The 112,356-nt window shown below is 63.1% G+C and carries 111 protein-coding genes and 1 tRNA gene (2 of these 112 running past the window's edge); 41 read left to right on the forward strand and 71 right to left on the reverse strand.

Going from position 1 to position 112,356, the window contains the following annotated elements; translation table 11 throughout:
• The 4 genes in view from infB to rimP are tightly spaced (at most 50 nt apart) and all read right to left on the reverse strand, a layout consistent with a single transcriptional unit that may run on beyond the window.
• Positions 1 to 1,521 carry the 5' portion of a translation initiation factor IF-2 gene (gene infB / locus GTW25_RS10740; RefSeq protein ID WP_252912113.1) on the reverse strand. The gene continues 1,116 nt to the left of window position 1, outside the view, so the window shows 1,521 of its 2,637 coding nt (coding positions 1-1,521); it begins with the start codon at positions 1,519 to 1,521; its stop codon lies off the left edge, out of view.
• Positions 1,518 to 2,246 carry an RNA-binding protein gene (locus GTW25_RS10745; RefSeq protein WP_290127989.1) on the reverse strand — a complete coding sequence of 243 codons (729 nt, stop codon included), beginning with the start codon at positions 2,244 to 2,246 and terminating at the stop codon, positions 1,518 to 1,520. The genes infB and GTW25_RS10745 overlap by 4 nt, the downstream gene beginning before the upstream one ends.
• On the reverse strand, positions 2,203 to 3,807 hold the full coding sequence (gene nusA, locus GTW25_RS10750; protein WP_252912115.1) for a transcription termination factor NusA: 1,605 nt from the start codon (positions 3,805 to 3,807) through the stop codon (positions 2,203 to 2,205). Before nusA ends, GTW25_RS10745 begins: the two co-directional genes overlap by 44 nt.
• Positions 3,808 to 3,857: 50 nt before the next feature.
• The gene (gene rimP / locus GTW25_RS10755) at positions 3,858 to 4,511 is read right to left on the reverse strand and encodes a ribosome maturation factor RimP (RefSeq protein ID WP_252912116.1); all 654 of its coding nucleotides are present in this window, start codon (positions 4,509 to 4,511) and stop codon (positions 3,858 to 3,860) included.
• A 245-nt stretch (positions 4,512 to 4,756) separates the two neighbouring features.
• Here rimP and GTW25_RS10760 point away from each other — a divergent pair, with 245 nt between their 5' ends.
• Positions 4,757 to 4,921, forward strand: a complete 165-nt coding sequence (locus GTW25_RS10760; RefSeq protein WP_252912117.1) for a hypothetical protein — start codon at positions 4,757 to 4,759, stop codon at positions 4,919 to 4,921.
• Positions 4,922 to 4,996: 75 nt separating this feature from the next.
• Here the strand turns inward: GTW25_RS10760 and trmB are convergent, their stop codons facing one another.
• The 19 genes from trmB to GTW25_RS10855 all read right to left on the reverse strand — a co-directional run bounded on the left by trmB (position 4,997) and on the right by GTW25_RS10855 (position 23,246).
• Positions 4,997 to 5,698 (reverse strand): tRNA (guanine(46)-N(7))-methyltransferase TrmB, encoded by a 702-nt coding sequence (trmB, locus tag GTW25_RS10765; protein WP_252912118.1) that lies wholly within the window; start codon positions 5,696 to 5,698, stop codon positions 4,997 to 4,999.
• 2 nt (positions 5,699 to 5,700) lie between these two features.
• A complete protein-coding gene (metK, locus tag GTW25_RS10770; RefSeq protein WP_290127990.1) occupies positions 5,701 to 6,969 on the reverse strand; it encodes a methionine adenosyltransferase in 1,269 nt (422 codons plus the stop codon).
• 226 nt (positions 6,970 to 7,195) lie between these two features.
• Positions 7,196 to 7,615 (reverse strand): helix-turn-helix domain-containing protein, encoded by a 420-nt coding sequence (locus GTW25_RS10775; protein ID WP_252912119.1) that lies wholly within the window; start codon positions 7,613 to 7,615, stop codon positions 7,196 to 7,198.
• Positions 7,616 to 7,771: 156 nt separating this feature from the next.
• Positions 7,772 to 9,355, reverse strand: coding sequence for an apolipoprotein N-acyltransferase (gene lnt, locus GTW25_RS10780; protein WP_252912120.1), 1,584 nt, complete (start codon positions 9,353 to 9,355; stop codon positions 7,772 to 7,774).
• Between the two features lie 71 nt (positions 9,356 to 9,426).
• Positions 9,427 to 10,440 (reverse strand): hemolysin family protein, encoded by a 1,014-nt coding sequence (locus GTW25_RS10785; protein ID WP_252912121.1) that lies wholly within the window; start codon positions 10,438 to 10,440, stop codon positions 9,427 to 9,429.
• 28 nt (positions 10,441 to 10,468) lie between these two features.
• Complete coding sequence (gene ybeY, locus GTW25_RS10790; protein ID WP_252912122.1) at positions 10,469 to 10,939, reverse strand: rRNA maturation RNase YbeY; 471 nt, start codon at positions 10,937 to 10,939, stop codon at positions 10,469 to 10,471.
• 5 nt (positions 10,940 to 10,944) lie between these two features.
• Positions 10,945 to 11,940, reverse strand: coding sequence for a PhoH family protein (locus tag GTW25_RS10795; protein WP_252912327.1), 996 nt, complete (start codon positions 11,938 to 11,940; stop codon positions 10,945 to 10,947).
• Between the two features lie 74 nt (positions 11,941 to 12,014).
• On the reverse strand, positions 12,015 to 13,403 hold the full coding sequence (gene miaB / locus GTW25_RS10800; RefSeq protein WP_252912123.1) for a tRNA (N6-isopentenyl adenosine(37)-C2)-methylthiotransferase MiaB: 1,389 nt from the start codon (positions 13,401 to 13,403) through the stop codon (positions 12,015 to 12,017).
• 47 nt (positions 13,404 to 13,450) lie between these two features.
• Entirely contained in the window at positions 13,451 to 14,236 is a 786-nt protein-coding gene (locus tag GTW25_RS10805) for a lysophospholipid acyltransferase family protein (protein ID WP_252912124.1), read from the reverse strand.
• Positions 14,237 to 14,239: 3 nt separating this feature from the next.
• Positions 14,240 to 14,731, reverse strand: a complete 492-nt coding sequence (locus GTW25_RS10810; RefSeq protein WP_252912125.1) for a GNAT family N-acetyltransferase — start codon at positions 14,729 to 14,731, stop codon at positions 14,240 to 14,242.
• Positions 14,728 to 15,402, reverse strand: a complete 675-nt coding sequence (tsaB, locus tag GTW25_RS10815) for a tRNA (adenosine(37)-N6)-threonylcarbamoyltransferase complex dimerization subunit type 1 TsaB (RefSeq protein WP_252912126.1) — start codon at positions 15,400 to 15,402, stop codon at positions 14,728 to 14,730. The genes GTW25_RS10810 and tsaB overlap by 4 nt, the downstream gene beginning before the upstream one ends.
• A gap of 212 nt (positions 15,403 to 15,614) precedes the next feature.
• Positions 15,615 to 17,789 carry a malate synthase G gene (locus tag GTW25_RS10820; RefSeq protein WP_252912127.1) on the reverse strand — a complete coding sequence of 725 codons (2,175 nt, stop codon included), beginning with the start codon at positions 17,787 to 17,789 and terminating at the stop codon, positions 15,615 to 15,617.
• 91 nt (positions 17,790 to 17,880) lie between these two features.
• Entirely contained in the window at positions 17,881 to 19,914 is a 2,034-nt protein-coding gene (locus GTW25_RS10825; RefSeq protein WP_252912128.1) for a hydantoinase/oxoprolinase N-terminal domain-containing protein, read from the reverse strand.
• A gap of 59 nt (positions 19,915 to 19,973) precedes the next feature.
• Complete coding sequence (locus tag GTW25_RS10830) at positions 19,974 to 20,591, reverse strand: DUF1236 domain-containing protein (RefSeq protein ID WP_252912129.1); 618 nt, start codon at positions 20,589 to 20,591, stop codon at positions 19,974 to 19,976.
• A 146-nt stretch (positions 20,592 to 20,737) separates the two neighbouring features.
• Positions 20,738 to 20,920, reverse strand: coding sequence for a hypothetical protein (locus tag GTW25_RS10835; protein WP_252912130.1), 183 nt, complete (start codon positions 20,918 to 20,920; stop codon positions 20,738 to 20,740).
• A 51-nt stretch (positions 20,921 to 20,971) separates the two neighbouring features.
• A complete protein-coding gene (locus GTW25_RS10840; protein WP_252912131.1) occupies positions 20,972 to 21,424 on the reverse strand; it encodes a hypothetical protein in 453 nt (150 codons plus the stop codon).
• Positions 21,425 to 21,738: 314 nt separating this feature from the next.
• On the reverse strand, positions 21,739 to 22,110 hold the full coding sequence (locus tag GTW25_RS10845; RefSeq protein WP_252912132.1) for a type II toxin-antitoxin system death-on-curing family toxin: 372 nt from the start codon (positions 22,108 to 22,110) through the stop codon (positions 21,739 to 21,741).
• On the reverse strand, positions 22,111 to 22,347 hold the full coding sequence (locus GTW25_RS10850; RefSeq protein ID WP_252912133.1) for a type II toxin-antitoxin system Phd/YefM family antitoxin: 237 nt from the start codon (positions 22,345 to 22,347) through the stop codon (positions 22,111 to 22,113).
• Between the two features lie 86 nt (positions 22,348 to 22,433).
• Positions 22,434 to 23,246, reverse strand: coding sequence for a hypothetical protein (locus GTW25_RS10855; protein WP_252912134.1), 813 nt, complete (start codon positions 23,244 to 23,246; stop codon positions 22,434 to 22,436).
• 179 nt (positions 23,247 to 23,425) lie between these two features.
• Here GTW25_RS10855 and GTW25_RS10860 point away from each other — a divergent pair, with 179 nt between their 5' ends.
• Together GTW25_RS10860 and GTW25_RS10865 are read left to right on the forward strand one after the other, a co-directional pair.
• Positions 23,426 to 23,614, forward strand: a complete 189-nt coding sequence (locus tag GTW25_RS10860; protein WP_252912135.1) for a hypothetical protein — start codon at positions 23,426 to 23,428, stop codon at positions 23,612 to 23,614.
• An 81-nt stretch (positions 23,615 to 23,695) separates the two neighbouring features.
• Complete coding sequence (locus tag GTW25_RS10865; RefSeq protein WP_252912136.1) at positions 23,696 to 24,280, forward strand: hypothetical protein; 585 nt, start codon at positions 23,696 to 23,698, stop codon at positions 24,278 to 24,280.
• 264 nt (positions 24,281 to 24,544) lie between these two features.
• Here GTW25_RS10865 and lepA read toward each other — a convergent pair whose 3' ends face one another.
• The gene (lepA, locus tag GTW25_RS10870; protein ID WP_252912137.1) at positions 24,545 to 26,353 is read right to left on the reverse strand and encodes a translation elongation factor 4; all 1,809 of its coding nucleotides are present in this window, start codon (positions 26,351 to 26,353) and stop codon (positions 24,545 to 24,547) included.
• A 245-nt stretch (positions 26,354 to 26,598) separates the two neighbouring features.
• Between lepA and GTW25_RS10875 the strand changes: the two genes are divergently transcribed.
• The 4 genes from GTW25_RS10875 to proX all read left to right on the forward strand — a co-directional run bounded on the left by GTW25_RS10875 (position 26,599) and on the right by proX (position 33,611).
• Positions 26,599 to 30,126: a class I SAM-dependent DNA methyltransferase gene (locus tag GTW25_RS10875; RefSeq protein ID WP_252912138.1), complete on the forward strand. Its 3,528-nt coding sequence runs from the start codon at positions 26,599 to 26,601 to the stop codon at positions 30,124 to 30,126.
• A gap of 222 nt (positions 30,127 to 30,348) precedes the next feature.
• On the forward strand, positions 30,349 to 31,533 hold the full coding sequence (locus GTW25_RS10880; protein WP_252912139.1) for a quaternary amine ABC transporter ATP-binding protein: 1,185 nt from the start codon (positions 30,349 to 30,351) through the stop codon (positions 31,531 to 31,533).
• A 42-nt stretch (positions 31,534 to 31,575) separates the two neighbouring features.
• Complete coding sequence (locus GTW25_RS10885) at positions 31,576 to 32,496, forward strand: ABC transporter permease (protein ID WP_252912140.1); 921 nt, start codon at positions 31,576 to 31,578, stop codon at positions 32,494 to 32,496.
• Between the two features lie 77 nt (positions 32,497 to 32,573).
• Positions 32,574 to 33,611, forward strand: a complete 1,038-nt coding sequence (proX, locus tag GTW25_RS10890) for a glycine betaine/L-proline ABC transporter substrate-binding protein ProX (protein ID WP_252912141.1) — start codon at positions 32,574 to 32,576, stop codon at positions 33,609 to 33,611.
• A gap of 70 nt (positions 33,612 to 33,681) precedes the next feature.
• Here proX and GTW25_RS10895 read toward each other — a convergent pair whose 3' ends face one another.
• The 6 genes from GTW25_RS10895 to GTW25_RS10920 form a co-directional block, all read right to left on the reverse strand.
• A complete protein-coding gene (locus tag GTW25_RS10895) occupies positions 33,682 to 35,313 on the reverse strand; it encodes a BCCT family transporter (protein ID WP_252912142.1) in 1,632 nt (543 codons plus the stop codon).
• Between the two features lie 120 nt (positions 35,314 to 35,433).
• Positions 35,434 to 36,438 (reverse strand): cytochrome d ubiquinol oxidase subunit II, encoded by a 1,005-nt coding sequence (locus tag GTW25_RS10900; RefSeq protein ID WP_252912143.1) that lies wholly within the window; start codon positions 36,436 to 36,438, stop codon positions 35,434 to 35,436.
• 204 nt (positions 36,439 to 36,642) lie between these two features.
• A complete protein-coding gene (locus tag GTW25_RS10905) occupies positions 36,643 to 38,007 on the reverse strand; it encodes a cytochrome ubiquinol oxidase subunit I (RefSeq protein ID WP_252912144.1) in 1,365 nt (454 codons plus the stop codon).
• 188 nt (positions 38,008 to 38,195) lie between these two features.
• On the reverse strand, positions 38,196 to 38,855 hold the full coding sequence (locus GTW25_RS10910) for a peroxiredoxin (protein ID WP_252912145.1): 660 nt from the start codon (positions 38,853 to 38,855) through the stop codon (positions 38,196 to 38,198).
• Between the two features lie 69 nt (positions 38,856 to 38,924).
• Positions 38,925 to 40,574: an alpha/beta hydrolase gene (locus GTW25_RS10915; RefSeq protein WP_252912328.1), complete on the reverse strand. Its 1,650-nt coding sequence runs from the start codon at positions 40,572 to 40,574 to the stop codon at positions 38,925 to 38,927.
• Positions 40,575 to 40,682: 108 nt separating this feature from the next.
• Positions 40,683 to 41,879 carry an OpgC family protein gene (locus tag GTW25_RS10920; protein WP_252912146.1) on the reverse strand — a complete coding sequence of 399 codons (1,197 nt, stop codon included), beginning with the start codon at positions 41,877 to 41,879 and terminating at the stop codon, positions 40,683 to 40,685.
• 231 nt (positions 41,880 to 42,110) lie between these two features.
• Between GTW25_RS10920 and GTW25_RS10925 the strand changes: the two genes are divergently transcribed.
• A complete protein-coding gene (locus GTW25_RS10925) occupies positions 42,111 to 42,455 on the forward strand; it encodes a hypothetical protein (protein WP_252912147.1) in 345 nt (114 codons plus the stop codon).
• Positions 42,456 to 42,506: 51 nt separating this feature from the next.
• Here the strand turns inward: GTW25_RS10925 and GTW25_RS10930 are convergent, their stop codons facing one another.
• From GTW25_RS10930 to GTW25_RS10945, 4 genes are all read right to left on the reverse strand, one after another.
• Complete coding sequence (locus tag GTW25_RS10930; protein ID WP_252912148.1) at positions 42,507 to 44,096, reverse strand: peptide chain release factor 3; 1,590 nt, start codon at positions 44,094 to 44,096, stop codon at positions 42,507 to 42,509.
• Positions 44,097 to 44,148: 52 nt separating this feature from the next.
• On the reverse strand, positions 44,149 to 45,045 hold the full coding sequence (locus tag GTW25_RS10935; protein WP_252912149.1) for a ribokinase: 897 nt from the start codon (positions 45,043 to 45,045) through the stop codon (positions 44,149 to 44,151).
• 83 nt (positions 45,046 to 45,128) lie between these two features.
• Positions 45,129 to 46,007, reverse strand: a complete 879-nt coding sequence (locus tag GTW25_RS10940; RefSeq protein WP_252912150.1) for a methylated-DNA--[protein]-cysteine S-methyltransferase — start codon at positions 46,005 to 46,007, stop codon at positions 45,129 to 45,131.
• Positions 46,008 to 46,083: 76 nt separating this feature from the next.
• A complete protein-coding gene (locus GTW25_RS10945; RefSeq protein WP_252912151.1) occupies positions 46,084 to 46,569 on the reverse strand; it encodes a DUF2244 domain-containing protein in 486 nt (161 codons plus the stop codon).
• 22 nt (positions 46,570 to 46,591) lie between these two features.
• Here GTW25_RS10945 and nth point away from each other — a divergent pair, with 22 nt between their 5' ends.
• Positions 46,592 to 47,389: an endonuclease III gene (gene nth / locus GTW25_RS10950; RefSeq protein ID WP_252912152.1), complete on the forward strand. Its 798-nt coding sequence runs from the start codon at positions 46,592 to 46,594 to the stop codon at positions 47,387 to 47,389.
• Here nth and GTW25_RS10955 read toward each other — a convergent pair whose 3' ends face one another.
• The 3 genes from GTW25_RS10955 to GTW25_RS10965 form a co-directional block, all read right to left on the reverse strand.
• Positions 47,390 to 48,463, reverse strand: a complete 1,074-nt coding sequence (locus GTW25_RS10955) for a GGDEF domain-containing protein (protein WP_252912153.1) — start codon at positions 48,461 to 48,463, stop codon at positions 47,390 to 47,392.
• Positions 48,464 to 48,710: 247 nt separating this feature from the next.
• Positions 48,711 to 49,184 carry a CYTH domain-containing protein gene (locus GTW25_RS10960; protein ID WP_252912154.1) on the reverse strand — a complete coding sequence of 158 codons (474 nt, stop codon included), beginning with the start codon at positions 49,182 to 49,184 and terminating at the stop codon, positions 48,711 to 48,713.
• Between the two features lie 202 nt (positions 49,185 to 49,386).
• Positions 49,387 to 49,896: a YciE/YciF ferroxidase family protein gene (locus tag GTW25_RS10965; protein ID WP_252912155.1), complete on the reverse strand. Its 510-nt coding sequence runs from the start codon at positions 49,894 to 49,896 to the stop codon at positions 49,387 to 49,389.
• Positions 49,897 to 50,210: 314 nt separating this feature from the next.
• Here GTW25_RS10965 and GTW25_RS10970 point away from each other — a divergent pair, with 314 nt between their 5' ends.
• Positions 50,211 to 50,351 carry a hypothetical protein gene (locus tag GTW25_RS10970; protein WP_252912156.1) on the forward strand — a complete coding sequence of 47 codons (141 nt, stop codon included), beginning with the start codon at positions 50,211 to 50,213 and terminating at the stop codon, positions 50,349 to 50,351.
• 115 nt (positions 50,352 to 50,466) lie between these two features.
• Here the strand turns inward: GTW25_RS10970 and GTW25_RS10975 are convergent, their stop codons facing one another.
• The 3 genes from GTW25_RS10975 to GTW25_RS10985 form a co-directional block, all read right to left on the reverse strand.
• Positions 50,467 to 51,030, reverse strand: coding sequence for a type 1 glutamine amidotransferase domain-containing protein (locus GTW25_RS10975; protein WP_252912157.1), 564 nt, complete (start codon positions 51,028 to 51,030; stop codon positions 50,467 to 50,469).
• Between the two features lie 106 nt (positions 51,031 to 51,136).
• Positions 51,137 to 51,601: a dUTP diphosphatase gene (dut, locus tag GTW25_RS10980; RefSeq protein WP_252912158.1), complete on the reverse strand. Its 465-nt coding sequence runs from the start codon at positions 51,599 to 51,601 to the stop codon at positions 51,137 to 51,139.
• Between the two features lie 43 nt (positions 51,602 to 51,644).
• A complete protein-coding gene (locus GTW25_RS10985) occupies positions 51,645 to 52,115 on the reverse strand; it encodes an Lrp/AsnC family transcriptional regulator (protein WP_252912329.1) in 471 nt (156 codons plus the stop codon).
• 99 nt (positions 52,116 to 52,214) lie between these two features.
• On the opposite strand from GTW25_RS10985, the gene GTW25_RS10990 reads away from it, so the two are divergent.
• The 3 genes from GTW25_RS10990 (at position 52,215) to GTW25_RS11000 (ending at position 53,754) form a co-directional block, all read left to right on the forward strand.
• Positions 52,215 to 52,424: a DUF6356 family protein gene (locus tag GTW25_RS10990; RefSeq protein WP_252912159.1), complete on the forward strand. Its 210-nt coding sequence runs from the start codon at positions 52,215 to 52,217 to the stop codon at positions 52,422 to 52,424.
• Between the two features lie 73 nt (positions 52,425 to 52,497).
• Positions 52,498 to 53,127, forward strand: a complete 630-nt coding sequence (gene upp, locus GTW25_RS10995; RefSeq protein ID WP_252912160.1) for a uracil phosphoribosyltransferase — start codon at positions 52,498 to 52,500, stop codon at positions 53,125 to 53,127.
• A gap of 96 nt (positions 53,128 to 53,223) precedes the next feature.
• Positions 53,224 to 53,754, forward strand: a complete 531-nt coding sequence (locus GTW25_RS11000) for a retropepsin-like aspartic protease family protein (RefSeq protein WP_252912161.1) — start codon at positions 53,224 to 53,226, stop codon at positions 53,752 to 53,754.
• Here GTW25_RS11000 and deoA read toward each other — a convergent pair whose 3' ends face one another.
• The 6 genes from deoA to GTW25_RS11030 all read right to left on the reverse strand — a co-directional run bounded on the left by deoA (position 53,755) and on the right by GTW25_RS11030 (position 60,281).
• Positions 53,755 to 55,074 (reverse strand): thymidine phosphorylase, encoded by a 1,320-nt coding sequence (gene deoA, locus GTW25_RS11005; protein ID WP_252912330.1) that lies wholly within the window; start codon positions 55,072 to 55,074, stop codon positions 53,755 to 53,757.
• A 204-nt stretch (positions 55,075 to 55,278) separates the two neighbouring features.
• Complete coding sequence (locus GTW25_RS11010) at positions 55,279 to 56,085, reverse strand: purine-nucleoside phosphorylase (RefSeq protein ID WP_252912162.1); 807 nt, start codon at positions 56,083 to 56,085, stop codon at positions 55,279 to 55,281.
• Positions 56,082 to 56,474: a cytidine deaminase gene (gene cdd, locus GTW25_RS11015; RefSeq protein WP_252912163.1), complete on the reverse strand. Its 393-nt coding sequence runs from the start codon at positions 56,472 to 56,474 to the stop codon at positions 56,082 to 56,084. Before cdd ends, GTW25_RS11010 begins: the two co-directional genes overlap by 4 nt.
• 162 nt (positions 56,475 to 56,636) lie before the next feature.
• Complete coding sequence (locus GTW25_RS11020; protein ID WP_252912164.1) at positions 56,637 to 57,611, reverse strand: ABC transporter permease; 975 nt, start codon at positions 57,609 to 57,611, stop codon at positions 56,637 to 56,639.
• A 1-nt stretch (position 57,612) separates the two neighbouring features.
• A complete protein-coding gene (locus GTW25_RS11025) occupies positions 57,613 to 58,752 on the reverse strand; it encodes an ABC transporter permease (RefSeq protein WP_252912165.1) in 1,140 nt (379 codons plus the stop codon).
• On the reverse strand, positions 58,749 to 60,281 hold the full coding sequence (locus GTW25_RS11030; RefSeq protein ID WP_252912166.1) for an ABC transporter ATP-binding protein: 1,533 nt from the start codon (positions 60,279 to 60,281) through the stop codon (positions 58,749 to 58,751). Before GTW25_RS11030 ends, GTW25_RS11025 begins: the two co-directional genes overlap by 4 nt.
• 114 nt (positions 60,282 to 60,395) lie before the next feature.
• On the opposite strand from GTW25_RS11030, the gene GTW25_RS11035 reads away from it, so the two are divergent.
• The 3 genes from GTW25_RS11035 (at position 60,396) to GTW25_RS11045 (ending at position 62,354) form a co-directional block, all read left to right on the forward strand.
• Entirely contained in the window at positions 60,396 to 61,565 is a 1,170-nt protein-coding gene (locus tag GTW25_RS11035) for an iron-containing alcohol dehydrogenase (protein ID WP_252912167.1), read from the forward strand.
• 163 nt (positions 61,566 to 61,728) lie between these two features.
• Positions 61,729 to 62,154 (forward strand): acyl-CoA thioesterase, encoded by a 426-nt coding sequence (locus tag GTW25_RS11040; RefSeq protein WP_252912168.1) that lies wholly within the window; start codon positions 61,729 to 61,731, stop codon positions 62,152 to 62,154.
• Positions 62,151 to 62,354: a SlyX family protein gene (locus GTW25_RS11045; RefSeq protein ID WP_252912169.1), complete on the forward strand. Its 204-nt coding sequence runs from the start codon at positions 62,151 to 62,153 to the stop codon at positions 62,352 to 62,354. The genes GTW25_RS11040 and GTW25_RS11045 overlap by 4 nt, the downstream gene beginning before the upstream one ends.
• 57 nt (positions 62,355 to 62,411) lie before the next feature.
• Here GTW25_RS11045 and GTW25_RS11050 read toward each other — a convergent pair whose 3' ends face one another.
• The gene (locus tag GTW25_RS11050) at positions 62,412 to 63,203 is read right to left on the reverse strand and encodes a DUF4394 domain-containing protein (RefSeq protein WP_252912170.1); all 792 of its coding nucleotides are present in this window, start codon (positions 63,201 to 63,203) and stop codon (positions 62,412 to 62,414) included.
• Positions 63,204 to 63,390: 187 nt separating this feature from the next.
• Between GTW25_RS11050 and GTW25_RS11055 the strand changes: the two genes are divergently transcribed.
• A complete protein-coding gene (locus GTW25_RS11055) occupies positions 63,391 to 63,936 on the forward strand; it encodes a sigma-70 family RNA polymerase sigma factor (RefSeq protein WP_252912171.1) in 546 nt (181 codons plus the stop codon).
• Entirely contained in the window at positions 63,933 to 64,703 is a 771-nt protein-coding gene (locus GTW25_RS11060; protein WP_252912172.1) for an anti-sigma factor, read from the forward strand. The genes GTW25_RS11055 and GTW25_RS11060 overlap by 4 nt, the downstream gene beginning before the upstream one ends.
• Here the strand turns inward: GTW25_RS11060 and GTW25_RS11065 are convergent.
• The 4 genes from GTW25_RS11065 to GTW25_RS11080 form a co-directional block, all read right to left on the reverse strand.
• Positions 64,672 to 65,868 carry an MFS transporter gene (locus tag GTW25_RS11065; RefSeq protein ID WP_252912173.1) on the reverse strand — a complete coding sequence of 399 codons (1,197 nt, stop codon included), beginning with the start codon at positions 65,866 to 65,868 and terminating at the stop codon, positions 64,672 to 64,674. The genes GTW25_RS11060 and GTW25_RS11065 overlap by 32 nt on opposite strands.
• Positions 65,869 to 66,034: 166 nt before the next feature.
• Positions 66,035 to 67,030: a BMP family lipoprotein gene (locus GTW25_RS11070; RefSeq protein ID WP_252912331.1), complete on the reverse strand. Its 996-nt coding sequence runs from the start codon at positions 67,028 to 67,030 to the stop codon at positions 66,035 to 66,037.
• Positions 67,031 to 67,193: 163 nt separating this feature from the next.
• Positions 67,194 to 67,859, reverse strand: coding sequence for a peptide-methionine (S)-S-oxide reductase MsrA (gene msrA / locus GTW25_RS11075; protein ID WP_252912174.1), 666 nt, complete (start codon positions 67,857 to 67,859; stop codon positions 67,194 to 67,196).
• Positions 67,860 to 67,907: 48 nt separating this feature from the next.
• Positions 67,908 to 68,231 carry a hypothetical protein gene (locus tag GTW25_RS11080; RefSeq protein ID WP_252912175.1) on the reverse strand — a complete coding sequence of 108 codons (324 nt, stop codon included), beginning with the start codon at positions 68,229 to 68,231 and terminating at the stop codon, positions 67,908 to 67,910.
• Positions 68,232 to 68,426: 195 nt separating this feature from the next.
• Between GTW25_RS11080 and GTW25_RS11085 the strand changes: the two genes are divergently transcribed.
• The 3 genes from GTW25_RS11085 to GTW25_RS11095 all read left to right on the forward strand — a co-directional run bounded on the left by GTW25_RS11085 (position 68,427) and on the right by GTW25_RS11095 (position 69,647).
• Positions 68,427 to 68,516, forward strand: a tRNA-Ser gene (locus tag GTW25_RS11085).
• Positions 68,517 to 68,934: 418 nt separating this feature from the next.
• Positions 68,935 to 69,243, forward strand: a complete 309-nt coding sequence (locus tag GTW25_RS11090; RefSeq protein WP_252912176.1) for a PLP-dependent aminotransferase family protein — start codon at positions 68,935 to 68,937, stop codon at positions 69,241 to 69,243.
• 17 nt (positions 69,244 to 69,260) lie between these two features.
• A complete protein-coding gene (locus GTW25_RS11095) occupies positions 69,261 to 69,647 on the forward strand; it encodes an ACT domain-containing protein (RefSeq protein ID WP_252912177.1) in 387 nt (128 codons plus the stop codon).
• 57 nt (positions 69,648 to 69,704) lie between these two features.
• On the opposite strand, the gene GTW25_RS11100 is transcribed toward GTW25_RS11095, so the two are convergent.
• The 5 genes from GTW25_RS11100 to GTW25_RS11120 form a co-directional block, all read right to left on the reverse strand.
• On the reverse strand, positions 69,705 to 71,204 hold the full coding sequence (locus tag GTW25_RS11100; RefSeq protein WP_252912178.1) for a tripartite tricarboxylate transporter permease: 1,500 nt from the start codon (positions 71,202 to 71,204) through the stop codon (positions 69,705 to 69,707).
• Entirely contained in the window at positions 71,204 to 71,677 is a 474-nt protein-coding gene (locus GTW25_RS11105; RefSeq protein ID WP_252912179.1) for a tripartite tricarboxylate transporter TctB family protein, read from the reverse strand. The genes GTW25_RS11100 and GTW25_RS11105 overlap by 1 nt, the downstream gene beginning before the upstream one ends.
• A 13-nt stretch (positions 71,678 to 71,690) precedes the next feature.
• Complete coding sequence (locus tag GTW25_RS11110) at positions 71,691 to 72,656, reverse strand: Bug family tripartite tricarboxylate transporter substrate binding protein (RefSeq protein WP_252912180.1); 966 nt, start codon at positions 72,654 to 72,656, stop codon at positions 71,691 to 71,693.
• A 49-nt stretch (positions 72,657 to 72,705) separates the two neighbouring features.
• Positions 72,706 to 73,467 (reverse strand): IclR family transcriptional regulator, encoded by a 762-nt coding sequence (locus GTW25_RS11115; RefSeq protein WP_252912181.1) that lies wholly within the window; start codon positions 73,465 to 73,467, stop codon positions 72,706 to 72,708.
• 228 nt (positions 73,468 to 73,695) lie between these two features.
• The gene (locus GTW25_RS11120; RefSeq protein ID WP_252912182.1) at positions 73,696 to 74,394 is read right to left on the reverse strand and encodes an IclR family transcriptional regulator; all 699 of its coding nucleotides are present in this window, start codon (positions 74,392 to 74,394) and stop codon (positions 73,696 to 73,698) included.
• 156 nt (positions 74,395 to 74,550) lie between these two features.
• On the opposite strand from GTW25_RS11120, the gene GTW25_RS11125 reads away from it, so the two are divergent.
• From GTW25_RS11125 to GTW25_RS11135, 3 genes are all read left to right on the forward strand, one after another.
• Positions 74,551 to 75,768, forward strand: coding sequence for a CaiB/BaiF CoA transferase family protein (locus GTW25_RS11125; protein ID WP_252912183.1), 1,218 nt, complete (start codon positions 74,551 to 74,553; stop codon positions 75,766 to 75,768).
• On the forward strand, positions 75,765 to 76,601 hold the full coding sequence (locus GTW25_RS11130; protein ID WP_252912184.1) for a citryl-CoA lyase: 837 nt from the start codon (positions 75,765 to 75,767) through the stop codon (positions 76,599 to 76,601). The genes GTW25_RS11125 and GTW25_RS11130 overlap by 4 nt, the downstream gene beginning before the upstream one ends.
• Before the next feature lie 332 nt (positions 76,602 to 76,933).
• Positions 76,934 to 77,176 (forward strand): hypothetical protein, encoded by a 243-nt coding sequence (locus tag GTW25_RS11135; protein WP_252912185.1) that lies wholly within the window; start codon positions 76,934 to 76,936, stop codon positions 77,174 to 77,176.
• A gap of 109 nt (positions 77,177 to 77,285) precedes the next feature.
• Here GTW25_RS11135 and urtE read toward each other — a convergent pair whose 3' ends face one another.
• The 7 genes from urtE to GTW25_RS11170 all read right to left on the reverse strand — a co-directional run bounded on the left by urtE (position 77,286) and on the right by GTW25_RS11170 (position 85,152).
• Positions 77,286 to 77,981 (reverse strand): urea ABC transporter ATP-binding subunit UrtE, encoded by a 696-nt coding sequence (gene urtE / locus GTW25_RS11140; RefSeq protein ID WP_252912186.1) that lies wholly within the window; start codon positions 77,979 to 77,981, stop codon positions 77,286 to 77,288.
• 172 nt (positions 77,982 to 78,153) lie between these two features.
• The gene (gene urtD / locus GTW25_RS11145; protein WP_252912187.1) at positions 78,154 to 78,903 is read right to left on the reverse strand and encodes an urea ABC transporter ATP-binding protein UrtD; all 750 of its coding nucleotides are present in this window, start codon (positions 78,901 to 78,903) and stop codon (positions 78,154 to 78,156) included.
• A 5-nt stretch (positions 78,904 to 78,908) separates the two neighbouring features.
• A complete protein-coding gene (gene urtC, locus GTW25_RS11150; RefSeq protein WP_252912188.1) occupies positions 78,909 to 80,111 on the reverse strand; it encodes an urea ABC transporter permease subunit UrtC in 1,203 nt (400 codons plus the stop codon).
• Positions 80,108 to 81,712 (reverse strand): urea ABC transporter permease subunit UrtB, encoded by a 1,605-nt coding sequence (gene urtB, locus GTW25_RS11155; RefSeq protein ID WP_252912189.1) that lies wholly within the window; start codon positions 81,710 to 81,712, stop codon positions 80,108 to 80,110. Before urtB ends, urtC begins: the two co-directional genes overlap by 4 nt.
• A 249-nt stretch (positions 81,713 to 81,961) precedes the next feature.
• A complete protein-coding gene (urtA, locus tag GTW25_RS11160) occupies positions 81,962 to 83,266 on the reverse strand; it encodes an urea ABC transporter substrate-binding protein (protein WP_252912190.1) in 1,305 nt (434 codons plus the stop codon).
• A 336-nt stretch (positions 83,267 to 83,602) separates the two neighbouring features.
• Positions 83,603 to 84,058, reverse strand: coding sequence for a response regulator (locus GTW25_RS11165; protein WP_252912191.1), 456 nt, complete (start codon positions 84,056 to 84,058; stop codon positions 83,603 to 83,605).
• Positions 84,055 to 85,152, reverse strand: a complete 1,098-nt coding sequence (locus GTW25_RS11170; protein ID WP_252912192.1) for a PAS domain-containing protein — start codon at positions 85,150 to 85,152, stop codon at positions 84,055 to 84,057. The genes GTW25_RS11165 and GTW25_RS11170 overlap by 4 nt, the downstream gene beginning before the upstream one ends.
• A gap of 219 nt (positions 85,153 to 85,371) precedes the next feature.
• Here GTW25_RS11170 and GTW25_RS11175 point away from each other — a divergent pair, with 219 nt between their 5' ends.
• From GTW25_RS11175 to GTW25_RS11200, 6 genes are all read left to right on the forward strand, one after another.
• Complete coding sequence (locus GTW25_RS11175; RefSeq protein ID WP_252912193.1) at positions 85,372 to 87,381, forward strand: response regulator; 2,010 nt, start codon at positions 85,372 to 85,374, stop codon at positions 87,379 to 87,381.
• A gap of 119 nt (positions 87,382 to 87,500) precedes the next feature.
• Positions 87,501 to 88,241, forward strand: a complete 741-nt coding sequence (gene modA, locus GTW25_RS11180; RefSeq protein ID WP_252912194.1) for a molybdate ABC transporter substrate-binding protein — start codon at positions 87,501 to 87,503, stop codon at positions 88,239 to 88,241.
• 58 nt (positions 88,242 to 88,299) lie between these two features.
• The gene (gene modB / locus GTW25_RS11185) at positions 88,300 to 88,986 is read left to right on the forward strand and encodes a molybdate ABC transporter permease subunit (RefSeq protein ID WP_252912332.1); all 687 of its coding nucleotides are present in this window, start codon (positions 88,300 to 88,302) and stop codon (positions 88,984 to 88,986) included.
• On the forward strand, positions 88,986 to 90,068 hold the full coding sequence (gene modC / locus GTW25_RS11190; RefSeq protein ID WP_252912195.1) for a molybdenum ABC transporter ATP-binding protein: 1,083 nt from the start codon (positions 88,986 to 88,988) through the stop codon (positions 90,066 to 90,068). Before modB ends, modC begins: the two co-directional genes overlap by 1 nt.
• 110 nt (positions 90,069 to 90,178) lie before the next feature.
• Entirely contained in the window at positions 90,179 to 90,904 is a 726-nt protein-coding gene (locus GTW25_RS11195; protein WP_252912196.1) for an alpha/beta fold hydrolase, read from the forward strand.
• A gap of 94 nt (positions 90,905 to 90,998) precedes the next feature.
• Positions 90,999 to 91,988, forward strand: a complete 990-nt coding sequence (locus GTW25_RS11200) for a L,D-transpeptidase family protein (protein WP_372493136.1) — start codon at positions 90,999 to 91,001, stop codon at positions 91,986 to 91,988.
• A 6-nt stretch (positions 91,989 to 91,994) separates the two neighbouring features.
• On the opposite strand, the gene asnB is transcribed toward GTW25_RS11200, so the two are convergent.
• Entirely contained in the window at positions 91,995 to 93,506 is a 1,512-nt protein-coding gene (gene asnB, locus GTW25_RS11205; protein WP_252912197.1) for an asparagine synthase (glutamine-hydrolyzing), read from the reverse strand.
• 173 nt (positions 93,507 to 93,679) lie between these two features.
• Between asnB and GTW25_RS11210 the strand changes: the two genes are divergently transcribed.
• On the forward strand, positions 93,680 to 94,426 hold the full coding sequence (locus GTW25_RS11210) for a sulfite exporter TauE/SafE family protein (RefSeq protein WP_252912198.1): 747 nt from the start codon (positions 93,680 to 93,682) through the stop codon (positions 94,424 to 94,426).
• A gap of 6 nt (positions 94,427 to 94,432) precedes the next feature.
• Here GTW25_RS11210 and GTW25_RS11215 read toward each other — a convergent pair whose 3' ends face one another.
• Together GTW25_RS11215 and GTW25_RS11220 are read right to left on the reverse strand one after the other, a co-directional pair.
• Entirely contained in the window at positions 94,433 to 95,179 is a 747-nt protein-coding gene (locus tag GTW25_RS11215) for an SDR family oxidoreductase (RefSeq protein ID WP_252912199.1), read from the reverse strand.
• Positions 95,180 to 95,207: 28 nt separating this feature from the next.
• Positions 95,208 to 96,686, reverse strand: a complete 1,479-nt coding sequence (locus tag GTW25_RS11220) for an aldehyde dehydrogenase family protein (RefSeq protein WP_252912200.1) — start codon at positions 96,684 to 96,686, stop codon at positions 95,208 to 95,210.
• Positions 96,687 to 96,898: 212 nt separating this feature from the next.
• On the opposite strand from GTW25_RS11220, the gene GTW25_RS11225 reads away from it, so the two are divergent.
• The 10 genes from GTW25_RS11225 to GTW25_RS11270 all read left to right on the forward strand — a co-directional run bounded on the left by GTW25_RS11225 (position 96,899) and on the right by GTW25_RS11270 (position 107,664).
• Positions 96,899 to 98,200 carry a PQQ-dependent sugar dehydrogenase gene (locus GTW25_RS11225; protein ID WP_290127991.1) on the forward strand — a complete coding sequence of 434 codons (1,302 nt, stop codon included), beginning with the start codon at positions 96,899 to 96,901 and terminating at the stop codon, positions 98,198 to 98,200.
• A 107-nt stretch (positions 98,201 to 98,307) separates the two neighbouring features.
• Positions 98,308 to 98,478: a hypothetical protein gene (locus GTW25_RS11230; protein ID WP_252912201.1), complete on the forward strand. Its 171-nt coding sequence runs from the start codon at positions 98,308 to 98,310 to the stop codon at positions 98,476 to 98,478.
• A 219-nt stretch (positions 98,479 to 98,697) separates the two neighbouring features.
• A complete protein-coding gene (locus GTW25_RS11235; protein WP_252912335.1) occupies positions 98,698 to 99,009 on the forward strand; it encodes a (2Fe-2S)-binding protein in 312 nt (103 codons plus the stop codon).
• On the forward strand, positions 98,975 to 99,460 hold the full coding sequence (gene bfr, locus GTW25_RS11240) for a bacterioferritin (RefSeq protein ID WP_252912202.1): 486 nt from the start codon (positions 98,975 to 98,977) through the stop codon (positions 99,458 to 99,460). The genes GTW25_RS11235 and bfr overlap by 35 nt, the downstream gene beginning before the upstream one ends.
• Before the next feature lie 169 nt (positions 99,461 to 99,629).
• A complete protein-coding gene (locus tag GTW25_RS11245; protein ID WP_252912203.1) occupies positions 99,630 to 100,853 on the forward strand; it encodes an ABC transporter substrate-binding protein in 1,224 nt (407 codons plus the stop codon).
• Entirely contained in the window at positions 100,823 to 102,556 is a 1,734-nt protein-coding gene (locus GTW25_RS11250) for an ABC transporter permease (protein WP_252912204.1), read from the forward strand. The genes GTW25_RS11245 and GTW25_RS11250 overlap by 31 nt, the downstream gene beginning before the upstream one ends.
• A 9-nt stretch (positions 102,557 to 102,565) precedes the next feature.
• Positions 102,566 to 103,207, forward strand: a complete 642-nt coding sequence (locus GTW25_RS11255; protein WP_252912205.1) for an ATP-binding cassette domain-containing protein — start codon at positions 102,566 to 102,568, stop codon at positions 103,205 to 103,207.
• Complete coding sequence (gene hrpB, locus GTW25_RS11260; protein ID WP_252912206.1) at positions 103,204 to 105,645, forward strand: ATP-dependent helicase HrpB; 2,442 nt, start codon at positions 103,204 to 103,206, stop codon at positions 105,643 to 105,645. Before GTW25_RS11255 ends, hrpB begins: the two co-directional genes overlap by 4 nt.
• A 77-nt stretch (positions 105,646 to 105,722) precedes the next feature.
• Positions 105,723 to 107,075 carry an ActS/PrrB/RegB family redox-sensitive histidine kinase gene (locus tag GTW25_RS11265; RefSeq protein WP_252912336.1) on the forward strand — a complete coding sequence of 451 codons (1,353 nt, stop codon included), beginning with the start codon at positions 105,723 to 105,725 and terminating at the stop codon, positions 107,073 to 107,075.
• 22 nt (positions 107,076 to 107,097) lie between these two features.
• Positions 107,098 to 107,664 carry an ActR/PrrA/RegA family redox response regulator transcription factor gene (locus GTW25_RS11270; RefSeq protein WP_252912207.1) on the forward strand — a complete coding sequence of 189 codons (567 nt, stop codon included), beginning with the start codon at positions 107,098 to 107,100 and terminating at the stop codon, positions 107,662 to 107,664.
• Between the two features lie 100 nt (positions 107,665 to 107,764).
• On the opposite strand, the gene GTW25_RS11275 is transcribed toward GTW25_RS11270, so the two are convergent.
• From GTW25_RS11275 to murJ, 5 genes are all read right to left on the reverse strand, one after another.
• Positions 107,765 to 108,268, reverse strand: coding sequence for an MmcB family DNA repair protein (locus GTW25_RS11275; RefSeq protein WP_252912208.1), 504 nt, complete (start codon positions 108,266 to 108,268; stop codon positions 107,765 to 107,767).
• A 694-nt stretch (positions 108,269 to 108,962) separates the two neighbouring features.
• Positions 108,963 to 109,538: a NifU family protein gene (locus tag GTW25_RS11280; protein ID WP_252912209.1), complete on the reverse strand. Its 576-nt coding sequence runs from the start codon at positions 109,536 to 109,538 to the stop codon at positions 108,963 to 108,965.
• A gap of 243 nt (positions 109,539 to 109,781) precedes the next feature.
• Positions 109,782 to 110,273: a universal stress protein gene (locus tag GTW25_RS11285; protein WP_252912210.1), complete on the reverse strand. Its 492-nt coding sequence runs from the start codon at positions 110,271 to 110,273 to the stop codon at positions 109,782 to 109,784.
• A gap of 69 nt (positions 110,274 to 110,342) precedes the next feature.
• Positions 110,343 to 111,407 carry a tryptophan--tRNA ligase gene (gene trpS, locus GTW25_RS11290; RefSeq protein ID WP_252912211.1) on the reverse strand — a complete coding sequence of 355 codons (1,065 nt, stop codon included), beginning with the start codon at positions 111,405 to 111,407 and terminating at the stop codon, positions 110,343 to 110,345.
• A gap of 136 nt (positions 111,408 to 111,543) precedes the next feature.
• On the reverse strand, positions 111,544 to 112,356 hold the 3' portion of the coding sequence (gene murJ, locus GTW25_RS11295; protein WP_252912212.1) for a murein biosynthesis integral membrane protein MurJ. Its footprint extends 786 nt past the window's final position; the window shows 813 of its 1,599 coding nt (coding positions 787-1,599); its start codon lies beyond the right edge, outside the window — the gene reads right to left on this strand; it ends in the stop codon at positions 111,544 to 111,546.

Consider the following 112,356-nt stretch of genomic DNA (forward strand, 5'->3'; position numbering starts at 1 on the left):
GAAGACCTCGTGCTGGAGAAGCTGGGTGCGCACCTTTTGCGCATCGGCTTCAGGCTTGTCGATCTTGTTGATCGCCACGATGATCGGAACGCCTGCCGCCTTGGCATGATTAATGGATTCGATCGTCTGCGGCATGACGCTATCGTCGGCCGCAACCACCAGAATGGCGATGTCGGTCGCCTGCGCGCCGCGGGCACGCATGGCCGTGAAGGCGGCATGGCCGGGCGTGTCGATAAAGGTGATAGTCTGACCGTCCTGCTCGACCTGATAGGCGCCGATATGCTGCGTGATGCCGCCGGCCTCGCCGGAAACGACGTTCGCCTTGCGGATCGCGTCGAGCAGCGAGGTCTTGCCGTGATCGACGTGGCCCATGATGGTGACGACGGGCGGACGCGACTTCAAATCCTCCGCCTTGTCCTCGATATCGAACATGCCGGTCTCAACGTCCGACTCGGCCACACGGCGAACCGTGTGCCCGAATTCGCCTGCGATGAGCTCGGCGGTATCCGCATCGATGATGTCGCCGGGCTTCATCATCTGGCCCTGCTTCATGAAGAACTTGACCACATCGACCGCGCGCTCGGCCATACGCTGGGCGAGTTCCTGGATCGTGATGGTTTCGGGCAGGACGACCTCGCGGGAAATCTTTTCGCGCGGCTCGTTCATCTGCGAGCGCTTGAACTTCTCCTGACGGCGACGCATCGACGACAGGGAGCGGCCCCGCGCATCGTCTTCCGACGTCGCGGAAGACAGCGTCAGCTTGCCACGGCGGCGATCTTCCTCGCCGCGCGTCTTGGCCGGACGCGGTGCGGCGACTTCCGGCTTGACCGGACCACGCTTGGCAGCAACGACCGGGCGCGCCTTGGAGCGGCCGTCTTCCGAAGCTTCCTCGGCATCAGCTACGGTTGCCGGTGCACGGCGACGCGCCTCTTCCTCGGCGCGACGGCGCGACTCGGCCTCGCTTTGCAGGCGGGCTTCCTCGTCGGCCTGGCGACGCGCGGATTCCTCGCGCTCCTTGGCGCGGCGTGCATCTTCCTCGGCGCGACGCTTGGCGTCTTCGGCAGCACGCACACGCTCTTCCTGCTCGCGAACGCGCGCGCCTTCCAGCGCACGGCGGCGGGCATCCATCTCGCCGGACGACAATTCGTTCAGCACCATTCCGCCGCGATTGCCCGAAGGCCGTGGCGCTGGGCGCGAAGGCTGCGAAGCCGGCTGAGACCGCTGCGGCTGCGGTGCGCGCGGGACCGGCTGAATCACGGGCGCAGCGGGCGCGGGAGCAGGCGCGGCCTGAACCGGCGCAGCCGGCTTCGGCGCGACCGGAGCGGCAGCAACCGGTGCCTCGGGTTTTTCGCCGGGCATGGAGAACTTGCGCTTTTTCGTCTCGACGACGACGGATTTGGTACGGCCGTGCGAGAAATTCTGGCGCACGGTTCCCTGCTCCACGCCGGGGCGCTTCAGCGTCAAGGTCTTCTTGGTGTTGACGCTCAACGTCTTGTCGTCACCCGATTTCGTATCACTCATTCCGTATCCTCTGCGGCCTCTTGATCGTCAGCGACCGCCGCATTCGCATTCCGCTGGTCCGGGGTTCCGCCCCGATATCGGTCAAGCGCACCCACGCGCTTTGCCGCCGCCTTGCCCGCATCTGCGCCAAGCACGGCAGCATGTATCACATTTGCCCCCCCCAATGCCAAACCCAATTCGGCTTGCGAAAAGAGTTTGTAGGCCGGGATGTCGGGGCCTCCCAGATGCACGACCGAACGCCGCGCCTGGGTGATCTTCCTGACGCCGTCCTCCGACGCCTCGCGTGCATGCAAAACCAGAACCGCCTTGCCGCTGCGCACGGCCGCATCGACCTTGGCCGCGCCCAGAACCAATCGCCCGGCCTTGCGTGCCAGTCCGATCGCGCCGAGCGCCTGCTTCGCCAGAAGCCGGTCGACCAGATCGCCGAGTTCCGGCGATACGTCCACCTTCTCCTTCAGGGCGCGGGCGAAGAGATTCTTCACCACCGCCTTGTCGACGACCGCACGCTCGGCCGTCACCCAACAGCCGCGACCGGGCAGATTGCGCTTCAGGTCGGGAACGACGCCCATATCAGGGCTGGCGACGAAGCGGATCAAATCGTCAGGCGACCCGCCTCTTCTCGTCACTATACATGTGCGTTCGCTTGGCGCGTTCAAGTGCGTCGCTGCCCTTTCCGGTGCCTCAGGCGCCCTGCGCGTCGTCTTCGAGTACGGCTTCTTCCTCATCGGAAGCGAGATCGTCTTCGGTGATCCATCCAGCTTTCAGGCGCGCCGCGACGACCATCTGCTCGGCATCGGCACGGCTGACGCCGAAGGGCGAGAGAACGCCCTCGAACAGTTTCGTCTCGCCATCCTTGCGTTCTTTCCAGCCGGTCAGATCGTCGACGGCATAGCCGGCGAAGTCCTCGATATTCTTCACGCCGTCCTCGCCGACCGCGACGAGCATGGCCGTCGTCATGCCGGGAAGCTCGCGCAATTCGTCTTCGACGCCCAGTTCGCGGCGCTTGGTATCGTGCTCGGTCTCGATCCGCTCGAGATGCTCTCGGGCACGCTCCTGAATCTCGGACGCGGTGTCCTCGTCGAAACCGTCGATCGAAGCAATCTCTTCCGCCTCGACATAGGCGACTTCCTCGACCGAGGTGAAACCTTCGGACGCCAGCACCTGGCCGACCATCTCGTCGACGTTGAGCGCGTCCATGAACAGGTTCGAGCGCTCCACGAACTCCTTCTGGCGGCGCTGCGATTCCTCTTCCTCGGTCAGGATGTCGATGTCCCAGCCGGTGAGCTGCGAGGCGAGACGGACATTCTGGCCGCGACGGCCGATGGCCAGCGAGAGCTGGTCGTCCGGCACCACGACTTCGATGCGCTCGGCATCCTCGTCCAGCACTACCTTGGCGACTTCGGCCGGCTGCAGCGCGTTGACGATGAAGGCCGCCGCGTCCTGACTCCACGGGATGATGTCGATCTTCTCGCCCTGAAGCTCGCCGACGACGGCCTGAACTCTGGAGCCGCGCATGCCGACGCAGGCGCCGACCGGGTCGATGGACGAATCGCGGCTGATGACCGCGATCTTGGCGCGCGAGCCGGGGTCGCGGGCAACCGACTTGATCTCGATGATGCCGTCGTAGATTTCCGGCACTTCCATGGTGAAGAGCTTCGCCATGAACTGCGGATGGGTACGCGACAGGAAGATCTGCGGTCCGCGCTGCTCGCGGCGCACGTCGTAGACGTAAGCGCGGACACGGTCGCCATATTTGTAGTTCTCGCGCGGGATCAGTTCATCGCGGCGGATGATGGCTTCGCCGCGACCCAGATCGACGATCACGTTGCCGTATTCCACGCGCTTGACCGAACCGTTGACGATCTCGCCGACGCGATCCTTGTATTCGTCATACTGGCGGTCGCGCTCAGCCTCGCGCACCTTCTGCACGATGACCTGCTTGGCCGACTGCGCGGCGATGCGGCCGAAATCCATCGGCGGGAGCTGCTCGGCGATGAAGTCGCCGACCTGCGCATCGGGATTGCGGTGGCGCGCGTCCTCGAGTGCGATCTCACGCGCGTATTCCTCGGGCTGCTCGACGACTTCGAGAAGGCGCTGCAGCTTCATCTCGCCCGTGGTGGGATTGATGTCGGCGCGGATATTGGTCTCTTGACCGTATCGCGAGCGCGCGGCCTTCTGAATCGCGTCGGCCATGGCCGCAATCACGATTTCCTTGTCGATCGACTTCTCGCGGGCGACCGCATCGGCGATCTGGATAAGTTCGAGCCTGTTTGCACTAACTGCCATCATGGTCTCCTTGGGCAATTCTCCCGGGACCGTCGCCCAGGGTGCGAAAATCAATTGTCGTTATCGTTGTCGGCGTCGGGGCCGTCGCCCTCGAATTCGGTTTCGCCGTCGTCCAGATCGTCGGCAAGCGCGCGCGCCTTCTTGGCGGCCTTGTCGCGCTTGAGCGTGTCGCGGATCAGATCGTCCGTCAAAATCAGCCTGGCATCGGCCAGGGCATCGTAGGCAATGCGCGCGACCGGCTCGTCGCCATAGCTGAGCTGATCGCTTTCGACCGTGATCCCGGCATCGTCCGCTTCGACGATCTTTCCCTTGAACCGTTTGCGACCGGCGACCAGCACGCCCGTCTCGATCTTGGCAAGATGCCCCTTGGCCTGGATGAAATCGGCCTTTCGCACCATCGGCCGGTCGATGCCCGGCGACGACACTTCGAGGTGATACGCCTTTTCGATCGGGTCCTCGACGTCGAGAGCCGGCGAAACCGCGCGGCTCACCTCCTCGCAATCCTCGACCGTCATCGTCCCGTCGAAGCGCTCCGCCATGATCTGCAAGGTCAGGCCGTTCTGGCCCGACAGCCGCACACGCACGAGCCGGTAGCCCATCGAGCGCATGACCGGCTCGATGATCTGCGCGATGCGCGCGTCGATGCCCGTCTCGCGGATGATGCGGTCGTCGCCCGAAGGCGTCTCAATCGTCGTGTCGCTCAAAGCGGCCTTCCCGGTTCGCTGTCGCGGCCGGTAACAAAAAAGAGCGGGACCGGGTGGACCCACTCTTGCCATACCGACCAAGAATTTGAGGCCGATATACGCGAACGGGGAGACGGGATCAAGTGCCGCCGTCATCACGTCTCAACCATGCGGTGAACGCATGGCTGCATTGTCGAGATCGGCCTACCGCATTTCGTGCTGCAACATTATGTTTGCTGCAACGCACAAGGAAAGGAGATCAAGCAATGAAAAAGCACGGTTTCAGACACGGCTTCAACGAATTCTTCTCGGTCATCGGAAGCGCGATTGCGGTTTCCTCGGCCACCCGCAGCCGTCAAGCTCCTCGCGATGCGGACCTGGAGCGCCTGGGCATCGACCCCAACCAGTACCGTTCGATCCGCCAGTGGTAGATCGCACCATTCGGTGCCGACAGACACATGAGAACGAGCCCCGTCACAAGCGGGGCTTTTGTTTTGGGCGATGCCCTATCTGCGGATAAAGGTCAGATAGGCGGGTACGCGTCCCTCGCGCATCGCCTTGGCCTCGTAGCGCGTGCCGGGCCAGCCCTCATAGGGCCTGCGCCAGTCGTCCGGCCCCTTCGCCTGCCAGTCGAACGCATCATGCGCGCGGCAATGCAGAAGCGTCCAGTTGACGTAATGATCGATATCCGACGCAAAGCGAAAGCGCGCTCCGGGCTTCAGCACACGCGCAAACCGATCCAGATTGACCGGGCTGACGAAGCGCCGTTTCCAATGTCGCCGTTTGGTCCACGGATCGGGGTAGAACAGGTCGATCCCCGCGAGCGAGGCGTCCGGCAGCCAGTCGAGCAGTTCCGTCGCATCGTCGTCGTGAAGGCGGACATTAGCGAGCGGCACCTTGTCGAAGCTGCCTATGAACTTCGCCATTCCGTTGACGAACGGCTCGACGCCGATGAAGCCGACGGCCGCAAAGCGCGCCGCCTCATGGTGAAAATGCTCGCCGCCGCCGAAGCCGATTTCCAGCCGGACATCGTCCACATCCGCGCCGAAAAGCGATCGCAGATCGGTCGGCGCGGGTGTTTCGAGATCGATCTTGAGCGTCGGCAGACGCGCTTTCATCCGCTCGATCTGCGCCGGGCTCAGCGTCTTGCCGTGCCGGCGACCGAAGAATGCCTCGGTCGCCCGCTCTCCCCATTCGTGCTTCGTCATGGTCAGGCGGCGACGGCCTCTTTCAGCGCCTTGACGAGGTCGGTTTTCTCCCAGGAAAACGACCCGTCGCGGCCCGCTTTGCGGCCGAAATGACCGTAGGCAGCCGTGCGCGCATAGATCGGCTTGTTGAGGTCCAGATGGCGGCGGATGCCTGACGGCGACAGGTCCATGACGTCGCGCACCGCCTTTTCCACCGCGTCTTCCGTGACCTTTCCGGTACCGTGCAGGTCGACATAGACCGACAGCGGCTGCGCGACGCCGATGGCGTAGGACAACTGGATCGTGCAGCGATCGGCAAGCTTTGCTGCCACGACGTTCTTCGCCAGATAGCGCGCCGCATAAGCCGCCGAACGGTCGACCTTCGTCGTGTCCTTGCCGGAGAACGCACCGCCACCGTGCGGGGCCGCGCCGCCATAGGTGTCGACGATGATCTTGCGGCCCGTAAGGCCCGCATCGCCATCAGGTCCGCCGATCACGAACTTGCCGGTCGGGTTGATGTACCAGTTGCAGTCGTCGGCGATGGACAGCCCGCCGGAGGACAGCGCCTCGCGGATGTAGGGCTCGACGACCGTGCGCACCTTCTTGTTGTCCCAGTTCGGGTCGATGTGCTGCGTCGAGAGCACGATCTGCGTCGCCTCGCTCGGCCTGCCGTCGACATAGCGCACGGTGACCTGGCTCTTGGCGTCCGGCCCGAGTTTGCCGGCATCTCCCTCGCCCTTGTGACGGGCGGCCGCGAGCAGTTCGAGAATCTTGTGGCTGTAATAAAGCGGCGCCGGCATCAGGTCCGGCGTTTCCGAACAGGCATAGCCGAACATGATGCCCTGGTCGCCCGCACCTTCCTCGCCCTGCTTGTCGGAGGCGTTGTCGACACCTTGCGCGATATCGGCCGACTGGCCGTGCAACAGAACGTCGATCCGCGCCGTCTTCCAGTGAAAGCCGTCCTGCTCGTAGCCGATGGCGCGAATCGCGCGGCGTGCGGCCGAGCGGAACTTCGACGGATTGATGAGCGGATTGCCGTTGGGCTCTGACAAGACGTTGCCGTCCTTGTCCTTCTTGAGGAGCGAGTCGGGAACGCGCACCTCGCCGGCGATCACCACGCGATTGGTCGTCGTCAGGGTCTCGCAAGCGACGCGGACATGCCACGGGTCCATGCCGGCCTTTTTCGCTTCCTTGTAGACGAGATCCACGATCTCGTCGGAGATGCGGTCGCAGACCTTGTCGGGATGGCCTTCGGAAACGGATTCGGATGTGAAGATGAAATTCTGGCGCAAGATCGGGTGTCCCCTCTGGAAATGCCTGGCCAGGAAGCGGCAGGCAACAGACGTGTAGCCAAGCCGGCAACCCCCGGTCAAGCTGCGCCGACCTGCCATGCCTAATGCAGGAGGATTCCTCTTCTAAAGCGCGTCGCGATCTTTCAGATTCGCTCCATGCGCTTCAGGTTCCTGTTTTTGCGCATGTCTTTATCCCGAACCGATGCCCACTTTCGGGAGACATGCGCTAAGCCGTCTCGTCTTCTTCGGTTGCGAGCGTCTTGACAAGGTCGATGATGCGGCGTCGCACCTTCTGGTCCTTGATCTTCAAAAAGGAACGGGTGAGTTGCACTCCTTCCGAACTGCTCAGGAAGTCCGACACGTAAGCCGCGCCCTCGTCTTCGGCAAAGCCGCCGGCGGGCGTGTCCTGTCCGGGCGCGTCCTCGAAGAAATAAGCGACCGGTACGTTGAGGAAGGACGAAATCGCCTGCAACCGGCTCGCGCCGACGCGGTTTGTGCCTTTCTCGTATTTCTGGATCTGCTGAAACGTGATACCGAGCATCTCGCCGAGCTTTTCCTGGCTCATGCCAAGCATGTTGCGGCGCAATCGGATGCGACTACCGACGTGAATGTCGATCGGGTTTGGCTTCTTTTTATTGATGGTCATCCTGGTAAGCCTGGTTGAAACAGGCCCTTTATATTTATGGCTATCGCCATATTTATGGCTATCGCCTACATGCCGCCTCCCGGGCGAGCAGAGTAACAGCCTATACGACGCCGTCAGAGCGGCCAATATGAGTCTCTGAAATAAGGTATATCAAATTTAAGTGGCCCTGGACGCGCGATGACCCACTATTGCGCCGCCGACCAAGACGAAAACGACGATCCAACCGGCCAGACGTCCGGGTATCGGTAAAATCAGCCCGTCCGCACGCACAAGCGGCACCTCCACATCGAGAACGCCGACCGCATCGAGCGCAAGGCCATCGATCAGTCGACCATAGCCGTCCACCGCCGCTGAAATGCCATTGTTCGCCGCGCGGACCAACGGAAGGCCGGTTTCCACCGCGCGAAGCTGCGCCTGCCTAAAATGCTGGTAGGGACCGGGCGTGTTGCCGAACCAGGCGTCGTTGGTCACGTTGACGATCAGGCGTGCGTCGGTTTCGCCGCGCGGCGCGATGCCCGGAAAGATCACCTCGTAGCAGATGAAGGGCAGACCGCCCATGCCATTGCCCAGATCGAGCGGCCGCCGCCTCGTGCCGGCTGAGAACCCGCCGATATTCTGTGCAAGCTGGCGGAGCCCGAACCGGGAAAGGACATCCTGAAAGGGCAGGTATTCGCCGAACGGCACGAGATGGACCTTGTCGAAGGCGTCGACGATCTCGCCGGACTCGTCGATCACCACGATCGAGTTGTAATAGGCAGTGGCGCCTGCCGACCTCTCCTCCGCGCGCACGATGCCCGCGAGCAGCCGCTGTCCCTCGCCGATCGTATCGCCGAGGGCGGCAAGGGCGTCCGGCCGGTCGCCGAACAGGAAGGGGACCGAGGTTTCGGGCCACAGGATGATGTCCGGCCGAGGCGCGCCGTTCTCGACGGGGCGTCTCGTCAAATCGAGATGCGCCTCGAAGATGCGGTCGCGCTCAGCCATGTCCCATTTCTGGCTTTGAAGGATCGACGGCTGGATGATGCGCACGGCGATCGTGTCGCCTTCTTCCGGCGCTGCCAACGCAAGCCGCGCCGCTCCATAGCCCAAATGCAGCACAACGAGCGCCACGCCCAGCACCAGCCCAAGCTTCAGATGCACCCGCCCGGCAAGCAGCGCCGGCAGCGCAAAGACGAACACGGCAAGCGCGTTCATCCCCGTGAAACCGAGAACCACCGAGGACTGCATAGCAAGCGGAACGGGCATCGCCGCATAGCCGATCGCATTCCACGGAAAACCGGTGAAAAGCACCGCGCGCAGCCACTCGGCACACGCAAAAGCGACGGCCAGCGCGCAGATGCGCCCGATATCGTTACTCCAGGCAAGCTTAGCGAGGGCGCAGGCGAGCGCATAGAAAATCGCCAGAAGCGCGGGCAGGCCGACCACCGCCAAAGGCAGTGCCCAGGCGAAAAGATCAGCCTCGACCAGAAGCGCGTTGCCGGTCCACCACAAGCCGTTGAGGAAATAACCGAAGCCGAACAGCCAACCGATGCCGAAGGCAGGCGCAAGACGCCGCGCCCCTCGCCTTTCCGGCGCCGCGACCGCCCCGTCCAGCAACCAGACGAGAATCGGAAACGCGATGAAAGCGGCCAGGGGAAAATCGAAAGGCGCCTGTGCGAGGCCCGCAATCACGCCCGCGGCGAACGCAACAAACGCCCGTCCTGCGCCCGACAGGAGAATTATCTTGCCTGCAAGGCGCTCCATTCACCTGTCCGTTGCCAGAATCAACCCCGCACCCTTCTATCAAAGGCGCGGGATCTTTCCAATTCAAGCAATCAGTTGGCGCTGTGGCGCGCCGTGCGACGGGTATCGGGCGTATCCGCGCCGACGATGCGCACGCGCTTGACCCGGCGCGGGTCGGCGTCGAGCACATGGAACTGGAAGCCAGGTATGGCCTCGACGATCTCGCCCCGCGCAGGCACCCGCCCCAGCGCATTGAAGATCATGCCGCCGATCGTGTCGACATTCTCGCCATGTTCGCCGGCCGCGAAGGCAGGCCCGATCTGTTCGGCCACGTCGTCGATTTCGGCCTTGGCATCGACCACGAACATGCCGTCGGCCGTGCGTACGATCATCGCCTCGTCGTCGTCATGCTCGTCCTCGATGTCGCCGACGACCATCTCGACGATGTCTTCTAGCGAAACCAGACCATCCGTGCCGCCATATTCGTCGATGACGAGAGCCATCTGCACGCGTTCGGCCTGCATCTGCGCCATCAAATCCGTGGCCAGCATCGAGGGGGGGACGAAGAGCAGCTTGCGCACCAGCCCCAGCTCTTCGATGCTTTTGGTCAGATCGACCCCGGCCAGATCGAGATTGCCGCCGCCTTTGGCGGTGCGGGTGATGTGCGCGAGGATGTCGCGAATGTGAACCATCCCGCGCGGATCGTCGAGATTGTCGCCATAGACCGGCATACGCGAATGGCCGAGCTGTTCGAAGCGCTCCATCAGAGAGCCGAGCGGCGTCGTCGCCTCGACTGCCTCGATATCGGCGCGCGGGACCATCACGTCGTCGACACGCAGTTCGCGCAGCCGCAGGATGTTGCGCAGCATGGCGCGCTCTCCGGGCGAGAAATTCGCCGCATCGAGAGACCCCTCGTCGAGCGCGTCGGCCAGGTCCTCGCGAATGGAAGAACCGTTCTTCGCGCGGAAGAGGCTGGAGATGAGTTGAAGGAAATTGGAAGGTTTGCCGGTCGTGCCGGCGGTCCTACTTTGCGCGTCCGCGCTTTCGTCGGACAGTTTGGCCTCGGCGCCAAGCGGCGAAGCATCCATCTGTGTTTGTTCGGTCATCGTCCTTGAGGCCGTTCGGCCTTACCAGTTAGCCATATGGGTCGGGAATAGAAAGACGCATGAGTATCTTTCGTTCCAGCCCCTCCATCTCGTCCGCATCCGCGTCATTTTCATGGTCGTAGCCCAGAAGATGCAGCAATCCGTGAACGAGCAAGTGCGCAAGATGGTGTTCGAAAGGCTTGTCTTCCAGTGCCGCCTCGCGAGAAACCGTCTCGAACGCCAGAATGACATCACCCAGCATCGGTGGCAAGGCATCGCCCGGCGCGACCTTGAAGGCGGGGAAGGACAGGACGTTGGTCGCCTTGTCCTTGCCGCGCCATTCACGGTTGAGGTTCCGGATCGAGGCGTCGTCGGTGAAGACGAGGCTGAGTTCGGATTCGCGTGGCTCGATACCGAGTTCAGCGAATGTCGCCGCGCATGCACTTTCAGCCTGCGCGGACAGCACATTCTCGTCCGGCCAGTCGCCGGCCTCGACGGCGATATCGATTTCCAGATCCATTCCCGTCAGACTTGCAACGCGCCCCGGCCGGGCATCGATGCGCCCTCACGGTCGTAGGCGCGCACGATCTCGGCGACGAGCGGATGGCGCACGACGTCGACATCGTTGAAGCGGCAGGTGACGATGCCGGACACGCCGTCGAGCACGCGCAGCGCCTCGACCAGACCGGACTTCGTATTCGGCGGAAGATCGATCTGCGACGGATCGCCCGTCACGATCATGCGCCCGCCCTCACCCAGACGCGTCAGGAACATCTTCATCTGCATGGGTGTCGTGTTCTGCGCTTCATCGAGGATGATCGCCGCATTGCGCAGCGTACGCCCGCGCATGAAGGCGAGCGGCGCGATCTCTATCACCTCGGCCGCAAGCGCCCGCTCGACCTTGTCGGACGGGATCATGTCGTAGAGCGCGTCGTAGAGCGGACGCAGATAGGGATCGACCTTTTCCTTCATGTCGCCGGGCAGGAAGCCGAGCCGTTCGCCCGCCTCGACCGCCGGCCGCGACAGGATGATCCGCTCGACCGCGCCGCGTTCCAGAAGCATCGCCGCATGGGCGACCGCCAGATAGGTTTTGCCGGTGCCTGCGGGGCCTATGCCGAAGACGAGTTCGGAGCGCTCCAGCGCGCGCATATAGGCGTCCTGATTGACCGACCGCGCATAGATCGTGCGCTTGCGCGTCGCGATCTGCGCGGCCGCCATCTTGCCCTTCTTCTCCAGCGTCGGCAGCGTCAACTGGTCATCGGCGGCGATGGAGATGCGGATCGCGCCGTCGACTTCCGACGGCGACACATCATGGCCCTTCTGGACGAGGCCGTAGAGATAGTCGAGCGCGCGGCGCGCCTGCTCGGCCGCCGTCGGCTCGCCGCGGATCGACAACTGGTTTCCCTTGGAGCGGATATCGAGGCCAAGCTTCTGCTCTATGCGCGCCAGGTTCTCGTCGAACTGGCCGTAAAGTGCCGAGGCGAGTTTGTTGTCGTCGAAGGTGAGAACGATATGCGCCATGTCCGACGCCCCCTGGGGCGCAGTCTTCAGTTCGGGTGCGACGCTCAATCGGCTCTCCTCATTCGAACCCTTCGTCAAACCGGCTCCGCAAATAGGGAGTTGCGGCCGGCACTCAAGACCTTCACGCGAACAATGTCGCCGATTCGCCCGACGCTTTCATCAAGAATCACGGGCTGGAGCCATGGCGAGCGGCCGACGATCTGTCCCGCCTGGCGTCCCGGCTTCTCGATCAGCGCATCCATCTCCATTCCGACGCGGCTTTGCGTGAAGGTTTCGAGCTGATTTGTCAGCAAAGCCTGCAATTCCTGCAGCCTTTCGTCCTTCACGCGCTCCTCGACATGAAACTTCATGTCGGCGCCCGGTGTTCCGGGGCGCGGCGAATATTTGAACGAGAAAGCCTGTGCATAACCCACGTCGCGCACCAGCTTCATGGTCGCCTCGTGGTCAGCGTCGCTCTCGCCCGGAAAGCCAATGATGAAATCGCCCGACATCGCGATGTCGGGCCGCACGTTGCGGATGCGCTCGATCAGGCGCAGATAATCGTCCGCCGTGTGCTTGCGGTTCATCGCCTTCAGGATGCGGTCGGAGCCCGATTGCACCGGCAGATGCAGATACGGCATCAGGGCAGGCAGATCGCGATGAGCGGCAATCAGCGTATCGTCCATATCGCGCGGATGGCTGGTGGTGTAGCGAAGCCGCTCAAGGCCCGGAATCTCGGCCAGCCGGAACAAAAGTTCGCCGAGGCCCCATTCGCGCCCGCCTACTCCCTCGCCGTGCCAGGCGTTGACGTTCTGCCCAAGCAGCGTGATTTCGCGCACGCCGCCTTCCGCCAGCCGCTCCGCTTCCGCCACGATCTGCGCGACGGGGCGCGAAATTTCGGAGCCGCGCGTATAGGGCACCACGCAGAAGGTGCAGAATTTATCGCAACCTTCCTGCACCGTCAGAAATGCCGTCACACCGCGATTGCGCACGACAGTCTTCTGCGGCTGCGGCAGATGCTCGAACTTGTCCTCGAGCGCGTAATCCGTCTCGACCACTTTGTGGCCCGCACGCGCCTTTTTCACCACCGCCGGCAGCCGGTGATAGGTCTGCGGGCCGACCACGAGATCGACGACCGGCGCGCGGCGCAGTATCTCGTCGCCTTCGGCCTGCGCGACGCAGCCCGTCACGCCGACCACCATCTCGTGCCCCTGAGCAGCGCGGTCGCGCTTCAGGTCGCGAATGCGCCCAAGTTCCGAATAAACCTTCTCGGCGGCTCTCTCGCGAATGTGGCAGGTGTTGAGCAGCACCAGATCGGCGTCCTCGATCGCGTCGGTCGGCTGATAGCCGTCGGCCATCAGTGCATCGGACATGCGCTGGGAATCGTAGACGTTCATCTGGCAGCCATAGGTCTTGACGAATACCTTGCGGGTCTTCGTTTCGGCCGCGTCGTCGGGTCGGGTGAGCGTGTCGTTCAGGTCCATGGCCACGCTCTAACGCTTTTCATCGTCAAAATCGAGATGGGCCGCGTTCACAATGGCATGCCTCGCCGGGCGCCGTGTAGATGGTCGCGAATTGCGCGTTCCGCCCGTGCCGCGACCTGCTTGCGGTTCGCCCCGTCGAAACCGATGGTTTCCGCAAGAAACACGTCCACCACGATCGGGCCGCTCGTCACCAGTTTCACCAGATGCGGGACGAGTTCCTCATCTCCGATCCATGAAAAGCGCGCCCGATGGCGGCGTCCCATCGCCATGCCGTGCAGCCGCGAATAAAACAAAGCTGCCGGCTGTACCGCGAAGCCGTCCGCACCTTCGGCAAGCTGTGCGGCCGCGCCGAACAGCGTCGACTTGAACGGCAAAAGGCGATTGCCGCAGCCCGTCGTGCCTTCCGCGAACAGAACCAGCGGATCGCCCGATTTCAGCCGCTCGGCAACCTCCCGCGCCTGATCCCCCGCGCGATGGCGTGCCTCGCGCTCCACGAAGATCGAGTTTTGCGAGCGAAAGAGCCGCCCCAGCACCGGCCAGCCGGCAACCTCCGCCTTGGCGATGAAATTGACCGGCGCGATCGAACCCAGCACCATGATGTCGGTCCAGGACACATGGTTGGCCGCGATCAGCAGCGGGCGCTTTTGCGACAATTCCCCGTGCGCCCGCACACGGATTCCGAGCAGCGCCAGCACCATTCGATGCCACAAAAGTGCCGGCCTGCGCGGATCGCCGATCCCGGTCGCCTTCATCGCCAATTGCCAGACGACGAGCGCCAGCGTGCCGGGCACGAACGCGGCGAGCGCCATGGTCAAACGCAGTTTACCGAACATATCTCAGACGAGATCGCGGCGCATGACGATCGCGCCCGTTCGCTCGCCGCCCGGCTGGCGGTAGTAATCAGGCCGCTTGCCGACCCTGATGAAGCCCAGCCGCCGATAAAGCGCGATGGCCGGTGCGTTGGTTTCGTCGACTTCGAGGAAGAGCGAGGCGGTGCGCTCCGCATGGAGCGCGCGCAGAACCGCATCCATCAGGCTGCGGCCAAGACCCATCCGCCGCGCCGAACGGGCAACCGCGATGGTCAATATCTCCGCCTCGTCGGCAGCCTGCCGCGCCAGCACGAAACCGAGCGGCCCGGCACGGCGGTTGCCGACCTCACGCGCAGCGAACCCGAATACGTTGGGCTGCACCAGAAGATCGGCGAATTCGTCTTCGCTCCAGGGACGAACGAAGTCCTCCTCATGGATGCGCGGCAGGCTTGCCGCGTCGTCGATGTCTATGGTTTCCACGACGAAATCGCGTTTCGCGGCAAAAAAGGGCAGCTTCATGAGCCCCCCTTGCGCGAAACGGCGAAGCCTTCCTGCACCTTGGCATCGGCCGAGCGCAGATAGAGCGGAGACGGACGCGGCCCATTCACAGGCTTCGTCGCCGCGAGCGCCGCATAGGCGGCGATGTCGGCGGTCGCCGCGCGGCCGGCGACGTCGAGCGTGCCATCCGCGAGCGCCTGCAAAATGTCCGCCGACGAGCCAGTCACGACCGCGTCGTGTTCACTGGCGAGTGCCAGCGCGGCCTTCGCATCAAACGCGGCCGGCGCGGCCAGTTCGTCGCCGGCTGCCGAATAGAGGGCGGCGTGGATTTCGCCGCGACCTCCATCGAGCGCGGCCAGAATCGCGCGGCCGGGATTTGCCTGCCGCGCCTCGAAGCCGAGCGCTTCCAGCGTCGTCACGCCGATGGCAGGAATGCCGAGCGCCAGCGCCAGACCACGCGCGGCCGAGACACCGACGCGGATGCCGGTGAACGAGCCAGGCCCGACCGACACCGCAACGGCGTCGAGGTCGGCGAATGCGACACCGGCTTGTGCCAGCGCCTCGTCGATCACCGCCATCAGATGCTCGGCATGGCCCTTGCCGAGGTCATGCACGGCGCGCCCGCGCTCCGTTGTGTCCTGAATGGACGCGGCGCAGAGATTGGCGGATGTGTCGATGGCGAGAAGGATCATGGGCCGGCATCCGGTGCAAACTCATGTCGATATCGCTCGACGTTGCCCCCTTCTGTCCTGCCGGACATCTCCCCCTCGAGGGGGGAGATCACGCGCGTCATCGCTTGCACCAGCACCTTAGCCGTTTGAGACTGATCTCCCCCCATGCGGGGGAGATGTCCGGCAGGACAGAGGGGGGCAACGTAGGGCATCGTCATCTCAATCAGAGCCGATTACGCCGCCCGCTCGGCCTTCAATTCCAGCCTGCGCGCGTGCAGCACCGGCTCGGTGTAGCCTGACGGTTGCTCGCGGCCCTTGAACACCAGATCGCATGCCGCCTGAAAGGCGATCGAGTTCTCGAAATCCGGCGCCATCGGTGCGTAAAGCGGATCGCCTTCGTTCTGCCGATCCACCACCGAAGCCATGCGTTTCATCGTTTCCATCACCTGATCGCGGGAAACGACCGAATGATGCAGCCAGTTCGCCATGTGCTGCGCCGAAATGCGCAAGGTCGCGCGATCTTCCATCAGGCCGACATCGTTGATGTCCGGCACCTTCGAGCAGCCGACGCCCTGATCGATCCAGCGCACGACATAGCCCAGAATCCCTTGCGCGTTGTTGTCGAGTTCGTGCTGGATGTCTTCGGGCGACCAGTTCGGCCGCGTGGCGACCGGCACGGAAAGAATGTCGGCAAGCTTGGCGCGCGCGCGGGCCTTGAGTTCGGCCTGCACCTTGGCCACGTCGACCTTGTGGTAATGGGTGGCATGGAGCGTCGCAGCCGTCGGCGACGGCACCCAGGCGGTATTCGCGCCGGCCTTCGGGTGGCCGATCTTCTGTTCGAGCATCGCGGCCATCAGATCCGGCATCGCCCACATGCCCTTGCCGATCTGCGCGTGGCCCGACAGCCCGCATTCGAGGCCGATATCGACGTTCCATTGCTCATAGGCCGAAATCCAGGTCGACTGCTTCATGTCGCCCTTGCGGATCATCGGGCCGGCTTCCATCGAGGTGTGAATCTCGTCGCCGGTGCGGTCGAGGAAGCCGGTATTGATGAAGACGACGCGCGTCGATGCCGCGCGGATGCACTCCTTGAGGTTCACCGTCGTGCGGCGCTCTTCGTCCATGATGCCCATCTTGATCGTGTTCGCCGCCATGCCGAGCGCCTGTTCCACGCGGCCGAACAACTCCGATGCGAAGGCCACCTCTTCCGGCCCGTGCATCTTGGGCTTCACGACATACATGGAACCGGCCGGCGAGTTGGCGCGGCGACCTTCGGGACCGATATCGTGCAGCGCTATCAGCGCTGTGACCATCGCATCCATGATGCCTTCCGGCACTTCATTGCCATCGGCGTCGAGGATTGCCGGATTGGTCATCAGGTGGCCGACGTTGCGAACGAGCATCAGCGAACGGCAGCGGACCGGCAATCGGCCGGAACCATCCGGCAGATCGTATTCGGCGTCGGGGTTCAGCTTGCGCGTGAAGGTCTTGCCACCCTTGGCGACTTCTTCGGTCAAATCTCCCTTCATCAGGCCGAGCCAGTTGCGGTAGACCACGACCTTGTCCTGCGCGTCCACGGCCGCGACCGAATCCTCGCAATCGATGATCGTCGTGATCGCCGCCTCGATGAACACGTCGGAAATGCCGGCCGGATCCGCCTTGCCGATCTCACTTTTCGTGTCGACAAGAATTTCCAGATGAAGATTGTTGTGGCGCAGCAGGACCTGCAGATCGCACAGATCGTCTTTCAGATAGCCGGCGAATTGCGAGGCGTCCTTCAGCCCCGTCTCGCCTTCATCGCTCGTGACGCGCAGCGCACCATCCTCGACGACGAGCCTCGTGACGTTCTTCCAGCTTCCCGCCGCCAGCGGCACGGCCTCGTCGAGAAACGCGCGTGCCCAGGCGATGACCTTTTCGCCACGCTTCGGGTTGTAGCCCTCGCCCTTTTCCGCGCCGTCCGCCTCGGAAATGGCATCGGTGCCGTAAAGCGCATCATAGAGCGAGCCCCAGCGCGCATTGGCCGCGTTGAGCGCATAACGCGCGTTCATCACCGGCACGACGAGTTGTGGTCCGGCGATCTTCGCGATCTCGTCGTCCACGTTTTCCGTCGTGACCTTGAAGGCCGGGCCTTCGGGTATGATGTAGCCGATTGAGCGCAGGAACGCCTCATAGGCCGGCAGATCGGCCGGCGCACCGTTCTCGCGGTGCCAGGCATCGATGGTCGCTTGCATCGCATCGCGCTTTTCCAGAAGCGCGCGGTTCTTCGGCGCAAGATCGGCCACGATCGCCGCAAACCCGGACCAGAACCTGTCGGCATCGATGCCCGTGCCCGCGAGGGCTTCTTGACCGACAAAGTCGTAAAGTGTGCGGTCGATCTTCAATCCATCGACGTCGATGCGGTCTGTCATGCGGCGAGCCTTCCTCGAATTGCCATCGCTTTCAGCATTGCTTTCACCATGCAGCGCTGCGTCGGTCAATTCGGCAAAAGGCGAAAGGTCCTCACGCCGGAATCTGCATCGGCGCAGTCGTGACGCGTGGACGGCCGACAGCCGTTGCCCGCAGGCTCGCTTCGATGAAAGCGCGCCGGCCTTCGACGGTGGCGACGCGCATATCCATGGCAATCGCAATCTCGACCTCGTCGCTCCCCGCCTCGCGCGCCGCCTGCACCGCCTTTTCACGCAGAAGCCGGCGCGCGGTCTTCAGCGCATCTTCTTCGGTCGAATGGTCACAGATCGATGCGCCGACGCTTGCACGGAACTGCCCTTCGACGGGCTGCGTGACGGTCCCCTCGACGCTCACGCGGACCTGGCCGACGACCGCACCGATGGCATTGGCAACGTCGGCATGGTCGGGCACGACGCAATCCTGGCCGACCAATCCGGACAGGCCAGCATAGTGCAATCCCGCTGACGCACCGAGGCCGATAACCTTGCGGTCGAGACCGACCGATAGGCGCGCAACGCCCGACTTGCTGTCGAGCGCGCCCTGCACAAGCGGCCCGGCCACAAGCGCTGCGCCGTCATATCCATCGTCCGACAACGCTGTCTCAAGCATCAGTTCGCCCGACCGACGCGTGACGGCCGTCAGCACACGGCCAGCAATCTCTTCCGCACTCGCTGCAATCGGCTGACCGCGCCCGTCGCGCCGTCTTGCGAACAGCAACGCGCCAAGCCGTGCCGCCTCAACGTTCCAATTGTCCTGCGCGCCAACGACATGCGCCGCATCGGAGGGCGTGAAGCCGCAGACATGGGCAAGGCCGCGCGCGACAAGACGCTGCAACGTCGCGATCTGCGCGGTCGAGGCAAGCAACCGGTCGAGCGGCTGCGGCTGGGTGCTAAGCGACGCGTAAAGCTTTTCCTCCGCACTCGTCAGTCCCGCCGACAGGCGCTCCGGCATGCCGGTCTTCAGCGCGAACCGGCCATCCAGCCGTCCGGGATTGGCCGCGCGCAACTGTCGTTCCAGTTCCTGCGGCACGACCGAACCGTGAAGCTGCCCAGCGAGCGACAGCGGCACGAGGCGGCGTGGACCGAGCAGGATTTTCGGATCGAGGCTGCCATCGGAAACCGAAACCTCCGAATCGCCGCCAAGCCCACAGGTGCGCATAGCAACCGCCTCGACCATGGTGCGCAGGCCGCCGACCGTCGCACCCTCCGGGTCGATGCGCGGAACGCCCTTGTCGAGAACCGCGATGTCCGTCGTCGTTCCGCCGATGTCGGACACGAGCGCATCGTCAAGGCCGGTCAGATGGCGCGCGCCCACGAGGCTTGCGGCCGGCCCCGACAGGATCGTTTCGATCGGTCTTTGCCGGGCGAACCCGGCGGAAACCAGCGCACCGTCGCCGCGCACGACCATCAAGGGCGCATCGATGCCGCGCGCTTCCAGAAAGCCTTCCGTCGCCGCGATCAGCCGCTCGATCATCGAGATGAGCCGTGCGTTCAAAAGCGTGGTGAGCGCACGGCGGGGACCGCCGAGTTTGGACGACAGTTCATGGCTGGACGTGACCGGCAGGCCCGTGACCTTTCTGATGAGATCGCGAGCCAGTATCTCATGCGCCGGATTGCGGGTGGAAAAATATCCGGCGACCGCGAATGCCGAGACGGTTGCGGCGAGTTCGGGCAGGGCGGCGTCCAGCGTGGACAGGTCCAGCCGCGTCTCGTTGCCGTGGACGTCGTGGCCGCCGGGCAGGAAAATCACCGGGTCGGTGCCGAGCGCCGCCTTCAACCCGTCGCGGTCGAGATCCACCGGCGAAAAACCGATCATCACCAGACCGACCCGGCCACCCTGCCCTTCGACCAGCGCGTTGGTGGCGAGGGTGGTGGACATGGAGACGAGCCGGATTTGGGAAGGCTCGATGCCGGCCGATGCGATCACCCGATCTGCGGCTTGCGAAATGCCGACCGACAAATCGTGCCGCGTCGTCAGCGCCTTGGCTTTCGCGACGACGCCGCGCTCCTCGCAGAAGAGCACGGCGTCGGTATAGGTGCCGCCCGTATCGAAACCGAGATAGAGCGGCTGGTCTTCAGGTCCGGTCATGGAAATCGCCCGTGTCAGACGATCTCCTTAGCCCGGCCGTCGCGGTTCGAAAAGGCCGGTCACTCGACCCAGATCACCTCGCGCGAACCGCGCTCGACGAGCACCGGGCCGGTGTCGGTGTAGACGTAGCCGTAATACGGATCTTCCGGCACCTCGATGATCTCGACGTCCGAAGGCAGGATCGCGCCGGTCGTCACGCCGCCATCGATCACGACCGCATCGGCCGGATGCTCGGTCACATAGGTAACGGTGCGCTCCGGCACGACATAGCCCGGCGAATAGACGACCTCGCGGCTTTCATACTCGACGAGAACCGGACGGCCGTTCACGTAGATATAGCCGTAGTCCGGGCTGCTCGGCACCTGCACGACCTCGACTTCGGCCGGGATCACGACGCCGGCCTCGATTTCGCCCTCATAGGTGACGGTCGGCACGGGATTGTCGACGACATAGCCGACGACTTCGTCCGGCACGGCCGTTTCCGCGCCGATCACCGCACCGGCGAAACCGCCGACGAGCGCGCCGATCGGACCGCCGACCACAGCACCGGCAACGGCACCCGTTGTGCCCCCTGCCGTCGCGCCGAAGCCGCGCTGGGCGTCGTCATTGGACTGGGCTTGAGCTGCGCCGACGCCGAGAGCGGCGACGGCAGCGGTCGCAAGAAGAAACTTACGCATGTCTGATACTCCTTGGGTGGACGCGCTCCCCTTCTCCAAGGCTTGCGCGTGCCAACGTTCAGTGACGTCCCTCGGGCTCAAAAATGCGTGAACGGGCGGCACGTTCCGATCCATGCGATCACCAAGCGTAACATATGATAACCGGCTCAGCCGTCGAGCATGGCCCGCTGGTCTTCCGTCAGCGGGCGGATGTCGGCAGGCAGTATGACCGGCTGGGCAGCACCCGGCGCGGGCACGATTTCGCTGCGCGGCACGGGCAGCGGGCCGGCATCGAAACTCGTGCAGGCGGCAAGGACGATGGGCGCCAGAAGGCAAAGGGGGCGAAGCATGAGGCGGCATCAGCCTTTCAATGACGGCATGTCTATGACCATCACGAACCCTTAGACGCTCGCCGCGCCACGCGCCACCGCGCGGGCCTCCTCGGCGCGTTCGGGCGTGTCGCAGCAGGGCGGGAAGATGCGGCCAAGATGGATGAACGGGTCGCTCAGACGGACCGGCCCGGCGCAGCGCCTCGCACGGCGACACACGCGCCAGCCGCATTCGGCCGGACGGCCAAGCGCGGTTGCGGCCATGCGCGTCTTCATCTGCAGGATCGCATCGATCTGCGCGCGCTCCTCGGCGTGCCGGCATACGGCCTGGTACTGCGCCTCGACGCTGAAATCCTCGCGGTTCGGATAGAGCACCGGCAAGGGCGGCGTCAGCGCCGGCTCCCGCCATTTCGACTTACGCCTGGCCAATTCCGTCTCCTTGTCGTTGCGCATGGAACATCGTGCCCGCGCGGGACGCGGGCGGATCAAAGGTTCGGGAAGACGGGCGGCTGCGGCATCGCTCATCTGATAATGTGACTGCGATCCCGCAGCCGCCCGTTCGACGTTCTTGAAGGTGCGCACCTGTCTCTCTGCCCCGCCTTCCATCCTGCCATTTGCGACCGGACTTCATGCGGGTTGCGTGCCCCACAGGCACATCCGGCCCGTATTGGCCGGAGGGAGACCTCGGCGCGCCCTCCCCGGCCGCGCGGCTACGTTTGCCGCACGGCGGAGGCGCCGGCCCCCGCCCGCATGACACCGTCGCGACAGGCGATCCCGAAGACGGGGACGCGGAGGAGTGTATGGGAGGTGGGAGAGAGGGGGATAAGTTTTTGGTGGCGTTACGTTGCTACGACATGCGCGCGCAACCAGTCCTCGATGACCGGCTTGCGAAACGTGCCCGCTTCCAGATGGGCATAGATGAACTTTATGACCGCCTCCGGCCCAGCCTCCAGCCGCGCACCGTTCAGCCCGAGAAAAATGTCCATGCAGGCGAAGGCGACGCGCTTGTTGCCGTCGATGAAACCATGGTTCATCGCAAGGCTTTCCCACAACGCCGCAGCCTGCTCGACCAGATCGGCATAATAGCCGGTCCGGGGTCGTAACAGGGCGGACTCGATCAGGCCATGATCGCGGACGCCCTTTGCGCCGCCGAAAAGGCGCAACTGCTCGGTGTGGATGTAAAGCGCGTCGTCCAGCGTGAGGTAGTTCACCTACTTCGCCAAAGCCTCGTAGACGCTCGCCCAGCGTTTGGCGCTATCAGCGTGAAGCCGCTCGACGGCCGGATTGACCTTACCGCGCGCAGCTTCGGCCATACGGCGAAATTCCTCGGGCGAGAGGACGATAGCGACGTCGCGACCCTGACGTTGCACGCGCACAGGCTCTGCCTGCGCCATGTCGATGAGCTGGCCGAAACGGTTCTTGGCGTCGGAAGCGGAGAAGGATTTCATAAAGGGGAGATTAGCCGAATTGGCCGATTTAGGCAATAATACGATAGTGAGGTACGATAAGTGAACGAGGTACGTGTTGTGCCCTCCTAAGGATCGTGGCGAGGTATGTCGAAAAACAGGTTGGGATCTTCCATAAAACGCGCCGCGATGCGTTCAAGAAGCCTTCGGTCGACCAAGGAGTTCAACAGCGATCTCCTCGTATCCGGAATCCAAAGCGGTCGATTGCGCTTCACAATCTCATCCTCATCTGCGCCAAGGTACGCTGAAACAAGTCCTAGCGAAGGTTCCCCAGTTGTAGCGTTCATCAGACGGCCAAAGGAGCGCGTCATCAAATCGATCGGCAGCCAGTCTGTCTGAACAGAAGGTAGAAATTCTGCACGCCCATGGTGGTCCAAGACTCGTGCCAGTCCAATCTCACGCCAAGCCTCGGGCGGGCTTCGGTCAGACACAATCAGATGTGCTAGAGCGACATAGGGGAAGCCCACGACTCGCAAAGCGGACGCCTGCGAAACCCCCATATCGTTTGGCGATTTCCCTTGCTTACTGAAGGTCGCTCTAAGCACCTTCACCTCGATTGCCATCACCCTGTGCAGAAGCAAGGTGTTGCCCTCGTAGGGCACTATCAAGAGATCGATATCACCTGGCCGCTCGGCTGACGATATCTCGGAGGTTTGGACGAGCGGTCGAACGTAAACACCGCTATGTGGCGCCATATCGTCAAAGAAATCTGGTTGAAGCCCCCAGTAGACGTAACCGAAAAGCTTGCGATTGGTTATGAGGGAGATAATCATTCCCGGTTCGGATTTCTTGCCGATCCAACCAGTCGGCACGGCAATCGCCGGATCACCGTCGTGGAGAGTTGGCGGCCTTACCGCGCACCGGAACTTGAATTCATCCATGTGTCGGTCCGCCCGTTTCGCCGGGGAAAACCAGCGTCGTATTCCGTTGGTATCCCCGTCCAACTTGGTTATCGAGTTACGGTCCTCCGCCAAAACTCCCGAAAGGACAACTTTCCCTAGCGGTAGACGCGAAATGCGAATCGCCGTATGTTCACTTTCTGTTCGTTTTGGAGTTTGTTATGGCCCGAAATACTGGCAACGATTATCGCAAGGGTGCCGTCACCGGTCGGACGCAGTTCCAACATGAAAATGGTGACTGGCAGAAGCGTGATGAGCGCAATGGCCAATTTATGGAGCGTAAGTCTACAGAGGGGCCGTTCAAGGGTGTGGCCAAGGAACCTGATGGACGCGATACGAATAACTCTTAGCTTCAAATGTCGCTAGAAAGAATTCACCTTCGAAAACTTTTGTCGTCGATGTATTTAGACGACCGTAGACGTCGGGCGGCCTTGAAGCGTGACATTTCCGAAGATCGCCGCCCAGCAAGCGAGGATTCGGGAGGCGGTGACTTTCACACAGCCTTCTGGTCTGACGCAAAACTGCATGCGCGCGGCGAAGGCGACCTGCCGGCGTTGACTACGGGCCGTATCATGGCGAACAGTCGAAAGCGTAGGCTCTATCCACTTTTGACAGAAGGCTTTCTCGATTGGTGGAATGAACGCCGTCGCTGGATAAATGAACCGTTCCAGGTTCTCAGCCGAAGCGTAAAGGCTCGTCACGTTATTGAGCAATTCGGCTGTACTGTAAAAATCGAAAATCTGTTCTCGGTGCAAATGGCCGATGGGAGTTTTCGGCTCATCTACCCATATTTTTCTGAGCATCCGGAGCTTCGCGAAGAAGCGGCCCGCATCGGCCATTGGGTGATGGGTCAGGCTCTACCCAACTACGATCCACGAGGTTTTCGTATTCTGGATGTTCTTCGAGCACACTCGTTTCGGGCCGAAGAGCATCCTCCGCGCGGTAACGAGGAAGCCGTTTTCTTACGCCGGTATGCGGAGTTGCTTAAAGAGCGACGAGCGTTGGAGGACGGTTGAGTAACCCTTTCACGTAGCGCATGAGGCGCGCCCTCCGTCATGCTGCGCGTGACACCTCTCTCCTCTTTCGCTTGTGCGAGGAACTGGCGCCACAGCCACTAGGACGCGGGGGCCACTGGCTCCGCCAGTTCCCGCCCCGACTTTCGTTCGCTTAGATCCACCGGGTCTATGCGTAATGTTTGCTCAAGCGTGGAGATGCCAACAGGACAAGGCCCCACGATCCTACCGGACATCTCCCCCTTAAGGAGGAGATTAGCAGCGCCTTTATCCATCCCCCATCTTCAGCGCCTCGATGAACGCGGCTTGCGGAATCTCCACCTTGCCGAATTGGCGCATGCGCTTTTTGCCTTCCTTCTGCTTTTCCAGAAGCTTGCGCTTGCGGGTCACGTCGCCGCCGTAGCACTTGGCGGTCACGTCCTTGCGCAGCGCCGAGATCGTCTCGCGGGCGATGACCTTGCCGCCGATCGCCGCCTGGATCGGGATCTTGAACATGTGCTTGGGGATCAAATCCTTGAGCTTTTCGCACATGGCGCGGCCGCGCTTTTCGGCGGCCTGGCGGTGGACGAGCATCGACAGGGCGTCGACCGGTTCGTCATTGACGAGGATCGACATTTTGACCAGATCGCCCTCGCGATATTCGGAGAGCTGGTAGTCGAAGGAGGCGTAGCCCTTCGAGATGGATTTCAGGCGGTCGTAGAAGTCGAACACGACCTCGTTCAGCGGCAGATCGTAAGTGACCATGGCGCGCTTGCCGACATAGCTCAAATCGACCTGAATGCCGCGCCGCTCCTGGCACAGTTTCAGGATCGAGCCGAGATAGTCGTCAGGCGTCAGGATCGTCGCCCTGATCCACGGCTCCTCGATCGTGGCGATCCGCACCACGTCTGGCATGTCGGCAGGGTTGTGAAGCTCGATCACCTTGCCGTCGTTCATGTTGAGCTTGTAGACGACCGACGGGGCCGTCGCGATCAGGTCGAGGTCGAACTCGCGCTCCAGCCGCTCCTGAATGATTTCGAGGTGCAGGAGGCCGAGGAAGCCGCAGCGAAAGCCGAAGCCGAGCGCGGCCGAGGTTTCCATTTCAAATGAGAAACTGGCGTCGTTCAAACGCAGCTTGCCCATGGCGGCGCGCAGATCCTCGAAATCGGCCGCGTCGACGGGGAAGAGGCCGCAGAAGACCACCGGCTGCGCCGGCTTGAAGCCGGCCAAGGCGTTGGCGGTGGGCTTCTTGTCTTCGGTGATCGTATCGCCGACGCGCGTATCCGCCACTTCCTTGATCGAGCCGGTGATGAAGCCGATCTCGCCGGGACCGAGGTCCTCGACCATGACCATCTTGGGCGTGATGACGCCGACACGGTCGACGGAGTATTTCGCGCCCGTGCCCATCATGCGGATCTGCTGGCCCTTCCTGAGCCTGCCATCAATGACGCGGACCAGAACGATGACGCCGAGATAGCTGTCGTACCAGCTATCGACCAGCATGGCCTTGAGCGGTGCGTTCGCGTCGCCTTCCTTCGGGGCGGGCAGCTTGGTGACGATGGCTTCGAGCACGTCGCCGATGCCAAGGCCCGTCTTGGCCGAGATCATCACCGCGTCGGATGCGTCGAGGCCGATCACCTCCTCGACCTGTTCCTTCACGCGCTCGGGCTCGGCGGCGGGCAGGTCAACCTTGTTCAGGACGACGACGATCTCGTGGTCGGCGTCGATGGCCTGATAGACGTTGGCCAGCGTCTGCGCCTCGACGCCCTGGCTCGCGTCGACGACGAGCAGAGAGCCTTCGCACGCGCGAAGCGAACGCGACACCTCATAGGCGAAATCGACATGGCCAGGCGTATCGATCAGGTTCAGGACGTAGTGCTCGCCGTCCTTCGCATCATATTCGAGGCGGACGGTGTTCGCCTTGATGGTGATGCCGCGCTCACGCTCGATGTCCATGGCGTCGAGCACCTGTTCCTTCATCTCCCGGACCTCGAGGGAACCGGTCATCTGGATCAGGCGATCGGCCAGAGTCGACTTGCCGTGGTCGATGTGGGCGACGATGGAGAAATTGCGGATTTTGGAAAGGGGCGTGCTCATGCGCTGGGCCTATAAAGCATCGCCGCGCAAACGGAAACCGGATTTGCAGGTCGATCAAAAATCCGGAACAACGCGACGCAACCATAAGTTTATTTATTTTATATTAACAACTTTTGATTGATTTCTGATTTGTCACCCGCCAAGGTTGCCTCGTTGAGAGGGACCGGGCGTGAGGGGCAATTTGACGGGCTGGCAGGCAACGCCGCGCCTGGATGCCTTTGCATGTCCGCAGATTGGGGGCGGACATGGAAGCGGAGGCTTTCATTGCGCGGTGGACGACGCGCGAAGGCGGGGCCGAACGGGCGAACTACCAGATGTTCCTCGCCGAGTTCTGCGACGTGATCGGGGTGCCGAGGCCCGAGCCGGCGGGGGCTGAGCGCGAGCGCAACGACTATGTGTTCGAGCGGGCCGTGCGGCGGCGCGAGAGCGACCCGGTAAATTCCACGCTGCGGATCGACCTCTACAAGAAGGGCTGCTTCATTCTCGAAGCCAAGCAGTCGCGCCTGCCGGGTGGGAAGAACGCCCTGCCCGCGCAATTGTCTTTGCCCGATATCGATCGCGGTACGACGGGCCGGCGCGGGGCGGCGCGCAACTGGGACGCGATGATGGCGGCGGCGCGCAAGCAGGCGGAGGACTACGTTTTCCTGCTCGACGCCAGTCATCCCGCGCCGCCGTTCCTCATCACCTGCGATGTCGGCCACGCCTTCGAAATCTATGCCGATTTCACCGGCACGGGCCGCGCCTATTCGCAGTTTCGCGGGCGCAAGGGGTTTCGAATCTATCTGGAGGATTTGCGGCGCGAGGAGGTTCGCACGCTGCTGGCCGCGATCTGGACGGCCCCCGCCAGCCTCGATCCGGCACGCGAAAGCGCCCGCGTCACCCGCGCCATTGCCGGCCGGCTTGCCGAAGTCAGCCGGTCGCTGGAAAAGGGCTACGCCCCGCAGGACGTGGCGCTCTTCGTCATGCGCTGCATCTTCTGTATGTTCGCGGAGGACGTGGACTTGCTGCCCAAGGGCGAGTTCACTCGGCTTCTGGACGAGTGCAGATCGTCACCGCGCACGCTGGTGCCGTTGCTCGAAGAGCTATGGTCGAAGATGGACGAGCCGTCCGAGGAGAAGCGGTTCTTCTCCTATTTCCGCACGCATCTGCGCCACTTCAATGGCAATCTCTATCGCAATGCACACGCTTTTCCGCTCGAGGCCGAAGAGATCGGCGAACTCCTGGCGGCGGCGAAGCACAAATGGACCGAGGTCGATCCGGCGATCTTCGGCACGCTTCTGGAACAGGCGCTGGAGCCGACCGAGCGGCGCAAGCTCGGCGCGCATTACACGCCTCGCGCCTATGTCGTGCGGCTGGTGGAAGCGACGGTGATGGAGCCGCTGCGCGCCGACTGGCGACGGGCGCTGAAACAGGCCGACGGCGAGAAGCACGCCGGCAACGAGCGCGGCGCGGCGGCGATCCTGCGTGCGTTTCACCACAGGCTGTGCACCACGCGCGTGCTCGATCCGGCCTGTGGCACCGGCAATTTTCTCTATGTGTGCCTGCAATTGATGAAGACGCTGGAAGGCGAGGTGCTGGAAGCCTTGGCCGACCACGGCGAGACGGGGCTGCTCGGCCTTGACGCGGAAACGGTCGGGCCGGGACAGTTTCTCGGGCTGGAACTCAACCCCCGCGCGGCCGCAATCGCCGAACTGGTCATCTGGATCGGCTTTCTGCAGGAGCACTATCGCACCCATAGCGGGCATCCGGGCGAGCCGATCCTGCGCGCGTTTCGGAACATCAATTTCGGCAGCAAGGACGGGTATGACGCGGTCCTGGCATGGGACGAAGAGGAGAAAGACGGACGCACTGAAAGGTGCTTCGACAACCCGCGCCGCCCCGACTGGCCGGAAGCGGAGTTCATCGTCGGCAATCCGCCGTTTATCGGCGGCAAGGATTTGCGCGCAAGGCTGGGGTCGGACTATGTCGAGACGCTGTGGAAGGCGCATCGCCATATGAACGAGAGCGCGGATTTCGTCATGTATTGGTGGGACCGGGCCGCCGAGCTTCTGACGCGCAAGGGAACAGTGCTGCGCCGGTTCGGGCTGGTGACGACGAACTCGATCAGCCAGGTCTTCCAGCGGCGAACCATCGAACGGCATCTGTCGGCGAAGAAGCCGATCAGCCTGATTTATGCCATTCCGGATCACCCGTGGACGAAAGCGACGAAGGACAGCGCGGCCGTGCGAATTGCGATGACGGTGTGCGAGGCGGGGAAGCGTGATGGGGTTTTGCTGGAGACGATGTCGGAGAGTGGGCTGGATTCGGATGAGCCAATCATTGGCTTTGCCGTTCTGGGTGGTTTGATAAATGCGGACCTAACAATCGGTGCAAACGTGGGGGCCGCAAATAGGCTCATCGCGTCTTCAGAACTCGCGTCACCGGGCGTTAAGCTGCACGGGACCGGTTTCACTGTGACCGAAAACGAAGCGAGGCATCTTGGGCTGAACAGCGTTCCCGGCTTGGAGCGGCACATCCGGCCATATCGGAATGGGCGCGATCTGACAGCGCAATCACGCAACCTGATGGCGATAGACCTGCTCGGGTATAGCGCCGTGGGCGCACGAAACAGCTTTCCTTCAGTTTATCAGCATTTGCTTCAACATGTGAAACCTGAGCGAGATCGCAACAACCGTGCAAGCTACCGCGATAGCTGGTGGATTTTCGGAGAACCAAGAAAGGATTTGCGACCGGCTCTCGAAAACCTCACGCAGTACATCGCAACGGTCGAAACCACAAAGCATCGCGTTTTTCAGTTTCTTGACGCGAATATCCTCGCCGACAACATGATCGTCGTCATTGCATCGGATGACCCCGCGCATCTCGCCATCCTGACGAGCCGTATTCATCGCACATGGGCTCTCGAAGCGGGCGGCACGCTGGAGGATCGACCTCGCTACTCCAAATCCCGTTGCTTCGATCCGTTTCCCTTCCCTGACCCGTCCCCTGCCCTTCGCGCCGCCTTGCGCGCGGCCGGCGAGGAACTGGATGCGACGCGAAAGCGGGTTCTCGAAGAGCATCCGGACCTGACCATGACCGGGCTCTACAATGTGCTTGAGAAGATCAAAGCGGGCGCTTCCTCCACCGCTTCGCGCACCCCCGTGAACGGGGGAGGAACCGCCAGCATCGACGGGGCAGCCCCGCCTTCGATGGCTGGCCGTGGCGGAAATGGAATTGGCGACGAGCATGGCGTTGGCGAACCGGTGCTCACCGCCAAGGAAGAAGACATCAAAACGCGCGGGCTCGTGCTGATCCTGAAAGAGCTTCACGAGACGATCGACCGGCTGACGGCGGAGGCCTATGGCTGGGCGACGGAGATGGAGGACGGTGAGATTCTCGCGCGGCTCGTCGCGCTCAATGCCGAGCGGGCGCGGGAAGAGGCGCGGGGCCATGTGCGCTGGTTGCGGCCGGATTATCAGGAACCGCGCTTCGGCAAAGCAAAGACGGAGCGGGCGGAGGAACTGCCGCTGGCGGCAAGCGTCGTTTCGATCGATCGCGGACTGCCCGCATTTCCGAACCGGCGCGAGGAACAGATCCTCGCCGTCGCCGATGTGCTCGCGGCGAATAGTGCGCCGATGCGGGCGGCGGAAATCGCGCGGGCCTTCAAGCGCGGCGGAAAGCGGATCGAGCCGAAGGTCGAACAATTGCTCGGCGCGCTGGCCCGCTTCGGCCATATCGTTGCGCTGCCGGACGGCCAGTTCCGGACGCGCGAGCGCGAGCGGTTGGCCGCATGAAAAGCGCCGCTTATGCCGCAACGTAAGAGTCAAGACGGCGCGGCATAAAATGAATCGAATGGCTGCGACAAGGGTTGTCGTATCCGGACGCGTGCTCTAGGTTCGCCTTTCATAAGTCATGAACAAGACCATTTTCCGCCGCTATTTTCAAAATAAGCGCGGTGGGATCGGTCTTGATTTTTCCATTTACATCCGACCTGGGATTTGAGCCGACAATCGCGCATGAATATCAAAGTTGAAGCGAAATCGATTTTCAAAGTCTTCGGCAACGAACCGAAGAAAGCTCTCGAACTGTTGAGCGGCGGAAAGAGCAAGGAAGAGATTTTCGAGGCGACGGGCAACACGATCGGCGTGCAGGATGCTTCCTTTACCGTCGGCGAAGGCCAGATTTTCGTGGTAATGGGGCTCTCGGGTTCGGGAAAATCCACGCTCGTGCGCATGATCAACGGGCTGGTCACGCCGACCTCCGGCGAGATGCTGATCGACGGCACGGACGTCGCCGATTGCTCGGCCAAGACGATGCGGGACGTGCGTCGATCCAAGATCGCCATGGTGTTCCAGCACTTCGCGCTGTTTCCACATATGAGCGTGGCCGACAACGTCGCCTACGGGCTGAAGATCAAGGGCATCGGGGCCGACGAGCGACGCGCCAAGGCGGAAGACGCGCTCGCGCAGGTGAGTCTCAGGGCCTATGCCGACAGCTACCCGGACGAATTGTCCGGCGGCATGCAGCAGCGCGTGGGCCTTGCACGCGGGCTCGCCTCCGAGGCCGAAATCCTTCTGATGGACGAGCCTTTCTCCGCGCTCGATCCGCTCATCCGCCGCGACATGCAGGACGAACTCCTCGAACTCCAGCGCGCCCTGAAGAAGACCATCATCTTCATCACCCACGATCTCAACGAGGCGCTGATCCTCGGCGACAAGATCGCCATCATGAAGGACGGCCGCTTCGTGCAGGTGGGCACCGCCGAGGACATCGTCGCGAACCCGGCCGACGATTATGTCGCCGCCTTCACCGCCGATATCGACCGCGCACGCGTTTTCACCGCAGGAACCGTGATGGTTCCGGCCGAAGCGCTCGACCTTGCCGCCGACACCGCCGAGACGGCGATGGCGCGCATGGAAACCCTTGGCCGCGACGCGCTGCATGTCGTCGAAGACGGCAGGCCGGTCGGCATCGTCGCCTATCGCGACCTTTCGGCATCCGTTCGCAAAAATGGAGGCGCGCTCAAGGGCGCGATGATCGCCGATTTTCCGGCGACGACCCGCTCGACACAGCTTTTCGACCTTTACGGGCTCGCCGAAACCGGCCTGCCGATTGCCATTACCGACCGGAAGGGCGAACTCGTCGGCGTCGTCGCGCCGCAGGACGTATTCGCCAAGCTGGCTGCACCGGCCGCGGCCTGACCGCCGCGCCCGCCCGAATTTACGATCAAACAGGAGGCGCGCGTGTTCAGCCCCGCCGACATTCTCACCATCCCGCTCGCAGACTGGGTCAACAGCTTCGTGCGCGAGTTCCTGGTGCCGAACTTCCGGCCGTTCTTCCGCTCGCTGCAATGGCCGATCACGCAGGTGCTGAACGGGCTCGACACCCTGCTCAACGCCATGCCGATGCTGGTGTTCACCGCGATTCTCGCCGCCATCGCCTGGCGCACGGCCGGGCGCGGCGTCGCGCTCTTCACGCTCGTCGCGCTTGCATTCATCGACATGATCGGGCTGTGGCGTGAGACGATGACGACGCTGTCGATGGTTGTGACGGCCGTGTTGTTCTGCACAATCATCGGCGTGCCGCTCGGCATCATCGCCGCCGGCAGCAACCGGTTCCAGGCATTCCTGCGGCCGGTGCTCGACATCATGCAGACGATCCCGTCCTTCGTCTATCTCGTGCCGATCGTCATGCTGTTCGGCGTCGGCGTCGTGCCGGGCATCATCGCGACGATCATCTTCGCCATTCCGCCCATCATCCGCCTGACCAATCTGGGCATCCGCAATGTGCGCGAAGACCTCGTCGAGGCCGCGCGTTCCTTCGGTTCGACGCGCTGGCAGATGCTGTGGGACGTCCAGTTCCCGCTGGCGCTCAACACCATCATGGCCGGCCTCAACCAGACGCTGATGCTGGCGCTGTCGATGGTCGTCATCGCCGCGCTGATCGGCGCGGGCGGGCTCGGACTTACCGTCTTCACCGGCCTTGGCCGTCTCGACGTCGGCAACGCAACCGCCGGCGGCGTCGGGATCGTGCTTTTGGCGATCATCCTCGACCGCATCACACAGGCGCTGGGCGAGCCCGGCCGCATGAAGAAGACTTCGCTCAAGGCGACGCTTCTCAACCTCTTCTCGCCGGCACGGCAGACCCGCGCCGGCGAGGCCTGAAGCGGGCCGGTCCGCGGACCGCTTCACAAACCCTGTTTGACCGCAGGCAACATAAGACACCAAGGGAGATTTCGACCATGAAGACATCCACCTTCAAGAAACTGCTCATCGCCAGCGCCTCGGCCGCCGTGCTCGCGGCAACGCCGATCGTGGCCAGCGCACAGGACAATCCCGGCGAAGGCACCACGGTGCGCATGGCACAGCCCACCTGGGACACGGCCTGGTTCGAAACCGAGGTCTACAAGCAGGTCCTCGAGGAACTCGGCTACACGGTCGACGGCCCGACCTCGCTCGACAACCCGCTCTTCTATCAGGCCGTCGCGCAGGGCGACGTCGACCTTTGGGTGAGCGGCTGGTTCCCGCTGCACAACACCTATCTGCCGACGATCGAGGGTTCGGCCGAAGTGATCGGCGCTGTCGCCGAGGGCGGCGCACTGGAAGGCTACCTCGTCTCGAAGGCGGCCGCCGACGAGTTCGGCATCACCTCGCTGGAGGACTTCAAGCGCGACGAGGTCAAGGAAGCCTTCGACCGCGACGGCGACGGGCTTGCCGACATGGTCGCCTGCCCTCCCGGCTGGGGCTGCGAACTCAACATCGAACACCATCTTGACGCGTACGAGTTGCGCGACCACGTCAACCCGATCAAGGCGAGCTACTCGGCATCGATGGCCGACGCGATCGCCGCGCATGAGGCGGGCGAGCCGATCCTGTTCTACACCTGGACGCCGAACTGGACCGTCGACGCTCTCGTTCCGGGCGAGGACGTGGTGTGGATCGAGGTGCCGGAGGTCAACCTGCCCGAGGAGATCATGGATCTCGCCGACGCCGCGACGCTTGAAGGCGTGGAAGGCTGCGTCAACGATCCGTGCATGCTCGGCTTCCCGGCCAACGACATCCAGCCGGTCGCCAACTCTGCGTTTCTCGAAGAAAACCCTGCCGTCCGCGCGGTTCTGGAAGGCGCCTCGATCCCGGTTACCGACATCTTCGCGCAGAACGCGTTGATGAACGACGGCGAAGGCTCGGCGGAAGACGTTTCCCGCCACGCCGCCGAGTGGATCGAGAACAACCGCGAGGCCGTCGACGCATGGCTCGAAGAGGCGCGCAACGCGTCGTAAGCGATTGCGACAGCGAATAGGAAAAGGCGGGTCTTATGGCCCGCCTTTTTCATTGCGATCTTCGTCGTGATCAGTCGCCCTTGGCCATTGCCGGCGGGCCGCCGAGCGCGTCTTCGCCGACATAGGCTTTCGGCAGGTTCGTCTCGGCTTCCTTTTCGGTCTCGTACCATTGCTCATAGCGGTAGAGGACGAGTTGGTCGCGCGAGAGGCCGCGCAGGAGGCCGTACATCATCACCAGAATGACGAAGGCGAAGGGGAAGCCTGCCACGACGGCCGCCGCCTGCAAGGCCGACAGCCCACCGGCAAGCAGCAATACCGCCGCGATGGCGCCCTCGCTGATCGCCCAGAACATGCGCTGAATCTTCGGTGGATCAGCCTCGCCGCCGGCCGTCAGCATGTCGATGACGAAACTCGCGCTGTCGGATGACGTGACGAACCACATGACGATCATGACAATCAGCAGGCCTGTGATCACGCTCGTAAGCGGATAAAAGTCCATCAGACGAAAGATCGCGTTTCCATAAGCTTCGCGTGTCACCTCGATCAGGCCGGGATTGCCTGCCAACTCCATGTTGATCGCTACACCGCCAAAGGCAGTAAACCAGAAGAACATGATCGTGGCCGGAACAAACAGCACGCCGAGCGTGAATTCGCGAATCGTGCGGCCTCGCGAAATACGCGCGATGAAGATGCCGACGAAAGGCGACCACGAAATCCACCACGCCCAGTAGAAGATCGTCCAGTCGACCTGCCAGTTGGTCCCTGAATAGGCTTCCGACCAGAAGGAGAAATAGACGAACTCATTGATGTAGTTGCCCATATTTTCGACGAACGAATCGAAGATGAACAAGGTGGGGCCGAAGATCACCACGAAGCCCAGAAGTGCGAACGAAAGCTGGATGTTGAAATTCGATAGGCGTTTGATGCCGGCATCGAGACCGAGCATCACCGAAACGGTCGCCAGCAGCGTGATGAAAGCGATCAGCAGGATCTGGACATACACATTGTCACCGATGCCGAACAACGTGGTGAGGCCCGAATTGATCTGCATGACGCCAAGTCCGAGCGAGGTGACGACGCCGAACATGGTCCCGAAGACAGCGAGAATATCGACCGCATGCCCCCACGGACCATAGATGCGCTCGCCGATGATCGGGTAGAGCGCCGAACGGATCGAAAGCGGCAGCCCCTTGCGATAGTGGAAATAGGCGAGTGAACAGCCGACGACGCAATAGATCGCCCAGCCGTGAAAGCCCCAGTGCAGGAAGGTTAGAACCATGGCCTGCTCGGCCGCGGCGACGCTTTCGGGTTCCTGAAGCGGCGAATCGTAGAAATGGGTGAGCGGCTCTGCAACGCCCCAGTAGATGAGGCCGATGCCGATGCCGGCCGAAAACATCATCGCTATCCACGAAAACAGGCCGTATTGCGCTCTTTCCGTCTGAGCGCCCAGGCGAACCGAACCGTAGGGTCCCAGCGCCAGATAGAGACTCAGAACCACGGCCATGTTGGTGACGATGATCAAAAACCAGCCGAAATAGTCGGCGATTCCCGACTGAGCGCCCGAGAATACCGCTCCCGCCGTCTCGGGAAATATCGCGCCGAAGATGATGAAACCGACGATCAGAAGCGCCGAAACGGAAAAGACCGGGACGCTCACATGGGAAAACGGCCCCAGGCGCCTGGTCGCGACTTTATCTGTCATGAAAACGATGTCCCCCGGAGCGGATGCCCCGACTAGCTTGAATTCTGACGCACCCGTCCCTCCAACGGACGCGCCGACCGGGGGGTTAATGTGGCGGAACGGTGATGGTTCCGCCGTCGATCAGTCGTAGGTCAGTTCCGTCGCTTTGCCGCCGAAGACCCGGTACGCAAAGATCGAGTAGCCGATGATGGTCGGCAGCACGAAGCAGGTTCCCACGAGGATGATCGCGAGGCTTTCGGGCGCGGATGCGGCCTCCCAGATCGTCATGCGCTCCGGCACGACATAGGGATAGAAGGAGTAGGCCAGCCCCGCAAAGCCGAGCGTGAAAATGCCGGCGAGCGTCAGGAACGGCGTGATCGAGTGCTCGTCCTCCTTGTAGGGCAGGCGGAATGTCAGAAACCAGAGCCATACGAACATCGCGCCCGTAATGATGGGCAACGGCGCAAGCCACATGATTTCGGGCCAGGTGAACCATTTTTCGAAGATGCGCGTCGAGGCGAAGGGCGTTGCCAGCGACACGGCGACCATGCCGACGGCGGTGAAGGCCAGCGCCAGACGCAGGAATTTCACGGCCTTGCGCTGCAATTCCCCTTCCGTCTTGTAGATCAGCCAAGCCGCGCCCATCGCAGCGTAGGAGGCCGCAAGACACAGCGCCACCAGCGCGCCGAACCCGAAGGAAGCGAGGTCGCGGTCGAGGCCCAGCACATAGACGCCGAGCATGTAGCCCTGCGCGAGCGACGCCGTGAGCGAGCCGGCAAAGAACAGGAAATTCCAGCGGCGCTTGCGATGTACCGGCACCTTCGCGCGAAAATCGAACGCCACGCCGCGAATGATCAAGCCGAGCAGAAGCACGAAGACCGGGAGGTAGAGCGAGGTCAGTATGATGCCGTGCGCGACGGGAAACGCCACGAGCAAAAGCCCGACTGCAAGCACAAGCCACGTCTCGTTCGCATCCCAGAACGGCCCGATCGAATTGATCATCGTGTCGCGCTCGTCGTCGGTCGCGACGGCGAACAGGATGCCGATGCCCAGATCGAACCCGTCGAGGATGACGTAGATCAGGATCGACAGCCCCATGAGACCGGCGAAGATGAGAGGCATTGCGACATGCCAGTCGATGGTCATCAGATTCGTCCCCAATCGAAACGGCCATGTCGCAGCCCCCTCACTGGCCTGCCGGCCATCTCTCCCCTGAGGGGAGAGAGGACACGCGTCAGCCACGCGATCGCTCCTGCAACGAAGATGATTTTAGCAGACCTCGATGCCAGCGGCTCTCTCCCCTCAGGGGAGAGATGGCCGGCAGGCCAGTGAGGAGCGGCGCGAGACATCCTACTCCCCCGCCACCGGCTGCGACAGCGGTTCGTCCTCGACGGCGGGATCGGGCTCGTCGTCGCCTTCCTTGCCGGCTTTCAGCGCCAGATGGGTGAGGACGCCAAGATAGACGATCATGAGCGTCAGATAGAGAAGCACGTAGATCGTCAGCGTCAACGCAACATGGGTGCCGGGCACGTCGCGGGCGACGGCGTCGGCGGTGGTAAGCACACCCGAAACCAGCCAAGGCTGGCGGCCGATCTCGGTCGTGTACCAGCCGGCGAGCGTCGCGATCCAGCCGGAAAACGCCATTCCGGCGAAGACGTAGGCCATCGGCATCGGCAGCTTCCCGCGACGGTAGAGGTAGTAGCTGCCGACCCAGGAGCTTGCCAGCATCAGCATGCCGATACCGACCATGATGCGGAAGCCGAAGAAGACCGGGGCGACGGGCGGATGCTCGCCCTCGAAATCGTTGAGGCCGGGGACGACCCCGTCGATCGAATGTTTCAGGATCAGGCTCGCGCCGTTCGGGACCGCGATCTCGAAACGGTTCTCGCGTGCGTCCTCGTCGGGCCAGGCAAAGAGCACCAGCGGGACGTTGGGACGCGTCTCCCAGTTCGCTTCCATCGCCGCGATCTTCTGCGGTTGGTGCTCGAGCGTGTTGAGACCATGAAGATCGCCGACGAAGATCTGCACCGGGATCAGGATCGCGCCCATATAGACGCCCGTCTTCAGCGCCTTGAACATCGAGGCGGATCGGTCGCCCTTGATATAGCGAAGTGCCGAGAGACCGGCGATCAGGAACGCCACGGTGAGGCCGGACGCGATCAGCATATGCGTCAGGCGGTAGGGGAAGGACGGGTTCAAAACGATCTCGAACCAGTTGGTCGCATGCGCCACGCCGTCGCGCATCTCGAAACCGGCGGGCGTCTGCATCCACGAATTCAAGGCAAGAATCCAGACGGCCGACATGGTGGTGCCGAAGGCGACGAGGAAGGTCGCAACCGTGTGGACGCGGTTCGACACGCGGCGGAAACCGAACAGCATGATGCCGAGGAAGACGGCCTCAAGGAAGAACGCCGTCAGCACCTCGTAGGCGAGCAACGGACCGGCAATATTGCCGACCGTTTCCATGAAGCCTGGCCAGTTGGTGCCGAACTGAAAGCTCATCGTGACGCCGGAGACGACGCCGAGGGCAAAGGACAGCGCGAAGACCTTCACCCAGAAGAAATAGGCTTTCATCCAGGCGTGGTCGCCTGTGCGGTTGAATTGCAGCTTGAAGAAAAGAAGGACCCAGCCGAGCGCGATGGTGATCGTCGGGAACAGGATGTGGAACGAGATGTTCGCGGCAAACTGCATCCGGGATAAAATGAGCGGATCCATGACGCACAGTTCCTTCAACTGTTGGTGAAAAGAACATAGGCCATGAGCGCCGCGGGTCAAAGCGCCGGGCTGTCACAGGGGCGCGATGTCGCGCTGCGGCATTTTGGACGGCGCAGGACCGGCCCGACCGGGCGCGAATGAAAAAGGCCGGCATCGATGCCGGCCTTCGTTCACTCGGTCGCCGCCGATCAGGCGCCGGGCTGTTTCGTCTTGCGCAGATAGGGGAGCACGGTCTCGTAGTCGCCGAAGCGCTTCTTCGCGTCGTCGTTGGACACGGCGGCGGTGATGATCACGTCTTCGCCCTGCTTCCAGTTGGCGGGCGTCGCCACCTGATGCTTGGCCGTCAACTGGATGGAATCGATCGCGCGCAGGATCTCGTCGAAGTTGCGACCGGTCGTCATCGGATAGGTGAGGATCAGCTTGATCTTCTTGTCCGGTCCGATGACGTAGACGGAGCGCACCGTCGCATTGTCGGCCGGGGTGCGGCCATCGGAACTGTCGCCCGCATCGTCCGGCAGCATATCGTAGAGCTTGGCGATCTTCAGGTCCTTGTCGCCGATCAGCGGATAGTCGACCGAATGGCCGGTCGCGATCTTGATGTCTTCCTTCCACTTGCCGTGGTCGGAAACCGGATCGACCGAGATGCCGATGATCTTGACGCCGCGCTTGTCGAATTCGGGCGCGATGCCGGCCATGGTGCCGAGCTCGGTCGTGCAGACCGGCGTGAAATTTTTCGGGTGCGAGAAGAGCACGGCCCAGCCATCACCGATCCATTCGTGGAAATTGATCGTGCCTTGCGTCGTCTCGGCGGTGAAGTCCGGGGCGGTCTGATTGATGCGCAGGCTCATGTGACATTCCCTTCGTTGTGGTTGGGGGAAATATGAGAAGCGGGGTGCCCGACGGCAAGGATGGATTTTTCAGTCTGCGCCTTCGGGGCGCGGTCGATCGGCGAAATGATCCTTCAAACGCGCAACATCGTTCTCCTGCCACCCATCCGGCTCGGTCAGCGATATCCAGGCGTCGATATAATCCTCGGGCGCGTAGACATGGCCGAAGCCGATCGGCGTCGTCGTCGCCAGCGCCATGTCGAGGCCGAGCTGCAAAAGGGTGACGACCGGCGTCCAGCGCAAGGCGGGCGACACGTCCGGGGCGCGCTCGCCACTCATCCAGTCGGGCTCACGGTAGATCGAGGACGGCTGGAAGAAGGTGACGGGGTCGCTGCCATATTGCAGATAGACGATGCGCATCGGCCCCCATTGCGCGAAACCGTCGTCGAGCCGGTCGTGCTGGTTGGTGAAGCGGATGACGGACCCGTCGCCGAAGCGCGGTAGCCAGGCCGGCGAGCCGGGCTGACGATCGTCCATCGCGCGCCGCCATGTGGGTGTCGAATAGGGCGGGCCGCTCCACAGCGCGCCCTGGAACGGATCGCCGACGATGTCGAAGAGATCGACCGAGAGGTCGGAGTTCAGCGCGCCGAGGCTGAGGCCATGGAGATAGAGACGCGGACGCGCATTGTCGGGCAGCGAACTCCAGTAGCGATAGACCTCGGCGAAGATCGCGCGCGCGGTTTCAGCGCCGTAGCCAGGCTCGATCAGCAAGGAAAGCCAGCTCGTAAGGTAGGAATATTGAACCGCCACCGACGCGATGTCGCCATCGTGGAGATATTCCAGCGTGTCCATGGCCGCCGGATCGATCCATCCGGTGCCGGTGGGTGTGACGAGAACCACGATCTCGCGGTCGAACGCGCCGACGCGGATCATCTCGGCAAGCGCCAGCCGCGCGCGCTCGGCGTGGGTCTCGGCCGAGTTGAGCCCGACATAGACGCGCAGCGGCTCTTCCGCCTGCCTGCCGGTGAAGGCCGAAATATCGCGGCCTGTCGGCCCTTCGCCAACGAAGCGGCGTCCCATGCGGCCAAGCTCGTTCCAGTTGACCAGCGAGGCTTCGCTGCCGGTCTTGAGCGGATCGGCTGGGCGGGCAAGATCGGTCTGGATCAGCGCGTCGAGCTGGCGGAACGAGGTGTCGGCCGCGCGCAGGCCGTAGCGGAAGACGACGCCGTCGACGACCGAGAAGAACAGGATCGCGGCGACGGCGACGCCCAGGACGTTTGCGATGCGCGGCGGGATATGCCGCTTCATGCGGCCCGACGAGACGGTGCGTATCAGGGAGAAAAGACGCGCCACCATGAGGATGACGAAGAAGACGGCGAACGCGATGCCGCCGACTTCGAGCGGCCGGCCCGTCTCGACCGGCTCCAGCCCCATCGGCAGGCGGATGGAGTTCTGCCACTCAGACGCCTTCCACAGAAAGATCGCGACGACGACGCCGCAGATCGCCGCTGCCGACCATTTCGTCAGCCGCTCCACGAGAAGCGAAAACGGCGGCAGGCCCATATAGACCCACAGCCAGCGCAGGAAGACGCCGATGCCGTATCCCGCCGCGAAGGAACAGCCGGAAAGCAGCCCCTGAAGCTGGTAGGAACGCGGCAGGAGGCTCGGCGTCAGAGAAAAGGCGAACAGCAGCGTGCCGATCAGCACGCCGACGGAGCAGAAGGACCGCCCCATCCGCATCAACCTGCCCGCGACGATCCTTTGCACTTTTCCGCCTCACCGATCTCTCGCGACCTTATTGCCATCGGTGGGGGCGGTTCGTCCATCAGCTTATGCGGGGCTAAACACCTATCGCGCAAACCAGCCCGGCAAGAGGCGGCCATCCTCGAAGAAGCGGTCGCGCTCCCGCCATATCGCGGGAAGCGCCAGCAGCGCGATCGAGACCAGCGCGATGACCGTCTTGGTCAGCTGCGAAAGCTCCGGCGTGCGCTGATCGACATAGTAGACAGCGTATACGATCACGACATGCCAGACATAGACATGCAGCGAGTGGCGACCGAGAAGCTGGAGGAAGCGCAGCGTGAAGACCCAGTTGAAGACATTGCCGACGGCCCGCACGATGCGGTTTTCGTGGGCGGGCCCGGCCACGACGAGCCATGCGACGCCATAGGCGACGGCCAGGAAATTGACGAGATAGACGGGGCCGAAATCGGCGCGGATCTCCATGGTGGCGAATTTGCCGATCATGAAATCCGGCATCAGGCCATGCGCCGTCGCGACTCTCAACGGAACGAAGAAGACGACGAAGGCGAGTGCGGCCTTGGGCAAAAGCCGGCGTTTCGGCGACAACCAGTAGTCCCAGTCGATCTTGTCCTGCGCGGTCAATGTGCCGAGCACGACGGCGGAAAAGAAGATGACCTGCCAGCCGAGCATGTTGAAGGAAACGCGCACGCCCTGATCGTCGGTGCCCATGAAAAGCTGGTTGAGCGGTTCGGTGACGATCGTCTGGAGGCCAAGCTGCGCCGCCATCCAAGCGATGAAGGAAGCGACCAGAACCGTCGCCCATTTGCCCTGGATCACCAGCCAGATCACTAGAGGCGCAATCAGCATGTAGACCGTATATTGCGGCAGGATATCCATGAAGGTCGGCTGGAAGATGAAGGTCGCGACCGCGACGAGGCGCGTCGGATCGGAAAAGCTCGTGTCGCCGAGCCAGTTCCACCACGCCTCATAGCCGCCCGGCAGAACCATGCGGGCCAGAAGCACCGCGATCACCAGCCCCATCGCATAGCGATAAAGCTCGAACGCGCGGGAATAGACTTTCTTCGATCCCTCCCAGCGGCCGTATTTGAGCATCTTGCGCGCATAGACCAGCCCGATCAGGAGACCGGACAGGAAGACGAAGCCCTGTGCATCCTCGACGAAGGCAAGTTGACGATGGTTGATTTCGACCAACCAGTATCCGCCCACAAAAACCAGATGATTGATGAGCATGAAAACGAGAAAATAGCCTCGCATTCCATCGATAATGTCGAGGCGTCTCACTCGATAATCACTCTCGCTGTTTTCATTGTCGGGTCCATCAGCTGCTGCCGGCGGACCTTGGGCCGCAAACTACTGTAATTCGCCAACGCGAAGCGTCACGAATGGTTGCCACGAGTCACGCAAAGACCGTGCCCGATCCCGCAAGATCACTCGCAATTTATTTCGATATGTTACATTTCGTGCTACGTTTTTGGTGTCGTGCACGGGTGCGGCGAATCAAAGGGGAAGAAAATGCAATTTCCAGAATGGGTTAAGCCAGCCCTCGGCGGCGCCGCAGGCGGCGCGATCGCTCTCGCAATCGTGGGATTTTCATGGGGTGGCTGGGTCACGGCGAGCACCGCGCAGACCATGGCGAACAGCGCATCGAACGACGCCGTCGTCGCGGCGCTCATCCCGCATTGCCTGGCGCGCGCGGAAAACGACCCGGAAGCATCGGTCGTGCTCGCCGAACTGAAGGACGCAAGGGCCAGCGGCCGCCGCGCAATCGTCGAAAGGGCTGGATGGGCGACGCCGATCAACGAAGAACGCCCGAACCGCGCGCTGGCACAGGCATGCCAGGAAGCGCTTTCCTCGTAAGGTTTTCATATCGGAGGCGGCGCGTTTCGCACGGGTCGCCTCCGATTGGCCTCAGGCCGCCTTGTCGCGGACCTGATAATCCTTCACCGCGGCGAAGGTGACGCCTTTCCAGCGGTCGGCCTCGTAGTTCAGCCCGAATTCGTGCGGGGCAAGGAACACCGGATCGCCGTCGAGATCGCGGGCGATGTCGCCCTTGTGCGCATCCATGAAGCGCTGAAGTTCGGTCTTGTCCGCCGTGATCCAACGGCAGACGGTGAAGCGGGCCATTTCGAAATCGACGGGCAGCGAGTATTCCGCCGACAGCCGTTCCTTTAGAACGTCGAGTTGTAGCGCGCCGACGACGCCGACCATGGCCGGTGAGCCGTCTTCGGGCAGGAAGAGCTGGACGACGCCCTCCTCGGCCATCTGCTGCAACGCCTCTTTCAGCTTCTTCGCCTTCATCGGATCGCCGAGGCGCACGCGGCGCAGGATTTCCGGCGCGAAGTTCGGCACGCCCCGGAACAGAAGTTCCTCGCCTTCGGTGAGCGTATCGCCGATGCGCAGCGTGCCGTGGTTCGGGATGCCGACCACGTCGCCGGCAAAGGCCTCGTCGGCGGTGATGCGGCTCTTGGCGAAGAAGAATTGCGGGGCCGACAGGCTCATCTGCTTGCCGGTGCGCACCAGCTTGGCCTTCATGCCCCGCTCCAGCGTGCCCGAGCACACGCGCACGAAGGCGATGCGGTCGCGGTGGTTCGGATCCATGTTCGCCTGTATCTTGAAGACGAACGAGGTCATCTTCGCTTCGGTCGCATCGACGCGGCGCGAATCCGCCTCCTGCGCGCGCGGTTGCGGAGCCCATGCGCCCAGCGCCTCAATCAGGTCGCGCACGCCGAAATTGCGCAGCGCCGAGCCGAAGAAGACCGGCGTCATATGCCCTTCGCGGAACGCCTTCTCATCAAACGGTCGGCAGGCCTCACGGGCAAGGTCGAGTTCCTCGATGAAGGCTTCGCGCTCGTTCTCCGGCAGTTTGCCGGCGACGCGGTTGGAATCCGGTCCGTTGACCTTCGCCCATTCGAGATCTGCGTCGCCATGGCGAACCGCGTTGTCGGCGAGATGATAGGTTCCGGCGAAATTCTTGCCGCTGCCGATCGGCCATGTGATCGGTGCGGTGTCGAGCGCCAGCTTTTCCTCGATCTCGTCGAGAATCTCGAATGTGTCGCGTGCCTCGCGATCCATCTTGTTGACGAAGGTGACGATGGGGATGTCGCGCAGGCGGCAGACCTCGAACAGCTTCAAGGTCCGCGGCTCGATACCCTTGGCCGCGTCGATGACCATGACGGCGCTGTCGACGGCGGACAGCGTGCGATAGGTGTCGTCGGCGAAGTCCTCGTGACCGGGCGTGTCGAGAAGATTGAAGACGTGGTCGCCATATTCGAACGTCATTACCGAGGTGACGACCGAAATGCCGCGCTCGCGCTCGATCTTCATCCAGTCCGAACGGGTCTGGATCTTGTCCTTCTTGGCCTTGACCTCACCGGCAAGCTGGATCGCGCCGCCGAACAGCAGCAGCTTTTCCGTCAGCGTCGTCTTGCCCGCGTCGGGGTGCGCGATGATCGCAAATGTGCGGCGGCGGGCGACCGCCTCTTCGATTTTCTCGGCCATGTCAGGAATCCGGTTCGGTTGCCCGGCTTCTAGCAAGACATGACGGCGAGTGCTAGCCCAGCGCCGCGTCAACATCCTTTGCGTGCGGGATCGACGGCTGCGCGCCGGGCTTCAGACAGGCGAGCGAGCCGGCGACGGCGGCGCGGCGCAACGCGTCTTCGAGCTTCAGGCCGTCGCCAAGCGCCGCCGCAAGATAGCCGCAGAAGGTATCGCCCGCGCCGACCGTGTCGACCGGTTCGATTTTCAGCCCGTCGGCTTTGAGCATGTCGCCCTGCACGGCCGCGACGACGCCTTCGGCACCCAGCGTGACGATGATCGTGGAGCCGGTTTCATCCGCAAGCCTGCGCATGGCCGCCTCGCGGTCGCCTCCATCGATGCCCTTGAGCTTCGCATAGGCGTCGAACTCGTATTCGTTGGCGACGACGTAGTCGGCCAGATGCAGGAAGGCGGCCGCCTCGGGACGAAACGGCGCGGTGTTGAGGATCGAAACCGCACCGACGGCCTTCGCTTCCTTCAATGCCGCCTCGACGGTTCGCAACGGGATTTCGTGCTGGAGAAGAAGGTGGTCGCCCTTTTCCAGATGGGCGTTCTTGACGTCACCGGGAACCAGCGTGCCGTTGGCGCCCGGCACCACCGCGATCATGTTCTCGCCGTCACCACCGACGAGGATGCTCGCCGTTCCGGTCGTGGCATGGGATTCGCGCACGCCCGAAAGATCGACGAGGCCCTCGCGCAGACATGCCAGCGCCTCTTCGGCAAACGGATCGTCGCCGACGGCGCCAACGAGGTGAACCTCAGCGCCTGCCCGCTTCACCGCCAGCGCCTGATTGGCGCCCTTGCCGCCGGGCGTCGTGCCGAAGGCCTTGCCCGGCACGGTTTCCCCCGGATTGGGCAGTGCGGCGACCGTCGCCACGAGGTCGAGATTGATCGAACCGATCACAGTAATCATGAAAGTGGCTCTGTCCTTGAACGCGTCCCTTCGGTGACAAAGCCTCTAGAGCCTTTGCGGGTTCCACGACAGCGAAAAACGCGTCAAGCCGCCGTTTGTCCCGCCTCCCAGCCGAGGATGGCGCGCTTGCGCGTCAGCCCCCAATGATACCCGGTTAGAGCTCCGGACTTGCCCAGCGCGCGATGGCACGGCACGACGAAGGAAACCGGATTCGCGCCGATCGCCGCGCCGACAGCCCGGCTCGCCTTCGGCCGGCCGATCTCGCCCGCGATCTGCGAATAGGTCCGTGCCCGGTTCATCGGAATCTTCAAAAGCGCCTCCCAGACGCTGACCTGAAAGTCCGTACCGATCAGTACCACCCGCAAGGGCTCGTCTTCGCGCCAGCGTGCGGGGTCGAAGATGCGGGCCGCATAGGGCGCGGTCGCCGCCATGTCCTCGACGAAATCCGCGTTCGGCCAGCGGCCCGACATATCGGCGAAGGCCTCTTTCTCATGGCCCGCATCGTTGAAGGACAGGCCAGCCAGCCCGCGATCCGTCACCATGATCAGGGCGACGCCGAAGGGCGAGATGTGCCAGCCATAGCGGATCGTCAGGCCCGCCCCGCGGGTCTTGTAGTCGCCCGGCGACATCGCCTCGTGGGTGACGAACAGATCGTGCAGGCGGCCGGGGCCGGACATGCCGACCTCATAGGACGCGTCGAGCAGCGGCAGGCCCTCGTCGAGGAGGCGGCGGGCATGGTCGAGCGTGACGGCCTGCAGGAAAGCCTTGGGGCTGAGGCCCGCCCAGCGGGTGAAGAGCTTTTGCAGGCCGAGCGGCGTTTCTCCCACCTCGGCGGCCAAATCTTCGAGCGAGGGCTGGGTGCGATAGTCGAGGCTGATCTTCTCGATCGCCCGGCGGACGATTTCGTAATCGGCCCCTTGCGGGGTGATGTCCTTTTGCAGGACGGCGGTGTGAGCGTTCATCGCAATCATCTCCTGATCGCACCGAATATCGCGCGCGGGCTCGCCCATCGCCACCCGATTCTTGACAAGCTGCGAGTCAACGCCCCTTGGCGGTCGCCAGCGCCTGCCCGAAGGCGGTTGCGAAGCTTTCGCGATCCTTGGGGTTCAGGAAAGAGCCGATCGTCACGCGCCGCCCCTCGCCCTCGACCGCCATGTCGGTGATGCCGATCTCATCATGGCGCGCGATGCGAAGCTTCGTCCAGAACGGATTGAAGGAATGCGCCTCGGCCTTGCCCGACGGCGCGACCTTGCGAATGTCGAGGCGCGTGCGCGACACCGCCACCTCCTCGCGCATCCGGCCGGAGCGGTAGCTGGCGCGGAAAGCGAGCCAGACCAGAAGCACGTCGAGCCCGAAAAAGCCGAAGACGGGCCAAGCGCCCATCGACAGGAACAGACCGCCCATGCCGATCCAGATAGCCACGAGCACGCCCATCAGCACGATGAAGCCGGTCCGCCCCAGCGAGCGATAGGGCGTCAGCAGGGCCTGGAAGAACGGCTCTTCATGAGCGTTTGTCTCGGTCATGCGCCCATTCTATAGAGGCGCAATGGAAAAGCCCAAGAGCAAAAGTGCCGTTACGTCGTCCGCGCCTGCGACAGCGCCATCAAATCTGCGCGACAGGCCGAAACGCGCCGCGAAGAAGCCGGCGCGGCGCACGCGCTACAACCGTGCGGAGATCGCCGAAATATTCCGCCGGTTCCATGTCCAGCGGCCGGAGCCGCAAGGGGAACTGGAGCATGTCAACGCCTTCACGCTGCTCGTCGCAGTGGTGCTTTCGGCGCAGGCGACCGATGCCGGGGTGAACAAGGCGACACGGGCGCTCTTCCAGATCGCGGACACGCCGGAAAAGATGCTGGCGCTCGGCGTCGAGACGGTGGGCAATTATATCAAGACCATCGGCCTGTGGCGCAACAAGGCCAAGAACGTCATCGCGCTTTGCGAAGCGCTGATCCGCGACCATGGCGGCGAAGTGCCGGGCAATAGGGAGGACCTCGTCAAGCTTCCCGGCGTCGGGCGAAAGACCGCGAACGTCGTTCTCAACATGGCTTTCGGCCAGCCGACAATGGCGGTCGACACGCACATATTGAGGATCGGCAACCGGATCGGGCTTGCGCCCGGCAAGACACCCGACGAGGTCGAGGACATTCTGGTGCGCATCATTCCGGGCGAATATATGCGCCACGCCCATCACTGGCTCATCCTGCACGGGCGCTATGTGTGCAAGGCGCGCAAGCCCGATTGCCCCGCCTGCGTGATCGCCGACATCTGCAAGGCGAAGGAAAAGACGACCGACATTCCCGCGCCGCTCGTCCCGATCGAACCGCTTGCGGAAGCTCCAGCGTGATCAATCGCCGCTGTAGAGCTTCCAGCTCTTCGTGAAGGTGCCGTCCTGCATCTGCGAGTGCGCGGACACCTTGTTGCGGCCGGCGTTCTTCGAAGCGTAGAGCGCGCGGTCGGCCTTGCGGTAGAGGTCGTCGGGTCCCTTCGCCTCGGACGCCATGCACACGCCGAAGGAAAGCGTGATCGGGCCGTAATCCGTTCCCGTATTGGCGTTCACGAAAGGCGTCTGCTCGACGGCGATGCGGATTTCTTCGGCGAGCTCGACGACGGATTTTTCGCTCATGCCCGTGACGATGATCCCGAATTCCTCGCCGCCGGTGCGCGCGGCCTGCACGTTGGAGGACATCGCCGCCTTGAGGATGGACGAAACGATCTGGAGGATGCGATCGCCGATCGGATGGCCGTGCTTGTCGTTCACGGGTTTGAAACGGTCGATATCGGCCAGGACCAGCGCGCCGAACATGGTGTCGCGACGGTCGGCGTAGACGCCCTGCATGGCACGGTCGAAGGCGCGGCGGTTGGCAAGGCCCGTCAGGGCATCCGTTTCGGACAGTTTCTTGTATTCCTCGAGTTCGGCCTTCACCTCTTCGAGTTCCTGCGACTTGTCCTGCATGGTCGAGGTGACGCGGCGCGTGGAATCGAGGGCGGTGCCGGTGGCGTTCGACATTACCGAAACCACTTTTTGCAGGAAATCCTGCGACACCGCGTTGCGCGATTCAAGGCCTTGCGACGTGGCGCCGAGAAGCTCGCCATACTTCTCGCGCGAGGATCGCTCGTATTTCAAGATGCCGAGAATCTCGTCGAGCTTGACGCTCATGGCCGCGTGGGCCGTCTCGATCATGCGCTCTCCGCGCCCGCGTCCCAGACGCAGATCCGCCATCCGGTCGAATTCGTCCTGGCCGGGAGCCGGTCCCAGAGCCGCGATCGCGTCGACAAGCGCCGGATTGGCACCGCTCAACGCCTCGTAGACGACTTCGTAATTGCGCGGGATCGGCTCCAGTTCCATCTGGTTCAGGCGGGCGAGGACATGCGCACCGAGGTCAGGCGCAAGCGGCTCGGGCATGTCCGAAAGCTTCATCTCGCCGCCGATCCCCAAAGTGCGATACCTCCTGCCCCCTCAGGCATAGATAAGCCGGCACATCTCACGCCCCGACCTGAAGCTACCGCTGCGTCACTAAAATGTTCGTTAAGCCCCGACACGAATTCCGCAAGTGACTTGCACACCCTCACTGAACGGAAAAGGCCGGAGTGCTTCTTTACTGAAGAAGAGCCCGACTCTGCAAGTCAAGACATTCATTTCATGCGGTTTTCACATGAAGGACGGATCAACGCTCAGCCATGTCGGAAGGCATACCGTCTCTTGCCAAAACCGCGTTGTAGTAGCGCGCATCGTCGGTCACCTCGCGCCCGATCCAGTCGGGAAATACAGCGGGCCACGGACCGGTTTCGATTTCCAGTTCGGCAAGGATGAGGCCCGTCAATCTTCCGCGAAAGACGTCGATCTCGAAAGCGAACCCGTCCCACGGCACGATATGGCGATCCTTAACGATGCAATCGGCTGCGTGGACGAGCAGCGCCTCGGCGTCCGCGATCGGGATCGGATACTCGTATTCTTCCCGCGACCGGCCCGGGCCACCGAATTTCAAGGTCAGCCACGCCAACGGCCCGGCAATCCGGATACGTACCGTACGATCGGGTGTCGCGGCGACATATCCCTGCCGCATCGTCGTTACGGATGTCGCGCGAGAGCGCCATGCATCCGACCGGAGCAGGAATTTTCGTTCGGTCTCGATAGCCATTGCCGTTGGTAGAAACAGAAGGGTTGAATGGCAAGAGACCCGGCGTCGATGACGCCGGGTCTCGCTAAATACCGCCCCCGCTATCCCGCTGACCGCCCGGGGCGAGGGAGAAGGTGGTTACTGCATGAAGCAGCGCCGCAACGGCCCAAGCACCCTTGGCGGGATACCGGAGCGGCAGATGGGTTGCTGCCCGATGACGACTTTACTCCGCTGCTGCCAGATTGATGCCGCGTCCTTCGGCAAGTTCGGTCAATTTGGCGTCGGTCGCCTTTTCCTCGTCCAGCGTCTGCTGGAGGATTTCGGCGCAATCGCCGCGTCCAAGCTTCTTGGCCCAGGCGATCAGCGTTCCATAGCGTGTCATCTCATAGTGCTCGACGGCCTGCGCGGCGGCGACGAGCGCGGCATCCAGAACCTGCTTGTCGTCAATGTCGCCCGCGATTTCATCGGCTTCCTTGAGAATGCCGTCGATCGCGGGGCATGTGACGCCCTTGGCCTCGACGCCGTAAAGCTCGAAGACGCTTTCGAGACGATCGACATGCCCTTCGGTCTCACGCAGATGCGTCTCGAAGCCTTGGCGCAGCAACGGGCTGTCCGCCTTGTCGATCATCTTCGGCAGGTTTTTCAGAATCTGTTTTTCCGCGTAATAGATGTCACGCAGCGTGTGGACGAACAAATCGTCCATCGTTTTTATGTCCTTCGAAAAAAGACCCATGATGCGGTCCCTTCATTCCTTTTCGCCCGGCACGATTGCCGATATGCGATGAGGTCCCAACGCCATCGGCGCACTGGCGTTCCGCTCGGGTCGATATCGTGAATGAAATGTTTCAACGGCGGCACCGTGCCATTTGAGCAACAAGCAAGGACAAGATGCGCCGCAGCACGGATACGACATGAAACTCGCGCATTTCCGCCATTCTTGGGAGCAAATTCGCCCTATGGATTAATTTCCGATTCACTGGAAATTCATCTGGCTTCGTTAATGTGGCGTGGCTCGGCAAGGGACGCCGCTGTTCAGGATTTCAGGTTATGCGTATCTGGGTTCGCATCAACATCACCATCCGCGCGATGCGCGAATTCTTCATTCCGACCTATCGGCCGGAACGCCACTATATGCGCGGCCCCGGTCCGGCTTGCGCGCGGCGCGGCGGGCACATGGTCGCCCGCTGACGTCCGACATCCGCCGCCGTCATCCCCCGATGAATAAGAAAATCGCCCAAAAGCAGAAGCGGCGCGGCAGCCACGAAGGCGCCAGCGCCGCTTGCCCGGCTGCGAGACTGATCCGCTACTCGGCAGCCGAACGCTGTGCCGAACCTCCCTCCACCGCCTCGATGATGGCGGCACAGAAAGCGTCCAGATCTCCGGGATTTCGTGACGTGATCAGATTGCCGTCGCGCACCATGGGAGTATCTTCCCAACGTGCGCCAGCATTGATCATGTCGGTCTTGATCGATTTGTAGGATGTCGCCTTGCGACCCTGCACCAGCCCGGCCTCGATCAGGAGCCAGGGGGCATGGCAGATCGCGGCGAGCGGCTTGTCGGACTGATCGAAAGCCTTGACGAACTGCACCGCCTTGTCCTCGACACGCAACAGATCGGGATTGATCTGGCCGCCCGGCAGGACGAGGGCGTCGTAGTCGGCAGGCGATACGTCAGCCAGAACCTTGTCGATCGGGACGGCCCTGCCCCAGTCATCCTTGTCCCAGCCGGTGATCTCGCCCGATTCGAGCGAGACGACATGCACCTCGGCGCCGGCATCCTTGAGCCTGATCAACGGAACCTCGAGCTCCGACTGTTCGAAGCCGTCGGTCGCAAGGATCATGATCTTCGATTGACCGATTGCCGGCATGGCGCGTCTCCTTCGTTCGATTGCCGCACCCAAGGGGGCGCTGCTTTCAAACGTCAGGACACGGGTTTGGTTCACGCCTCGTGTCGGCAGTTCGACACGAATTGTTTCAAAGGCCGGTGGACCCGAAGCCGCCTGCGGCACGCAGTGTTGCGCCCAGATGCGAGCGCTCCTCAAGCCGCGCCTGAACGACCGGCGCCGCGACGAGCTGCGCGATGCGCATGCCGCGCGTGATCGAAAACTCCGCGTCGCCGAGATTGACCAGCAGGATTTTCACCTCGCCGCGATAGTCGCTGTCGATGGTGCCCGGCGTATTGAGACAGGTCACGCCGTGTTTGAAGGCAAGGCCGGAACGGGGGCGCACCTGCACCTCGTAGCCGGCCGGGATTTCGAGGATCAGGCCGGTCGGAACAAGCGCACGCCGACCCGGAAGAAGGATGAGTTCGCGGTCCGCCGGAACCGCGGCGCGCACATCCATGCCGGCGGCACCCTCGCTCTCATAGGACGGAAGCTCGATGCCCTCGCCATGGTCGAGGCGCTGGAAACCGATCGTGGGGGACGAAATGTTGGTCATGCGCGCTTCTATTCCCTGTGATGCGCCGGGCGTCAATTGCCGTTCAGCGCACGATTGGTGGCAACAGCATCGTTTCCTTGATTTCCTCCATCACGAAGGATGCGGATACGTCCGACAGCGGCACCTTCGCGATCAGCCGCTGATACAGACGGTCGTAGCCCTTCACATCCGGCACGCGGGCGCGAAGGACGTAATCGAGATCGCCAGACATGCGGTAGACACCATGGATTTCGGGGATCGACAGGACCGCGTCGCGAAACGCCTTCAGCCATTCGGGTTCATGGTGCGAGGTGCGGACCAGAATCATCACCGACAGTCCGTAGCCAAGCTTTTCCGCATCGACCAGAGCGACGCGGCCGGTGATGATTCCCGCCTCCTCCATCAGCTTCACGCGCCGCCAGCAGGCATTGCGCGAAAGATGAACCTCCTCGGACAGGCGATCGATCGACATGGAGGCGTCGCGCTGCAGCGCGGCGATGATTCTTCGATCGATCGGGTCGATTTCATAGTCCATATTGGGATAATGTCCCAATATATGCACTCCTGCAATAACGAATTGGGATCGATCAGCCGGCAAATCGGCGCATCATGATGGTCAAACGGGAGACACCACATGATCGCGCGCCTTTTCACCACGCATCCGCAGACAGTCGGCGAGACCTATTTCGGGCATATGGCCTTCGCGCTTTGGTTCGCGTCCCGCCTGATGCTGGCGGCCGGTGCTGCGCTCGTCCATGCCATCCTGCCCTTCCTGTTCGAGACGACGGCCAGCCGCATCGTTCGCGAACTTTATGAGCGGACGTCGAAGCGTTCGTCGCACTGACCATTTGACTCCGACGCGTCAGGCGTTATGCGTCCTCGCATCAGCCGCTTGAACGCAAATCCGGAGACAGACCATGCAGGGCGTGACCGTCGTCGACCACCCGCTTGTCCAGCACAAGCTCACCATCATGCGCGACAAGGACACGTCGACGGCGAGCTTCCGCCGCCTGCTGCGCGAGATCTCGCTCCTGCTCTGCTACGAGGTGACGCGCGGGCTGGAACTGACGACGCGGATCATCGAAACGCCGATGCAGACGATGGAAGCGCCGACGCTGGAAGGCAAGAAGCTCGTCTTCGCCTCCGTGCTGCGCGCCGGAAACGGCCTGCTCGACGGCATGCTCGACCTCGTGCCGGCCGCGCGCGTCGCCCATGTCGGCCTCTACCGCGACCACGAGACGCTCGAAGCGGTCGAGTATTTCTTCAAGGCACCGGGCGATCTGGGCGACCGGCTCGTCATCGTTGTCGACCCTATGCTCGCCACCGCCAATTCCGCGATCATGGCCGTCGACAAGCTGAAGGAGCGCGGAGCGACCAATCTGCGCTTCCTGTGCCTGCTCGCCGCGCCCGAAGGCATCGCGCGCTTCACCAAGGCGCATCCCGACGTGCCGGTCGTCACTGCCTCGATCGACGAGAAGCTGAACGAGAAGGGCTATATCGTGCCCGGCCTCGGCGATGCGGGCGACCGGATGTACGGCACCAAATAACCCGCCCTTAACGATGCTTCGCGAAGGCCGCGCCTGTTAAGCGCGGCTTTGCGCGCTGCCGTGTAGACTGCCCCATCTGCTGATCGGAGGCGCTTCATGCTGCGCAATGTCATTGTGGGTGGAGCGTTCATGGCCGGCATGGCGGTCGCGGTTCCCTTCGTGCTCGAACGGAACGGCCAGCCTCAGGCCGGTGGGTCTTCGAGCGAAACCGCACCTGCGCTTTTATCCGCCGCGCCGTCGCAACCGTCTGCCGGCGGCCGCCGCGTCCAGATGGAGCCAGACGTGCGCGGTCATTTCATCGGCGAGTTCCGTCTCAACGGACGCCCCGTCGAGGCGATGATCGACACGGGCGCAAGCGTCGTCGCCATCAACCGCACGACCGCGCGGCGGGTGGGCATCTCGCTTGCCAATGCCGATTTCAGCCAGAAGGTGAACACGGCGAACGGAACCGTACATGCCGCTGCGGCGCGCATCGACCGGATGGAGATCGGCGGCATCGTGGCGCGGAACGTACAGGCGGTGGTGCTCGACGATTCCGCGCTTTCGGGCACGCTGATCGGGATGAGCTTTTTGGGCAATCTCAAGCGCTATCAGGTCGAAAACGGACGATTGCTGCTCGAACAGTGATCAGTGGCGTGGCGCGATGCGCTCGGACACCGTTTCCGGCAAGGACGGACGTTCGGCTGCAATATTGATCGCGGCGCGGACGGCATTTGCGGCCATTTCCGCGTCAAACTCATCGCGCGCGTGGACGAACGCCAAAGCTTGTCCCGCCTCCACCTTTAGCCCCGGCATGGCGATGCGTGTGATGCCGACCGAGTGATCTACCTTGTCTTCGGCGCGGCGACGGCCGCCGCCGAGTTCCACGACGGCGACGCCGAGGGCACGCGTGTCGATGTGGCTGATGTAACCCTCGTCCTGTGCCAGCACGGGCCGCACCGTTTTTGCCGCAGGCAGATGCATCTCCATTTTCTCGAGGAAATCAATCGGCCCGCCCAGCGCGGCAACCATGCGCGCGAACCGATCCGCTGCCGCTCCGCTTCCCAGCGCGTTTACGGCAAGCATCGTTGCCTCCTGGAGTGTCGCTGCAACGCCGGATGACATCAACATCTCGCCTGCAAGTGCGAGGGTGACCTCCTTCAGTCGCGGCTCCGTGGAGCGCATTGTCAGGAAGCGCACCGCGTTGGCCACTTCCAACGCATTGCCGGCCGCTGAAGCCAGCGGCGCGTTCATGTCGGTGACGAGAGCCGTTGTATGCAGGCCCGCGCCGTTGGCGACTTCGACCAGATTTTCCGCCAGCGCACGCGCCCTTTCCGGCGAGGCCATGAACGCGCCGTTGCCGCTCTTCACGTCGAGGACGAGCGAGCCGAGGCCGGCGGCCAGTTTCTTCGACAGGATAGAGGCAGTGATGAGCGGCACCGATTCAACCGTCGCCGTGATGTCGCGGATGGCGTAGAAGCGCTTGTCGGCGGGAGCCAGATCGGCGGTCGGGCCGATGATCGCGCAGCCCGTTTCACGCACAATCTTGCGGAAAAGCGCCTCGTCCGGCTGCGAGCTATAGCCGGGGATCGAATCCATCTTGTCGAGCGTCCCGCCGGTATGGCCGAGGCCGCGGCCCGATATCATCGGAACATAGGCCCCGCAGGCCGCCACGATGGGCGCGAGCATCAACGAGACATTGTCTCCGACGCCGCCAGTCGAATGCTTGTCCGTCACGGGGCCGGGCAGGTCCGTCCAGTCGAGAACATGGCCGGAATCGCGCATGGCAAGCGTCAGCGCGACCGCCTCGTCCCGCCCCATGCCGTTCAGGAACACGGCCATGGCGAAGGCCGCGACCTGCCCTTCCGTGAATCCGCCTTTTGAAAGACCCTCGACGAATGCGGTGATCTCGTCTTTCGAAAGCTCCTTGCCGTCGCGCTTTCTGGCGATGATCTCCTGCGGGAGCATCGTCAGGCCGCAGATCGCGGAGGGTTGCGCTCTGTCGCGCCCCCCTCTGCCCTGCCGGGCATCTCCCCCGCACGGGGGGAGATCACGCACAGCACCTCTTTCGCAAATACGACGGCCGTTTGAACTGGAAGACGAAGAGCTTGACCTCCCCCCATGCGGCGGAGACGGGCGGCAGCCCAGAGGGGGGCGTGACGGAGCGCCACGTCAGCCATCCAGCGCCTCATCGGCCAGCATCGCCCGGAAGATCGTCGCCAGGCGCTTGCCGCCGAGTGGGGCCATGTCCTTCGTCTCCTCGTGCGACAGTTCGTTGCCGGTCATGCCTGCCGCCAGATTGGTGACGACCGAACAGGCCGCGACGCGCAGGCCGAGGAAGCGGGCGAGGATAACTTCGGGCACGGTCGACATGCCGACCGCATCCGCCCCCATGATGCGCGCCATGCGGATTTCGGCAGGCGTCTCGAAGGACGGGCCGGAAAACCACATATAGACGCCCTTGTGGAGTTCGATGCCGGTCACTTCGGCCGCACGCTCGATTGCGGCGCGCAGACCCGCATCATAGGCTTCGGTCAGCCCGACGAAACGCCGGTCGGTCGGTTCGCCGAAGAGCGGGTTGGTGCCTGAAAAATTGATGTGATCGGTGATCAGCATCACCGAGCCCGGTCCCATTTCCTCCCGCAGGGAACCCGCCGCATTGGTGAGCAGCAGCTTATCGATACCGATACCGGCAAGCGCTTCCAGCGCGGGACGCATGGCGGCGGCGTTGCCGTGTTCGTAATAATGCGCGCGGCCGGCGAGCATCAGCACCTGCCGGCCGGCGAAATCGCCCGCCACGATCTGCCCCGCATGGCCGGTGACGCCGCTTTGCGGGAAACCGGGCAGATCGCCATAGGGAATGCGCACCGCATTCTCGACCTCGTCGACAAGGCCGCCAAGGCCGGAGCCGAGGACGAGCGCCACCTTCGGCATGCGACCTTCGAGACGTTCGGTCAGCTGCGCGATCGCGTCGGTCATTTCAGCGTGTCTCCCTTGAAGCCGAACGGCAGGATATCGCCCATCGTCACCGTTTCCACGATGCCGTTCTGGTCGCACATATGCAGCTTCGTATCGGCATCGGCGAATTCGGCGAGGCGCTGGCGGCAACCGCCGCACGGCGTGATGCGGTCCATCTTCTCGGCGACCACGCAGATTTCCATGATGCGTCCGCCGCCGGCCATGACGTAATGGCCGAGCGCCGTCGTCTCGGCGCACCAGCCTTCCGGGTAGGACGCGACCTCGATATTGGCACCGGAAAAGACGCGTCCGTCGTCCGTCAGCAGGGCTGCGCCGACGGGGAATTTCGAATAGGGCGCGTAGGCATGCGTCATCGCCTCGCGGGCGGTGGTGAAGAGATCAGTTTTCATCGAACAGTCCAGTCGGAAGGCCCCCACTCCGTCTGCCTTCGGCAGCCACCTCTCGCCCCTTGCGGGGGAGAGGGAGCGTGGAAGCGGCGACGATTTCCTCTCCCTTTTTGAGGGGGGAGAGTGGTTTGCGCAGCAAACCGGAGTGGGGGTCAGTGCGCACCCTCACCGCTCCTTCACATACGGCACGCCGCCGGCGCGTGGCGGGATGGCCCTGCCGATGAAGCCGGCGAGCAGGATCACCGTCATCACATAGGGCAACGCCTGCATGAGCTGCGTCGGCACCGGCCCGATGATGGGCAGGGGCGAGCCCTGAAGGCGGATCGATACGGCGTCGAGAAAGCCGAACAGAAGGCAGGCGAACATGGCCGGGACGGGCTTCCACTTGGCAAAGATCAGAGCGGCGAGCGCGATGAAGCCGCGCCCGGCCGTCATGTCCTTCACGAATCCCGCGCCGATGGCCATCGACAGATACGCACCCGCCAAACCGCACAGTATGCCCGTGCAGATGACCGCGCGATAGCGCAGCCACGTCACCGAGATGCCGGCCGTGTCGACGGCGGCCGGGTTTTCGCCGACGGCGCGCAGGCGCAGCCCGAAACGCGTGCGGAACAACACCCACCAGGTGAAGGCGACGGTGAAGAAGGCTAGATAGACGAGGATCGAGTGGCCCGAAATCAGCTCGGCGTAAATATAGCCGATAATCGGAATGTCGCGGGCGGCTTCCGCGAACGGCAGGGCCACGCCGGTAAAGCGCTGTTCGCCGCCAAGCGAGGGCGTGCGACCGCCCTGCGCGAACCACGCCTGCCCCAAAATGACGGTCGTGCCGGCGGCAATGAAATTGATCGCCACGCCGGAAACGATCTGGTTGCCGCGATTGGTGATCGAGGCAAAGCCGTGGACGAGCGCGAGGAAGACGGACACGACGATAGCAAGGCTCAGGCCGACCCAGGCGGAGCCGTAGACGGCCGCACCGGCAGCGCCCGCGAAGGCGGCAGCGAGCATCTTGCCTTCGAGCCCGATGTCGAACACGCCCGCACGCTCCGAATAAAGCCCTGCGAGGCAGGCAAACATCAGCGGGATCGACAGGCGGATGGTCGAATCGAGGATCTGGATGGCGACGACGAAGGAATGTTCCATCTCAGGCTCCCTTCTGGCCGGCGGCTTCGCCCGCGCCTGAACGCGGGGAGATCGACGCGAACATCGCTTGCAGCGAGGGACGGAACATGTGCTCCAGCGCGCCGGCGAACAGGATCACGAGGCCCTGGATGATGATGATCATGTCGCGGCTGATCGACGGCATCATGAACGCGATCTCCGCACCGCCCTGATAGAGCACCCCGAAGAGGATCGCGGCGGGGATTATGCCGGCGGGGTGCGAGCGCCCCATCAGCGCGACCGCGATGCCGACGAAGCCGGCACCGGTCACGAAATCGAGCTGCAAGCGGTTGGAATCGCCCATGACCGGGTTCAGCGCCATCATGCCGGCGAGCGCGCCGGAGATCATCATCGTGATCAGGATGATGCGCGTCTCGCCGATGCCGGCATAGCGCGCCGCCTTGGGGCTGAACCCTTGCGTGCGGATTTCGTAGCCGAGCTTCGTGCGCCAGATCAGCACCCAGACGAGGAAGGCCGCCACGAGCGCCAAAAGAAACGAAATATTGAGCGGCGAGGAGCGAACCGCAGCGCCGAACCAGTCGAAGACGAAGTTGAGCTTGGGCAGTTGCCCCCCTTCCGCAAAGGTGCGCGTCTGCGGCGACATCGACGCGGGCGGCTTCAGGACCGTGGTCAAGAGGTAGACCATCAGGCTTGCAGCAATGAAGTTGAACATGATCGTCGTGATGACGATGTGGCTGCCGCGCTTTGCCTGCAAATAGGCCGGGATGAACGCCCAGAGCGCGCCCATCAGCGCCGCGCCGAGGATCGCCAGCGGAAAATTCACCCACCACGGAAAGACCGTGTCCAGCGACAGGACGATCAGCGCGACGCCAAGCCCACCGACATATGCCTGCCCCTCGCCGCCGATATTGAACAGCCCGCCATGGAAGGCGACGGCAACGGCAAGGCCGGTGAAGATGAAACTCGTCGCGTAATAGAGCGTGTAAGCGATGTTCTGCCCGCGCCCGAAAGCGCCCTCGATCAGATAGCCGAATGCTTCTACAGGGCTTTCACCGACGAGGAGCACGACCAGGCCAGCCACCGCGAAGGCGACGATGACGTTGATCAGCGGGATAAGTCCGTAGTCGGCCCAGCCGGGGAGTTTCGCATAAGGTACGCTCATTCGGCGGCCTCCTTGCCGTCGATGCCGGCCATCAGGAGGCCGAGTTCGCCTTCGGTTGCCTCGCCGGAGCGCTCGCCGACCACCTTGCCGTCGAACATCACGAGGATCCTGTCCGACAGCGAGCGGATTTCGTCGAGTTCGACCGAGACGAGCAGCACCGCCCTGCCCTGATCGCGCATGTCGATCAGGCGGCGGTGGATGAATTCGATGGCGCCGACATCGACGCCGCGCGTCGGCTGGCCGATGACGAGGACGCCGGGGTCCTTTTCCAGTTCGCGCGCGAGCACGATCTTCTGCTGGTTGCCGCCGGAGAAATTCGCCGTCTTCAGGCGCTCGTTGCGCGGGCGCACGTCGTATTGCTCGATCTTCATGCGCGCGTCGGCGCGGATCGCGTCGATGTTCAGGAACGGCCCGTTCAGGTATTCGGCGCGGTCGTGATAGCCGAGGATCGAGTTCTCGTATTCCTCGAAGGGCAGGACGAGGCCGACATAGTGCCGGTCCTCCGGCACATGGGCGAGGCCGCGGTCGCGCAGATCACCCGGATCGGCGGCGCCCGTCACGTCGATCGGCTTGCCGTCGAGCGTGACCGTGCCCGAGACCGCCGCGCGGATGCCCGAGATCGTCTCCAGAAGCTGCGACTGGCCGTTGCCGGCGACGCCCGCAATGCCGACGATCTCGCCGCCGCGCACGTCGAAGGACACGTCGTCCACCACCTTCACGCCGCGCGAATCCACGACCGTCAGGTTGCGGACGGACAGTTTCACCTCGCCGGGCCGCATGTCGCCCTTTTCGACGCGCAGGAGGACGCGGCGCCCGACCATCAGTTCGGCGAGTTCCTCGACGCTCACCTCGGCGGTCTTGCGGGTGTCGACGATCGCGCCCTGACGCATGACCGAGACGCTGTCGGTGATCGCCTTGATCTCGCGCAGCTTGTGCGTGATCAGCACCACCGTCTTACCTTCGGCGCGGAGCTGGTCGAGAATACGGAACAGGTGATCGGCCTCGGCTGGCGTCAGAACCCCTGTCGGCTCGTCGAGAATGAGGATATCGGCGCCGCGATAGAGCGCTTTGAGGATTTCGACGCGCTGCTGGAGGCCGACCGGCAAATCCTCGATGATGGCGTCGGGATCGACGTCGAGGCCGTATTCCTTTTCCAGACGGCGCAATTCCGAGCGCGCCTTGGAAATGGAAGAGTTGAGCAGCGCCTCGCCCTCGGCCCCGAGGATGATGTTTTCCAGCACCGTGAAATTTTGAACCAGCATGAAATGCTGATGGACCATGCCGATGCCGAGCGCGATGGCGTCGTTCGACGACGCAATCGCCACCTTCTTGCCGCCGACGCGGATTTCGCCGGAATCGGCCTGATAGAATCCGTAGAGGATCGACATCAGGGTGGATTTGCCCGCGCCGTTCTCGCCCACGATGCCGTGGATGGTGCCGGACTTGATGTTGAGGTCGATATCCTTGTTGGCACGAACCGAGCCGAAGCTCTTGTTGATGCCGACGAGTTCGATCGCCGATTCGGACATGCAGGATTTCCGTCTGGACGCCGTGGTCAAAAATCGGGATTAGCATGTGCGCTTCGCACCTGCAAACGTGCATGTGCCCTCGACAAGGCGCTGCCGTCTTGCCAGTTTGCCGGCATGACACATTCCGCGCTCTCGCCCTTCACCTTCAACACCACGGCATCGCTCGTCTTCGAGCAGGGTGCGGCCGCCCGACTTGGCGAAATCGCAGCCCGCCGGCTCGGCGCGCGCGTGCTGTTCGTCACCGATCCAGGGCTGCGAACGCTCGGCCTTTGCGATCCGGCGATCGCCTCTTTGGAAGCGGCCGGCATCGAGGTGGCCGTTTTCGGGCACGTCGAGGCCGATCCGTCACGCGAAACCTTGATGAGAGCCGTGGAGGCCGGACACGGCGTAACCGGCGTCGTCGGGTTCGGCGGCGGCTCCTCGCTCGACGTCGCCAAGCTGGCCGCGCTGCTTCTCGGCTCGGGCGAAGACCTCGATGAAGCCTGGGGCGTCGCGCAGGCGAAAGGCCCGCGCCTGCCGCTGGTGCTGGTGCCGACGACCGCCGGGACCGGCTCCGAGGTGACGCCCGTTTCCATCATCACTGTGGGCGAGGAAGAAAAGCGCGGCGTCTCCTCACCGATCATCCTGCCCGACATCGCGGTTCTCGACTCCGACCTGACGCTCGGCCTGCCGCCGGCGATCACCGCTGCCACGGGCATCGACGCGATGGTCCACGCGATCGAGGCCTATGCCTCGAAGAGCGCCAACAACAATCCGCTGTCGAAGATGCTGGCGCGGGAGGCTTTGCGGCTGTTGTCGGCCAATATCGAAAAGGCCGTCGATGACGGGCGTAATCGTGAAGCCCGCGCGGCGATGCTGCTCGGTTCGATGCTGGCGGGGCAGGCCTTCGCCAATTCGCCAGTCGCCGCCGTTCATGCGCTCGCCTATCCGATCGGCGGGACGTTCCACGTTCCGCACGGGCTGTCGAACGCGCTCGTCCTGCCGCATGTCCTGCGGTTCAACGCGCCGGACGCCGGGCATCTCTACGCCGAGATCGCGGCGGACTGTTTTCCCGTGCTGGCGAAGGAAGACGACGTGCAGGGGCGTTGCGCGGCATTCATCGAGGAACTTGCCGCGCTGTCGAAGCGCGTCGGGCTACCACCACGTTTGCGCGATGTCGGCATCGGGGAAGATGCATTGGCGAAAATGGCCGCCGACGCGATGAAGCAGCAGCGGCTTCTGGTCAACAATCCGCGCACGGTCGGCGAGGCGGATGCGCAGTCGATTTATCGGGCCGCGTGGTGAGGGATATGGCTGCGGGACGACGCCCCCCTCTGGCCTTCCGGCCCTCTCCCCCGCGAGGAGGGAGATTGGTCTCGTCGGCGACACCGCGTGATCTCCCCCCGTGCGGGGGAGATGGCCGGAAGGCCAGAGCGGGGCGTCGTAGAGCGGATGCGGATACCCCGTCATGACCCGCTCCACCCGCGACGACTTCCCGGCTTTTCAGGTCATCACCACGCGCTGGATGGACAACGACATCTACGGCCACATGAACAATGTGGTCCATTATTCGCTTTTCGACACGGCCGTGAACGGCTGGCTGATCGCGGAAGGCGTTCTCGATATTCACAAGGGCGACCAGATCGGCCTCGTGGTCGAGACGGGATGCCGGTATTTCGCGGAACTGGCATTCCCGGATGTCGTCCATGCCGGCATCCGCGTGGCGAAGCTCGGCAATTCGTCGGTGCGATACGAAGTCGGGCTGTTTCGTAACGACGAAAGGCAAGCGGCCGCCGAGGGCTTCTTCGTGCATGTCTATGTCGATGCGGCAACCCGTCGCCCAACGCCCCTCAATTCCGCGCTGCGCGCGAAACTCGAAAGCATTACCTCATGACCGATCCCCGGCTCGTCCAGCTCGAAGTGCTGGCCGCCAATCAGGAACGCACGATCGAAGATTTGTCCGCCGAGGTCGCGCAGCAATGGCAGGTGATCGAGAAGATGCAGAAGAAGCTCGACGCTCTGACGCACCGGTTCCTCGCGCTTGAAGAGCAGTCCGCACCGGACGTGCCGATCACCAAGCCCCCGCATTACTAGGCATAGACGAAAAAGGCCGGGATGAACCCGGCCTTTCCGTCTCGAATATGCGGCGGATTACATCGCCGGCAGGACCGCGATGTCGCGGATATCGCCGTCGGCACCGGTGACTTCGCCGACCATTTCGGCCGCACCGGTCTCCAGATCGACCGTGTAGAGGCCGCCGGCCGCGACGACCCATGCGGTGTTCTCGCCCTCGGCGGTCGCCTGGATGTCGAGCGCGTAGGTGGTCGCACCTTCGATGCCGAGCGCGCCGATCGTCGCCAGCGTGCCGTCGTTCGGCGCGGTCTGGCGCAGAAGCGCACCCAGATCGGCGTCGATGTCGTACATCGCCGTTTCCTCGGGCGTTCCGACCGAGTTGGTGTAGGCGGTCGCGACCACGTTCGGCGTGGCCTCGGCATTCTCGTCATCGGCTTCGAAGTTCAGCGAACCGTCGACGGTGGTTTCGCCCGTGTCGGGATGAACGCGCAGATTGGTGCCGTCCGAGCCCATGACGCGGATGCGGTCGGCCACGGGGTTGAAGTCGACCATGGAATCGACGCCGTCCGGCAACATCTCGCTCAGCGTTTCACCGGCGGTCGCAGCGCCCGATTCCAGATCGATCGTGACGATGGTGCCATCGGCAGCAATGCCGTAGAGCATGCTGTCGGCCGGGCGCACGTCGATGCCGAGAAGGCGATCGACGCCCTCGACTTCGGCCGTGTTGGTGACTTCCGGCGCATCCGTGTCGAACCAGACGAGCGTCTTGTCGCCGACGAGCCCGACGACCGGCGCAGCGGCGGCGACTGACGCGAAACCGAGCGTCGCGACGCTGGCGGCAAGGGCGATGCGGGTCAGATGAATGGACATTGAGTTCTCCTCTTGGCGTTTCAAAAAGCGTTTGGGAGGGGGGCGCAGCCTGTTTCACTGCGCGGGTCCTCAATGGCCTTACCCGGCAGGTGATCGTTTGGATGCAGGGTTTCAAAATTTTTTCTCATTGTGCATCGAAACGCGCCGCCGGCGTGTAAAGTGACCGAAAGTTCTGGGAGAATGCAGTTTGGATGCACGGACGGATGATTGCGACGGGCTGATGCGCCGCGTCGCCGGGGGGGACCGCAAGGCATTTGCCGCGATCTTCGATCTCGAGGCGGGCCGCCTGCTGGCGATCGCGAACAGGATCGTGCGCCGGCGCGAACTGGCCGAGGAAGTCGTGCAGGATGCGTTCGTGACGGTCTGGAGGAAGGCGGCCGTCTACGACCACGAGCGCGGCGCGGCCCGCGCCTGGATGACCACGATCGTGCGCCACCGCGCGCTCAACCTGATCCGCGACGGCAGCCGCCTCGACTTTCATGCCGCCGACGACCTCACCGCGCTCGGCGACCGTGCGGCCGACGCCGACACCGCCTATGACGCTCTGCCCGAAAGCGAAGATTTGAAGCGCTGCCTAGGGCAGCTCGAACCCGAGCGTCGCCGATCGATATTGATGGCCTATGTCGTCGGCTTCTCGCATGGCGAGATCGCCGCAACCCTCGGTGCGCCCGTCGGCACGGTGAAGGCCTGGATCCGGCGCGGCGTCGTTTCGCTCAAGGAGTGCCTGTCATGAGCCGCGAGGAACGCGAAATGCGCGCCGGCGACTATGTGCTCGGCCTGATGGACGATGCGGAGCGCCAGCGCGCCGAACGCGACCTGATCATCGACCCGGAATTTCGCGACTCCGTCTGGTCGTTCGCCAACCGCATGGAAGGTCTCGATCGCAGCGCGCCGGCAACAGCGCCGGGCGACGGCCTGTGGCAGCGCGTGTCGGCCGGGATCGCCGGCATGGAACAGATGACCCGGACCGAGGCGATGCAGGGCGAACTGGCGGCCGCCGGCATTCCCGTTCGCCCGAGCGACCGCCACGGCCATCTGGGGCTCAGACGCCCGATGGCGCGGCTTTTCACGGGCGCGCGTGGAACGGCGCTCGCCGCCAGCATCCTTGCCGCCTGCGGGCTCGGCTATGTCGTCGGGCAGGCCTCGGTGACGGCGCGCGACCCGGAAGTGGTGGTCGTGCTTTTGGGCGAGAACGACGTGCCCGGCGCGTTGGTCGAAGCCTATGCCGACGACCGGGTGCGGATCGTGCCGCTCACGGATTTCGACGTGCCGGACGGCAAGGTTCTCGAAGTGTGGACCCTTTACGACGAGGCCGTCGGCCCCGTTTCGCTCGGCACGATGGCGTCCGCGCGTGAGGCGATGCTGACCGGACCGGACCTGCCGGCACCGCAGCCGCAGCAGCTCTACGAGATCACGCTGGAGGACGCGCCGCGTTCGTCGGCGGGGCGTCCGCTCGGGCCGATCCTCGTCAAGGGGCTCGCCGTCTCGCCGCCTCGCTAAGCGACCGGAGAACCAGCGGAACGAGAACGACGACACCGGCCAGCCCCGAGAGCGTCAGGAACCAGCCATAGCCGGCCCAGCCGGCACGCTCGATGATGAAGGCGGCAAGCGGCGGGCTGGCGAGCGTTGCGAGCCCGCCCGCCTGGCTGACGAGCCCGATGGCGGCGGGGACGGCTTCGCCGCGCGTGACCAGGAACGGGGTCGCCGCAAAGAGCGCCGAAGCGACGACGCCGCTCGCGATCGCCATGGTCACCGCGCCCATGCTGGCAGGCCAGATGCCGCCGGACACGAAAGCCGCAAAGGCGGCAATCGCGGTGACGGCGAAGGCGACCAGCGCCAGCCCGACCATGAAGGCGGCGGCACGGCCCGCGACCAGAACCCCGGCAAGCGCGTTGCCGAGCGGGGTCGCCAGCGCGACGAAGGCGGGGGCGAGCAAAAGCGCGCCCGGCACTGCCGCGAAGGTCGGCAGGAAGGTGAACAGCGCCACCGATTGCAGCACGAAGATGCCGAAGGCGAGAGCGACGATGATCACCGGCAGGCTGAAGACGCCCGATGCGCCGCCTGCCTTTTTCGCCGTCTCGACCGGAACCCCCGTCAGGCGACGCAGCGCCATATTGGCGGCAAGTGCGAGCAGCGCGAACAAAACGGTCATCGTCAGAAGGTAGGCAGGCTCGCCGAAGACGGGCACGAGGAGGCCGGCGAGCAGGTCCGAAGCGGCATAGCCGAGCGGCACGAAACCGCTCCATACCGCCAGTACCGGGCCGCGCCATTGCGGGGGCGAGATTGCCGTCAGCAGCGACGGCAGGCCGATGCACAGGATGACATAGCCTGCCCCTTCGAGAACGCGTGCGCCGAAGATCATCGGGGGTTCGGTCGCCGCCGCAAGCACGAGGCCGCCCGGCACGATGATCGCCGAGGCGACGACGAAGGACCGATGCGGCCCCATCCGCGCGATCGCGAAACCGGCCGGAAGCGCGGCGAGCGCCACGAAGATGCCGATCAGGGCCGTGACCCAGCCCGCCTCCACCAGCGTCAGGCCAAGGTCCTCGACATACCAGCCGATCAGCGGCGCGGTCTTGGCAAGCTGTGCACCGGTGAACACGCCGGTCAGGAGCAGCAGGGCGATTGCCGTCAGGCGCAGGGATCTGTCTGCAATCGCGCTCAAGCTTCACTCCGCAATCGATTCGCGCCGCCTCTTTACGGCAATTGCGCCCGGTCGTCGCACCGATAGAGCATTGGACCGAACGGGAATCCGGATTTGCGAAACGACGCGGCGAAAACGAAACCGCCGGGCACGAGCCCGGCGGTTTCAACCATTCGAGAGCCTGAAATCAGTACGGGCAGGAATTGTCGGTCATGAAATCGTGGACCTCGACAGCGCCGGAGATGATGTCGGCCTTGGCCTGCTCGGCCGCTTCCGCCATCTCGGGCGTGATCAGCGCCTCGTTGTTCTCATCGACCGCGTAGCCGACACCATCCTCGGCAAGGCCGAGATTCTGGATGCCGTATTCGAAGTTGCCGTTCCGCGCGTCCATGAACGCGTTATAGACGGCGACGTCCACGCGCTTGATCATCGAGGTGAGAACATGGCCCGGATGCATGGCGTTCTGGTTGGAATCGACGCCGATGCCCATGATGTCGGCATCTGCGGCGGCCTGAAGAACGCCAACGCCCGTGCCGCCGGCGGCATGATAGACGACGTCCGCACCCTGATCGATCTGATTGCGGGTGATTTCGCCGCCGCGTGTCGGATCATTCCAGGCGGCCGGCGTGTCGCCGGTATAGTTGCGAATGACGGTTGCTTCGGGGTTCGCAGCCTTCACACCGCCGACATAGCCGCATTCAAACTTGCCGATGAGCGGAACCTGCATGCCGCCGACGAAGCCGACCGTGTTGGATTCGGTCTGCATACCGGCCAGAATGCCGACGAGGTAGGACCCTTCCTGCTCCTTGAAGACGATCGAGCGCACATTCGGCTTCTCGACGACCATATCGATGATGGCGAAGTCGGTGTCCGGATATTCTTCGGAGACGGTCTCGAGGGCAGCGGCCCAGTTGAAACCGGCCATGACGATCGGGTTGCGGCCGTCCTCGGCGAAGCGGCGCAGGGCCTGCTCGCGCTGTGCTTCGTTCGAAACCTCGAACTCGACATATTCAATGCCGGTTTCGGTCTTGAACTCCTCGGCGCCCATATAGGAGGCTTCGTTGAACGACTTGTCGAACTTGCCTCCGAGATCGAAAAGAAGGCCGGGGGTTATCTCGTCCTGGGCAAAGGCCGGAACGGTCAATGCTGTTGCGGCCAGAAGGCCAAGAACCATACGCTTCATCTTGATCCACACCCTGTCGGTTATCTTGCCTGTTGCCGGCATGGCGTCGAGCCGCCATGTCGGATATGGCGAGGTATCCCCCGCTCGCATTCCACTTTTGCACGCAGACGCGCAAATTTCACGCGGAATTTTGGCCTTTCGGACAAAGTGATGAACCCGCGCGCTACGACGCAACGGAAGCTGGAACCTGACAGGCGACGCCGGTGCCCTGCAACCCGCAATAGCCATACGGGTTCTTGGCCAGATATTGCTGATGGTCTTCCTCGGCGTAGTAGAATGTCGGTGCGGCCATGATCTGCGTCGTCACCCGGCCAAGGCCCCTCGCCTTCAAAGCCTTCTCGTAGTCGGCCTTCGACGCTTCGGCCGCATGCAATTGCGCCTCTGTCGTCGTATAGATCGTCGAGCGGTAGGTCGTGCCGACATCGTTGCCCTGGCGCATGCCCTGCGTCGGGTCATGGCTCTCCCAGAAGACGCGCAGAAGGTCCGCGAAGGAAACCTTTTGCGGATCGTAGATCACCTTCACGACTTCGGCGTGGCCGGTCAAACCGGTGCAGGTCTCCTGATAGGTCGGGTTGGGCGTGATGCCGCCCGCATAGCCGACCGCCGTCAGCCAGACGCCCGACGTTTGCCAGAACAGGCGCTCGGCACCCCAGAAACAGCCCATGCCGAAATAGACCGTTTCCATGCCTTCGGGTGCGTCAGCCTTTTGGGCGACGCCCGAAACATAGTGCCTTTCCGATGTCGGGATCGGTGCGGTGCGGCCCGGCAGCGCCTCGCTTGCCGCCGGCATCTTCACCTTCTTGTTCATGATATCGCCGAGAAAGAACATCGCCTCGTCTCCTTCGCGAACGGACCGGCATCGCGCCGTAATCCGTCATCAAGCGTGGAAGGCATGGCGCCGGTCAGGCCGGCGCCGGTAGCCCAAAGCATAGAATATGAGGGCGACACCGACGAATACCAAGATGGCAGGGGCCGAAAGCGTCGCTTCGACCAGCGGCGTCCAGAAGCCGTCGATGCCGTTCGCCTCACCGAAGGCGACAAGGCCGGTATAGGGATCGGCATCCAGCGCGAGAAACGCATCGGCGAGCGGCGTCAGCACGACGTTCCCGCTGGCGGCAATGGAGCGCGCCGCGTCAACGACAGCGCCGATGACTGCGGCAGCGAGAAAGAGCGATGCGATAAAACGAAACAGGAAAGCCATGTTCGAACCGGGCGATTTCGGGGCCTCTGGGCGTCGGCATCCCATTGGGTACGCCAAGGCGACGGCCGGCGCAATCGCGCTTTGCAAAAATGAAACCGGCTCAGGCCGTCTTTCGCTTAATCAAGGTCTTCACAAGCCGGCTGCGATCGACTAGATGGGCCTGCGTGTCCCGGCCCCTTGCGCCGCGATGCTTTCGGAGAGGTGGCCGAGTGGTCGAAGGCGCACGCCTGGAAAGTGTGTAGGCGGGAAACCGTCTCGAGGGTTCGAATCCCTCTCTCTCCGCCATTTGATTTCATCAGAACCGGTCTGGATAACAGCGTTTTCGGTCCGTTTTCTGCCTGATCCGAGCCCATTCGAAGGTTTGGCACGATTGAAGAAAGCCGGGTATCGTTGCGGGTAGCGCAAACGAGGCGCAATCTGCCGCCCCGGCAAAGGCTGCCGGACGCTGCGGCGCGGGCCCCTGTCTCGTCCAGTCAGGAAGGAGTTACCTTTTTCAGATTAAGCTGCCGAAAGAGATCGGTGGCGTGGCGGGCGTGGATCAAGGCCGGTTCGGATCAGCCTGGGGCCGATACCCAGACGGCGCGCCCGGCGCAGTCCTGGTGCGCGACAAGGTTTTCGATGCCTTCGTGCAAGGCCCCGAAGACATGATCGAGCTGTTCCATGGCTATACGTACTCCGCGCATCCGCTGGCGATTGCGGTGCCGTGGCGACGCTCGACGCATTCGAGCAGGACGGCATTCTGGAACATGTCAACCGCATCATCCCGATCTGGCGGAAACATGCGGTGGCGCTGAAGGGCGCCAAGAATATCGTGGACGTTCGCACCGCCGGCATTTTGGGCGCGGTGGAATTCGCGCCAAGGGCAGGTGCTGCCGGCGAGCGTGGCCAGGCATGTTCGCGCATTTGCCTTGAAAACGGCCTGCTCGTGCGCACATCCGGCGACATGATCGTTCTATCTCCGCCGCTGACGATCGGCGAGCTTTTCGAGACGATCTGCAAGCCAACAGGTTAGGACCAAGGGGGACGGTGATGACGGTAAAGCTGAAGCTTCGGTTCGTCCCTGGACGATACGCGGTCACGCGGCTGGGCGCCGACGCCGCCATACCGGCCTGGACGTCTGGTCCGGGGTTTTGCGCGATCATCCGCTCGGATGACGAACTGACCATCGTTTGCAGTGACACTCGCGTGCCCGACGGTGTCGAGGCGGAACGTGGATGGATCTGCCTGCGCACAGTCGGACCGTTCGATTTTCAGGCGACAGGCATCGTGCAGTCTCTCATTGCGCCCTTGTCTTCGAACGGCATCGGCGTATTCGTCGTGTGCACCTTCGACGGTGAGCATCTTCTGATTGCCGAATCCGACCGCGACAGGGCGATCGGACTGCTCATCGCGGCGGGCCATTCCTTCCTGGAATAGCCATTCCGCCGTCCGATGGGCCGAATGTCCAAATATTGTACTGCCAGACCTGATCGGTCACGCCGTCCGCGTTCTGGAAGACCTGATCATCCGGAAGATGAGGGGTGCCAAGATTGCCAGCAGGGCGATGGACAGCAACGTCACCGAGATCGGCCGTGTCAGGAATACCGTCAGATCGCCCTGGCTGATGGTCATGGCGCGGCGGAACTGCTGCTCGGCGAATGGTCCAAGGATCATGCCGATGATGACGGGGCTGGTGGGAAAATCGAAACGGCGCATGAAAAAGCCCAGAACGCCGATGCCATAGAGCAGGGCCAGATCGAACACCGACTGGCTGATCCCATAGGTTCCAATGGTCGCGAAAACCAGGATGCCGGCGTAAAGATAGGGCGTAGGGATTTTCAGGATTTGCACCCAAAGCCCCACAAGCGGAAGGTTCAGCACGAGAAGCAGCACATTGCCGATATAGAGGCTGGCGATCAGTCCCCACACGAGATCGGGCTGGGTGGTCAGCAATTGCGGGCCAGGATTGATCCCGTAACTCTGGAAGGCCGAAAGCATGATCGCGGCGGTGGCCGAGGTGGGCAGGCCCAGCGTCAGGAGCGGGACGAAGACACCGGCGGCCGAAGCATTGTTGGCGGCTTCCGGGCCGGCGACGCCCTCGATCGCGCCCTTACCGAATTCTTCGGGCCGCTTCGAAAGCTTTCGTTCGACGAAATAGGACAAAAAGGTCGGAATTTCCGCTCCGCCAGCGGGCATGGCGCCGATAGGAAAGCCCAGAAACGTACCTCGCAGCCACGGCTTCCAGGAACGCGACCAGTCTTCACGGTTCATCCACAAAGACCCCTTGATCGGAATGATCTCTTCCTTCGTCGATTTATAGCGAGAGGCAAGATGCAGCGTCTCGCCCACGGCGAACAGACCGACGCAAACGATCACCACATCGATGCCGTCCAGCAGAGCCATCTGGCCGAAGGCGAAACGTGCCTGTCCGGTCTGGAGATCGACGCCGACCAGTCCGATCAAAAGGCCAAGAGCCAACGCCGTCAGCCCGCGCACGACCGATGAGCCGAGCACGACCGAAACGGTGATGAATGCCAGCACCATCAGAGCGAAATAGTCAGCCGGGCCAAGGGAAAGGGCGAAGCGCACGATCACGGGCGCAAGCAGCGTGACTCCGATGACGCCGACCGTACCCGCGACGAACGAACCGATCGCGGCCGTCGCCAGTGCAGGCCCGCCACGACCGTTGCGCGCCATCTTGTGACCTTCCAGCGCGGTGATGATCGTGGCGCTTTCGCCCGGCGTATTGATCAGGATCGATGTCGTCGATCCGCCGAACATCGCACCGAAATAGATGCCGGCGAACAAAATGAACGCCGCCGTCGGCTCGACCTGAAAGGTGATCGGCAACAGCATCGCGATGGTGAGCGCCGGCCCCAGTCCCGGCAGCACGCCAACCGCCGTTCCCAAAGTGACACCCACCGCCCCCCAAAGGAGGTTTACGGGCGTCAACGCAATTGAAAAACCATGAAGCAGGGAAGCGAAAGCGTCCATCACAGGAGATCCTCGATGAGGCCGGACCCCATGCGCAGGCCGAGCACCTGCGCGAAGCCGTAATAGGCGATCAGCGCCAGAATGAACCCGACAGCGGCTGCAAGCCACAGCCTGCGGGCACTGAAGCCCTTGGCGATGAACACGAACATGACGGTGGATGACAGGATGAAGCCGACGAAGCCGATGAGCGCGAGGTTGAGCGCCATCCCGGCCAGCACCCAAGACATCGACACGATGTCCGGCTTGTGGGATGCGGGGTCGGTGGCCTCGCAGTCCCATCGTTGACGCCACGCGTCAATCAGCAACAGACCGCCCAGTACGAGCAACGCCACGCCGATCGAATAGGGGAACACAGTCGGGCCGACCTTGGCATAGGCCGCCGGCACGGAGATCTGCGTGGTCATGTAGACCACGCACAATCCCAGGGCGACGACCAACAAGGCGACCACATAGGGGCTTGTTGTTCTTGACATCATCCTGACCCGATCAGGCCAGACCGAGATCTTCGAGGATATCGCGAATACGGTTCGTATCCTCCTCGAGGTAAGTGGCGAACTCGTCTCCCGCCAGAAACAGGCGGGTCCATGAGCGATTCGCCAGTTCCTGCTGCCAGGCCGGCGAAGCATCCATTTTGGTGACGAGATCGATCAGCCTTGCCTTCTGCTCTTCGGAAAGGTTCGGTCCGCCGAAGACGGCACGCCAGTTGAGAAGCTCGACATCCACACCCTGTTCCTTGATGGTGGGCGCATCGATGCCGTCGACCCGGTCCGGGGCAGAGATACCCAATACACGCAACGCACCCGCGGCGACCTGTTCGGAGAACTCGCCCCAACCCGAAACGCCGCATGTCACCTGCTCGCCAAGCAGCGCGGCAAGAGCCTCACCGCCGCCCGCATAGGCGACGTAGGACATAGCGACCGGATCGACGCCCGCCGCCTTGCCGACCAGACCTACCAGAATATGATCGCTGCCGCCCGCCGATCCGCCTGCCCATGAAACGGAGCCCGCATCGGCCTTCAGCGCCTCGACCAGATCGGCCATGTTCTGGAGCTCGGAACTGGCAGGCACCACGATGGCCAGATATTCCCCGGTCAGGCGGGCGATCGGGGTGACCATGCTCAGATCGACAGGCGACTTGTTGGTGATGATGGAGCCGACCATCACCATGCCACCCGTCATCAGCGTCTCGCCGTCGCCGGAATGCCTATTGATGAATTGCGGAAGGCCGATCGTGCCGCCGGCTCCGCCGACATTGGTGATGCGTGAATTGCCGATCAGGCCGTCCTGACGCAGCACGGCATCCATCACGCGGGCTGTCTGGTCCCAGCCGCCGCCCGGCGCTGCGGGAACGAACAGGTCGAGATTGGCGAAGTCCTGGGCCAGGGCAAGTCGCGGCGCACCCGCAACGATAGCCGTCACGCCTACGGAAATAAGAAACTGTCTGCGATCCATCGGTTTCCTCCCTTGAATGGATATTTCCCAGTTTGAATTCTTCCGACCGTCAGGATCGGAGAGCTGGACGTTTGTCGGACGCTGCGTCGTTGTGGCGATCCTTCCATCGACGCACCAGATCGATATCGCGTGGCACATATCCAAGCATGCGAGACACACGTCGCGCGGCTTCAAGGGTCATTGTGAGCAGCGCTTCGGTCTCGGCTTCGACCCGCGAGCGCAGGCCCGTCGTGATCAGCGCGCCGACGAATTCGCCTTCGCCGCGAAATACGGGCGCGGCGATACCGCTCACGTCGGGATCGCGCTCGCCATGACTGACGACATGCCCGCGCGAGCGGATTTCGTCGTAGAGTTTGCCTTGCGCATTGTCGAATGCGAGGATCAGATGGCCCGCGGCACCGGTATCCAGAGGCAGAAGGTCGCCTATCTCGACATGATGACGCGCCCGCCGGGGCGAATTCTGGCGATAGAGACAGATTCGCTTGCCGCCCGAACGGACATAGAAAACGGCGGTCTCGTTGCCTTGCCCGACCATCTCTTCAAGAACCGGCCGGATGATATTCTCGACAGAAAAATTGCGCCGGTATCGAGCGCCGAGCCGCCAGAGGCTGGCAGCCAGACGATAACTTCCGTCATCGGCCTTCTGAAGATAACCGAAACGCTCAAGCGAGGAGGTGAGCCGCATGATCATCGGTTTGGTGAAACCGGTCTTTGCGGCAAGCTCGCGCAGTTCGAAGCTTTCCTGATCGTCGTCGAACGCGTCCAGCAATTGAAGCGCCCGCTCGACCGCATCAACGCCGTATTCGCTCATCCGGCCTCTCCATCCGACATCTCGTCGGTGAAATCGCAACCGAAGATGTGCGAAACGCTCCAAAGCTCCACGAACCAAGAGAAGGACGGAGCATCGATCAGGTCCGGAACGCTTACGCTTGGGGACAGCGCCATCTTGAACGATTCCGTTGTTACGCCCAGCGAAACTATCTTACGTATAACGTAACGTCAATCGATGTTTGAAGGGAGGTCTGGACGGTGTCGTCCTTTATTCCGGGGGTATGAGCTCGGACAGTTTTTGCGAGGCGATCTGTAAGGCTGGAATGATTCTGGCTTCCAGTTCGGCATCGAACCTGCTGATCAGGGTCGAAACCGACAATGCGCCGTGCAGCCTGCCTTTCTGGTCGATGACCGGTGTCGACACGGCTGCCACTTCCGGATCGCGCTCGCCCCTGGAAATCACCAGGCCCGCCTGACGGATATCCTCAAACGTCGGATCGCCGATCTCCGTATAGGCAAGCAGAATACGACCGGAAGCGCCCTGCCCGACTGGCAGCCGAACGCCTTCTTCCAGATGATGACGGGCCGAGCGCGGTGAATTGACCCTGTAGAGACATACCCGCTGCTGTCCTTCACGCACGTAGAACGAGGCGGTTTCCTCGGTCGTATCCGTCAACGACTGCAAGACCGGGCGAACATAAAGCCCGATGTGAAAACTGTTCCGGTACACATTACCCAGTCGCCACAGTTCGGGACCGAGCTGGAAGACGCCATCGGCCCTGCGATGTAAAAATCGCTTGGCCTCAAGCGACGATGCGATACGCAGGATCGTGCTTTTATACAGCCCGGTCCGACGCGCCACTTCAGCAAGGGTAAGCTGCGCCGCGCCGTCCTCGAAAGCGGCGAGTATGGCAAGGCCGCGCTCGACCGCATCCACACCACCCTTCTTGTCTGTGTCGCCCTTCATTCCGTTCTGCCCCGAAACAGTCTCCGTCATTTTCATCTACGACAACGGCGTTCTGCTCACAAGAATTCGCCTTGACTGATGCCCGGATGAATCTATCATAACAGAACGATGTTCTGTCTAACAGAATACAGCATGTATAAACTTCTCGGAGGGACAATGAGCTTGCCGCTAGAGGGCGTACGCGTCCTTGATCTGTCGAATGTGCTGGCCGGGCCATTCTGCGGCTACAGCCTTGCCCGGCTGGGCGCGGAGGTGATCAAGATCGAACGGCCGGACGGTGGCGATCTTTCACGTCATCTCGGTGCCGATCCCGAGATGGCAAAGGCTCTGTCGGGCCTTTCATTCGTTGCAGTCAACGCAGGCAAACAATCGGTCACACTGGACCTCAAATCGCAGGAAGGGCGCGAAGCCCTTCTGAAGTTCGTCGCGCAGAGCGACGTCGTTCTGGAGAGCTTCCGGCCGGGCGTGATGGATCGCCTCGGCCTCGGCTATGAGACGCTTCGCAAACACAACCCAGCCATCATCTATTGCGCCGTTTCCGGGTTCGGCCAGACAGGGCCTTGGATGAGCCGCCCCGCATACGACCAGATCGTGCAGGGCCTTTCGGGTGCGATGAGCGTAACCGGCGACGCCGACAGCGCACCTTTGCGAACGGGTTTTCCCATATCGGATACGATCGGCGGGCTGACCGCAGCCTTCGCCATTTCCGCCGCGCTGGTTGACCAGAAGCGGAACGGGACTGGCCGCTTCATCGACGTTTCAATGCTTGAATCGACACTTGCCACGATGGGCTGGGTTGTCTCCAACCATCTCAACGCAGGCGTGACGCCCCGGCCTATGGGTAACGAGAATTTCACGGCTGCTCCTTCGGGAACCTTCAACGCCTCCGATGCCCCGCTGAACATATCGGCCAACGAACAGAAGCAGTTCGTCGTTCTGTGCGAAAAGATCGGCCGCCCGGACCTGTTGCAGGACACTCGATTTGCGACGCGCCAGGAGCGCAAGAACAATCGTGCCGCTCTTACGGCGCATATCAATGCAGCCCTGGCCGGCAAAACCGCCCGCGAATGGGAGAGCGAACTCAATGCAGGGGGAGTTCCTTGCGGTTGCGTCTTAAGCGTACCTGAAATTCTGTGCGAGGATCAGATCAGGGGCAGGAATTTCGTCGAGGCGCTGGCGAGCACGAACAGTTCCGGCGATCCCCTGCTCGTCACGCGCCCCGGCTTTGTGATGGATGAACCGTTCACGAAACCCTCGGCGCCGCCGAAGCTGGGAGAGCACACCGCCCGATGGCTGACGCAGCTTGGTTATACAGACGAGCAGATCGCGCGTCTCGGAGCGCCGCAAAATGCAGATGGGACACCGGCAGCATGACCAAATCACCAGCTTCGGATCGTGAACAGATCGCCGAATATTGGCGCACGGAGATTTCCGATATTTCGCCCGGAAAGATCGCTTTTCGCGGATATGCGATCGAGGACCTGATCGCAGGTGTTTCCTTCCCGGCGATGATCTGGCTCATGCTGCGCGGCGAATTGCCGACCAGAACGCAGGAGCGGCTCCTCGAAGCCGCACTGGTCGCGTCGGTCGATCACGGCCCTCATGCTCCCTCAATCGCCATATCCAAAATCGCCACGAGTTGCGGACTGCCGCTCAACGGTGCGATGGCATCCGCGCTGAACACTCTCGACGATGTTCACGGCGGTGCCGGCGAGCAGGCCATCGAACTGTTCGACGACATTCTTGAACGCAGCAAGTCCGCTTCGTCGATTGAAGAGGCCACGAGCGTCGCTCTCGACGTCTTCATTTCCGAGCACGGCAAATATATTCCAGGATACGGCCACAGGTTTCATCCGGTCGATCCACGCTCGGGCGTGCTTCTCGGTCTCGTCGATGAGGCGGTCGCGAAGAACGAGGTCGGCGGCAGCTACGCCCTGGCGGCCCGTGCGATCGAAACGGTGCTCGAAGCCCGCAAGGGTCGTCGCATTCCCATGAATATCGACGGCGCGACCGCCGTCATCTACGGCGAGCTGGGCTTCGCCGCGCCCTTGGCGCGCGGCGTGTTCTGCCTATCGCGCGCCGTTGGAATTCTGGCGCATGCCTGGGAACAGACGAGCCGCAAGGAACGCAATAAAGGTCCGATTCCGCGCAGTTTCGATTACCGATACGATGGCCCTGCTCGACGGTTACTTCCTGCCGCGCGTTGATCGTCAGACGTCGTCCTCGGATCGCTGACCGGCCAATCTTGGAGCGGCTGGGCTGGGGTAGCCAGATCGTCCCACGCATCGGCATAGAGGTGATAGCGGCCTTCATCGACGGTGATCCGGGGGCGCGGGAAGTTTGATGGGCGGAGGTCCACGAATATTTGTGCCCAAGAGCACGCTTCAAGGTTTAGGGCTGATGCCATGAGAGTTATCGATATGCTTTCCACGTTCAAAGGGCGGCAAATGCTGTTCCTGACACCGAAAGGCTGGTTTGGCAGACCCTGGGACACGCAGGTGTTGACATTGAAGACCTTGGTGAAGACACAGTCCGGCTGATGACGTCGAAGTTCACCTTGCAGGTGCATGGCGATCTCGATCGGGATGTCCTCGTGTTCGATGAGGCGGGCGTGACGTTCATGCACGGCGAGATTGAGAAGAGCGAAGCTCAGGCTCTGGATGCGGGCCTTGCCGGAATCTTTTCGGCCGTGTCACCCGACAGGAGCATTCCCTATCGATACGACGACCCTGAATACATCATTTCGAGAATGCACCTGGCCATGTCCAAAGCTGCGCCCTGACCCAACAGGCGGTCGAGCGTCAATCAATGCATGACCGGCTTACCGACCATGCCTTGACCGCCGACTGGGTTGGTCGTGTGATAACCAGTTTTCATCTCGGAGCGTGTCGCTATACAGTGAGGGATGCGCGGATTTCGGGGCGGTCGAGATCTTCCGCAACGCCCGAATGGACGATGCGCCCGCGATCCATGACGTGGATGTCGTCGGCAAGCTCGCGGCAGAAATCGAGATATTGTTCGACCAGAAGGACCGCGATGCCGGCCGAGTCCCGCAGATAGCGGATCGCACGGCCGATATCCTTGATGATGGAGGGCTGGATGCCCTCGGTGGGCTCGTCGAGCACGAGCAGTTTAGGACGAAGCACCAGCGCGCGGCCAATGGCCAGTTGCTGCTGCTGGCCGCCCGAAAGATCGCCGCCGCGCCGGCCGAGCATGTCCTTCAACACCGGAAAGAGTTCGAAGACGTGATCCGGAATCGTCCGCTCGGATCGCTTCAAAGGCGCGTAGCCCGTTTCAAGATTCTCACGCACCGAAAGCAGCGGAAAGATTTCGCGCCCTTGCGGCACGAATGCGATGCCCGACCGGGCGCGCTCTGACGGCGCGCTCCGGTCGAGCATCTTCCCCTCGAAAGAAATCGAGCCCGTGGTCAGGCGGTGATGGCCGACGATGGCGCGCATCAGGCTCGTCTTGCCGACGCCGTTGCGGCCGAGCACGCAGGTGATTTTCGCCGGCGCGGCCGTGAGCGAAACGCCGCGCAGGGCCTGGGCCGCGCCGTAGTGGAGGGTGGCGTCGGTGACCGTCAGCATAGGGGTCTTCCAGTGCGCGCTCTACGCTGCCCCCCTCTGGGCTGCCGGACATCTCCCCCGCACGGGGGGAGATTAGTCTCGTCATCGACACAGCGTAATCTTCTCACCTGCAGGGGAGATGTCCGGCAGGACAGAGGGGAGCGTGACGAAACTCGGCGCTGAACGATCATCTTCACCTTCCCAGATAGACTTCGACGACGCGCGGGTCCGCGCTGACATGGTCGAGCGAGCCTTCCGAAAGGACCGAGCCTTCGTGAAGACACGTCACCTTGACGCCAAGCTCGCGCACGAAATGCATGTCGTGTTCGACGACGACGACCGAATGGCTTTGCGAGATATCGCGAAGCAGCCGTGCGGTCTCCTCGGTTTCGGCATCCGTCATGCCGGCGACGGGCTCGTCCACCAAGAGCAGTTTCGGGTCCTGCGCAAGCAGCATGCCGATTTCCAGCCATTGCTTCTGGCCATGCGACAGGTTGGCGGCGAGCGCGCTGCGCTTGTCGCCAAGACGAACGATGCCGAGAATGTCGTCGATGCGCTTTGCCGCGTCCTGCGTTTCGCGCCAGAACAATGTCGGCAGGATCGAGCGCGGCCCCTTCAGGGACAGGAGGATATTGTCCTCGACCGAATGGCTCTCGAAGACGGTCGGCTTCTGGAATTTGCGCCCGATCCCCATATTGGCGATGTCGGCTTCGTCGTGACGGGTGAGGTCTACGGAACCGTCGAAAAAGACCTCTCCGGTATCCGGCCGGGTCTTGCCGGTGATGATGTCCATCATCGTCGTCTTGCCGGCGCCGTTCGGCCCGATGATCGCGCGCATCTCGCCCGGATCGAGGGCAAGCGACAGATTGTTGATGGCGCGAAACCCGTCGAAGGATACCGACACGCCGCTGAGATAGAGAATGGAGTTGGTCACGACCGTCATGTGCTTCACTCCGCCGGCTGGGGGCGCGTTTCGCCGCGATACGATTCCGCGTTCTGCGGTCGCATGACCGGCAGGTCCGGCGGCGGCGTGTCGGAGGCTTCGACCAGTTTGCGCTCGCGCCGGCCGGCAAAATAATCACCGATTGTGCCGACGATGCCCTTCGGCAGGAACAGCGTGACCGCAACGAACAACCCACCCAGCGCGAAAAGCCACAGCTCGGGATAGGCGGCGGTGAACCATGTCTTAGCGTAGTTGACGAGGATCGCGCCGATGATCGGACCGACCAGCGTCCCACGCCCGCCGATCGCCGTCCATACGACGACCTCGATCGAGTTCGCCGGCGCGAATTCGCCCGGATTGATGATGCCGACCTGCGGCACGTAAAGCGCGCCGGCAATGCCCGCGATGATCGCCGAGACGACGAACGCGAACAGCTTCACATATTCGGGCCGGTAGCCGATGAAGCGCGTGCGGCTTTCCGCATCGCGCACCGAGATCATGATCTTGCCGAGCTTCGATTTCGTGATCGCGCTGCAGACGACGAAGGAAACGGCCAGCGCAACGCATGTCGCGGCGAAAAGCCCGGCGCGCGTGGCCGGAGCCTGAACGGAGAAGCCGAGAATTTCGCGGAAATCGGTCAGGCCGTTATTGCCGCCGAAGCCCATGTCGTTTCGGAAGAAGGCGAGCATCAGCGCGAAGGTCATCGCCTGCGTGATGATCGACAGATAGACGCCGGTGACGCGGCTGCGGAACGCGAACCAGCCGAAGGCGAAGGCGAGCAGACCGGGCACGACCATCACCATCATCATGGCGAACCAGAAATTGTCGAAGCCCCACCAGTACCAGGGCAGTTCCTGCCAGTTCAGGAAGACCATGAAATCGGGCAAATCGGGATTGCCGTACACCCCGCGCGAGCCGATCTGGCGCATCAGATACATGCCCATCGCATAGCCGCCGAGCGCGAAGAACGCGCCGTGGCCGAGCGAGAGGATGCCGACATAGCCCCAGACCAGATCGAGCGCGAGGGCGAGCATCGCATAGGTGAGATACTTGCCCATCAGCGCCACGGCATAGTTCGGCACGCGCAAGGTGTGGCCAACGGGCAGCAGGAGATTGGATGCCGGTATCAGGATCGCGGCGGCAAGCAGCAGGCCGACCACCCAATAGAGCTTGGCGCCAAGCGCGCGATAGAAGAAGGCCGTGATCATGCGTCCACCGCCCGGCCCTTGAGCGCGAACAGGCCGCGCGGGCGCTTCTGGATGAACAGGATGATGAAGACGAGGATGAATATCTTCGCGAGCACGGCCCCGGCATAGGGTTCGAGGAACTTGTTCAGGACGCCCAGCGTCATCGCGCCGACCAGCGTGCCCCACAGATTGCCGACGCCGCCGAAGACGACGACCATGAAACTGTCGATGATGTAGCCTTGCCCAAGATTGGGCGAGACGTTGTCGATCTGGCTGAGCGCCACGCCCGCAAGCCCCGCAATTCCGGAGCCGAGACCGAAGGTCATCGCGTCGACCCATGGCGTGCGGATGCCCATCGAAGACGCCATTCGCCGGTTCTGCGTCACCGCGCGCATCTGGAGGCCGAGCGAGGTGCGCTTCAGGACGAACAACAGGCCGGCGAAGACGACCAGCGCGAAAATGACGATCCAGAACCGGTTCCAGGTGATCGCGATGCCGTAGAAATCGAATGTGCCCGACATCCAGAAGGGGTTCGAAACCTCACGGTTCGAAGCGCCGAAAGTCGTGCGCACCGCCTGCTGGATGATGAGCGACAGGCCCCATGTCGCGAGCAGCGTTTCCAGCGGCCGGCCGTAGAGCCAGCGGATCACGCCGCGCTCGATGGCGATGCCGATCAAACCGGTGACGAGGAAGGCGGCGGGCAGCGCGAAGGCCAAAGACCACGCGAAAAGCTCGGGAAAGGAGGCGCGGATCATATTCTGGACGACGAAGGTCGTGTAGGCGCCGAGCATCACCATCTCGCCATGGGCCATGTTGATGACGCCCATGACGCCGAAGGTGATGGCAAGGCCGATGGCGGCCAGAAGCAGGACCGCGCCGAGCGATATGCCGTACCAGACGTTCTGGCCGACATCGAGAAGCTGGAGATGGCGCTGGATGGCGGAGATACCGGCGTCGATGGTCGGCGTCACATCGGCATCAGCGCTGGAAAGCGCGGCCTGAAGGATGCCGAGCGCCTGCCGGTCGCCGCGCGCGACGATGACGTCGACAGCCTCGGCGAATGCAGCCGGTTCGGCATCGGAGCGCAGGATCGCGACGGCACGCGCTTCCTGCATGATTTGAAGGACGGCCGGGTTTTCTTCCTGCGCGATGGCCTCGTCGAGCAATTCGACATTGTCTGGATTGGCTGCCTGGAACATCGCGCGCGCCGCGCTCATGCGCGTGCCGGCATCGGGACTCATCAAGGTCAGTTGCCCGACCGCCGTCCGCACCGCCCGGCGAAGCGAATTGTTCACGCGGATGCGCTCGACGCCGGCGCTTGCCACCTCGCCGATTTCCTCGCCGGTGAGCGCGTCAGTCGCGGTGACCGTATCGCCACGCCCGGACGTGGTGACTATCCGGCCGGTCTCTTCGATGACGTTGAGATCGCCGGCAGCCAGACTTTCCAGCAAAGGCGCGATCCGTGCATCGCCGGTTGCGGCAAGCGCCTGAACCACGCGTCCCCGGTCGGAAAAGCTGCCGTCAGGAAGCTGGCGCACGAGGTCTTCGACGGATTGGGCATGGGCAGGCAGAATGGCCAAGGCCAGCAATATGAAAGCGAGCAGACCGGCGAACAGCGACATCGGGCTGCGTTCCTTCGCGCCCCCCTCTGGCCTGCCGGCCATCTCTCCCGCAAGGGGGGAGATCAAGCACGCCGTCCGCTTCGCCAGTACGGTGATCGTCCGAATGCGGCAAAGAAACGAATGATCTCCCCCCTTGCGGGAGAGATGGCCGGCAGGCCAGAGGGGGGCGACGTAGAGCATAGGCGCAACCGGTGAGTTATTTGCAACGCGGGAGGCCGAGTTGATCGGCCTCCCAATGGTGCGACCTGATCAGTTCGCGGCCGCCTGCGCACCGCCGCAAGTCTGCGTCTGCGTGTTGTAGTTTCCGCAGTTGATCGGAGCCGTCCAGTCGGCTTCGAGCACGGCCGATTCGGGCAGGAAGTCCGACCACGCATCGCCCGGTACGAGGTCTTCGGTTTCCCAGACCACGTCGAACTGGCCGTCGTCCTGGATTTCGCCGATCAGCACCGGCTTGGTGATGTGGTGGTTCGGCAGCATGACTGCCGTGCCGCCGGTCAGGTTCGGAACCTCGACGCCGACGATCGCATCGATCACGGCGTCCGCATCCGTCGTTCCGGCCTTCTCGACCGCGCCGACCCACATGTTGAAGCCGATATAATGCGCTTCCATCGGATCGTTCGTCACGCGCTCCTCACTGCCGATAAAGGCATGCCACGTTTCGATGAACTCGGCATTTTCCGGCGTGTCGACCGACATGAAGTAGTTCCAGGCGGCCAGATGGCCGACGAGCGGCGAGGTATCGAGACCGGCCAGTTCTTCTTCGCCGACCGAGAATGCCACGACCGGAATGTCGGCGGCGTCGACGCCCTGATTGCCGAGTTCGCGATAGAAGGGAACGTTCGCGTCGCCATTGATTGTCGAGACGACGGCGGTCTTCTTGCCCGACGAGCCGAACGCCTTGATCTCGGACACGATCGTCTGCCAGTCGGAATGACCGAACGGCGTGTAGTTGATCATGATGTCTTCCGGCGCGACGCCGGCATCCTGAAGATAGGCTTCGAGGATTTTGTTGGTGGTCTGCGGATAGACGTAGTCGGTGCCGGCGAGCACCCAGCGCTCCACGCCTTCCTCGTTCATCAGGTAGTCGACGGCCGGGATCGCCTGCTGGTTCGGCGAAGCGCCCGTGTAGAAGACGTTGCGCTGGCTTTCCTCGCCCTCATACTGAACGGGGTAGAAGAGGAGTCCGTTCAGCTCTTCGAAGACCGGAAGGACCGACTTGCGGCAGACCGACGTCCAGCAGCCGAACACGGCATCGACGCCGTTCACCTCATACATCTCGCGCGCCTTTTCGGCGGCGAGCGGCCAGTCCGACGCGATGTCGATGACGACCGGCTCAAGCTGGCGGCCGAGCAGACCGCCCTTCTTGTTCTGCTCTTCGATGAGCATCAGCATGACGTCTTTCAACGTCGTTTCCGAGATCGCCATCGTGCCCGACAGCGAATGGAGGACGCCGACCTTGATCGGACCTTCATCCTGCGCGGCGGCCGACCCGGCCGCCGACACCAACAAGCTCGCAGCGATCCCTGCGATGAGCGTGCGACGCATTCCCCTCATGATTGCCTCCAATGGCATTTTTGTTTGCACCGGATTTCTCGGTGCAAAGTGCGTGCCATATGATCTGGCCCGGCTCGTCATCGCCAAAAGCCGGCAAAACAGGCAGGGCAGATATCAAGGAGTGATCATTTTGCAGGCTGCCTGCACACGATGCGGTCGCGCGCGTCAGGAGTGCGTGTCAGGATCGCTTCAGACGCACTGCGCCCGGAACCAAGGATCATCGCCTAAATGATCAGCAGCCGCCAATTCCCCGCCAGATTCTTTAGAGATGCCGATGCCCCGACCGCATTCGCTACACGACATTTCGGCACTCAGCGATCTCGTGATCCGGAAAATCTAATCCTGCCAGCTCGCCGCGAAAGCCGGAGACGCGATAAAACTTCCCGGCTGCGCCGATACCGGCGGCGGCTCGCATACGCCTTCCTGAAGATATCTGAGAGCGGACTCGAACCCGCTTTCGGTGAACGGCTTGGCGATCACCCCATGCGCTCCGGCAAAGTCGTCCGGTATCTTCTTCGGGTTCGCGGTGACGAACACGATGATGGTTTGCGGCCAGCGCTTCTGGATCAGTTGGTTGACATCGAGACCGCTGGTGCCCTTCGCGAGCTGGATATCGACGAAGGCCACGTTCGGTGCAGCTTCATCTTCCAGATCCTCCACATCGTAAAGCGATGCGGCTTCGGCGATGACCTTGTGTCCCGCGCTTTCGACCATGAACTCGATATCCATCGCCAGCAAAGGCTCGTCTTCGACGATCAGGATGCGCAGCGGAGGCGTCGGCCGGGTTTTCATGGCCGCACCGAGACGATGAGAGACACCTTCGTGCCCGGTGCGCGCGTTTCCCACTCGACATACGCCGAGGACTGCTTGGCGAGCCGCTCGACGATGCGCCGGCCAAGGCCGTCGACACCCCGATCCGCCCATTCGAATCCCGGCCCTTCGTCGCAGATGGCTACGACCACCTGGTCATCGATCGTCTTTGCTGAAATGTCGATGGTGCCCTCACCTTCACCCATGCCGTGCTCGATGGCATTGGCCAGAATTTCGTTGATGATCAATCCGAGAGCGGCGGCATAGCCAGCCGGGACATGCGCCTTTCGCACATCCGTGCGCAGATGGATGTCCTTTCTGCCCGATGCGTGGACAAGGTCCGTCGCCAAGGTGGCGGTAAACGCGCCGATATCGAATTTCGTAACGTCGTCGGACTGGTAGAGCTTGCGATGAACGACGGCGAGAGCATCGATCCGCTGCATCATCGAGCGCAGCTTTCCGGCAGTTTTCTCGTCTTCTATCTCGCGAAGCTGCAGGCGCAGGATGGAGCCTATCATCGTCAGATTGTTCTTCACGCGGTGGTCGACCTCGTGGAGGAGCACGTTCTGCGCTTCGAGCGCTGCCTCCAGATCCGCCGTTCTTCGCCTGACCTCGCGCTCGACCGCGAGTTTCTGCTGCGCGATGCGGGACTGCGCGTCGACGCGGTCGGTGACGTCCATCTGGGAGGCGAAGAAAAACTTGATCTCACCGTCCCTCGAGCGGACGGGGCTCATATACAGGGCGTTCCAGAATGTCGAGCCGTCCTTTCGGTAGTTCAGAAGGTCGATCGCGATATCCTCGCCGACACGTATCGCCTCGCGCACACTTGCGATCGCGTCCCGGTCGGTGTCGGGTCCTTGAAGGAAGCGGCAGTTCCTGCCGACGATTTCGTCGCGGGTATAGCCGGAAAGCCTCTGGAACGCGTCATTCGCGAAAACGATGGGGTTGTCCGGTTGCGCCGGATCGGTAACGATCATGGGCATACGGGTCGCCCGGACGGCGGCGGCAAACGGATCGCCGCGCCCATGCTCATACTCGATGTCTCCTGTCAGGTGCCAATTCTCGCGATCGTCCAAATCTGTGTCTCCATCGCGATCCTCGCTTCCCAACAATGTTGCCGCCGCGCACTTGTTCCGCTCAAATGATAGTGCGCCGGTTTCCCTTTGCGACAATCGTTGGAGGCATCCGCCATCGCAGAGTTTGTCAGGACCGCATTGGATCGCCTACAAAGCTGGCAGGGTTGTCGAAGCGGTCGCAGGGAGCCAGGTTTGACTGACGCATCTACGAAAATTGGCATGCCGGACGAGCACCCTGTCGATCCGGTACGCATCCTCCAGCAGGCAACGACGTTCATGGCGGTGGTCGCCGGGGCGCACCATCGCATCCAGTTCGCCAATGGCAGCTTCCGGCAGTTGTTCGGCGGAACCGACGTGACCGGAAAAAACGTCGTCGACATCCTGCCACGCGGGATCGGGGCCGCCGTCGTCCAGGTACTCGACACCGTACGCCAGACCGGGACGCCGTTTCACGCGACGGGCGTGCGCCTGCCGACGGGCATCGCGGCGGCGGCGTTCGGCGAGCGCCTGATCGACATCGCATGCCAGCCGATGGTCGGCGAGGATGGAAGTGTCGACGCGATCCTCGTCGAGGGCGTGGACGTTTCGGGCTGGATCGAGGCGAAGCGGTCGGTCGACAAGAACGAGCAACTGTATCGCGGATTGTTCGATGCCATCGACGAGGGCTTCTGCATCATCGAATTCTTCGATGGTCCGCATGGGCCCGACAGCGACTATATCCACATCATGGCGAACGACGCCTATGAGCGCCATGCGGGAATCGCGAATGTTGTCGGCCAGAAGCTGCGCGAGATGGTCGGCGAAGAGGCCGATGCCTGGGTCGCCCGTTACAGGGAGGTCCTGAATTCCGGGCGGCCGATCCGGTTTCAGCAGGAGCTTGTCGCCACCGGGCGATATTTGGAACTGGCGGCCGTGCGCATCGAGCCGCGCGAGCGCAAGCAGGTCGCCGTCCTGTTCCAGGACATCACCGCGCGGCGCAACGCGGAACTGGAACTGGCCAGGCTGAACGCCACGCTCGAACAGCAGGTGCATGAGCGCACGGCCGAACTCATGGCGTCGGAAGAAAACCTGCGGCATGCGCAGAAGATGGAAGCCGTCGGACAATTGACCGGCGGACTTGCCCACGACTTCAACAATATTCTCGGCGGCATCGCCGGAAGCCTCGAACTGATGTCCCGTCGCCTGTCGCAGGGTCGGTATGAAGACATAGCGAAATATGTCGAGGCCTCGACGGCGGCGACCCGTCGTGCGGCAGCGCTCACGCAAAGGCTGCTCGCTTTTTCCCGCCGCCAGACGCTGGAACCCAAGCCGGTCGTCCTGTCGAGCCTGGTCGAGGGGATGGCCGATCTCGTCGCACGCACCGCCGGACCCCACATCACCGTTTCGCAAACGAGTTCGCCGGATCTTTGGCAGACCCATGTCGATCCGGGGCAGTTGGAGAACGCGCTGCTCAATCTGTGCATCAACGCGCGGGACGCGATGCCGGCCGGCGGCACGCTGTCGATCGAAACGGCGAACCGCGATATCGGCGCGGACGACGCAGCCGCCCTTGCCCTCCAGCCCGGTGAATATGTCGCCCTCAGCGTCGCCGATACCGGGACGGGCATGAGCGAGGAGACGGTGAGGCGCGCGTTCGACCCGTTCTTCACCACGAAGCCGGCCGGACAGGGAACGGGGCTCGGGCTTTCCATGGTCTACGGCCTGGCCGGCCAATCCGGCGGCGGGGTCTCGATCACATCGCGCCTTGGTGCCGGCACGACGATAACGATCCTTTTGCCGCGCCATATCGGTTTCTCTACCTCGGAAACCGGCTCAAGCCGGACCGCGTCGAGCGAATCGGCCGCTTCGCTCAAGTCGGAGACCATCCTGCTGGTCGATGACGACGACCTATTGCGCACGCTCATCGCCGAGAGGCTGACCGAGCTTGGCTATGGCGTTGTGGAAGCGCCAGACGCACGCCTGGCTTTGGCCTCGCTCGGCGCACGGACGATCGATCTTCTGGTGACGGATGTCGGCTTGCCGGGAGGTATGAACGGCCGCCAGCTTGCAGAGAGCGTGCGCGATCGGATACCAAGGCTGGGCGTCCTGTTCATCACCGGCTACGCCGAGAACGCGGTTCTCAACCACCTTCATCTGGATGACGCGACGGGCCTTCTGGTGAAACCGTTCTCGCTCGACACGCTGGCGGACCGCATCGGCGAAATGTTGCGGCTCAAGGCAGTCCGGTAGCACCGGTACGTCGCGTTCGACACTCTCCGTCCATCCATTGCCATGATTGCGACGGTGCTTGCGCGCCGCTGCGGTTACGATTACCAATATATTCGACTGAATATAAAGGAGGACGCCGCATGCGCCATTTCGTTCTGGCGATCGCAACCACTGCACTGCTCGGCTCGGCCGCCCACGCCGATAGCGTGAACATAGCCGTTGCCGCCAATTTCACCGATGCCGCAAATGAAATCGCGGCCGCCTTCGCACAAGCCAGCGACCACGAAGCGATATTGTCCTTCGGAGCGACCGGCCAGTTCTACACCCAGATCACGCAAGGCGCGCCGTTCGAAATCCTGCTGGCCGCGGACGATGTGCGACCCGCGCAGTCAGTCGAAGAAGGCTACGGCGTCGACGGCACCGTCTTCACCTACGCGATCGGCCAACTCGTCCTTTACTCCAGCGAGGAGGGGAAGGTGATCGGTGCGGAGACTTTGGAAGCGGGTGATTTCCAGCAGATCGCGATCGCCAACCCCGAAACGGCTCCCTACGGCAAGGCGGCAATCGAAACGATGGAGGCCCTCGGCGTCTACGAGACGCTGCGGCCCAAGATCGTACAGGGGCAGAATATCGGCCAGGCCTACCAGTTCGTCGAGACCGGCAATGCCGAAGTTGGCTTCGTGGCGCTCGGTCAGGTGTCGCAGACCGACGCCGGCTCCCGCTGGCTCGTGCCGCAGGAAAACTACGAGCCGATCCGGCAGGATGCCGTTCTTCTGAAAACAGGTGAGGACAATCCCGCCGCCGAAGCGTTCCTCGAATTCCTGAAAGGCGACGAGGCGACGGCCATCATCGAGAAATACGGCTACGCGCTGGACCGTTGATCGGTTAGCTTGAAAGGACCGCCGCGCTTTCCGGCGCGGCGTTTCCATTTTCAGGGGGATTGGAACGCTGTCTCAGGAACTCTGGTCTCCGATCCGGCTGACGCTCGAACTTGCCGCCATCACCACGATCCTCCTGCTCGTCGTCGGCACGCCGATCGCGTGGTGGCTCGCCTGGACGAAATCGCGCTGGAAGGAAGTGGTGGCGACGATCGTGGCGCTGCCTCTGGTCCTGCCGCCAACCGTGCTCGGCTTCTACATTCTGGTCGCGCTCGGCCCGCAGGCGCTCGGCGGCTGGTTCGGGCCGTGGTTCGGCATGCGCACTTTCGCGTTCTCATTCGAGGCGCTGGTCGTCGGCTCCGTCATTTCGTCCCTGCCGTTCATGGTCCAGCCTATCCGTAATTCCTTCGAAGCCATGGGGAGGCGTCCGCTCGAAGTGGCGGCCACCTTGCGCGCCTCGCCATGGGACCGTTTCGTCACGGTCGCCCTGCCGCTTGCAATACCGGGGCTTTTGACCGGCGCGGTGCTGGGCTTCGCCCATACGGTCGGCGAGTTCGGCGTCATCTTGATGATCGGCGGCAACATTCCCGGCGAGACCAAGGTGCTGTCGATCGCAATCTACGATTTCGTCGAGACCCTGCGCTGGCGCGAAGCGCACATCCTGTCGGCGGGCATGCTCGCCTTTTCCTTCGTCGTCATCCTCGCCGTTTCGCTTCTGGCGCGCCGTTCCGGCCGTAGGGCGTTCTGATGGCAGACCGGATCGAAATCGCGCTCAAGGGAGATTTGGGCGCCTTCCATCTCGACGTCGATCTCGCCGTTCCGATGCACGGCATCACCGCACTGTTCGGACCATCGGGCTGCGGCAAGACGTCGATCCTGCGCTCCGTCGCCGGTCTCAACCGGATGCCGGGCCGCATCGCGGTCGGCAGCGAAATCTGGCAGGACGACCGGCACTTCGTCCCGACGCATAAAAGGTCGCTCGGTTACGTCTTTCAGGAAGCGAGCCTCTTCGCTCATCTGAGCGTTCGCCAGAACCTGACCTACGGCGAACGGCGGGCCCGAGCCGACGAAAAGCATGTCCGCTTCGACGATATCGTCAATCTGCTCGGCATAGCCCACCTCGTCGACCGCTCGCCGGCCAATCTGTCCGGCGGCGAGCGCCAACGGGTCTCGATCGGCCGGGCGCTCTTGTCTCAGCCGCGCCTGCTTTTAATGGACGAACCTCTCTCGGCGCTCGACCGTATGGCGAAGGACGAAATCCTTCCCTATTTCGAAGCGCTGCACGCAAATCTCAGGATACCGATCCTGTTCGTGACGCACGACATCGGGGAGGTCGAGCGTCTCGCCGATCATCTGGTCCTGCTTCGCGAGGGCAGGCTCGTCGGGTCCGGTCCGTTGAACGAGGTCCTGTCGGCACCGCACTCGCCGCTGTCCGCGCGGCGCGATTTCGCTGCCGTCCTGCCGGCCCGCGTGAAGCGGCACGATCCCGACAGCATCGCCGTTCTCGACATCGTGGGACGCGAACTGCTCGTCGTGGCGAAGGACATGAAGGCCGGCGAAACGGTGCGTGTGCGCATCGCCGCAAGCGACGTATCGATCGCCAAAAGCCGCCCGGACGCGACAAGCATGCTCAATGTCCTGCCCGCCCGGATCATCGGCATCGACGCGCTCGACGACGCGGAAGCGAGCATCCGGCTCGACATCGGCGTCGATCTCGAAGCGCCCATCCGCGCGCGCATCACGCGGCGGTCGCTTGAAGCATTGAGCTTGTCGGAAGGGCAGGATGTGTTCGCGCAGATCAAGAGCGTGTCGCTCGCCGCGAGCCGGTGATACTGGTCGCCTCGGCCCGCTTGGCCTCGCGACCCCCGCCTCGAAAAATTGAGTTTCCGTTCGACCGGGACTATGTCACGCATTGTTCGATTCCAGTCCGGAGCCGGTTCGTGCGCGCATTCGCAATGGTCCTTCTGCTTCTTTTCCCGGCCAAGGCGTGGGCGGAAGAGTGCGTCGTGCTGCTTCACGGTCTGGCGCGCACCGAAGCGTCCATGTTCCTGATCGAGGAAACGTTGCAGACGTTCGATTACACCGTCGTCAGCAAGACCTATCCCTCGACCAGAGAGTCGATCGAGGAACTGCTCGACAAGGTCGATGCGCTCGTCGACGAATGCGGCGAGGAACGCGTCAATTTCGTCACCCATTCGATGGGCGGCATTCTCGTGCGCGCATGGCTCCGGGAGAACAGGCCCGAGAATTTCGGCCGCGTCGTCATGCTTGCACCGCCCAATCATGGTTCCGAAGTGGTCGATATTTTCGGCGATATCGGCCTGTTCGAACTGGTCAACGGACCGGCCGGCATGCAACTCGGCACCGCAGACGACAGCTTTCCGAACACGCTGCCGCAAGCCGATTTCGAGGTCGGAATCATCGCCGGCGACCGCACCGTCAATCCGATCCTGTCGACGACTTTCCACGGTCCGAACGACGGCAAGGTTTCCGTCGCAAGCACCATGCTCGAGGGTATGAGCGACCATATCGTGCTTCCCGTGACGCACACCTTCATGATGAACAATCCGCTTGTCATCGCGCAGGTTCTCGAGTTTCTGGAGACCGGAAAATTCGATCACGATTTGTCATGGGGCGAACTGATCGGCCGGATCGGCAGGCAATGATCACGGACCGGAAACCTCTTCTTAACCACGAGGGAGCAGGTTTCAGTAAAGCCGGGTTCATCGCGAATCCGAGCCCAACCGGACGTTTTGTATCATGCCGCGTATGTTGAAAGCCGCCATCGCCCTCGCTTTATCGATCGCTCTTTCGGGCTGCGTCTCCAGCGTTCTGGACGTCGACACGCGCGGAACGCAGCCTATACCCGCCGCGCTCGTGGCGCAGATGTCGCAAAAGCAGATGACGCCGAAAAGCCCGGTTCTCGTTCGCATCTTCAAGCAGGAGAGTGAGCTGGAAATCTGGAAGCAGGACCGCAACGGCCGCTACGCGCTTTTGAAGACCTATCCGATGTGCCGCTGGTCCGGCCAACTCGGCCCCAAGACCCGTGCCGGCGACCGGCAGGCGCCGGAAGGTTTCTACCATGTCTCCGCGAACATGCTGAACCCGCGCTCGCAATATCATCTTGCGTTCAATCTGGGCTATCCGAACCAGTTGGAAGCCGCGCGCGGCTATACCGGCGAAGCGCTGATGGTACACGGCGCATGCTCGTCATCGGGCTGCTACGCGATGACGGACGAGGGTGTCGGCGAAATCTATGCCGTCGTGCGCGATGCGCTGAAAGGCGGACAGTCCGCCTTCCAGGTGCAGGCGTTTCCCTTCCGCATGACGCCGCGCAACATGGCCAAGCACCGCAACAATCAAAACTTCGCCTTCTGGCAGGATCTGAAGCGCGGCTACGATATTTTCGAAGTCACCCGCCGCCAGCCGCGCGTCGGTTATTGCGAGGGCCGCTACGTCTTCGACACAGACATCCAGAGCACCGATCCGCTCGCGGCCTGTCCGATGACAGCCGCCGAGCCGGCCATCGCCAGCCGGTCCGAGGCCGAGCGCATGCAGATGGAGGCGCTGTTGACCTCCGGCATGAGTTTTCGCGAGCATGCCTATCTCGATGGCGGCATGCATCCCGTCTTCCGCGCGATGCTGGCCCGCAGCGGCGAAAAGACCATGGCGCGCCGCACCTCGAACGACCGAGTGCCGGTCAGCCGCCCGGATGCAGCGCTGAAGGATCCGCATTCGCCAAGCGAATAAAGCGCGTCAGACCGCCTCGCGGTTCATGACCCACGTTCCGGCATTCTTCAGGATCAGGTCCGGCTCCGCATATTGCTCGCGCAAAAGGCGCTCGTAGAGAGCCGCTTCCGCTTCGCGATCGAGCGGCGCATCGGTGCCTTCGAGCATCCGCAAGGCGTCGGCGAGCGCATCCACCGTTCCCGAACCTTCGTCGAACTGCGCCTTCTTTCGCCAAACGAGATCGTGCGGCAGGAGGTCCGCGCAGGCTTTGCGCAATATCCACTTTTCCGTCGTCGGCCCGGTGCTGTCAGCAGCGCCCGCTTCGGTGCGTCGCAGCTTCAGGGTGGCGGGGATCGACTGCGCGAAGGCGATCAGCTCGCGATCGAGGAACGGCGTGCGCGCTTCGAGGCTCTCGGCCATGGTGATGCGGTCGACGCGCTGGAGATTGATGTTGTGCATGGTGCCGAGCGCGCGTGTCAGTTCATCTGCCAGCGCCCGCGGACGGTCCACATAGGCATGGTGATAGGTGTAGCCGGCGAAAAGCTCGTCGGCGCCCTCGCCCGTCAGCACGGCCTTCACATGGCGGCGCGCCAGCTTCGCGGCGAAATGGGTGGGCACGGCGCTGCGCACGAGATCGACGTCGGCGCTTTCCAGATGATAGATCACATGCGGCAGTACGTCGGCGATGTCGCGCGCGGTGAAGGCGTGCTCGAAATGCTCCGATCCGATGTGGTCGGCCACGCGGCGCGCGGCGATCAAGTCGGGGCTGCCGGCAAGGCCGACCGAAAACGTCTTCAGGCGACGCGGCGATTTCTGCATCGCCAGAGCCGCGATGATGGAACTGTCGAGCCCGCCCGACAGAAACGAGCCGATTTCGACATCGGCGACCATCCATTTGGCCACCGCCGCTTGGAGAACCAGGCGTAGCTCCCGCCAAATCTTTTCTTCGTCGAGGCCGGGCTCGCAAGCCGCCGCGCCATGCGGGCGGCGATACCACTGGCGGGTCCCATCGCGGCTGTCGACAAGCCCGCCCGGCGGGATGGCTTCCACGCTGTCCACCTTGAGACCGTCGAACGCCTTGAGTTCGGACGCGAAGGCCATGCCCTCGCCCACCCGCGCGACATAAAGCGGCTTGATGCCGAGCGGGTCGCGCGCGGCGATCATGCACCCCTCCGTCGCAAGCACGAAGGCGAACATGCCGTCGAGACGATCGACCCAGCGCGGCGCACCTGAGCGAAACAGATGCAGCACGGTCTCGCTGTCGCTGCGGGTCTGGAACAGGTCTTCGCCGAGCATCGCGCGCAGATCGGCATAATTGTAGATTTCGCCATTGACCACGAGCATGTGGTCACCCTGATGGATCGGTTGCGCACCGTCCTCGGTACCGATGATCGACAGACGGCAATGCGCCATGACGACAGGCGCGTTGCCTAACCGCGTCACCTGTACGGCATCGGGTCCGCGATGGCCGATCTTCGCGATCATCCGGGCGGCAAGCGCCTCGTCGCCGAAGTTCCACAAACAGACAAATCCGCACATAAGCTCAATTCCTTTATTTCCGGTTGCCGCCAAATTGACGCCGCTTTTGTGGCATCGCTAGCAATTTAGCGACATTTTCGAAGATATCGCGTATCGGCCCCCATAGCGGGGTTGTGCCGAGCCAGTCGCAGTTCCCGGTCGCGATATTGCCCTCGCGCTGATAGACGGAAGCGATGTTCGACTTCACCACGCTCGCTATCGCCTTCCTTTGCCTCGCCGCTGGCGGCGTGCTGAAAGGGGCGACCGGTGCCGGAGCGCCAGTCATCGCCGTCCCTGCACTGGCCATGATGTTCGACGTGCGCTTCGCAGTCGTCGTGATGATGATGCCCAATCTCCTGACGAATATCTTGCAGGCGTGGCGCTTTCGCGGATCGCAACTGGCCGGATCGTTCGTCTGGCTATTCGCCATTGCCGGAGCGGTCGGCGCGGTCATCGGAACGATGATGCTGGCTGTGTTTCCCGCCGACTATCTGTCGCTTCTGGTCGCGTTCGGCGTCTTCGCCTATATCGCGAGCCGCCTCATGCGGCCGGACTGGATGATCGGCCTCGATCTCGCGCGGCGTCTCAGCATTCCAGTCGGTGTCGTCGCCGGCGTTCTCCAAGGCGCATCGGGCGTTTCCGCGCCCGTATCGTTGACTTTTCTCAACGCGATGCGGCTTGACCGGCCGATTTTCATCTCGACCGTCTCGATTTTCTTCGTTGCCATGACGCTTACGCAGGTGCCTGCCCTTGCGGTCACCGGGATCATGACATGGCAGGGCATGGCGATCTCGTTCGCCGCCATGCTGCCGATCCTGGCGTTCATGCCCGTCGGATCGGCACTAGCGCAGCGCTTTTCCAAAGAGACGTTCGACCGTGTGATCCTCGCCTTCCTCGCCGCACTGGCGCTGAAGATCATCTACGATTTCACAACGAGGTAGCGCGCTTCAGATCGTACGGCCGCCATCGACCTCGAGGATGACGCCGGTGATGAACTCCGCTTCGTCCGACGCAAGATAGAGACACGCATTGGCGATGTCCCTCGGCGTCGACATGCGCCCGAGCGGGATGGTCGAGACGAACTTCGCCCGGTTCTCCGGCGTGTCCTCGACGCCCATGAACGACGAAAGCAAACCGGTCGCACCCATCACGGGCGCGATGCAGTTGACGCGAATCTTGTCGGGCGCGAGTTCCACCGCCATCGACCGCGACATAAGGTTCACCGCGCCCTTGGTGGAATTGTACCAGGTCAGGCCCGGGCGCGGCCTTATGCCCGCCGTCGAGCCGATATTGATGACGACGCCCCCGCCCTGCGCGCGCATGACCGGCACGGCCGCGTTGGTCATGTGAAAGATCGACTTGACGTTGATCGCATAGACCTTGTCGAATTCGTCTTCCGTGACCTCGAGCATCGGCTTGTTGCGATGCGTCCAGCCGGCATTGTTGACGACGATGTCGAGCCGTCCGTTCTGCGTTGCGGTTTCGACGGCGCGGCGAATATCCTGCGCCTTCGTCACGTCGCCGCCAATCGCGACCGCACTGTCGCCGCAGGCTTTCGCCTGCGCCTTCGCACCATCTTCATTCAGATCCATGATCGTGACCCGCGCGCCTTCGCGGGCAAATGTCGCCGCGATCTCCGCGCCGAAACCCGACGCACCGCCCGTCACCAATGCCGTCTTTCCCTCAAGCCGCATGCAATTCCTCCCTTTCGATGATGCTTGGTCAGTCGTGTTTGACGACCATGGTCCGCAAGGCAGACAAATCCTTCAGGGCCTCGAAGCCCTTCTCCCGGCCGTGGCCCGATTTCTTCATGCCGCCGAACGGCAGTTCGATCCCGCCGCCCGCGCCATAGGCGTTGACGAAGACCTGACCGGCGCGAATCTTCCGCCCGACCCGCATGGCGCGGTTGGCGTTCTGCGTCCATACGCCAGCGACCAGGCCGTAGTCGGTGCCGTTCGCCAGCGCGACCGCGTCGGCCTCATCCTCGAACGGGATGACGGAGAGGACCGGGCCGAAGACCTCGTCACGCGCCAGCGCATTGTCGCGCGGCACATGGCCGAACATTTTCGGCGCGACGTAGAAGCCGCCCTCCGGCACGTCCTTCGCGACACTGCCTTGCGCAATGATCTCGATACCGTCGCTGTCCGCATTGTGACAGAAGCGCTCGACGCGTCGCTTTTGCCCTGCATTGATGACCGGGCCGAGATCGAGGTCCATTTCCGGCGTTCCGGCTTGAAGCTTCGCGAAGCGCTCAGCAACCGTACCGACGATGCGATCGTAAGCCGATTTCTCGACCAGAAGTCGCGATCCGGCCGAACAGGTTTGTCCCGCATTCTGGACGATGGCGTTCACCAGCGACGGCAGCGCGGCGTCGAGATCGACATCGCCGAACACCACCTGCGGCGACTTGCCGCCAAGCTCCAGCGTGCAGCCGATATGGTTCTTCGCCGCCGCGATCTGCACCATGGTTCCGACTTCCGGACTGCCGGTGAAGGACAGGAAGTCGAAGCCGGGATGCGCGGTCAGCGCTGCGCCAGCGTCCTCGCCGAGGCCCGGCACGATGTTGATCGCGCCTTCGGGAAAACCGGCTTCGACGGCGAGTTCCGCCAGACGCAACGGCGTCAGGCACGCGTCTTCGGCCGGCTTCATCACGGTCGCATTGCCCATGGCGAGCGCCGGTCCGAGCGTGCGGCCAAACATCTGCGCGGGATAGTTCCAAGGGATGATCTGGCCGGTGACCCCGTGCGGCACGCGCTCCGTCAGCGCCAGATAGCCGTTGAGGAACGGGATCGTCTCGCCATGAACCTTGTCGGCCGCGCCGCCGTAGAACTCGAAATAGCGGGCGCAGGACACGATGTCGGCGCGCGCCTGCTTCAACGGCTTGCCGGTGTCGAGCGCCTCCAGCGCGGTGAGTTCGTCCGCATGGTCCTCGATGAGGCGCGACAGCCTGGTGAGCAGACGGCCGCGCTCGACGGCCGTGAGCTTGCCCCATGCGCCGTCCTCGAACGCGCGGCGGGCCGCCTGATAGGCGCGGTCGATGTCGTCCGCATTGCCGGCGGCGATCCTCGCCACGACCGCGCCGGTCGCCGGCGCGATCACGTCGATCGTCTTTTCGCTCGGGCTCGGCGTCCATTCGTTGTCGATGAAGACGCCCTTGGCCGCGATGACGCTTCCCGTTTCGAGCCTGTTTTGAATATTCATCGGAACGCTCCTCCACGTTTCACGCCTGCCGCGTCGTCAGGCTATCGGCTGGTCAAAAACTCAGCAAGGCCCGGACATTGGACCAAGCCCGAGCCTTCCCCAAGGTCGGATAAATCAAACGTGATCCGATGCAACACAATCCCCCCGGTGTCGTTGGGAACCGAGCGCCGCGCCTGATGCGGCTATTTCAGTTCAGACTTCGAGGAGTTTCGATGTTCAAGATCACACGGGTACTGCTTACCTCCACGATCCTGTCGGTGGGCCTTGCCGCAGCGCCGGCCATGGCGCAATCGACGGGTGACGACTCGCCGCTGGACCATGTCGACGGCGTCCCGCCGGCAGAAGGTGACGAGGCAACCGCAGTCGGCGAACCTGTCGAGACCGAAGAGGCCAACGCGCCCGATCAGGAACCGGCCTTCCCCGAACAGACCCGCGCGCCGCAGCCGGCCGAAATGCCCGAAGTCGCCGTCGACGAAGTTGCCAGTGGCCTGCCGCATCTGTGGGCGATGGAGTTCATGCCGGACGGGCGCATGCTGGTCACCGCCAAGGACGGCGCGATGCATATCGTCTCCGCCGAAGGCGAAGCCGGGCCTGAAATCGACGGCGTGCCGGAAGTCGATTCGGCTGGACAGGGCGGCCTCCTCGATGTCGCGCTCGCGCCCGACTTCGAAAGTTCGGGCCGCATCTTCTTCTCGTTCTCCGAACCGCGCGACGATGGCAACGGTACGTCCGTCGCGTCCGCAACGCTGGTGACCGACGAAGAGAACGGTGGCGCGCTCGAAGACGTCACCGTGATCTTCCAGCAGATGCCGAGCTATGACGGCGACAAGCATTTCGGCTCGCGCCTCGTCGTATCCGGCGACGACGAACTCTACGTCACCGTGGGCGAGCGCTCCGACGCACCGATCCGCGAGCAGGCGCAGGATACCGAAAGCGGTCTCGGCAATGTGTTCCGCATCAATTTCGACGGTGAGCCGATCGACGACAATCCGTTCGTCGATGGCGGCGGCCTGCCGGAAATCTGGTCCTACGGCCACCGCAACCTGCAATCGGCTGCGCTCGACGGCGAAGGCCGCCTCTGGACGGTCGAGCACGGCCCGGCCGGCGGTGACGAACTCAACATGCCCGAATCCGGCCTGAATTATGGCTGGCCGGTCATCACCTACGGTGTCGAATATTCGGGCGCCGAGGTCGGTGACGGCCAGACTGCGCAGGACGGCATGGAACAGCCCGTCTATTACTGGGACCCGGTCATCGGCCCTTCGGGAATGGCGCTTTACGAGGGCGAGGAATTCCCCGAATGGCAGGGCGCATTCCTGATCGGCGGCCTCGTATCCACCGGCCTCGTCGTCGTCCATCTCGAAGGCGATCAGGTCGCCTATGAGGAGCGCGTGCCGCTCGAGGCGCGCATTCGCGACGTTCAGGTCGGCCCGGACGGCGCGGTCTATGCGGTCACCGAACAGCGTGGCGGCGGCGGATCGACGATCCTGCGCGTCTCGCGTGCCGGCGACTGACAGCAGTCGGAAAATGGCTTTTTCGAAAGGCGGCGCTTCGGCGCCGCCTTTTTCATGAGAGGAACTGCCTGTCGGCGATGACGTTGTTCATGAAGAGGAGATGCGAAATGTTCGAATCCTTCGAATGGTCTTTCGTCACCGTGCTCGCGCCGATCGTTCTGGCAGCGGCGATCGTCTACGCATTGCTGACCCGCCGCAAGATGTCGCGCACTGAGCAGGACGTGCGCGACCGCGAAACGCGCAAGCAGTATCGTGACGAAACGGATGGTGAAGTTTAGAACGATTCCAACTTGATAAATTTGATCAGGTTTTCATTGACAAGCGATGCGGGAATGCTTTTGTTAGAAGCGTGACGCCTCGTCCACGGGCGTCGACAGCGAAGTCCGGGCCTTGAACCCGGGTGAAGCGAAGGTGGCCCGCTCCTGCTCCCGGAGCCTATCCGCCAGTTGCTGCGCCTTGGCTCAAGGATCGAACTGCGAGCCCGAACGAGTGCCGGAATGCTTGTCTGCCATTGCAATATCATCACGCAAAAGGAAATCGAGGCGACGATCATATCGTTGCTCGATGCCGATCCCTGGCAGCTCATCGTTCCGGCCAAGGTGTATCATACGCTCAAGCAGCGCGGCAGATGCTGCGGATGCTTTCCGAATGTGGTAGAAACGATCATCCGTGTTACGGAAGAATATCATCGCCGGTCGGTGGACACCGGCGACGAGGTCGTTACATATCTCGACCGTGTGCGCGGTTTGCGCGGTCAATTCGGGAGCAATGCCAATGAAGGGCGATCCAAAGATCATCGAGCGGCTTAACGAAGCCCTCTTCCTCGAACTCGGCGCGGTCAATCAGTATTGGCTGCATTACCGTCTTCTCCACGATTGGGGATATGGCAAGCTCGCCAAGAAGGAGCGCGAGGAATCCATCGAGGAGATGCATCACGCCGACAAGCTGATCGATCGCATCATCTTCCTCGAAGGCCATCCGAACCTGCAGAAGGTCGGCCCGCTTCGCATCGGCCAGAACGTCAAGGAAGTGCTGGAAGCCGATCTCGCCGGCGAGTATGACGCCCGGAATGCTTACAAGAAGTCGCGCGAAATCTGCCATGACAAGGGCGATTACGTCACGATGAAGCTGTTCGAAGAGCTTCTGGCGGACGAAGAAGGCCATATCGATTTCCTCGAAACCCAGCTCGAACTTCTCGGCAAGCTGGGCGAGGAAAAATACGGCCAGCTCAACGCCGAACCGGCCAACGACGCCGAATAATAGCAGCCGTTCCAGGCTTAAAGAGGGCGGCAGTCTGGACGCCGCCCTTTTGAATCACATTTACGCCGCGTCTCACGCCAAGGTGAGGCGGCCCACTTCCTTGCGCGTTGACGCCGGTATTCGTCGCATGCTCAATCGAGCCCGAGAAAATTCCGGGACGGAGATGGCGATGATCGGCAGGTTTCTTGCAGCGGCGACGCTCGGCGCGGTCTTCGGGGCAAACGCGGCCCTTGCCAATCCCGATCCCGCCGACTGGGATAGCGTCAAAGAGGCTGCGCGCGGCCAGACCGTCTATTTCAACGCCTGGGGCGGCTCCGAAAACATCAATTCCTATCTCGAATGGGCGGCCGGCGAGTTGCGCGCGCATCACGGCATCGAACTCGTCCATGTCAAGCTGGACGATACGACGAGCGCCGTTGCAAGCGTCGTCGCCGAGAAGGCCGCAGGGCGAACCGAGGGCGGCACGATCGACCTGATCTGGATCAATGGCGAGAACTTCGCCTCGATGAAGGAACAGGACCTTCTGTTCTCTCCGGGATGGGCGGAGAGCCTGCCCAATTGGCGCTATGTCGATTTCGAGAACCAGTCGACCATCCGCACCGACTTCACCGTGCCGGTCGAGGGGCTGGAAAGCCCTTGGGGCATGGCGAAGCTGGTGTTTTTCCACGACGAAGCCGAGACGCCGGCCGACACGATGCCGGATTCGGCGGACGAACTCCTCGGCTGGGCGCGCGAGAACCCAGGACGGTTCACCTATCCGCAACCGCCGGATTTCATCGGGTCGTCCTTCATCAAGCAGATCCTGTCCGAACAGGTCGCGGACCGCTCGGTCCTGCTCGAACCGGTCGATGATGCGACCTTCGAGGACATCGCCGCGCCCGTCTTCGCCTATCTGGACGAGTTGCATCCGCTGATGTGGCGGCAGGGCCGGGCCTATCCGCAGAACTATCCGGCCATGAAGCAGCTTCTGGCCGACAACGAGGTCGACATCACCTTCGCCTTCAATCCGGCCGAAGCCTCGGCGGCCATCGCCAATGGCGAATTGCCGGACACGGTGCGCTCTTTCACCTTTTCCGGTGGCACGCTGGCCAACACGCATTTCGTGTCGATCCCCTATAATTCATCGGCAAAGGAAGGTGCGCTCGTGACTGCCGATTTCCTGCTTTCACCGCAAGCACAGGCGCGCAAGCAGGACCCGGCCATATGGGGCGACCCGACCGTGCTTTCGCTCGAAAAGCTCGACGGCGAGGATCGCGCTCGTTTCGAAGCGCTCGATCTCGGCGTCGCTACCCTGGCACCCGACGAACTCGGCCCGGCGATCGACGAGCCGCATCCAAGCTGGATGGATCGGCTCGAAGCGGAATGGCGCAAGCGCTACGGCGTCGCCAATTGACGCCAAGGCGCGACGGGCTGGCGCTGATCGCGCGTTTCGGCCCGCCGCTCACGATCGCGATCCTTGCGGGGCCGGTCGTCGCCGGTCTCCTCGGGACTGTCCTGCCCGCCTTCGGCTATCTGCCGGCGCTTGGCGGGACGGCCTTCGGCCTCGATGCGTTCAAAAGCCTACTGGCGATGCCGGGCATCGGCCGGTCGGCGCTTTTGAGCCTTGCAACCGGTCTCGCGTCAGCCGTCCTTTCGCTTGCCATCGTCATGGTCTTTCTGGCGGGCTGGGCCGGCACGCGGTCCTTCGCGCGCGTCCGCTCGATGATCTCGCCGCTTCTGTCCGTGCCGCATGCGGCGGCGGCCTTCGGCCTCACCTTTCTCATCGCGCCGTCGGGACTTCTCGCCCGGCTCGTCTCGCCCGGTCTCACCGGCTGGGAGCGGCCGCCCGATCTTCTCATCGTCAACGACCCGAACGGTCTGGCGCTGATCGCCGGTCTTGTCGTGAAGGAAGTGCCGTTCCTGCTTCTGATCGCGCTCGCGGCCCTGCCTCAGATCAAGCTCGTCGAAACGCGCGCGCTCGCCGCCTCGCTCGGCTATGGCCGTATCGCCGGCTTCCTTTATCTCGCGTGGCCTCAGCTCTACGGCCGGATCCGGCTTGCCGTCTTCGCCGTCATCGCCTTTGCGGCGTCGGTGGTGGACGTCGCGCTGATCCTCGGGCCGACGACGCCTGCCACACTCTCCGTTCGGCTCGTCGGCTGGATGAACGACCCGAACCTGTCCATGCGCTTCGTCGCCGCTGCGGGCGCCGTCCTGCAACTCGGTGTCGTCGTGGCCGCGCTCGGGCTGTGGCTCGTTCTGGAACGCGTCTTCGCCGCCCTGCGCAATGCCATGGCGGCGCGCGGACTGCGCCTTCGCCGCGACGCCGGCATTCGCCACGCCGCGCTCGGCCTGATGACGGCATCCGGCATCATCGTCGGCGCGGGCCTCGTCGCGCTCGGTCTCTGGTCGGTCGCCGGGCTCTGGCAATTTCCCGATCCGCTACCATCGGCCTTTACCCTGCGCGCCTGGACATCCGCCCTCCCGCGCATAGCGGCTCCACTCGGCACGACCCTTTGGGCCGGCGCGCTCTCGACGCTGATCGCCCTGGTGCTGACGCTTCTTTGCCTTTTGCGCGAACGAGATACGGGCCGAACCGTCGGGAAGGGAGCGCTCGCCCTGATCTATCTGCCGCTGGTCGTGCCGCAGATCGCCTTCCTGTTCGGGCTGCAATTCCTGTTCCTGTCCTTCGACTTCGTGGCGCGTTTTCCCGCACTCGTGCTTGCGCATCTCGTCTTCGTCCTGCCTTACGTCTTCCTGTCGCTTTCCGACACATGGCGTGCGTTCGATCCGCGCTACGAGGCGATCGCGGCGGGGCTTGGCAAATCGCGCTGGCGCACGCTCATCGCCATCCGGCTGCCGATGATGGTCCGCCCGATCCTGACGGCGGCAGCGGTCGGCTTCGCCGTTTCGGTCGCGCAATATCTGCCGACGCTTTTGATCGGCGCCGGACGTCTGCCGACCATCACGACGGAAGCCGTCGCGCTTGCGGCCGGCGGCGCGCGCCGCACGATCGGCGTCTACGCCTTCCTCCAAATGCTGTTGCCCGCCGTCGGTTTCGCCATTGCGATCCTTGTGCCGGCGCTGCTATTTCGCCAGCGCCGCGCCATGCAGGCGTAGAGGAAACCGATGAACGATCTGAGGCTCGACGCCGTTTCGATCGCGCTTGACGGGCGGACCCTGCTCAGCCTGTCGGCACGCGTCGAACCGGGCGAAACGCTGACCGTCATGGGACCGTCCGGCTCCGGCAAATCGTCGCTGCTCGCCTATATCGGCGGTTTCCTGGCGCCCGACTTCCACGCCAGCGGGAACGTGTTCGCCGGCGATGTCGAGATCACCGCCCTGCCCGCCGAAGCCCGTCATGCCGGCCTGCTCTTCCAGGACGCCCTGCTCTTTCCGCATATGTCGGTGGCGGCCAATGTCGCATTCGCCCTGCCGGCAAGCATCAAGGGGCGGGCCGCGCGGCTCGAACGCGCGGAAGACGCGCTTCAGGACGTCGATCTTGCCGGTTACGGCGACCGCGACCCCGCGACATTGTCCGGCGGGCAGAAGGCCCGCGTCGCGCTGGCGCGCACGCTCGTGTCGCAGCCGCGCATGCTTCTTCTGGACGAACCGTTCTCACGCCTCGACGCAGCCTTGCGCGCGCAGATCCGCGATCTCGTCTTCGAGCGCGCAAAGGCGGCCAAGCTTCCGGTCATCCTCGTCACGCATGACGAAGCGGACGCGACAGCGGCAGGCGGCACCGTGGTGCGGATCGGCGGGGCGTCATGACGCTGCCGCAACTTCCCGTCTCCGAAATTCTTGGCACGCTTTCCGATGCGCTCTCGGCCAGTGGGCGTGCCGTCCTCATCGCGCCGCCCGGCGCGGGCAAGACGACGCTGGTTCCGCTGCATCTTCTCCAGTCCGGCCTCGCGGGCGCGGGCAAGATCCTGCTTCTCGAGCCGCGCCGCCTTGCCGCCCGCGCCGCCGCGCGGCGCATGGCAAGCCTGCTCGGCGAAGAGGTCGGCAGGACGGTCGGCTATGCGATGCGGATGGATTCGAAATCCGGTCCGGCGACGCGCATTCTTGTCGTGACCGAAGGCATCCTGGCCCGCATGATCCTCGACGATCCCGAACTGGCGGGCATTTCAGCGGTCCTGTTCGACGAATTCCACGAGCGTTCGCTCGACGGCGATTTCGGGCTGGCGCTCGCGCTCGACGTGCAGGCGGCGCTGCGGCCGGACCTGAAACTGCTCGTCATGTCGGCAACCATCGACGGCGCGCGCGTCGCCTCGCTTCTGGGCGATGCCCCGGTCGTGACCAGCGAAGGCCGCAGTTTCCCCGTCGAAACGCGCTATCGCGAGCGGCCGTCCTCCGTGCCCATCGAGGACGCCATGGCCGATGCGATCCGCGATGCGCTCAGCGACGAGGCGGGCAGCGTGCTCGCCTTCCTGCCCGGCCAGCGCGAGATCGAGCGTACGGCCGAGCGCATCCAGGGGCGCGTGCCGGACGATGTGGACATCATCCCGCTCTACGGCGCGCTCGCGGGCAAAGCACAGGACGATGCGATCAAACCACCGCCCTCCGGCCGTCGCAAGGTCGTCCTCGCCACCTCCATCGCGGAAACCTCGATCACCATCGACGGCGTACGGATCGTCATCGATTCCGGCCTTTCCCGTGTACCGAAATACGAACCCTCGACCGGCCTGACGCGGCTCGAGACCGTGCGCGTCTCACGCGCCTCCGCCGACCAGCGGGCGGGCCGCGCTGGCCGTACCGAGCCGGGCATCGCGATCCGGTTGTGGCGCGCGGAGCAGACGGCCGCCCTGCCCGCCTTCTCGACGCCCGAAATCCTCGAAGCCGATCTGACCGGCCTCATCCTCGACGCGGCGGCCTTCGGCGTCACCGATCCAACGACGCTCGCCTTCCTCGATGTGCCGCCTGCCGCCGCACTCACCGAAGCGCGCGCACTTCTGGCCAGCCTCGGCGCGCTCGATGATGACGGCCGCCTGACCGATTCTGGCCGGCGCATGCGCAAGCTGGCGCTGCCCGTCCGGCTGGCGCATATGGTGACCGAGGCATCGGATACGCGGCTTGCCGCAAAGCTCGCCGTGCTTTTGACCGAACGTGGCCTCGGCGGAACGAGCATCGATCTCGACACAAGGCTTCGACGCTTTGCCGGCGAAAAAGGCCAGCGCGCGGATGCGGCTCGCGATCTGGCAAAGCGACTGGCCAGACAGGCCGGATCATCCTCGCAGCAAGGGACAAGTACCGGCGCGGCGCTTCTCCTCGCCTATCCCGACCGCGTCGCCAAGGCGCGCGGGGCGCACGGCCATTTCGTGCTCGCCAATGGGCGGGGCGGGGCGATCGACGCTGCCGATGGCCTTGCCAGCGCCCCGTTCATCGTCGTCGCCGATCTTCAGGGCCGCGCGCAAAATGCCCGCATCGCCTCTGCGGCCACGATCATCGAGGACGAAATCCGGGTGGTTCTTGGTCCCCGCATCGAAACGGCCCGCGATACCTCGTTCGACCCGCAACGCGGAACGGTGCGCGTGCGCGAGACCGAACGGCTCGGATCGATCACACTCACCGAGCGGCAACTGCCCGCGCCAAAAGGTGCGGATGCCGACGACGCGATCATCGACGCGGTGCGGTCGCATGGCCTTGCCATCCTGCCTTGGAACAAGGGCGTGCAAACGCTGCGCGCCCGGCTCGGCTGGTTGCATCTGGGTCTGGGCGAACCGTGGCCGGCGGTGGACGACGACGCGCTCGTGGCCGCGCTCGACGACTGGCTCCTGCCGTTCCTGACCGGCACCGCCGATCTTGCGCGGCTTCCCACCTCCGCGCTTCATGACGGGCTGATGTCGCTGGTGCCTTATGATCTGCACCGCAAGCTCGAAACGCTCGCGCCGACGCATTACGACGCGCCGTCGGGCAGCCGTCTGCCGGTGCGCTACGAGGAAAACGGGCCGGTCCTCGCCATTCGCGTGCAGGAATTGTTCGGGCTCGACGCGCATCCCTCCATCGCGGGCGGCACGGTGCCGATGACGCTGGAACTGCTCTCGCCTGCGCATCGCCCGATCCAGACGACACGCGACCTGCCCGGCTTCTGGCGCGGCTCATGGGCCGACGTGCGCGCCGACATGCGCGGGCGCTATCCCAAACACCACTGGCCTGAAAACCCGCTCGAAGCACAGGCGACCGCCCGCGCCAAACCGCGCGGGACTTAGCGCGAGTTTCGGAGACTTGCTTTACCTGCGACACCCATGCTCTTGGCGTTTGCCCCGTGCGGACGCATAAGGGTGCGATGGTCGAAGAGCTTCTTGCGCCGGACCCCCGGCATATTCACCACATCAGGCTGAACACGCTGATCCGGCTGCGCTGGCTCGCCGTGGTCGGGCAGAGCGCGGCCGTTCTCATCGTCGCCTTCTGGCTCCAGTTTCCCGTGCCGGTCGCGCTCTGTCTGGCGCTGATCGGCTGCTCGGCGTGGCTCAACCTCTTAATGGCGGTGCGCTACCCCGCTACCCATCGCCTGCCGCCACTCGCCGCGCTCGCCATATTGACGTTCGACGCGTTGCAACTGGGCGGCCTTCTCTACATGACCGGCGGGCTGACCAACCCGTTCGCGCTCCTGATGACCGTTCCCGTCATCATCTCGGCGACCTCGCTGCCGCTGCGCTGGACCGCGATGCTCGGCGCGCTGGTGATCGCCATGGCGACCGGGCTCGCCTTCTTTCATCATCCGCTGCCGTGGTTTCCGGGCACCGAACTTTCGATGCCGATCATCTATGTCGCGGGCATCTGGATGGCGATCGTGTCCTGCCTCGCCTTCACGGCCTTTTATGCCTACCGCGTCGCCGAGGAAGCGCGGCTTCTGGCGACCGCACTCGCGGCGACCGAACTCGTCCTCCAGCGCGAGCAGCATCTGTCGGCGCTGGACGGGCTCGCCGCCGCTGCCGCGCATGAGCTCGGCACGCCGCTGGCCACCATCGCGCTCGTCGCCAAGGAAATGGAACGCGCGCTCGGCAAGGATCCCCGTTTCGGCGAGGACGTGACCTTGCTGCGTTCCCAAAGCGAGCGCTGCCGCGCGATCCTCAAGCAATTGACCAGCCTGTCTTCGCAAGGCGAGGCGCATATGGCGCGCCTGCCGTTCACGTCGCTGATCGAGGAAGTGATCGCGCCGCATCGCGATTTCGGCATCGAAATCCGGCTCGAACCGGGCAAGCTCTTGGGCGCCGAGCCGGTCGGACGGCGCAATCCGGGCGTGATCTACGGGCTTGGCAACGTCGTGGAAAACGCCGTCGATTTCGCGCGAGACACGGTCTCCGTCAAATGGGAGTGGAACGCCACCTCGGTTTCTCTCGAAGTGCTCGACGACGGCGAAGGTTTCTCGCCCGAAGTGCTCGACCGCATCGGCGAGCCCTATATGACGAAGCGATCCGCCGCATCGGCGGGCGGCGGGCTCGGGCTTGGCCTCTTCATCGCCAAGACGCTGCTCGAACGCTCGGGCGCCACTGTCAGCTTCGGCAATGCGCACGGACCGGGTCAGGGCGCGGCTGTTAAGGTATCGTGGCCGCGCGGCGCTCTCGAGGCCGTTCATGCGAATTCGTCATCGAATGCAACGGAAATGCTGGAAAACGCGGCAATTTTGCCTAGATAAAGGCGAACACGGGACCAAAACCATGATCGAAGATGAAGCCACCCTCGAACAGGCCGATCTGGGCGATGACGCAACGCTCCTGCTTGTCGATGACGACAAACCTTTCGTGACGCGTCTGGCGCGCGCGATGGAAAGCCGGGGATTCCTCGTCGACACGGCCGAGAGCGTCGAGGAAGCGGTGGGCAAGGTCCGCGCCGCGCCGCCCGCCTATGCCGTGGTCGACATGCGGCTCGGCGACGGCAACGGGCTCGACGTGGTCGCCGCCATCCGCGACAAGCGTGACGATTGCCGCACCATCATTCTGACCGGCTACGGCAACATCGCAACCGCCGTTACGGCGGTGAAGCTCGGCGCTGTCGATTATTTGTCCAAGCCCGCCGATGCAGACGACGTGTACGCCGCGCTCACCCGCCAGTCGGGCGAAAAAGCCGCGCCGCCGGAAAACCCGATGTCGGCCGACCGGGTGCGCTGGGAACATATCCAGCGGGTCTACGAAATGTGCGACCGCAACGTGTCGGAAACCGCGCGCCGCCTCAACATGCACCGCCGGACATTGCAGCGCATCCTCGCCAAGCGCGCGCCGAGATAGGCGATCGATCGCTTCTGCACGGCAGAGACGTGGAGGCTTGGATTTCTGTGACGAGCACAGGAATCCATCCATGCCTCGACGGCCCGCTATCGACACGGAATCAGCACTCCGCACTGTCGTCCAGCAGCGGCACCGCGACGCCGGCGATTTCAGCCGCTGTGATGCGTGATGCGGCGGCGCGGGCGATCCGGAGCGTCAGCGCCTTGCGCAAGGGTGCGGACAGGCGATGCTCGGGCGCTTCGCGCATGATTTCCGCGCCATAGCCATCCGACAGGATGAAACCGCATTCTTCGGGAAAGATGTCGGCCGGCACGCCCGGATGCGTGGCGAAGAACAGCCGATCCGAATGAAGCCTGTATTCGGGCCATTTGCGGTCGACCCGAAAATCCTCGATCGACGTCTTGATCTCGATGATCCAGATATCGCCCTTCGGCGTCAGCGCGACGAGATCTGCCCGCCGGCCCGTGGGCAGGCACAGTTCGGGCACGACCGAAACACCCATGTCGATCAGGAGGCGCTGAACGCCGCGACGCACAAGCAGCGCCCGGTCGGACTGGCGACCATCGGCGAGCGGATTGAAAGATACGGGCGATACGAACGGCATGAGCTGATTTTCGCAGGATTCGACCGGCGGCGAAAGCCCGCCATACGCACGCGGATATTGTTGCGAAATTGCCGCAATTCACAAAGCTTTGCATGAATCGCCAAGCTCAATGAAGCTTTTAGACTTGGCAAATCATGGCTGGATGGAGTAAATCGTGAGCAATTGAGATTCAGGCGAACCGTCAAGGCAACAGGACAACCGCCAAGAGAAAAAGCCGGGCGCAAGCCCGGCTTTTTTCGTTTGAGAAAAGATTCGGAACCTGTCCGACAAATACAATTTTCACATTTTCGCGGGAGCGATAGGAACGACAGTTCGGCAACCAATGGGCCGTGCGGTCCTTTAATATCCGACATGCGATTGCTGGAACCGCCCAAGTCAAAATAGTCTTGCCCGGCTTCCAGCCATTTGCGTGGAGGAGCACACTTTACACGGTAGGAACGAAGGCCCATGCCAAGGCTGGACGCGACAGGGCTTGTATCGAGAAAGCGATCGATACGCTTGCCGCCGAGAACCATGAGCTTGATCGCGAAACAGTCGAAAATGCCCGGCGATTCATACGTTTCGCCGAGCGGCGGTATTGTCCACCCAGCGAAGTTTGCCGCGGCTACTGGCCGGCGATCTCGGACGATCTCAAGTTAATCCTCGACGCCTCGATCCCGCAAGCGCCGACGAAACCTAGTACATCAACGAATGCCTAGACGACCTGTTCGACCTGCTGCACTTCCGGCACGAAATGACGAAGCAGGTTCTGGATGCCGTGCTTCAGCGTCGCGGTCGAGGACGGGCAACCGGCGCAGGCGCCCTTCATGTGAAGGAAAACCGTGCCGTTTTCATAGCCCCGGAACGTGATGTCGCCGCCGTCCTGCGCCACGGCCGGGCGCACGCGCGTATCGAGCAGTTCCTTGATCGTCACGACGATTTCCTCGTCGGCCGCATCGTAGAATTCCTCGCCTTCGGCAACCTCGTCGGCGCGCGCCTGCGAGCCCGACGCCATGACCGGCTGGCCGGACATGAAATGCTCCATGATCGTGCCGAGGATGGCCGGCTTCAGGTGCTGCCAGTCCGCGCCGTCCTTGGTCACTGTGATGAAATCGTAGCCGAAGAAGACGCCGGTGACGCCCGGAACCTCGAACAGGCGTGCCGCCAGCGGCGATGCCTCTGCGGCACCAGCCGCATCGCGGAAATCGGCCGTGCCTTCTTCAAGGACAACCTTGCCGGGAAGGAATTTCAACGTCGCCGGATTGGGCGTGGCTTCCGTCTGGATGAACATGGCTCTGTCTCGCTCTCGCGGAAATCTGGAATAGTTCTAAAATAGAGGCTGGCTCGCGCGATTGCAATATCGCGCGGGCTGGCGAACGGGCTTTTGACCCAGGGTAGTGGAAGATCGGGTTTGGGACGAGTCGAAAACGGCGGATTTCGAGAACCGGAGCGGAGCTTACATTGGGTACGTGAGCACCGGAAGCGCAGAAAGCTGTCGTTTGCAGGCCGTCCCAAGCCCGATCTTCCACTACCCTTAAGCGATGGCGTCGATGTCTTCGTCGGAAAGCGCGCCCGGAACGACCGTGACGGGAATGGGAAACGCCGCGCCCTTGCCGGCGACGGTCGAGACCAGCGGGCCGGGGCCTTCCTTCGAACTCGAAGCCGCCAGAACGAGGATGGCGATGTCCTGATCTTCCTCGATCAGGGCATGGATCGCCTCGGTAGCCTTTCCCTCGCGGGTGATCAATTCGGGCTCGATGCCCAGTCTCTCGCGCACCTTGGCAGCCTGCGCGTCGAGTGCTGCGCGTGCCGTCGCCTGCGCTTCCTCGCGCATGATCTCTTCCACGCCGAGCCAGTGCTGAACCTCGCCCGGCTCGACCATGAAAAGCAGGAGCAACGCGCCGCCGGTCGTCTGCGCGCGGCGCGCCGCATAGGCAATCGCCGTTTCGCATTCGGGCGTGTCGTCGACGATCGCCAGGAACTTGCGGCGGTGACCGGCTTCCCGGCTCAGGCGTTTGGATACCATGTCGGCCCCTTGATGATTTGCCAGCGCGCAATCTGCCAGCCGGCAACGCGCCCCGCAAGCAACAGGTTTCTAATGAAGAAAGCCGACGATCCGGCGGACATCCTTCATCGTTGCCTCGGCGAGTGCTCCCGCCCGTTCGCCGCCATCGCGCAAAACCGCGTCGACATAGGCGCGGTCGTCGGAGATCCGGCGCATTTCGGCAGAGATGGGCGCAAGCTTTTCGACCGCAAGCTCGGCCAGAGCGGGCTTGAAGACCGAAAACTGCTGCCCGCCGAAATCGGCGATCACCTGTTCGCGCGTGACACCCGACAGCGCGGCGAAAATGCCGACGAGGTTTTCCGCTTCGGGGCGATCTTTCAGCCCGTCGAGTTCGGACGGCAGGGCTTCGGGATCGGTCTTGGCCTTCCTGATCTTCTTTGAGATTTCGTCGGCGTCGTCGGTCAGATTGATGCGCGAGAGATCCGACGGGTCCGATTTCGACATCTTCTTCGTGCCGTCACGCAAGGACATGACGCGCGTCGCCGGTCCCTCGATCAAAGGTTCGGTCAGCGGGAAGAAGCCGTTCACCTTCTCGTCGCCATTCATCATGTCCACGCCGATGCCGAGATCGGCGATCCGCCCGGAAAAGTCGTTGTTGAACTTGGTGGCGATGTCGCGCGTCAGTTCCAGATGCTGCTTCTGGTCGTCGCCGACCGGAACATGCGTCGCCCGGTAGACGAGAATGTCGGCGGCCATGAGGCTCGGATAGGCGAGCAGGCCGAGCGAAGCATTTTCGCGGTCCTTGCCGGCCTTGTCCTTGAACTGCGTCATCCGGTTCATCCAGCCGATGCGCGCCACGCAGTTGAATATCCAGGCGAGCTCGGCGTGCTGCGGCACGCGGCTCTGGTTGAACACGATGTGCTTCTTCGGATCGATGCCGGACGCCAGAAACGCCGCAGTGATCGAGCGGGTCTGTTCGATCAGGTCGGCGTGGACGAGCTGCGCGGTGATCGAATGCATATCGACCACGCAATAGATGCAGTCATGGCTGTCCTGCAACGCGACGAATTTCGTCAGCGCGCCGAGGTAGTTGCCGAGATGGAGATTACCGGTCGGCTGTACGCCGGAAAAGACGAGAGGCTTGAAGGCGGTCATTTCATGTCCCAAGGCTTGTGGAGGGCCGTACAAAAATTATCTCTTCAGACCATGATGTCGTCCGAAAACCGGTTCCCACTTTTCGGCATCATGGTCTGCTGCGGGATTTTCGTCGCAGGCTGATAGCCCGCCAGTCTCAACCGTTCAAGCCGGCATCGTCGGCAGGCTTCGCGCCTCGCCTGCGCATAGCGCGCCGGACGGTCGCAACATCTGCCCCGCCGATGGCAAAGGCGAGCGCGAAATAGACGACAGCTCCGCCCGCGCAAAGCGCGCCGAGCGCGAGAACCTGCTCGATCAGCGCCGAGGTCGGTTGCAGCCAGGCCGACAGGAAATCGCTGGCGAACCACAGGGCAACACCCATCGCGAGCGCAGCCGCCACGAGGCGCGGTACCCGCTTTCCCAGCGCACGGTCGGCGATCCAGTGTCCGCGCTTCAGCAATGTCGCGAACAGGAGCGAGACGTTCATCCAGGCTGCGACCGCCGATGCCACCGCGATGCCTGGCGCGCCGAGGCGGGGCAGAAGGATAAGCGCCAGCGTGAGGTTGGTGGCGGCCGAGATCGCCGCGAAGATCATCGGCGTGCGCGTGTCCTCGCGCGCGAAAAAGCCCGGTCGGAATGCCTGGATCAGCACATAGGCCGGCAGACCGAGGCCGAACACGGCAAGGATCGAAGCGACCTGCGCGGTCGCGCCCATCGCGGCGAACTCGCCGCGCTCGTAAAGCACGCGGATGATCGGCTCGGCGATGACGAAGAGCGCGGCGGCGGCCGGAAGCGTCAGGAACAGCGTGAACTCGACGGATCGGTTCTGAAGGCTCGCCGCCTCGCGTTCGTCGCCGGCTTTCAGCGCCCGGGCAAGCTCGGGCAGGAGTACGATGGCAACGGCGATGCCGACGACGCCGAGCGGCAATTGATAGATGCGGTCGGCCATTGCGAGCGATGCGACCGCAGC

The organism is Aliihoeflea aestuarii, assembly GCF_024105665.1.
Lineage (GTDB): Bacteria > Pseudomonadota > Alphaproteobacteria > Rhizobiales > Rhizobiaceae > Aliihoeflea > Aliihoeflea aestuarii.

Excerpts from the sequence above, each read along its gene's own strand:
- GTW25_RS11215 (WP_252912199.1), bottom strand. The coding sequence starts at position 95,179 with ATGCGGCTTGAGGGAAAGACGGCATTGGTGACGGGCGGTGCGTCGGGT.
- tsaB (WP_252912126.1), bottom strand. The coding sequence starts at position 15,402 with ATGATCCTTCTCGCCATCGACACATCCGCCAATCTCTGCGCCGCGTCC.
- GTW25_RS11255 (WP_252912205.1), top strand. The coding sequence starts at position 102,566 with ATGAACGATCTGAGGCTCGACGCCGTTTCGATCGCGCTTGACGGGCGG.
- GTW25_RS10905 (WP_252912144.1), bottom strand. The coding sequence starts at position 38,007 with ATGGATCCGCTCATTTTATCCCGGATGCAGTTTGCCGCGAACATCTCG.
- GTW25_RS11220 (WP_252912200.1), bottom strand. The coding sequence starts at position 96,686 with ATGAATATTCAAAACAGGCTCGAAACGGGAAGCGTCATCGCGGCCAAG.
- modA (WP_252912194.1), top strand. The coding sequence starts at position 87,501 with ATGCGCCATTTCGTTCTGGCGATCGCAACCACTGCACTGCTCGGCTCG.
- GTW25_RS10900 (WP_252912143.1), bottom strand. The coding sequence starts at position 36,438 with ATGACCATCGACTGGCATGTCGCAATGCCTCTCATCTTCGCCGGTCTC.
- GTW25_RS10915 (WP_252912328.1), bottom strand. The coding sequence starts at position 40,574 with ATGCGGATGGGGCGGTCCTTCTGCTCCGTCGGCGTGCTGATCGGCACG.
- proX (WP_252912141.1), top strand. The coding sequence starts at position 32,574 with ATGAAGACATCCACCTTCAAGAAACTGCTCATCGCCAGCGCCTCGGCC.
- GTW25_RS11050 (WP_252912170.1), bottom strand. The coding sequence starts at position 63,203 with ATGTCCATTCATCTGACCCGCATCGCCCTTGCCGCCAGCGTCGCGACG.
- GTW25_RS10785 (WP_252912121.1), bottom strand. The coding sequence starts at position 10,440 with ATGACCGAACAAACACAGATGGATGCTTCGCCGCTTGGCGCCGAGGCC.
- urtD (WP_252912187.1), bottom strand. The coding sequence starts at position 78,903 with ATGACGGTCGTGACCAACTCCATTCTCTATCTCAGCGGCGTGTCGGTA.
- GTW25_RS10810 (WP_252912125.1), bottom strand. The coding sequence starts at position 14,731 with ATGAAGCTGCCCTTTTTTGCCGCGAAACGCGATTTCGTCGTGGAAACC.
- GTW25_RS11235 (WP_252912335.1), top strand. The coding sequence starts at position 98,698 with ATGCTTGTCTGCCATTGCAATATCATCACGCAAAAGGAAATCGAGGCG.
- miaB (WP_252912123.1), bottom strand. The coding sequence starts at position 13,403 with ATGGACCTGAACGACACGCTCACCCGACCCGACGACGCGGCCGAAACG.
- trpS (WP_252912211.1), bottom strand. The coding sequence starts at position 111,407 with ATGACCGCCTTCAAGCCTCTCGTCTTTTCCGGCGTACAGCCGACCGGT.
- lnt (WP_252912120.1), bottom strand. The coding sequence starts at position 9,355 with ATGGAGCGCCTTGCAGGCAAGATAATTCTCCTGTCGGGCGCAGGACGG.
- GTW25_RS10990 (WP_252912159.1), top strand. The coding sequence starts at position 52,215 with ATGATCGCGCGCCTTTTCACCACGCATCCGCAGACAGTCGGCGAGACC.
- GTW25_RS11040 (WP_252912168.1), top strand. The coding sequence starts at position 61,729 with ATGACCCGCTCCACCCGCGACGACTTCCCGGCTTTTCAGGTCATCACC.
- GTW25_RS11045 (WP_252912169.1), top strand. The coding sequence starts at position 62,151 with ATGACCGATCCCCGGCTCGTCCAGCTCGAAGTGCTGGCCGCCAATCAG.
- GTW25_RS10795 (WP_252912327.1), bottom strand. The coding sequence starts at position 11,940 with ATGGCGCATATCGTTCTCACCTTCGACGACAACAAACTCGCCTCGGCA.
- GTW25_RS11030 (WP_252912166.1), bottom strand. The coding sequence starts at position 60,281 with ATGTCCGAATCGGCGATCGAACTCGTCGGCATCAACAAGAGCTTCGGC.
- GTW25_RS11010 (WP_252912162.1), bottom strand. The coding sequence starts at position 56,085 with ATGACCGACGCGATCGCGCAGCTGACCGAACGTCTCGAAGGTCGCATG.
- GTW25_RS11225 (WP_290127991.1), top strand. The coding sequence starts at position 96,899 with ATGTTCAAGATCACACGGGTACTGCTTACCTCCACGATCCTGTCGGTG.
- GTW25_RS11265 (WP_252912336.1), top strand. The coding sequence starts at position 105,723 with ATGGTCGAAGAGCTTCTTGCGCCGGACCCCCGGCATATTCACCACATC.
- GTW25_RS11135 (WP_252912185.1), top strand. The coding sequence starts at position 76,934 with ATGACGTCGAAGTTCACCTTGCAGGTGCATGGCGATCTCGATCGGGAT.
- GTW25_RS10975 (WP_252912157.1), bottom strand. The coding sequence starts at position 51,030 with ATGCCGGCAATCGGTCAATCGAAGATCATGATCCTTGCGACCGACGGC.
- GTW25_RS11105 (WP_252912179.1), bottom strand. The coding sequence starts at position 71,677 with ATGTCAAGAACAACAAGCCCCTATGTGGTCGCCTTGTTGGTCGTCGCC.
- GTW25_RS10745 (WP_290127989.1), bottom strand. The coding sequence starts at position 2,246 with ATGAGGAAGAAGCCGTACTCGAAGACGACGCGCAGGGCGCCTGAGGCA.
- GTW25_RS11245 (WP_252912203.1), top strand. The coding sequence starts at position 99,630 with ATGATCGGCAGGTTTCTTGCAGCGGCGACGCTCGGCGCGGTCTTCGGG.
- GTW25_RS10875 (WP_252912138.1), top strand. The coding sequence starts at position 26,599 with ATGGAAGCGGAGGCTTTCATTGCGCGGTGGACGACGCGCGAAGGCGGG.
- GTW25_RS10805 (WP_252912124.1), bottom strand. The coding sequence starts at position 14,236 with ATGTTCGGTAAACTGCGTTTGACCATGGCGCTCGCCGCGTTCGTGCCC.
- upp (WP_252912160.1), top strand. The coding sequence starts at position 52,498 with ATGCAGGGCGTGACCGTCGTCGACCACCCGCTTGTCCAGCACAAGCTC.
- GTW25_RS10830 (WP_252912129.1), bottom strand. The coding sequence starts at position 20,591 with ATGCGTAAGTTTCTTCTTGCGACCGCTGCCGTCGCCGCTCTCGGCGTC.
- urtA (WP_252912190.1), bottom strand. The coding sequence starts at position 83,266 with ATGAGGGGAATGCGTCGCACGCTCATCGCAGGGATCGCTGCGAGCTTG.
- GTW25_RS10850 (WP_252912133.1), bottom strand. The coding sequence starts at position 22,347 with ATGAAATCCTTCTCCGCTTCCGACGCCAAGAACCGTTTCGGCCAGCTC.
- urtB (WP_252912189.1), bottom strand. The coding sequence starts at position 81,712 with ATGTCGCTGTTCGCCGGTCTGCTCGCTTTCATATTGCTGGCCTTGGCC.
- msrA (WP_252912174.1), bottom strand. The coding sequence starts at position 67,859 with ATGTTCTTTCTCGGCGATATCATGAACAAGAAGGTGAAGATGCCGGCG.
- GTW25_RS11275 (WP_252912208.1), bottom strand. The coding sequence starts at position 108,268 with ATGCCGTTCGTATCGCCCGTATCTTTCAATCCGCTCGCCGATGGTCGC.
- GTW25_RS10835 (WP_252912130.1), bottom strand. The coding sequence starts at position 20,920 with ATGCTTCGCCCCCTTTGCCTTCTGGCGCCCATCGTCCTTGCCGCCTGC.
- GTW25_RS11025 (WP_252912165.1), bottom strand. The coding sequence starts at position 58,752 with ATGAGCGTACCTTATGCGAAACTCCCCGGCTGGGCCGACTACGGACTT.
- GTW25_RS11035 (WP_252912167.1), top strand. The coding sequence starts at position 60,396 with ATGACACATTCCGCGCTCTCGCCCTTCACCTTCAACACCACGGCATCG.
- nth (WP_252912152.1), top strand. The coding sequence starts at position 46,592 with ATGGAAAAGCCCAAGAGCAAAAGTGCCGTTACGTCGTCCGCGCCTGCG.
- GTW25_RS11230 (WP_252912201.1), top strand. The coding sequence starts at position 98,308 with ATGTTCGAATCCTTCGAATGGTCTTTCGTCACCGTGCTCGCGCCGATC.
- GTW25_RS10855 (WP_252912134.1), bottom strand. The coding sequence starts at position 23,246 with ATGGATGAATTCAAGTTCCGGTGCGCGGTAAGGCCGCCAACTCTCCAC.
- GTW25_RS10825 (WP_252912128.1), bottom strand. The coding sequence starts at position 19,914 with ATGACCGGACCTGAAGACCAGCCGCTCTATCTCGGTTTCGATACGGGC.
- trmB (WP_252912118.1), bottom strand. The coding sequence starts at position 5,698 with ATGACGAAGCACGAATGGGGAGAGCGGGCGACCGAGGCATTCTTCGGT.
- GTW25_RS10840 (WP_252912131.1), bottom strand. The coding sequence starts at position 21,424 with ATGAGCGATGCCGCAGCCGCCCGTCTTCCCGAACCTTTGATCCGCCCG.
- GTW25_RS11100 (WP_252912178.1), bottom strand. The coding sequence starts at position 71,204 with ATGGACGCTTTCGCTTCCCTGCTTCATGGTTTTTCAATTGCGTTGACG.
- GTW25_RS10880 (WP_252912139.1), top strand. The coding sequence starts at position 30,349 with ATGAATATCAAAGTTGAAGCGAAATCGATTTTCAAAGTCTTCGGCAAC.
- GTW25_RS11130 (WP_252912184.1), top strand. The coding sequence starts at position 75,765 with ATGACCAAATCACCAGCTTCGGATCGTGAACAGATCGCCGAATATTGG.
- GTW25_RS11080 (WP_252912175.1), bottom strand. The coding sequence starts at position 68,231 with ATGGCTTTCCTGTTTCGTTTTATCGCATCGCTCTTTCTCGCTGCCGCA.
- asnB (WP_252912197.1), bottom strand. The coding sequence starts at position 93,506 with ATGTGCGGATTTGTCTGTTTGTGGAACTTCGGCGACGAGGCGCTTGCC.
- nusA (WP_252912115.1), bottom strand. The coding sequence starts at position 3,807 with ATGGCAGTTAGTGCAAACAGGCTCGAACTTATCCAGATCGCCGATGCG.
- GTW25_RS10970 (WP_252912156.1), top strand. The coding sequence starts at position 50,211 with ATGCGTATCTGGGTTCGCATCAACATCACCATCCGCGCGATGCGCGAA.
- GTW25_RS10945 (WP_252912151.1), bottom strand. The coding sequence starts at position 46,569 with ATGACCGAGACAAACGCTCATGAAGAGCCGTTCTTCCAGGCCCTGCTG.
- GTW25_RS10895 (WP_252912142.1), bottom strand. The coding sequence starts at position 35,313 with ATGACAGATAAAGTCGCGACCAGGCGCCTGGGGCCGTTTTCCCATGTG.
- cdd (WP_252912163.1), bottom strand. The coding sequence starts at position 56,474 with ATGAAAACTGATCTCTTCACCACCGCCCGCGAGGCGATGACGCATGCC.
- deoA (WP_252912330.1), bottom strand. The coding sequence starts at position 55,074 with ATGCTCCCGCAGGAGATCATCGCCAGAAAGCGCGACGGCAAGGAGCTT.
- GTW25_RS11125 (WP_252912183.1), top strand. The coding sequence starts at position 74,551 with ATGAGCTTGCCGCTAGAGGGCGTACGCGTCCTTGATCTGTCGAATGTG.
- GTW25_RS11120 (WP_252912182.1), bottom strand. The coding sequence starts at position 74,394 with ATGAAGGGCGACACAGACAAGAAGGGTGGTGTGGATGCGGTCGAGCGC.
- GTW25_RS11165 (WP_252912191.1), bottom strand. The coding sequence starts at position 84,058 with ATGAAAACCCGGCCGACGCCTCCGCTGCGCATCCTGATCGTCGAAGAC.
- GTW25_RS10820 (WP_252912127.1), bottom strand. The coding sequence starts at position 17,789 with ATGACAGACCGCATCGACGTCGATGGATTGAAGATCGACCGCACACTT.
- GTW25_RS11115 (WP_252912181.1), bottom strand. The coding sequence starts at position 73,467 with ATGAGCGAATACGGCGTTGATGCGGTCGAGCGGGCGCTTCAATTGCTG.
- GTW25_RS11285 (WP_252912210.1), bottom strand. The coding sequence starts at position 110,273 with ATGGTATCCAAACGCCTGAGCCGGGAAGCCGGTCACCGCCGCAAGTTC.
- GTW25_RS11270 (WP_252912207.1), top strand. The coding sequence starts at position 107,098 with ATGATCGAAGATGAAGCCACCCTCGAACAGGCCGATCTGGGCGATGAC.
- GTW25_RS11175 (WP_252912193.1), top strand. The coding sequence starts at position 85,372 with ATGCCGGACGAGCACCCTGTCGATCCGGTACGCATCCTCCAGCAGGCA.
- GTW25_RS11210 (WP_252912198.1), top strand. The coding sequence starts at position 93,680 with ATGTTCGACTTCACCACGCTCGCTATCGCCTTCCTTTGCCTCGCCGCT.
- lepA (WP_252912137.1), bottom strand. The coding sequence starts at position 26,353 with ATGAGCACGCCCCTTTCCAAAATCCGCAATTTCTCCATCGTCGCCCAC.
- GTW25_RS10910 (WP_252912145.1), bottom strand. The coding sequence starts at position 38,855 with ATGAGCCTGCGCATCAATCAGACCGCCCCGGACTTCACCGCCGAGACG.
- GTW25_RS11070 (WP_252912331.1), bottom strand. The coding sequence starts at position 67,030 with ATGAAGCGTATGGTTCTTGGCCTTCTGGCCGCAACAGCATTGACCGTT.
- GTW25_RS10965 (WP_252912155.1), bottom strand. The coding sequence starts at position 49,896 with ATGGGTCTTTTTTCGAAGGACATAAAAACGATGGACGATTTGTTCGTC.
- GTW25_RS10775 (WP_252912119.1), bottom strand. The coding sequence starts at position 7,615 with ATGACCATCAATAAAAAGAAGCCAAACCCGATCGACATTCACGTCGGT.
- ybeY (WP_252912122.1), bottom strand. The coding sequence starts at position 10,939 with ATGGATCTGGAAATCGATATCGCCGTCGAGGCCGGCGACTGGCCGGAC.
- urtE (WP_252912186.1), bottom strand. The coding sequence starts at position 77,981 with ATGCTGACGGTCACCGACGCCACCCTCCACTACGGCGCGGCCCAGGCC.
- bfr (WP_252912202.1), top strand. The coding sequence starts at position 98,975 with ATGAAGGGCGATCCAAAGATCATCGAGCGGCTTAACGAAGCCCTCTTC.
- modC (WP_252912195.1), top strand. The coding sequence starts at position 88,986 with ATGGCAGACCGGATCGAAATCGCGCTCAAGGGAGATTTGGGCGCCTTC.
- GTW25_RS11060 (WP_252912172.1), top strand. The coding sequence starts at position 63,933 with ATGAGCCGCGAGGAACGCGAAATGCGCGCCGGCGACTATGTGCTCGGC.
- GTW25_RS10860 (WP_252912135.1), top strand. The coding sequence starts at position 23,426 with ATGGCCCGAAATACTGGCAACGATTATCGCAAGGGTGCCGTCACCGGT.
- urtC (WP_252912188.1), bottom strand. The coding sequence starts at position 80,111 with ATGATCACGGCCTTCTTCTATCGCGCGCTTGGCGCCAAGCTCTATTGG.
- hrpB (WP_252912206.1), top strand. The coding sequence starts at position 103,204 with ATGACGCTGCCGCAACTTCCCGTCTCCGAAATTCTTGGCACGCTTTCC.
- GTW25_RS10930 (WP_252912148.1), bottom strand. The coding sequence starts at position 44,096 with ATGGCCGAGAAAATCGAAGAGGCGGTCGCCCGCCGCCGCACATTTGCG.
- GTW25_RS10985 (WP_252912329.1), bottom strand. The coding sequence starts at position 52,115 with ATGGACTATGAAATCGACCCGATCGATCGAAGAATCATCGCCGCGCTG.
- GTW25_RS10760 (WP_252912117.1), top strand. The coding sequence starts at position 4,757 with ATGAAAAAGCACGGTTTCAGACACGGCTTCAACGAATTCTTCTCGGTC.
- GTW25_RS10955 (WP_252912153.1), bottom strand. The coding sequence starts at position 48,463 with ATGAAGCTTTCGGACATGCCCGAGCCGCTTGCGCCTGACCTCGGTGCG.
- GTW25_RS11095 (WP_252912177.1), top strand. The coding sequence starts at position 69,261 with ATGACGGTAAAGCTGAAGCTTCGGTTCGTCCCTGGACGATACGCGGTC.
- GTW25_RS10960 (WP_252912154.1), bottom strand. The coding sequence starts at position 49,184 with ATGGCTATCGAGACCGAACGAAAATTCCTGCTCCGGTCGGATGCATGG.
- GTW25_RS11020 (WP_252912164.1), bottom strand. The coding sequence starts at position 57,611 with ATGGAACATTCCTTCGTCGTCGCCATCCAGATCCTCGATTCGACCATC.
- GTW25_RS10935 (WP_252912149.1), bottom strand. The coding sequence starts at position 45,045 with ATGATTACTGTGATCGGTTCGATCAATCTCGACCTCGTGGCGACGGTC.
- dut (WP_252912158.1), bottom strand. The coding sequence starts at position 51,601 with ATGACCAACATTTCGTCCCCCACGATCGGTTTCCAGCGCCTCGACCAT.
- GTW25_RS11250 (WP_252912204.1), top strand. The coding sequence starts at position 100,823 with ATGGCGCAAGCGCTACGGCGTCGCCAATTGACGCCAAGGCGCGACGGG.
- GTW25_RS11000 (WP_252912161.1), top strand. The coding sequence starts at position 53,224 with ATGCTGCGCAATGTCATTGTGGGTGGAGCGTTCATGGCCGGCATGGCG.
- GTW25_RS11110 (WP_252912180.1), bottom strand. The coding sequence starts at position 72,656 with ATGGATCGCAGACAGTTTCTTATTTCCGTAGGCGTGACGGCTATCGTT.
- GTW25_RS10940 (WP_252912150.1), bottom strand. The coding sequence starts at position 46,007 with ATGAACGCTCACACCGCCGTCCTGCAAAAGGACATCACCCCGCAAGGG.
- GTW25_RS11200 (WP_372493136.1), top strand. The coding sequence starts at position 90,999 with ATGCCGCGTATGTTGAAAGCCGCCATCGCCCTCGCTTTATCGATCGCT.
- GTW25_RS10925 (WP_252912147.1), top strand. The coding sequence starts at position 42,111 with ATGCAATTTCCAGAATGGGTTAAGCCAGCCCTCGGCGGCGCCGCAGGC.
- GTW25_RS11280 (WP_252912209.1), bottom strand. The coding sequence starts at position 109,538 with ATGTTCATCCAGACGGAAGCCACGCCCAATCCGGCGACGTTGAAATTC.